The 114,147-nt window shown below is 65.6% G+C and carries 97 protein-coding genes, 1 other RNA gene and 1 riboswitch (2 of these 99 running past the window's edge); of the genes, 62 read left to right on the forward strand and 36 right to left on the reverse strand.

Going from position 1 to position 114,147, the window contains the following annotated elements; all coding sequences use genetic code 11:
• On the reverse strand, positions 1-502 hold the 5' end (the start) of the coding sequence (gene ilvD, locus AC24R4_RS20265; protein WP_400393018.1) for a dihydroxy-acid dehydratase. The gene continues 1,172 nt to the left of window position 1, outside the view; only the first 502 of its 1,674 coding nucleotides appear in the window; its start codon is at positions 500-502; its stop codon lies beyond the left edge, outside the window.
• Positions 503-664: 162 nt separating this feature from the next.
• Between ilvD and AC24R4_RS20270 the strand changes: the two genes are divergently transcribed.
• Positions 665-1,609: a LysR family transcriptional regulator gene (locus AC24R4_RS20270; RefSeq protein WP_400393016.1), complete on the forward strand. Its 945-nt coding sequence runs from the start codon at positions 665-667 to the stop codon at positions 1,607-1,609.
• Between the two features lie 55 nt (positions 1,610-1,664).
• Entirely contained in the window at positions 1,665-2,483 is an 819-nt protein-coding gene (gene lgt / locus AC24R4_RS20275) for a prolipoprotein diacylglyceryl transferase (RefSeq protein ID WP_400393014.1), read from the forward strand.
• 61 nt (positions 2,484-2,544) lie between these two features.
• On the opposite strand, the gene AC24R4_RS20280 is transcribed toward lgt, so the two are convergent.
• A complete protein-coding gene (locus AC24R4_RS20280; RefSeq protein ID WP_487523511.1) occupies positions 2,545-3,573 on the reverse strand; it encodes a M48 family metallopeptidase in 1,029 nt (342 codons plus the stop codon).
• 18 nt (positions 3,574-3,591) lie between these two features.
• Positions 3,592-4,665 carry a YjgN family protein gene (locus AC24R4_RS20285; protein WP_487523512.1) on the reverse strand — a complete coding sequence of 358 codons (1,074 nt, stop codon included), beginning with the start codon at positions 4,663-4,665 and terminating at the stop codon, positions 3,592-3,594.
• 788 nt (positions 4,666-5,453) lie between these two features.
• On the opposite strand from AC24R4_RS20285, the gene AC24R4_RS20290 reads away from it, so the two are divergent.
• The 5 genes from AC24R4_RS20290 to AC24R4_RS20310 all read left to right on the forward strand — a co-directional run bounded on the left by AC24R4_RS20290 (position 5,454) and on the right by AC24R4_RS20310 (position 11,226).
• Complete coding sequence (locus tag AC24R4_RS20290) at positions 5,454-6,161, forward strand: GntR family transcriptional regulator (RefSeq protein WP_400394508.1); 708 nt, start codon at positions 5,454-5,456, stop codon at positions 6,159-6,161.
• A 52-nt stretch (positions 6,162-6,213) separates the two neighbouring features.
• Entirely contained in the window at positions 6,214-7,662 is a 1,449-nt protein-coding gene (locus AC24R4_RS20295; RefSeq protein ID WP_400394499.1) for a malonyl-CoA decarboxylase domain-containing protein, read from the forward strand.
• A gap of 106 nt (positions 7,663-7,768) precedes the next feature.
• The gene (locus AC24R4_RS20300) at positions 7,769-8,776 is read left to right on the forward strand and encodes a Bug family tripartite tricarboxylate transporter substrate binding protein (RefSeq protein ID WP_400394501.1); all 1,008 of its coding nucleotides are present in this window, start codon (positions 7,769-7,771) and stop codon (positions 8,774-8,776) included.
• Positions 8,776-9,585: an enoyl-CoA hydratase/isomerase family protein gene (locus AC24R4_RS20305; protein WP_400394503.1), complete on the forward strand. Its 810-nt coding sequence runs from the start codon at positions 8,776-8,778 to the stop codon at positions 9,583-9,585. The genes AC24R4_RS20300 and AC24R4_RS20305 overlap by 1 nt, the downstream gene beginning before the upstream one ends.
• A gap of 87 nt (positions 9,586-9,672) precedes the next feature.
• On the forward strand, positions 9,673-11,226 hold the full coding sequence (locus tag AC24R4_RS20310; protein ID WP_400394505.1) for a malonate--CoA ligase: 1,554 nt from the start codon (positions 9,673-9,675) through the stop codon (positions 11,224-11,226).
• Positions 11,227-11,305: 79 nt separating this feature from the next.
• On the opposite strand, the gene AC24R4_RS20315 is transcribed toward AC24R4_RS20310, so the two are convergent.
• From AC24R4_RS20315 to AC24R4_RS20335, 5 genes are all read right to left on the reverse strand, one after another.
• Positions 11,306-12,004, reverse strand: a complete 699-nt coding sequence (locus tag AC24R4_RS20315) for an SIMPL domain-containing protein (protein ID WP_487523513.1) — start codon at positions 12,002-12,004, stop codon at positions 11,306-11,308.
• Positions 12,005-12,157: 153 nt separating this feature from the next.
• Positions 12,158-12,631 carry an EVE domain-containing protein gene (locus AC24R4_RS20320; RefSeq protein ID WP_400393535.1) on the reverse strand — a complete coding sequence of 158 codons (474 nt, stop codon included), beginning with the start codon at positions 12,629-12,631 and terminating at the stop codon, positions 12,158-12,160.
• Between the two features lie 76 nt (positions 12,632-12,707).
• Positions 12,708-12,926: non-coding RNA, 6S RNA (gene ssrS / locus AC24R4_RS20325), on the reverse strand.
• A gap of 329 nt (positions 12,927-13,255) precedes the next feature.
• A complete protein-coding gene (locus AC24R4_RS20330; protein ID WP_153947401.1) occupies positions 13,256-13,579 on the reverse strand; it encodes a cell division protein ZapA in 324 nt (107 codons plus the stop codon).
• A complete protein-coding gene (locus tag AC24R4_RS20335; protein WP_101680841.1) occupies positions 13,576-13,899 on the reverse strand; it encodes a hypothetical protein in 324 nt (107 codons plus the stop codon). Before AC24R4_RS20335 ends, AC24R4_RS20330 begins: the two co-directional genes overlap by 4 nt.
• Positions 13,900-14,104: 205 nt before the next feature.
• A riboswitch (cobalamin riboswitch) is annotated at positions 14,105-14,408 on the forward strand.
• 76 nt (positions 14,409-14,484) lie between these two features.
• On the opposite strand from AC24R4_RS20335, the gene AC24R4_RS20340 reads away from it, so the two are divergent.
• The 7 genes from AC24R4_RS20340 (at position 14,485) to cobC (ending at position 21,442) form a co-directional block, all read left to right on the forward strand.
• Positions 14,485-16,494, forward strand: a complete 2,010-nt coding sequence (locus tag AC24R4_RS20340; protein WP_400393534.1) for a TonB-dependent receptor plug domain-containing protein — start codon at positions 14,485-14,487, stop codon at positions 16,492-16,494.
• Between the two features lie 16 nt (positions 16,495-16,510).
• The gene (locus AC24R4_RS20345) at positions 16,511-17,518 is read left to right on the forward strand and encodes a FecCD family ABC transporter permease (RefSeq protein ID WP_400393533.1); all 1,008 of its coding nucleotides are present in this window, start codon (positions 16,511-16,513) and stop codon (positions 17,516-17,518) included.
• A complete protein-coding gene (locus AC24R4_RS20350) occupies positions 17,515-18,324 on the forward strand; it encodes an ABC transporter ATP-binding protein (protein ID WP_400393532.1) in 810 nt (269 codons plus the stop codon). The genes AC24R4_RS20345 and AC24R4_RS20350 overlap by 4 nt, the downstream gene beginning before the upstream one ends.
• Positions 18,321-18,953: a cob(I)yrinic acid a,c-diamide adenosyltransferase gene (gene cobO, locus AC24R4_RS20355; protein ID WP_400393531.1), complete on the forward strand. Its 633-nt coding sequence runs from the start codon at positions 18,321-18,323 to the stop codon at positions 18,951-18,953. The genes AC24R4_RS20350 and cobO overlap by 4 nt, the downstream gene beginning before the upstream one ends.
• Positions 18,954-19,020: 67 nt before the next feature.
• Positions 19,021-20,085, forward strand: a complete 1,065-nt coding sequence (cobT, locus tag AC24R4_RS20360) for a nicotinate-nucleotide--dimethylbenzimidazole phosphoribosyltransferase (RefSeq protein WP_400393529.1) — start codon at positions 19,021-19,023, stop codon at positions 20,083-20,085.
• A 14-nt stretch (positions 20,086-20,099) separates the two neighbouring features.
• A complete protein-coding gene (locus AC24R4_RS20365) occupies positions 20,100-20,876 on the forward strand; it encodes an adenosylcobinamide-GDP ribazoletransferase (RefSeq protein WP_400393527.1) in 777 nt (258 codons plus the stop codon).
• The gene (cobC, locus tag AC24R4_RS20370) at positions 20,861-21,442 is read left to right on the forward strand and encodes an alpha-ribazole phosphatase family protein (RefSeq protein WP_400393525.1); all 582 of its coding nucleotides are present in this window, start codon (positions 20,861-20,863) and stop codon (positions 21,440-21,442) included. The genes AC24R4_RS20365 and cobC overlap by 16 nt, the downstream gene beginning before the upstream one ends.
• On the opposite strand, the gene AC24R4_RS20375 is transcribed toward cobC, so the two are convergent.
• The 4 genes from AC24R4_RS20375 to cobU are packed head-to-tail and all read right to left on the reverse strand — an operon-like array spanning position 21,439 to position 25,125.
• The gene (locus AC24R4_RS20375) at positions 21,439-22,335 is read right to left on the reverse strand and encodes a cobalamin-binding protein (protein ID WP_487523514.1); all 897 of its coding nucleotides are present in this window, start codon (positions 22,333-22,335) and stop codon (positions 21,439-21,441) included. The two genes, cobC and AC24R4_RS20375, sit on opposite strands and share 4 nt — an antisense overlap.
• Positions 22,332-23,414 (reverse strand): threonine-phosphate decarboxylase CobD, encoded by a 1,083-nt coding sequence (gene cobD / locus AC24R4_RS20380; RefSeq protein WP_487523515.1) that lies wholly within the window; start codon positions 23,412-23,414, stop codon positions 22,332-22,334. Before cobD ends, AC24R4_RS20375 begins: the two co-directional genes overlap by 4 nt.
• Positions 23,411-24,388: an adenosylcobinamide-phosphate synthase CbiB gene (gene cbiB, locus AC24R4_RS20385; RefSeq protein WP_400395467.1), complete on the reverse strand. Its 978-nt coding sequence runs from the start codon at positions 24,386-24,388 to the stop codon at positions 23,411-23,413. Before cbiB ends, cobD begins: the two co-directional genes overlap by 4 nt.
• Complete coding sequence (gene cobU, locus AC24R4_RS20390) at positions 24,385-25,125, reverse strand: bifunctional adenosylcobinamide kinase/adenosylcobinamide-phosphate guanylyltransferase (RefSeq protein ID WP_400395465.1); 741 nt, start codon at positions 25,123-25,125, stop codon at positions 24,385-24,387. The genes cbiB and cobU overlap by 4 nt, the downstream gene beginning before the upstream one ends.
• Positions 25,126-25,295: 170 nt before the next feature.
• Here cobU and AC24R4_RS20395 point away from each other — a divergent pair, with 170 nt between their 5' ends.
• Positions 25,296-26,813, forward strand: coding sequence for a cobyric acid synthase (locus AC24R4_RS20395; protein WP_487523516.1), 1,518 nt, complete (start codon positions 25,296-25,298; stop codon positions 26,811-26,813).
• Here AC24R4_RS20395 and AC24R4_RS20400 read toward each other — a convergent pair.
• On the reverse strand, positions 26,788-27,342 hold the full coding sequence (locus AC24R4_RS20400) for an N-acetyltransferase family protein (protein WP_487523517.1): 555 nt from the start codon (positions 27,340-27,342) through the stop codon (positions 26,788-26,790). The genes AC24R4_RS20395 and AC24R4_RS20400 overlap by 26 nt on opposite strands.
• Positions 27,343-27,520: 178 nt before the next feature.
• Here AC24R4_RS20400 and AC24R4_RS20405 point away from each other — a divergent pair, with 178 nt between their 5' ends.
• Positions 27,521-28,708: a PepSY-associated TM helix domain-containing protein gene (locus AC24R4_RS20405; RefSeq protein ID WP_400394664.1), complete on the forward strand. Its 1,188-nt coding sequence runs from the start codon at positions 27,521-27,523 to the stop codon at positions 28,706-28,708.
• Between the two features lie 82 nt (positions 28,709-28,790).
• Here AC24R4_RS20405 and panC read toward each other — a convergent pair whose 3' ends face one another.
• The 3 genes from panC to AC24R4_RS20420 all read right to left on the reverse strand — a co-directional run bounded on the left by panC (position 28,791) and on the right by AC24R4_RS20420 (position 30,922).
• The gene (gene panC / locus AC24R4_RS20410; RefSeq protein ID WP_400394662.1) at positions 28,791-29,633 is read right to left on the reverse strand and encodes a pantoate--beta-alanine ligase; all 843 of its coding nucleotides are present in this window, start codon (positions 29,631-29,633) and stop codon (positions 28,791-28,793) included.
• A gap of 156 nt (positions 29,634-29,789) precedes the next feature.
• Positions 29,790-30,698 (reverse strand): segregation and condensation protein A, encoded by a 909-nt coding sequence (locus AC24R4_RS20415; protein WP_066731933.1) that lies wholly within the window; start codon positions 30,696-30,698, stop codon positions 29,790-29,792.
• Positions 30,699-30,730: 32 nt separating this feature from the next.
• Positions 30,731-30,922 (reverse strand): DUF3460 family protein, encoded by a 192-nt coding sequence (locus tag AC24R4_RS20420; RefSeq protein WP_153947417.1) that lies wholly within the window; start codon positions 30,920-30,922, stop codon positions 30,731-30,733.
• Between the two features lie 359 nt (positions 30,923-31,281).
• Here AC24R4_RS20420 and AC24R4_RS20425 point away from each other — a divergent pair, with 359 nt between their 5' ends.
• From AC24R4_RS20425 to bamE, 3 genes are all read left to right on the forward strand, one after another.
• Positions 31,282-33,027, forward strand: coding sequence for an autotransporter assembly complex protein TamA (locus AC24R4_RS20425; protein ID WP_487523969.1), 1,746 nt, complete (start codon positions 31,282-31,284; stop codon positions 33,025-33,027).
• Entirely contained in the window at positions 33,027-37,166 is a 4,140-nt protein-coding gene (locus AC24R4_RS20430) for a translocation/assembly module TamB domain-containing protein (protein WP_487523518.1), read from the forward strand. Before AC24R4_RS20425 ends, AC24R4_RS20430 begins: the two co-directional genes overlap by 1 nt.
• 65 nt (positions 37,167-37,231) lie before the next feature.
• Positions 37,232-37,780: an outer membrane protein assembly factor BamE domain-containing protein gene (gene bamE, locus AC24R4_RS20435; RefSeq protein ID WP_400395862.1), complete on the forward strand. Its 549-nt coding sequence runs from the start codon at positions 37,232-37,234 to the stop codon at positions 37,778-37,780.
• Between the two features lie 80 nt (positions 37,781-37,860).
• On the opposite strand, the gene AC24R4_RS20440 is transcribed toward bamE, so the two are convergent.
• The 3 genes from AC24R4_RS20440 to AC24R4_RS20450 all read right to left on the reverse strand — a co-directional run bounded on the left by AC24R4_RS20440 (position 37,861) and on the right by AC24R4_RS20450 (position 42,638).
• Positions 37,861-39,029 (reverse strand): IS3 family transposase gene (locus tag AC24R4_RS20440; RefSeq protein WP_487522791.1). Its coding sequence is split into 2 segments (ribosomal slippage): positions 37,861-38,762 and positions 38,762-39,029, totalling 1,170 coding nucleotides; the frame shifts between segments, so codons are not numbered across the junction.
• 590 nt (positions 39,030-39,619) lie between these two features.
• Complete coding sequence (metG, locus tag AC24R4_RS20445; RefSeq protein ID WP_400396052.1) at positions 39,620-41,692, reverse strand: methionine--tRNA ligase; 2,073 nt, start codon at positions 41,690-41,692, stop codon at positions 39,620-39,622.
• 310 nt (positions 41,693-42,002) lie between these two features.
• The gene (locus AC24R4_RS20450) at positions 42,003-42,638 is read right to left on the reverse strand and encodes a YiaD family glycine zipper/OmpA-like lipoprotein (protein ID WP_153950271.1); all 636 of its coding nucleotides are present in this window, start codon (positions 42,636-42,638) and stop codon (positions 42,003-42,005) included.
• Between the two features lie 397 nt (positions 42,639-43,035).
• On the opposite strand from AC24R4_RS20450, the gene apbC reads away from it, so the two are divergent.
• The 4 genes from apbC (at position 43,036) to AC24R4_RS20470 (ending at position 48,086) form a co-directional block, all read left to right on the forward strand.
• On the forward strand, positions 43,036-44,124 hold the full coding sequence (gene apbC / locus AC24R4_RS20455) for an iron-sulfur cluster carrier protein ApbC (protein WP_153950270.1): 1,089 nt from the start codon (positions 43,036-43,038) through the stop codon (positions 44,122-44,124).
• A gap of 135 nt (positions 44,125-44,259) precedes the next feature.
• The gene (locus tag AC24R4_RS20460; RefSeq protein ID WP_487523519.1) at positions 44,260-44,835 is read left to right on the forward strand and encodes a superoxide dismutase family protein; all 576 of its coding nucleotides are present in this window, start codon (positions 44,260-44,262) and stop codon (positions 44,833-44,835) included.
• Positions 44,836-45,079: 244 nt separating this feature from the next.
• Positions 45,080-45,646 carry a dCTP deaminase gene (dcd, locus tag AC24R4_RS20465; RefSeq protein WP_400395778.1) on the forward strand — a complete coding sequence of 189 codons (567 nt, stop codon included), beginning with the start codon at positions 45,080-45,082 and terminating at the stop codon, positions 45,644-45,646.
• 175 nt (positions 45,647-45,821) lie between these two features.
• Positions 45,822-48,086 (forward strand): Orn/Lys/Arg family decarboxylase, encoded by a 2,265-nt coding sequence (locus tag AC24R4_RS20470; protein ID WP_400395780.1) that lies wholly within the window; start codon positions 45,822-45,824, stop codon positions 48,084-48,086.
• 299 nt (positions 48,087-48,385) lie between these two features.
• On the opposite strand, the gene AC24R4_RS20475 is transcribed toward AC24R4_RS20470, so the two are convergent.
• The 4 genes from AC24R4_RS20475 to ppc form a co-directional block, all read right to left on the reverse strand.
• A complete protein-coding gene (locus tag AC24R4_RS20475) occupies positions 48,386-50,116 on the reverse strand; it encodes a TRAP transporter large permease (RefSeq protein ID WP_400396384.1) in 1,731 nt (576 codons plus the stop codon).
• A complete protein-coding gene (locus AC24R4_RS20480; protein ID WP_061952677.1) occupies positions 50,116-50,658 on the reverse strand; it encodes a TRAP transporter small permease subunit in 543 nt (180 codons plus the stop codon). The genes AC24R4_RS20475 and AC24R4_RS20480 overlap by 1 nt, the downstream gene beginning before the upstream one ends.
• Before the next feature lie 302 nt (positions 50,659-50,960).
• On the reverse strand, positions 50,961-52,370 hold the full coding sequence (gene argH / locus AC24R4_RS20485; protein ID WP_400393443.1) for an argininosuccinate lyase: 1,410 nt from the start codon (positions 52,368-52,370) through the stop codon (positions 50,961-50,963).
• A 219-nt stretch (positions 52,371-52,589) separates the two neighbouring features.
• Positions 52,590-55,592, reverse strand: a complete 3,003-nt coding sequence (gene ppc / locus AC24R4_RS20490) for a phosphoenolpyruvate carboxylase (RefSeq protein WP_400393445.1) — start codon at positions 55,590-55,592, stop codon at positions 52,590-52,592.
• A gap of 152 nt (positions 55,593-55,744) precedes the next feature.
• Here ppc and hemC point away from each other — a divergent pair, with 152 nt between their 5' ends.
• The 3 genes from hemC to AC24R4_RS20505 are packed head-to-tail and all read left to right on the forward strand — an operon-like array spanning position 55,745 to position 60,054.
• Positions 55,745-56,740, forward strand: a complete 996-nt coding sequence (hemC, locus tag AC24R4_RS20495) for a hydroxymethylbilane synthase (protein WP_400393446.1) — start codon at positions 55,745-55,747, stop codon at positions 56,738-56,740.
• 10 nt (positions 56,741-56,750) lie between these two features.
• Positions 56,751-58,859, forward strand: coding sequence for a fused uroporphyrinogen-III synthase HemD/membrane protein HemX (hemDX, locus tag AC24R4_RS20500; protein WP_400393447.1), 2,109 nt, complete (start codon positions 56,751-56,753; stop codon positions 58,857-58,859).
• Positions 58,860-58,863: 4 nt separating this feature from the next.
• Positions 58,864-60,054, forward strand: coding sequence for a heme biosynthesis protein HemY (locus AC24R4_RS20505; RefSeq protein ID WP_400393448.1), 1,191 nt, complete (start codon positions 58,864-58,866; stop codon positions 60,052-60,054).
• A gap of 48 nt (positions 60,055-60,102) precedes the next feature.
• On the opposite strand, the gene AC24R4_RS20510 is transcribed toward AC24R4_RS20505, so the two are convergent.
• A complete protein-coding gene (locus AC24R4_RS20510; protein ID WP_487523520.1) occupies positions 60,103-61,653 on the reverse strand; it encodes a cryptochrome/photolyase family protein in 1,551 nt (516 codons plus the stop codon).
• Between the two features lie 64 nt (positions 61,654-61,717).
• Here AC24R4_RS20510 and AC24R4_RS20515 point away from each other — a divergent pair, with 64 nt between their 5' ends.
• The 7 genes from AC24R4_RS20515 to AC24R4_RS20545 all read left to right on the forward strand — a co-directional run bounded on the left by AC24R4_RS20515 (position 61,718) and on the right by AC24R4_RS20545 (position 67,282).
• Positions 61,718-62,434 (forward strand): pseudouridine synthase, encoded by a 717-nt coding sequence (locus AC24R4_RS20515; RefSeq protein ID WP_400394688.1) that lies wholly within the window; start codon positions 61,718-61,720, stop codon positions 62,432-62,434.
• A gap of 85 nt (positions 62,435-62,519) precedes the next feature.
• Complete coding sequence (locus tag AC24R4_RS20520; RefSeq protein WP_092601787.1) at positions 62,520-63,092, forward strand: YqgE/AlgH family protein; 573 nt, start codon at positions 62,520-62,522, stop codon at positions 63,090-63,092.
• Entirely contained in the window at positions 63,085-63,522 is a 438-nt protein-coding gene (gene ruvX, locus AC24R4_RS20525; RefSeq protein ID WP_400394685.1) for a Holliday junction resolvase RuvX, read from the forward strand. Before AC24R4_RS20520 ends, ruvX begins: the two co-directional genes overlap by 8 nt.
• Complete coding sequence (gene pyrR / locus AC24R4_RS20530; RefSeq protein WP_400394683.1) at positions 63,519-64,043, forward strand: bifunctional pyr operon transcriptional regulator/uracil phosphoribosyltransferase PyrR; 525 nt, start codon at positions 63,519-63,521, stop codon at positions 64,041-64,043. The genes ruvX and pyrR overlap by 4 nt, the downstream gene beginning before the upstream one ends.
• A gap of 92 nt (positions 64,044-64,135) precedes the next feature.
• Positions 64,136-65,107 carry an aspartate carbamoyltransferase catalytic subunit gene (locus AC24R4_RS20535; protein WP_400394681.1) on the forward strand — a complete coding sequence of 324 codons (972 nt, stop codon included), beginning with the start codon at positions 64,136-64,138 and terminating at the stop codon, positions 65,105-65,107.
• 41 nt (positions 65,108-65,148) lie between these two features.
• Positions 65,149-66,423 (forward strand): dihydroorotase, encoded by a 1,275-nt coding sequence (locus AC24R4_RS20540; protein ID WP_400394679.1) that lies wholly within the window; start codon positions 65,149-65,151, stop codon positions 66,421-66,423.
• Positions 66,424-66,466: 43 nt separating this feature from the next.
• Entirely contained in the window at positions 66,467-67,282 is an 816-nt protein-coding gene (locus AC24R4_RS20545) for a lysophospholipid acyltransferase family protein (protein WP_400394692.1), read from the forward strand.
• Positions 67,283-67,319: 37 nt separating this feature from the next.
• Here the strand turns inward: AC24R4_RS20545 and AC24R4_RS20550 are convergent, their stop codons facing one another.
• Positions 67,320-68,168, reverse strand: a complete 849-nt coding sequence (locus tag AC24R4_RS20550; RefSeq protein ID WP_487523521.1) for a symmetrical bis(5'-nucleosyl)-tetraphosphatase — start codon at positions 68,166-68,168, stop codon at positions 67,320-67,322.
• A 256-nt stretch (positions 68,169-68,424) separates the two neighbouring features.
• Here AC24R4_RS20550 and rfbB point away from each other — a divergent pair, with 256 nt between their 5' ends.
• The 20 genes from rfbB to AC24R4_RS20650 all read left to right on the forward strand — a co-directional run bounded on the left by rfbB (position 68,425) and on the right by AC24R4_RS20650 (position 91,369).
• Positions 68,425-69,489, forward strand: coding sequence for a dTDP-glucose 4,6-dehydratase (rfbB, locus tag AC24R4_RS20555; protein WP_487523522.1), 1,065 nt, complete (start codon positions 68,425-68,427; stop codon positions 69,487-69,489).
• Complete coding sequence (gene rfbD, locus AC24R4_RS20560) at positions 69,479-70,396, forward strand: dTDP-4-dehydrorhamnose reductase (protein ID WP_487523523.1); 918 nt, start codon at positions 69,479-69,481, stop codon at positions 70,394-70,396. The genes rfbB and rfbD overlap by 11 nt, the downstream gene beginning before the upstream one ends.
• Positions 70,397-70,407: 11 nt before the next feature.
• Positions 70,408-71,289 (forward strand): glucose-1-phosphate thymidylyltransferase RfbA, encoded by an 882-nt coding sequence (rfbA, locus tag AC24R4_RS20565; RefSeq protein WP_487523524.1) that lies wholly within the window; start codon positions 70,408-70,410, stop codon positions 71,287-71,289.
• Positions 71,286-71,828, forward strand: a complete 543-nt coding sequence (gene rfbC / locus AC24R4_RS20570; protein WP_487523525.1) for a dTDP-4-dehydrorhamnose 3,5-epimerase — start codon at positions 71,286-71,288, stop codon at positions 71,826-71,828. Before rfbA ends, rfbC begins: the two co-directional genes overlap by 4 nt.
• A gap of 67 nt (positions 71,829-71,895) precedes the next feature.
• A complete protein-coding gene (locus AC24R4_RS20575) occupies positions 71,896-73,164 on the forward strand; it encodes a lipopolysaccharide biosynthesis protein (RefSeq protein WP_487523526.1) in 1,269 nt (422 codons plus the stop codon).
• Positions 73,161-74,501 (forward strand): O-antigen polymerase, encoded by a 1,341-nt coding sequence (locus AC24R4_RS20580; RefSeq protein WP_487523527.1) that lies wholly within the window; start codon positions 73,161-73,163, stop codon positions 74,499-74,501. The genes AC24R4_RS20575 and AC24R4_RS20580 overlap by 4 nt, the downstream gene beginning before the upstream one ends.
• A gap of 15 nt (positions 74,502-74,516) precedes the next feature.
• Positions 74,517-75,341 (forward strand): glycosyltransferase family 2 protein, encoded by an 825-nt coding sequence (locus AC24R4_RS20585; RefSeq protein WP_487523528.1) that lies wholly within the window; start codon positions 74,517-74,519, stop codon positions 75,339-75,341.
• 30 nt (positions 75,342-75,371) lie between these two features.
• Entirely contained in the window at positions 75,372-76,556 is a 1,185-nt protein-coding gene (locus AC24R4_RS20590) for an N-acetyl sugar amidotransferase (protein ID WP_487523529.1), read from the forward strand.
• Positions 76,553-77,170, forward strand: coding sequence for an imidazole glycerol phosphate synthase subunit HisH (gene hisH, locus AC24R4_RS20595; protein WP_487523530.1), 618 nt, complete (start codon positions 76,553-76,555; stop codon positions 77,168-77,170). Before AC24R4_RS20590 ends, hisH begins: the two co-directional genes overlap by 4 nt.
• Before the next feature lie 2 nt (positions 77,171-77,172).
• Complete coding sequence (locus tag AC24R4_RS20600) at positions 77,173-77,925, forward strand: AglZ/HisF2 family acetamidino modification protein (protein ID WP_487523531.1); 753 nt, start codon at positions 77,173-77,175, stop codon at positions 77,923-77,925.
• A 20-nt stretch (positions 77,926-77,945) separates the two neighbouring features.
• Positions 77,946-80,087, forward strand: a complete 2,142-nt coding sequence (locus AC24R4_RS20605; RefSeq protein WP_487523532.1) for a bi-domain-containing oxidoreductase — start codon at positions 77,946-77,948, stop codon at positions 80,085-80,087.
• Between the two features lie 10 nt (positions 80,088-80,097).
• A complete protein-coding gene (locus AC24R4_RS20610; protein WP_487523533.1) occupies positions 80,098-81,951 on the forward strand; it encodes a heparinase II/III family protein in 1,854 nt (617 codons plus the stop codon).
• Positions 81,948-83,201, forward strand: a complete 1,254-nt coding sequence (locus AC24R4_RS20615; RefSeq protein WP_487523534.1) for a glycosyltransferase family 4 protein — start codon at positions 81,948-81,950, stop codon at positions 83,199-83,201. Before AC24R4_RS20610 ends, AC24R4_RS20615 begins: the two co-directional genes overlap by 4 nt.
• Positions 83,202-83,241: 40 nt before the next feature.
• On the forward strand, positions 83,242-84,366 hold the full coding sequence (wecB, locus tag AC24R4_RS20620; protein WP_487523970.1) for a non-hydrolyzing UDP-N-acetylglucosamine 2-epimerase: 1,125 nt from the start codon (positions 83,242-83,244) through the stop codon (positions 84,364-84,366).
• Complete coding sequence (gene wecC / locus AC24R4_RS20625) at positions 84,366-85,586, forward strand: UDP-N-acetyl-D-mannosamine dehydrogenase (RefSeq protein ID WP_487523535.1); 1,221 nt, start codon at positions 84,366-84,368, stop codon at positions 85,584-85,586. The genes wecB and wecC overlap by 1 nt, the downstream gene beginning before the upstream one ends.
• Before the next feature lie 154 nt (positions 85,587-85,740).
• The gene (locus AC24R4_RS20630; protein ID WP_487523536.1) at positions 85,741-86,334 is read left to right on the forward strand and encodes a sugar transferase; all 594 of its coding nucleotides are present in this window, start codon (positions 85,741-85,743) and stop codon (positions 86,332-86,334) included.
• On the forward strand, positions 86,331-86,957 hold the full coding sequence (locus tag AC24R4_RS20635; RefSeq protein WP_487523537.1) for an acetyltransferase: 627 nt from the start codon (positions 86,331-86,333) through the stop codon (positions 86,955-86,957). The genes AC24R4_RS20630 and AC24R4_RS20635 overlap by 4 nt, the downstream gene beginning before the upstream one ends.
• A gap of 52 nt (positions 86,958-87,009) precedes the next feature.
• Positions 87,010-88,185: a DegT/DnrJ/EryC1/StrS family aminotransferase gene (locus AC24R4_RS20640; RefSeq protein WP_487523538.1), complete on the forward strand. Its 1,176-nt coding sequence runs from the start codon at positions 87,010-87,012 to the stop codon at positions 88,183-88,185.
• Complete coding sequence (locus tag AC24R4_RS20645) at positions 88,176-90,152, forward strand: polysaccharide biosynthesis protein (RefSeq protein ID WP_487523539.1); 1,977 nt, start codon at positions 88,176-88,178, stop codon at positions 90,150-90,152. The genes AC24R4_RS20640 and AC24R4_RS20645 overlap by 10 nt, the downstream gene beginning before the upstream one ends.
• Positions 90,153-90,187: 35 nt before the next feature.
• Entirely contained in the window at positions 90,188-91,369 is a 1,182-nt protein-coding gene (locus tag AC24R4_RS20650) for a hypothetical protein (protein ID WP_487523540.1), read from the forward strand.
• Between the two features lie 41 nt (positions 91,370-91,410).
• On the opposite strand, the gene AC24R4_RS20655 is transcribed toward AC24R4_RS20650, so the two are convergent.
• Genes AC24R4_RS20655 through AC24R4_RS20675 form a run of 5 tightly spaced genes read right to left on the reverse strand, consistent with a single transcriptional unit; the run spans position 91,411 to position 97,352 of the window.
• Positions 91,411-92,499, reverse strand: a complete 1,089-nt coding sequence (locus tag AC24R4_RS20655) for a glycosyltransferase family 4 protein (RefSeq protein ID WP_487523541.1) — start codon at positions 92,497-92,499, stop codon at positions 91,411-91,413.
• The gene (locus AC24R4_RS20660; protein WP_487523542.1) at positions 92,496-93,749 is read right to left on the reverse strand and encodes a lipopolysaccharide biosynthesis protein; all 1,254 of its coding nucleotides are present in this window, start codon (positions 93,747-93,749) and stop codon (positions 92,496-92,498) included. The genes AC24R4_RS20655 and AC24R4_RS20660 overlap by 4 nt, the downstream gene beginning before the upstream one ends.
• A complete protein-coding gene (locus AC24R4_RS20665) occupies positions 93,749-94,900 on the reverse strand; it encodes a glycosyltransferase (protein ID WP_487523543.1) in 1,152 nt (383 codons plus the stop codon). Before AC24R4_RS20665 ends, AC24R4_RS20660 begins: the two co-directional genes overlap by 1 nt.
• Entirely contained in the window at positions 94,900-96,219 is a 1,320-nt protein-coding gene (locus AC24R4_RS20670; protein ID WP_487523544.1) for an exopolysaccharide biosynthesis polyprenyl glycosylphosphotransferase, read from the reverse strand. Before AC24R4_RS20670 ends, AC24R4_RS20665 begins: the two co-directional genes overlap by 1 nt.
• On the reverse strand, positions 96,216-97,352 hold the full coding sequence (locus tag AC24R4_RS20675; RefSeq protein ID WP_487523545.1) for a glycosyltransferase family 4 protein: 1,137 nt from the start codon (positions 97,350-97,352) through the stop codon (positions 96,216-96,218). The genes AC24R4_RS20670 and AC24R4_RS20675 overlap by 4 nt, the downstream gene beginning before the upstream one ends.
• Positions 97,353-97,640: 288 nt before the next feature.
• Between AC24R4_RS20675 and AC24R4_RS20680 the strand changes: the two genes are divergently transcribed.
• The 4 genes from AC24R4_RS20680 (at position 97,641) to AC24R4_RS20695 (ending at position 103,178) form a co-directional block, all read left to right on the forward strand.
• The gene (locus AC24R4_RS20680; RefSeq protein WP_400395754.1) at positions 97,641-99,026 is read left to right on the forward strand and encodes a phosphomannomutase/phosphoglucomutase; all 1,386 of its coding nucleotides are present in this window, start codon (positions 97,641-97,643) and stop codon (positions 99,024-99,026) included.
• Positions 99,007-100,098 carry a lipopolysaccharide heptosyltransferase I gene (gene waaC / locus AC24R4_RS20685; protein ID WP_400395752.1) on the forward strand — a complete coding sequence of 364 codons (1,092 nt, stop codon included), beginning with the start codon at positions 99,007-99,009 and terminating at the stop codon, positions 100,096-100,098. The genes AC24R4_RS20680 and waaC overlap by 20 nt, the downstream gene beginning before the upstream one ends.
• Positions 100,098-101,372, forward strand: a complete 1,275-nt coding sequence (gene waaA, locus AC24R4_RS20690; RefSeq protein ID WP_400395750.1) for a lipid IV(A) 3-deoxy-D-manno-octulosonic acid transferase — start codon at positions 100,098-100,100, stop codon at positions 101,370-101,372. Before waaC ends, waaA begins: the two co-directional genes overlap by 1 nt.
• Before the next feature lie 120 nt (positions 101,373-101,492).
• Positions 101,493-103,178: an alpha-L-rhamnosidase-related protein gene (locus tag AC24R4_RS20695; RefSeq protein ID WP_487523546.1), complete on the forward strand. Its 1,686-nt coding sequence runs from the start codon at positions 101,493-101,495 to the stop codon at positions 103,176-103,178.
• A gap of 36 nt (positions 103,179-103,214) precedes the next feature.
• On the opposite strand, the gene AC24R4_RS20700 is transcribed toward AC24R4_RS20695, so the two are convergent.
• A complete protein-coding gene (locus AC24R4_RS20700; protein ID WP_487523547.1) occupies positions 103,215-105,197 on the reverse strand; it encodes an acyltransferase family protein in 1,983 nt (660 codons plus the stop codon).
• Positions 105,198-105,475: 278 nt separating this feature from the next.
• Between AC24R4_RS20700 and AC24R4_RS20705 the strand changes: the two genes are divergently transcribed.
• Positions 105,476-106,270: an META and DUF4377 domain-containing protein gene (locus AC24R4_RS20705; RefSeq protein ID WP_487523971.1), complete on the forward strand. Its 795-nt coding sequence runs from the start codon at positions 105,476-105,478 to the stop codon at positions 106,268-106,270.
• Positions 106,271-106,337: 67 nt separating this feature from the next.
• Positions 106,338-107,624, forward strand: coding sequence for an O-antigen ligase family protein (locus tag AC24R4_RS20710; protein ID WP_487523548.1), 1,287 nt, complete (start codon positions 106,338-106,340; stop codon positions 107,622-107,624).
• A gap of 43 nt (positions 107,625-107,667) precedes the next feature.
• Here AC24R4_RS20710 and AC24R4_RS20715 read toward each other — a convergent pair whose 3' ends face one another.
• The 4 genes from AC24R4_RS20715 to AC24R4_RS20730 all read right to left on the reverse strand — a co-directional run bounded on the left by AC24R4_RS20715 (position 107,668) and on the right by AC24R4_RS20730 (position 111,329).
• Positions 107,668-109,149 (reverse strand): TolC family outer membrane protein, encoded by a 1,482-nt coding sequence (locus tag AC24R4_RS20715; protein ID WP_487523549.1) that lies wholly within the window; start codon positions 109,147-109,149, stop codon positions 107,668-107,670.
• Between the two features lie 163 nt (positions 109,150-109,312).
• Positions 109,313-109,636 (reverse strand): rhodanese-like domain-containing protein, encoded by a 324-nt coding sequence (locus AC24R4_RS20720; protein WP_400394546.1) that lies wholly within the window; start codon positions 109,634-109,636, stop codon positions 109,313-109,315.
• Positions 109,637-109,649: 13 nt separating this feature from the next.
• Complete coding sequence (locus AC24R4_RS20725; protein ID WP_400394545.1) at positions 109,650-110,303, reverse strand: protein-L-isoaspartate O-methyltransferase family protein; 654 nt, start codon at positions 110,301-110,303, stop codon at positions 109,650-109,652.
• Between the two features lie 240 nt (positions 110,304-110,543).
• Positions 110,544-111,329 carry a TetR/AcrR family transcriptional regulator gene (locus tag AC24R4_RS20730; RefSeq protein ID WP_400394543.1) on the reverse strand — a complete coding sequence of 262 codons (786 nt, stop codon included), beginning with the start codon at positions 111,327-111,329 and terminating at the stop codon, positions 110,544-110,546.
• 240 nt (positions 111,330-111,569) lie between these two features.
• Between AC24R4_RS20730 and AC24R4_RS20735 the strand changes: the two genes are divergently transcribed.
• The 3 genes from AC24R4_RS20735 (at position 111,570) to AC24R4_RS20745 (ending at position 113,411) form a co-directional block, all read left to right on the forward strand.
• Positions 111,570-111,857: a YkgJ family cysteine cluster protein gene (locus tag AC24R4_RS20735; protein ID WP_400394541.1), complete on the forward strand. Its 288-nt coding sequence runs from the start codon at positions 111,570-111,572 to the stop codon at positions 111,855-111,857.
• Positions 111,858-111,883: 26 nt separating this feature from the next.
• Entirely contained in the window at positions 111,884-112,450 is a 567-nt protein-coding gene (locus tag AC24R4_RS20740; protein WP_400394540.1) for a DUF1439 domain-containing protein, read from the forward strand.
• 79 nt (positions 112,451-112,529) lie between these two features.
• Positions 112,530-113,411 (forward strand): undecaprenyl-diphosphate phosphatase, encoded by an 882-nt coding sequence (locus tag AC24R4_RS20745; RefSeq protein ID WP_400394538.1) that lies wholly within the window; start codon positions 112,530-112,532, stop codon positions 113,409-113,411.
• A 58-nt stretch (positions 113,412-113,469) separates the two neighbouring features.
• Here AC24R4_RS20745 and trmB read toward each other — a convergent pair whose 3' ends face one another.
• On the reverse strand, positions 113,470-114,147 hold the 3' portion of the coding sequence (trmB, locus tag AC24R4_RS20750; protein WP_400394536.1) for a tRNA (guanosine(46)-N7)-methyltransferase TrmB. The gene runs 105 nt beyond the window's last position; 678 of the gene's 783 nt are visible here — the last part of the coding sequence; its start codon lies beyond the right edge, outside the window; it ends in the stop codon at positions 113,470-113,472.

The raw sequence follows: 114,147 nt of genomic DNA on the forward strand, positions 1-114,147 counted from the left end.
CGGCCTCGAACGACGACACGATGGTCAGATCCTTGCCCTTCCAGTTGCCCGGCTTGATGGTGCCGCCGTACACGTAGATGCCGGGCACGTTGGTGCGCGCCAGCGCGATCATGCCGCCCGGCATGTTCTTGTCGCAGCCGCCTATCACGACCACGCCGTCCATCCACTGGCCCTGCGCCGCGGTCTCGATGCAGTCAGCAATCACTTCGCGCGAGATCAGCGAATACTTCATGCCTTCGGTGCCCATCGACATGCCGTCCGAGATGGTCGGCGTGCCGAAGATCTGCGGATTGGCGCCCGACGCGCGCACGGCATCCACGGCGGCATCGGCCAGCCGCTGCAGGCCGGCATTGCACGGGGTAATCGTCGAATGGCCATTGGCGATGCCCACCATCGGCTTGTCGAAGTCTTCCTTCTTGTAGCCGAGCGCGTAGTACATCGACCGGTTGGGGGAGCGCGCCACGCCTTGCGTGATGTGCTGGGAGCGTTTGTTGAAGGCCATGAAGTCTCTCCGGGGGATGCCGGACCCGCGCTCGATACGCCGCCGCGCCGGCCGTTTTTTGGTGGGGTGCCGGCAAGCATGCGCTTGGCGTTTTAGCGTGTCAAATATATTATTCGAGCGTTATTAGGTCGAAAAACATATCAATCGGAAAGGACGGCCCCGTTGGATCTACGCCAGTTGCGTTACTTCGTCACAGTGGCCGAAGAGTTACATTTCGGGCGGGCGGCCCGTCGCCTGGCCATGACCCAGCCGCCGCTGTCTCAACAGATCCAGGCACTGGAGGAAGAGATCGGCGTGCAATTGTTCGTGCGCACGCGGCGATCGGTGATGCTGACGCCGGCGGGCCAGCAGTGGCTGCCCGAGGTGCGGCGCGTGCTGGCCGACGCCGGGGCGCTGCCGGGGCTGGCCCAGCGGCTGGCGCGCGGCGAGGTGGGGTCGCTGGCGCTGGCCTTTGTCAGCACGGCCGATTACGGCATCCTGCCTGACCTGCTGCGGCATTTCCGCGCGCAACACCCGGACGTGCAGCTGCAACTGCGCGAAGCCACCAGCGATGTCCAGTTCGAGGCGCTGGCCGAAGGCACGATCGACGCCGGGCTGGTCATCCGCCCGCAACTGCCCGTGATGCCGCATGGCCTGTCCTACCTGCCGCTGGTGCGCGAGCCGCTGGTGCTGGCCGTGCCCGATGGATGGCGGCCCGCCGGCCGCGCCACGGTGCCGCAGGCGGTGGCGCTGCGCGATGCCGCGCGCGAGCCGCTGGTTATCTTCCCGCGCCGAAGTGCGCCAGCGTTTTATGACATCATTACGGGCTACTATGCGCGCGACGGCCTGACGCCGGTGATTGCCCAGGAGGCCATCCAGATGCAGACGATCGTGAGCCTGGTGTCGGCCGGCATGGGTGTGGCGCTGGTGCCCGCGTCGCTGCGCAACCTGCGGCGCACGGGCGTGTCCTACCTGACCTTGCTCGACGCCGGCCCGGAGATCGAGACTGGCCTGGCCTGGCGCGAGGGCGCGGCCGGGGTGGCGCCGGTGCTGCGGTCGTTCATCGACATCGCCACCGGGCTGGCCGGCGCCATCGGGCTGACGCATGACCCTGGCATCACGACATAGAACAACGCGCAGCACGCCGCGCGCTCCAAACTTACCGCTACTCTCCCGCTACTCCATGCTCGTTCATCCGCAATTCGATCCGGTTGCCATCCACCTGGGGCCGCTGGCCATCCGCTGGTACGGACTGATGTACCTGGCCGGCTTCATCATGTTCCTGTGGTTCGGCCGGCTGCGTATCAAGCAGCCCCATGTCGCGGCGCGCGGCTGGGTGGCGCGCGATCTCGACGACATGCTGTTCTACGGCGTGCTGGGCGTGATCCTGGGCGGCCGCCTCGGCTATGTGCTGTTCTACAAGCCGAGCTACTACCTGACCCACCCGCTGGAGATCTTCAAGGTATGGGAAGGCGGCATGGCCTTCCACGGCGGATTCCTGGGCGTGCTGGTGGCGATGTGGGTGTTTGCCAAGGTGCGGCGCCGCCACTGGATGGAAGTGACCGACTTCATCGCGCCGCTGATCCCGTGCGGGCTGGCCGCCGGCCGCATCGGCAACTTCATCAACGGCGAACTGTGGGGGCGTGCCACCGATCTGCCCTGGGGCATGATCTTCCCGCAGGCCGGCGACAACATTCCGCGTCATCCGTCGCAGCTGTACCAGTTTGCCGGCGAAGGCGTGGCGCTGTTCATCATCCTGTGGCTGTTCGCGCGCAAGCCCCGGCCGATGGGTGCCGTGTCGGGCGTGTTCCTGATCGGCTATGGCGCATTCCGCTTCCTGGCCGAGTTCACGCGCGAGCCGGACAGCTTCCTGGGCCTGCTGGCGCTGAAGCTGTCGATGGGCCAGTGGCTGAGCCTGCCGATGATCCTGGTCGGCGTGCTGATGGTGGTGTGGGCGTATCGCCGCCAGGCCAACGGCGCGGCGGCCGGCGCGGCGCGTTGAGGCTGGCTGTCTCCCTGGTCTTGCTCCCGTCTCCCGCAAGGCGGGAGCGGTGAGCACAAAACTACCGCGCGTTCCGGATCGCGTCGATCCGTTCTCTGGTCAGCGGGTGCGTCGAGAAGAATCCTTCCTTATCCTCCCCATCGTCCCGGCCGGACCGCTTGCCGCGCCCGCCGTGGGCGTCTTCCAACTGCTGTAGCGCATCGGCCAGCGCCGACGGCGGCAGCCGGTTTTCCCGCAGGACTTCCACCGCAAACGCATCGGCCTCGCGCTCGTGATCGCGCGAGTAGCGCATGGCCAGCATCGCCGTGGGCACCGTGGCCAGCAGCGACGACACGTCGCCCAGGAAGTACGCGGTCAATGCGCCAACCGCCGACGCCTGGAACACCTGCTGCAGCCCGTGGCGTTGCGTGACGTGGCCGGCCTCGTGCGCCAGCACGCCCATCATGGCCGCGCCGGTGCCCAGCAGCTTCACCAGTTCGTCGGTCACGACGATGGTGCCGCCGGGCAGGGCCAGTGCATTGGCACCGATGCCACCGCCGTGGCGGAACAGGATCTGGTAGTCGTGGCCGGGATCGGCCGGCCGGCGCAGCGCCGCGAAATTGTCGCGGATGCGTTGCTGGTCGGCGGCCGGCAGTGTGCTCGGCTTGACGATGCCCCGGTCCAGGCTGTCCAGCGTGGTGCGGCCCAGTTGCGCTTCCAGCGATGCCGGTATCGTGCGTGCAACCAGAACCGCGGTCCACGGCAGCAGGTAGAAATACGAGACCGCTACGAACAGCACCAGCCCCAGCATCGACAGCCCGACCAGGCGCCAGCTGTTCTGCGCGCGCGACACCCAGCCTTCCCGATGGCCGGTGGCGGCCAGCATGGCGTCAAAGCCGGCGTGGTCGGTGATCTCGCAGTAAGCCCCGTCGGCGAACGTCACCAGACGCGGGCCGCGCCGGATGCGTTCGGAGACGCGCAACGATGCCAGCGGCGCGCGGCGCAGTTCGTCGCCGCCGGCATCCTGCAGCACGGCGTGGCCGTCCCGGACGTGCAGCACGACCGGGTGCGCGCGCGACGTACGGCCATCGAAGTATTGCGCGGCAATCATGGTGGCCCGCTCCTTCGCTTACAGCGCGATGTCGATGTCGTACCAGTCCGCCGCGGCATCGCCCAGCGCGCCCACGTGCTGCTTTTCGCCGACCACGAAGGCGTCGAGCGCGCCCACGGCGACCATCGTCATCGATTCGACGCGATAGCGTACCGAACGCACGCGCGCGAACGGGTAGAACAGCCCCAGCGTCAGCGCCGTGAGGATCAGGTTCGTGAGCGAGATCAAAAACAGGCTGCGGGCCTTGACGTCGCTGCGGAAGTGGTGGGGCGCCAGGGTGGTGTGATTCCACACCGCATTCTGCAGCCTGGCCTGGAAGAACGGGGCGGTCAGCAGGAAACCCGCATACGTCGCCAGCGCCGTCAGCAAGGCCGCAATGGCGAACCCAATGTGGCCGCCCACCTCGTTTCCCAGGGCCACCCCGCCGGCGCCGCCAGCCACCAGGCACAGCAGCACCACGCCCGCCGTGACGAGGTAGACGCGGTAAAAGTCGCCGGCCGTGCCGTCGAAGGCGAATTGCGCGGTCCCGAAGCGCGAGTTGTTGTGCTGGTACCGTTTGAGGCGCTGGTGGGCCATCGGCGCCAGCAGCCACAGCGTCAGCCCGGCCAGCAGCGGCCACAGCAGGAAGACCGTATAGCCGTCGCGGTTGGTGCCCGTGAACGCGAAGCGCAGGCCCCGATAGCTGGAATTGGCCATGCGGAAGCGCAGTGACCGCACCAGCAGCAGCGGAAACACCACGGCCAGCGCCAGCGCCATCAACATGCCCAGCTCCGGCGAGAACTTGAGGACCAGCTGATACAACGCAAACAGGCCGAAGACGATTCCACGCCCCTTGAGGATCGCCTTCGCATTGCCGTGGTAGTCGAAGGTGGCCCCGTCCAGTTGCGTGCTGCGGTAGAAATATTGCTGCGTGCGCACCTTGGCCCATGCGGAATAAATCCCCAGCGTGACGATGGTCAGCACCGTGTTGACAATCCAGATCCGGAAATACTCGGACCCCGACCCGGTAAATGCGAATTTCAGGTGGCGCGGCACCTGGCTGTCCGGCGCGACGACGTCGGCCTCCAGGCCGTTTTGATCTTCCCAATTCATTGAATCGACCTCTCCAGTTGTGACGGGGCGCTTTTTTTTGCGGCTGGCGCTTGTTTCAGGTTTGCAACCAGTTGGCACGCGGCTTTGGTGCGCGTTTCCACACATTCTCGCACCCGCGTGTACCGCTGCGGTCACAAATGCTTGGGGCGGCTCGCCTTGGCTGCGAGGGCGAGGGTAACTGGGTCGTAACGACAAAGAAACATCCTGTTACATCATCAGCAGACTGTCACAAGTCGTGTTTCGTCCTCCCCAATGAAATCAATGACTTAGGGCTGGTGGCACAGTCCTCGCTATGCAGCCTGTTACAAGATCGCTCGGGACACGCCATGTACGGCCCGACACGGCCCGAAGGGGAGGGTGCGCACGACCATGCGCCGGCGCCGTGGCAACGACAAAAAGCCGAACGGGAAAAGGCACGGGAACCATCCGCACTCCACGACGAGTGCTTTAACGGGGTAGGCGCGGGGCCAGCGCCGGCAAATGAATCTGACCCGCAAGCGTCCGGCATATCTTGCCCGGCGCCCAAGTCGAAGACCCAAGCGGTTCTTTCATGCGCGGGCAATCTTCCTGCAGGGAGGCAGGAGGATTGCCCGCCGCACCTCTCGATTTCCCTGAGTTTCCGATCCGCCACGCTTGCTGCCCCGCAGCATCGAAACCGCTTGCGGCCGCCGCCACAATCCATAATTATGAATTATTGCGGCGTAATCGCCTCTCGCGACGCCGCAGCGGCATGGCATGTTCCCGTGTGGTTTTCCCCCCCCTCATCGCGAACGCAGGGAGAAGGCATGATGCGAATCGTCAGGCAGGCGCTGTACCTGGAGGTGGCAGACCGGCTGCGCGCGATGATCGACGATCGCACGCTGGTGCCCGGTGCCTGGATCGACGAGGTGGCGCTGGCGGCGTCGCTGGGCACGTCGCGCACGCCGCTGCGTGAGGCACTGAAGGTGCTGGCCGCCGAAGGGCTGGTCCGGCTGGAGCCCCGGCGCGGCTGCTTCGTCAACGCGCTGACCGAGCAGGACCTGGACGACATCTTCCCGCTGATGGCGCTGCTGGAAGGGCGTTGCGCCTACGAGGCCGCGCGCAATGCCACGCAGGCCGATCTTGCCGCGCTCGAAGGCCTGCACGCCGACCTGGCGCGCTACGCGCAGGCTGGCGATATCGATGCCTACTACGAAACCAACTACCAGATCCATGAAGCGATCCAGCGGCTGGCGGGCAATCGCTGGCTGTCGGGCGTGGTCAGCGACCTGCGCAAGGTGCTGCGCCTGTCGCGCCACAAGAGCCTGCGGCTGCCGGGACGCATTCACGAATCGTGTGCCGAACATCTGTCGGTGTTCTCGGCATTGAAGGCCCACGACCCCGAAGGGGCCGAGGCCTTGATGAAGACCCACGTGTTGCGTCAGCGCGGCGCCTTGCGGAGGCTCGACGCGGCCGAGCCCACCCCTGCAGCCACCGCCCCGCCGGCCGCGCCGCTGCGCCTGGCCGGGCAGGGCTGACGCCCGACCGACCCGGCTTGCCCATTTTCCACCGACCTCGCAGAACACGACCATGACTGCCCTCGATCCCGCCGATCCACTGAAAGTCAGTGCTCCGCTCGATGCCAGCGAGCCCGTCAGCGACTCGCTGTTCTCGCGCTTTGGGCGCTGGTGGAGCCGCAAGGACGACGCGCCCAGGCCCGCCGCGCCGGACGCGACGGACCCGGCGCAGCACACGCTGTCCACGCGCGCCGTCAAACGCCAGCGCGAACAGCTGCGCCAGTGCTTCGAGGCGCGCCTGACCGACGGCGCTGCCAATGCCGCCGCCCTGGCCTGGCAGGATGAATACCAGGCGGCGGCCGAGCCGCTGCGCCAGGCCATGCTGGGCGTGCTGGCCGACGTGGCGGCCGGGCGCGATACGCCGGGCGGCGCGTCCGGCAGCGGGGCGGCAGGCGCATCGGCGGGCGCGGCGTCGGGGCTGTCGCAGGCCCTGTCGAATGCGCGTATCCGCTTCTTCAAGCGCATTGCCGCGCATCACGGCAAGCGTGGCGACAGCGCCTGCGGCCTGCACTTCCTGATCCAGCTGCGTTCGGACATGCTGCGCTGGCAGAAGCGCATTCCCGGCCTGCGGGCGCTGGACGAAGACCTGGAGGCGCTGTTCTCCAACTGGTTCGACGTGGGCCTGCTGGAACTGCAGCCGATCACCTGGGATTCGCCGGCGTCGCTGCTCGAAAAGCTGATCCGCTACGAAGCCGTCCACGAAATCTCGTCGTGGAACGACCTGCGCAACCGGCTCGATTCGGACCGCCGCTGCTATGCGTTCTTCCATCCGCGCATTCCGCGCGAGCCGCTGATCTTCGTGGAAGTGGCGTTCGTGCCCGAGATGGCCGCCAACGTCCAGACGCTGCTGGACGAGGCCGCGCCGCTGGAAGACCTGCGCCGCGTGAAATGGGCCATCTTTTATTCGATCTCGAACACGCAGACGGGCCTGCGCGGCGTCAGTTTCGGCAACTTCCTGCTCAAGCGCGTGATCGAGGAACTGCAGCGCGAATTCCCGAAGCTCAAGCAGTTCGCCACGCTGTCGCCGATTCCGGGCTTTGCCGACTGGTTGCGCAAGCAGGACGGCGAGTCGGTTGCACGCATCCTGGGTGACAAGCGGGTGTCGCGCTGGCGCGAACGGCATGGCGAGACGCCGGCCGATGGCGCCGCCTGGTTTGCCGCGCTGCCGGCCGACGCGCAGGACCCTGTCATCCGCGATACGGCGCTGGCGCTGGTGGCGCACTACCTGGTGCGCCAGGGCGGCAAGGGCGTGCCGGCCGATCCGGTGGCGCGCTTCCACCTCGGTAACGGGGCATGTGTCGAGCGCGTGAACTGGGGCGCCGACCTGTCGCGAAAAGGCCGCGCACAGTCATGCGGGGTGATGGTGAATTATCTTTACGTGCCCGAGGCGCTGGATGACAATCTGGCTCGCCTTGGCGATGGCAACCCCCGCGTCAGCCGCGCGGTGGCCAAGCTGCTGTAGCCCTCGGGTCGGGCGCGGACGCCAGGCAGGTTTCTTGTCGGGTGGGTGGCAGTAGGCAGTACTTCGATTGACTTTCCACGCAGTGAGTAGAGAGAGGAGACAGTACATGAGTCGTCAGCGCAAACTGACCGCGTTCGCACGCGTCTTTGCAATCGCCGGCCTGGTGGCCGGCACCGGGGCCGGCCTCCATGCGCCGGCCGCGCAGGCCGCGGACCCCTGGCCGAACAAGCCCGTCACCGTGATCGTGCCGTTCCCGGCCGGCGGCGGCACCGACGCGTTCGCGCGGCCGTTGACCGCGCAGCTTTCCAAGCAGCTGGGCAAGCAGTTCGTGATCGACAACCGCGGCGGCGCCGGTGGCACGGTGGGCGCCAGCCTGGCGGCCAAGGCCGCGCCGGACGGCTACACGGTCTTCATCGGCGGGGCGCACCACGCCATCGCGCCGTCGTTCTACAAGAAGCTCGACTACGACATCGAGAAGGATTTCGTGCCGATCACGGTGATCGCGCAGCCGCCGCAGGTGATCGTGGTGAATCCGTCGAAGGTGCAGGCCAGCACGGTGAAGGATCTGATCGCCTATGCCAAGGCGCATCCGGGCCAGCTCAACTACGCATCGGCCGGCAACGGCTCGGCGCACCATCTGGCCGGCGAGCTGTTCAAGCTGCAGACCCAGACCGATCTGGCGCATGTGCCGTACAAGGGTGCCGGCCCGGCGCTGTCCGACCTGATCGCCGGCCAGGTGGACCTGATGTTCGACGGCCTCGGCTCATCGGCGCAACATATTCGCGCCGGCCGTATCAAGGCCCTGGCCGTGGCGTCGAAGACGCGCTCGGCGGCGTTCCCGAACGTGCCGACGGCGGCCGAGGCGGGCGTGCCGAACTACGAGGTGTCCACCTGGTACGCGCTGTGGGCGCCCAAGGGCACGCCGAAGGAGATCGTCGACAAGCTCTACGCCGAGACCACCAAGGCGCTGAACAGCCCCGAAATGAAGGCTATCTGGCTGCAGAACGGTTCGGACATCCCGCAGTTCACGCAGGAACAGTTCGCGCAGTTCCAGCGCGCCGAGATCAAGCGATGGGCCGAGGTGGTGCAGCGTTCGGGCGCCAAGATCGACTGATGGGCGGCACCGTCACGTTCGCCCGCGATGGCCAGGTGGTCACCGTCACGCTGTCGCATCCGGGCAAGCTCAACGCGATATCGGCCGGCATGTGGCAGGCGCTGGCCACCGGGTTTGACGCGCTGGCGGCCGAGGTGGCCAGCGCGCCCGACCCGGCGGCGCGTCCGCCGCGCTGCGTGGTCGTGCGCGGCGCCGACGGCAACTTCGCCGCCGGGGCCGACATCGCCGAATTTCCAGTGGTGCGGGGCGACGCGGCCGCGGTGCGCCGCTATCACACGGCCATCATCGCGCCGGCGTTGCGGGCCATCGCCGAATGTCCATTGCCGACGCTGGCGGCCATCGAAGGCGTCTGCGTGGGCGGCGGGCTGGAAATCGCGTGCAACTGTGACCTGCGCGTCGCTGCGGCGGGCAGCCGCTTCGGCGTGCCGATCAACCGGCTGGGGTTTCCGATGGCGCCCGGCGAACTGCAGGGCCTGCTGGCCCTGGCAGGGCGTGCCGTGACGCTGGAAATCCTGCTGGAAGGCCGCGTGTTCGACGCCGCCGAGGCGGCCGCCAAGGGGCTGCTGACGCGCGTGGTGCCCGAGGCGGCCCTGCACGACGAGGTGGCCGCCACGGTGCATCGTCTCTGCGCCGGGGCGCCGCTGGCCGCGCGCATCAACAAGGCCACCATCCGCCGCCTGTCGCCGGCGCCGGCGCCGCTGACCGCCGCGGAACTGGACGCCCACTTCGCCTATGCCGGCAGCCGCGACCACGCCGAGGGCGTGGCCGCCTTCCTGGCGCACCGGCCTCCGGATTTCACCGGGGAGTAATATGTCGGCCGGCCGGCTATCATGGCCGGCTGCCCCGGCGCCTTCGCCTGCCGTCCCCGGGCATGCCTTTCCCTTTTGCTCCGTACCATGAACGCCAATCTGTTCGCCCTGTTCGAATCCCGTTTTCCTGCCGACCGCAGCGCCTGCTGCATCGAAACGCATGACGGCCTGTATTACACGTGGGACGACCTGGACCGCGCCACGGCCAAGCTTGCCAACCTGCTGACCGCCCTGAAGCTGCCGGCGGGCGCGCGCGTGGCCGTGCAGGTGGAAAAGTCGCCGGAGGCGCTGTTCCTGTACCTGGCCACGCTGCGGGCCGGCTATGTGTACCTGCCGCTGAACACCGCGTACCAGGAAGCCGAGATCGACTATTTCGTCGGCAATGCCGAGCCGGCGGTGGTGGTTTGCAGCAGCAGCAACTTCGGCTGGGTGTCGAAGGTGGCGTTTGCGCACAACACGGCGCACGTGTTCACGCTCGACGACAACCGTACCGGATCGCTGCTGCAGCGCGCGGCGGCACAGCCGGACACCTTCGAGACCGTGCAGCGCGCGGACGACGATCTGGCGGCCATCCTGTACACATCGGGCACCACCGGCCGCAGCAAGGGCGCGATGCTGACGCACCGCAACCTGGCATCGAACGCGCTGACGCTGAACGAATACTGGGGCTGGCGCAGCGACGACGTGCTGCTGCACATGCTGCCGATCTTCCACGTCCACGGGCTGTTCGTGGCGTCGCACGGCGCGCTGCTGGCCGGCGCCAAGATGATCTGGGCGCCCAAACTGGACATGGGCCAGATCCTGAAATTCATCCCGCGCTGCACGGTGATGATGGGCGTGCCGACCTACTACGTGCGCATGGTGCAGGAGTCGCGTTTCGACAAGGATCTCTGCAAGAACATGCGCCTGTTCGTGTCGGGTTCGGCGCCGCTGCTGCTGGAAACGTTCGACGCCTTCCGGGAGCGTACCGGCCATACGATCCTGGAACGCTACGGCATGAGCGAAACCGTGATGCTGGTCTCGAATCCGTACGACTCCGCGCTGGGTGACCGTATCGGCGGCACCGTGGGGATGCCGCTGCCAGGCGTCTCGGTGCGCGTGATGGACGGCGAGGGCAACCTGTGCCCGCCGGGCGTGATCGGCAATGTTCAGGTTCAGGGGCCCAACGTGTTCAAGGGCTACTGGCGCATGCCGGAAAAGACCGCCGAGGAATTCACCGCCGATGGCTGGTTCAAGACCGGCGACGTGGGCCGCTTCGGGGGTGCCATCGTCAGCCAGGCGGGCGAGCGCAAGGTGCCGGACAACTACCTGACCATCGTCGGCCGCAGCAAGGATCTGATCATCTCGGGCGGCTACAACGTCTACCCGAAGGAAATCGAGAGCTTTATCGACGAGATGCCCGGCGTGGTGGAATCGGCCGTGATCGGCGTGCCCCATGCCGATTTTGGCGAGGCCGTGGTGGCCGTGGTGGTGCGCAAGCCCGGCGCCGATATCGACGAGGCCGGCATGATCGGCACGCTCAAGGGCCGTATCGCCAACTTCAAGGTGCCCAAGCGCGTGCATGTGGTGGACGAACTGCCACGCAACACGATGGGCAAGGTGCAGAAGAACGTGCTGCGCCAGCAGTTCGCCGCGCTGTAATCCGAAGCCATCCAAGAAAAAGCCCCGCCCCAAAAAAATGGGAGCGGGGCTTTTTCTTGTTTGCTTGTTGCGATGTCGCTTACTTCACCATCTGCACCGACCCGTTGACCGACACGGTCACCTGGGTCTTGCCGCCTTCCACCGGAATCGGCGCGCCGGCATCGGCAGACATGGCCTTGGCCGCGTACATGCGCGGCACCGGCGGCATCATGCCGCCCGACTCATTGACCGAGACTTCGCGGATCGTGAAGCTGCTGAAGCCGAACAGCTTGGTCGTGGCCTGCGCCTTGTCGCGGAAAGCCGCCACGGCCTGGTCGGCCAGCTTCTGCTCGGCGGCGCGGCGGGCCTCGCGCGACAGCGAGAATCCGACGTTCTGCACCTGCATCTGGTTGGCCAGTTCGCCAGCCAGTTTCGACACGGCGGCGAAGTCCTTGGACTTGAGGATGATCTCCGAACGGCCGCGCCACGTGCTGATCTTGCCGTTGCGGTCGGTATTCGGATGAATCGTGAAGCCGCCGGACTGCGCTTCCACGCCCGACACGCGCTTGGCTTGCGCCAGTGCCGCCTGGGTACGCGACGACAGCGCGTTCGAAATGGCGGAAGGCTCGGGCCCTTCCTGCTCGGTGGCCAGCACCAGCGTGACCACGTCGGTCGGCACTTCGGTCACGGCTTCGGCGGACAACGACAGCACGCCCGAAGGCTGCGGCACGGCAACGGTCTGGGCCGAGGCCACGGCGGCGGCAGTGCCCAGCAGCGAGGCGACCAGCAATTTCTTCATATTGTTCTCCGATCAATGTGATGGCTATCAGATGCGAAGCCTCGCATTTCGTTCCATGCGGGCTCTTGCATGAAAGCTCTAACGGCCGGGCGGCCGGATCGGGGTTAAGGCGGGCAAAAAAAATGCGCGGCCAGAAGACTGCGGCCGCAGATGCTACTTCATCAGCTTTTCGGTGATGAAGCGCCATTCGGCCGGTGTGACGGGCGTGATCGACAGCCGGTTGCCCTTGCGCAGCACCACCATGTCGGCCAGCGCGTCATGTTCGCGCAATGCCGGCAGCGGGATCAGCGCGCTCTTCTTGACGAAGCGCACGTCCACCAGCGACCAGCGGGGCGCCTCCTGCCGGGATGCCTTGTCGTAGTAGTCGCTCTTCGGGTCGAACTGCGTGGGATCGGGATAGGGCTGCGAGCAGACCTCGGCAAGGCCGGCGATGCCGGGTTCGGGACACGACGAGTGATAGAACAGCACGCCGTCGCCGATGCGCATCTGGTCGCGCATGAAGTTGCGCGCCTGGTAGTTGCGCACGCCGGTCCATGGCAGCGTGCCTTCACGGGCCAGATCGTCGATGCTGGCTTCATCCGGTTCGGACTTCATCAGCCAGTACTGGCGGGCGCGCGCGTCGGGCATGGATCCGTGACAGGTCAGGCGTTGAAATGAAAAAGGCGGTGGTTCGTTGAAACCACCGCCTCTTCACCACTTGAAGGGGGTCCCCGCCTCGGCCGCTGGGTCGGCATCCTGAACCCAAGTGAGGTTCAGAGTGGCTGCGGAAGTCGTATTTCGGGTACATCGCCCACTCAGGGAGTCCGGACCGAAGCCAGGACTATGAATGCGGTAACGCGCTCGCCCACACGACATGATCCCGCACCATGCAATGCATATCGGTTCAAGGAGTTTATGACCCTCACGAACCAGGCAGGGAAACTGTCAAACGTCTGACTTGAGTTCCTGTGCGTGCAACACGCTTGGGATGTCAGACGTTTGCCGTTTCAAACTAGGATGGGATGGAAACGGCGGCCAGGCCCGATAACCCGACCATCCAACTGCGTCGGTCAGTCTCGCCGCGCAGTGGCTCCACTATACACCGCGACGTCAGTGATACCAAGCCGGATACGTCGGGACGTTACATTTTCCACAACAACCGGCATATCCATGCACATCATGCGGTCGGGCGCGGCACCGGCTTCACATGGACCACATATCTGGCCGACGCTGCGCAATTCAAGTGTTGCCGTCAGGGTTTTTTTGGGCGGCTCAGCGCGTGCCCACGTGCGCGTACTGGCGCAGCGCCTCGTCGGCGCGGTCGTTCAGTTCGCGAATGCGCGCGCGCACCGCGTCCACCGGAATCGTGCCGTCCTCTTCCTGCTTGCGGCGCATGGCCAGCAGGTCCGAGGCAATGCTGATGGCCGCCATCACGGCCACGCGCTCCACGCCCTTGGCCGACACGCTGCCCTTGAGCTTGTTCATCTTGTCGTCGACCAGCGCGGCGGCTTCCAGCAGCGCGGCCTCGTTCTCCGGCGAGATCGCGAAACGGTAGGGCTGGCCTGCGATGTTCAGTTCCACTTGCTTGTTGCTCATGCGTGTTCTCCGGGGGCTTGCTGCGAACCTTCCGATGCGGCGCGGGACTGGCCGTCGCCGAGCAGGTCGAGCTGGCGTGCGTCGCTGGCGGTGGGCAGCTTGTCGAGGATGGACTGGATGCGCAGTTGCGCCTCCTCGATCTTGATGTTGAGCAGCTCGCGGTCGGCCGCCATGGCTTCGCGGTCCGCGCGCAACGTGCTCGCCTCGGCCTGCAGGCGGTCGATCTCCGCGCGCAGCCGCTGGTTTTCCGCCGCCAGGGTGTCCGCATGATGCAGCACGCGCCCGATCTTGGCGGCCAGTTGTTCGAGTTCGTTGAGCATAGTGCCTGTCGTGTCCGGTAGGAGTAAGGGTCAGGTTTGGGGATTCTAGCCGATGCACACGCGGGGGCTACCGTCAATGCGACCGGTGAGACTTTGCTGCCGCACGGAAGTTGCACCGATCTGCGGCGAACGGCGCGATTTCGCGTGTCAATCACGGATATCGGCAACTTGACCCCTCGCATTGACGCCAACTTTGAAACTCCCTACACTCGCGCACGTTCCAGGTGCTCGCGGCCGCCTTACGCAGGGGCTGCAGTTCAACGGGAAACAGGGAGCCGGGTACCGCCCGCCAGCCCGGCGCGACGTCGATCGGCCAGGCTGGACGCGAGCGGGGCAGGCCAACCTGTGCTGCCCCCGCAACGGTAAGCGACCGCGAACACGCCAAGCGTCGTTCGCAGGGCGGGCCAAGGCCACTGATACGGACTCGCCGGAAGTTGCGGGGAGCCCATCGGGAAGGCGGCCTGCCTGATGTCGTCAGCCCGGATACCGGCCTGAAGAACGCGGGCGTCCGCACCCTATGCGGCACGCCCATTCGCCATCAGGTCCGCGGGGGAACGGGCCCGGCCGTTCTCATCCATCCTGCTCATGCGTTCCACGCTATCCAGGTCGACCGTCGCGGTGAAGCCGCCGGTTGGCCCGTCCGTGCCCGCCATCATGGCGGCCGTTGCCGTTCTTTGCGCGTCCCCTATCCCGGCATTTGCCCAGGAGGCGCCCGCCGGGCCCGCCCCCGTCGCGCCTGCCGCACCCGCCGAAGCCACATCCGCCGCACCTGCCGCACCTGCCGCACAGCCGGCGGCGGCCCAGCCCCAGTCGCTGGCACCGGTGGTGGTCACCGCCTCGCGCACGGCGCAGCGTGTGACCGAGGCGCTGCCGCACACCACGGTGGTGACCCAGGAGGACATCGTCGATTCGCAGGCGCCCGACCTGCGCTCGCTGCTGCGCGGTCAGGCCGGTGTCGAATTCGCCGCCAATGGCGGCATGGGCGCCAATACGTCGCTGTTCATGCGCGGCGCCAATTCGAACCAGGTGCTGATCCTGATCGATGGCGTGCGCGTGGCCGGCGTCAGCGGCGGTACGGCCCAGCTGGCGAACATCCTGCCCGACCAGATCGACCATATCGAGGTGGTACGCGGCAACGTGTCGGCGCTGTACGGATCGGACGCCATCGGCGGCGTGGTGCAGATCTTCACCAAGAATGGCGCCGGCCAGGCACCGGCGGCCAATGCGCAGGTGGAGTACGGCAGCAACAACACGCGCCAGGGCACCGTCGGCTACGGCGGCCAGATTGGCGATACGTCGTTCAACCTGACCGGCTCGATCTTCAAGACCGACGGTTTTTCGTCGATCAACTATAACCAGTGGGCCGCCGCCAATGCCGCGTCAGTCCGGCGCGGCAACGGGCCGAACCCCGGCGACAACCCGTACGAGAACAAGAGCGTGTCGGGCCAGATCCGCCACAAGTTCACGTCCGACTGGGATGCCGGCTTCGCCGCGTACTACTCGAAGAGCGACCTGTCGTACGACAGCACCAGCGGCAAGCCGACCGACGATTTCCGCATGAACAGCGAGCTCTACACGCTGTCGGCGTTCGTCAACGGCAAGGTGACCTCGGCGTGGACCACGCATTTCAAGCTGTCGCAGAGCGAAGACCGCAGCGAAGGCACGAAAAACGGCCTGTTCGACAGCCTGTTCAGCACGCGCAACCGCCAGTTCAACTGGCATAACGAATACGCGCTGACGCCCGACCACAAGCTGCTGTTCGGCACCGACTGGCTGCAGCAGACGCTGGCGTCCAGTGCGTACAACGCGCCGTCGCGCAACGTGTTCTCGGTGTACGGCGGCTATGAAGGCCGGATCGGCCGGAACCAGCTGCAGCTGAACGCCCGCAACGACCACTATTCCGACTTCGGCAACCAGGGCAGCTTCTTTGCCGGCTATGGCTTCAACGTGACCGATCAGGTCAAGCTGATCGCCAATGTCAGCAATGCGTTCCGCGCGCCGACCTTCAACGAGCTGTATTACCCGGGCTTCGGCCAGCCGAACCTGCAGCCCGAACGCGCCAAGTCCGCCGAGGCGGGCGTGCAGGTCGACACGGCCAGCGCCGGCCTGCTGCGGGTGACCGCGTTCGAGACGCGCTATGACGACCTGATCGTGTCGACCGCCGTGGGCAGTGGCGTGTTCCTGGCACAGAATGTCAACAAGGCCAAGGTGCAGGGCATCGAGGCCTCGTGGCGCGCCACCATCTGGGGTACCGACCTGGGCGCCGCCGTGACCTTCCAGAATCCCGTGGACCAGAGCAGCAACACCCAGCTGCTGCGCCGGGCGCGGCGCCATGCGTCGTTCGACGTGGGCCGCAACTTCGGCAACTGGCGCTTTGGCGGCGAATGGCTGCTGTCGTCGGAGCGGCTCGACAACAGCGCGCGCGTCCTGGGCGGATACGGTATCGTCAACCTCAATGCCCGCTACAACATCGACAAGCAATGGTTCGTGGCTGCCCGTGTGGAAAACCTGTTCGACAAGAACTACCAGCTTGCCTGGCCCTACAACACGCAGGGCCGCGCCGGGTTCATCACGCTCGGCTGGCGCCAGAAGTAAGGCGTAACGTCACGTCATGACCGAACTGCGCCGCGCGCTGACCGTCTGGACCGCCCTGGCCTTGGCCGGGGTGGCGGTGTTCGCGCTGTCGCTGGCGGCCGGCAGCGTCGCGCTGGACATCGCGCAGGTTTGGCAGGCGCTGACCGGCGCCGATACCGGCACGGCCGGCGCCATCGTGCGTGAACTGCGGCTGCCGCGCGCGGCGGCGGCGTTTGCCTGCGGCGGCCTGCTGGCGCTGTCCGGCGCGCTGATGCAGGTGCTGCTGCGCAATCCGCTGGCCGAGCCCTATGTGCTGGGCGTGTCCGGCGGCGCGTCCACGGGCGCGCTGCTGGCGATGCTGCTGTCGCTGCCGCTGTGGGCCGTCCAGTCCGGCGCGGCGGGCGGCGCGCTCTGTTCGATGCTGCTGGTGGCCACGCTGGCGCGGCGCGACCTGCTGCATCCGCAAGTCCAGGGCGGCCACCACGAGGCCGGCGCGCGGCTGCTGCTGACCGGCGTGATTTTGGCGGCCGGCTGGAGCGCGCTGATCACGCTGATCCTGGCCATCGCACCGGAATCGCGGCTGCGCGGCATGCTGTTCTGGCTGACCGGCGACCTGGGCGGCACGGCCAGCTACGGCTGGGCGCTGGCCACGCTGGTCGTGGCGCTGGGGCTGGCGATGCCGATGGCGCGTGCGCTGAACGTGATGCTGCTTGGCGAGACCGTGGCGCAGTCGCTGGGCGTACGCGTGGGTCGCGTCAGGCTGGCCACGTTCCTGATCGCCTCGTTTGCCATCGCCGCGGCCATCACCACGGCCGGGTCCATCGGCTTTGTCGGACTGGTGGTGCCGCACATGGTGCGCCTGGCGTGGGGCAACGACCAGCGCCAGCTGCTGCCCGCGTCGGTGCTGCTGGGCGGCACGCTGCTGATGGCGGCCGATCTGATCGCCCGCACGGTGATCGCGCCGGCGCAGTTGCCGGTGGGGGTCATCACCGCGCTGCTGGGCGTGCCCACCTTCCTTTACCTGCTGCTGCGGAGGCCGCGATGAACGCATGGTCCGAGCCGCTGGCCCCGTGTCCCGTGTTGTCGCTGCGCGACGTGCGCCTGCGCGCGGGCCAGCGGGTGCTGGTCGATGGCCTGTCGCTGTCCATCCAGGCAGGCCAGCTCTGGTGCGTCGTGGGCCCCAACGGCGTGGGCAAATCCACGCTGATGGGCGTGCTGGCCGGCTTGCGCGCGCCCGATGGCGGGGCCGTGGAAATCGACAGCGTGGCCGCCACGCAGGTGGCGCCGGCCACGCTGGCCCGCCAGCGCGCCTATCTGCCGCAGGCCATACATGACACGTTCTCGATGGTGGTGGAAGATGCGGTGCGCATCGGCCGTCATCCGCACATGAGCGGCTGGGGCTGGGGCAAGCGCGACGACGACCGCGTGGTGCGCGATGTGATGGCCCAGTGCGATCTCGACGCCCTGGCCGCGCGCGATGTGCTGACCCTGTCCGGCGGCGAGCGCCAGCGCGTGTCGCTGGCCGCGGTGCTGGCCCAGCAGGCGCCGCTGCTGATGCTGGACGAACCGGTCTCGCACCTCGACCTGCGCCACCAGATCCTGGTGCTCGACCTGCTGCGCCGCCTGACCCATGCCGGCCGCCACGCCGCCGTGGTGATCCTGCATGACCTGACGCTCGCGCGCCGGCACGCCACCCATGCGCTGCTGATGGCCGAAGACGGCGTCGCGCTGCACGGCCCGGCGCACGAGGTCCTGACGCCCGCGCGGTGCTCGCACGCACTGCGCACCCCCATTATCAGCATCAGCGACGGCATCCATACCGCGCTGATCCCCGACGGAAAGACACCATGAGCGATACCGAACACCCGAGCCCGAGCGACGACGGCCGCGACGCGCGCCACAAGAACCGCATGGTCCGCAAGAAGGAGGTGGTCGATGCCAGGATTGCCGCCGCCCAGACCGAGCGCGGTGTGATCGTCATCACCACCGGCAACGGCAAGGGCAAGTCCAGCTCGGGCTTCGGCATGGTGGTGCGCGCGATGGGGCATGGCATGCGCACGGGCGTGGTCCAGTTCATCAAGGGTGCCATCCCGAGCGGCGAGGAAATGTTCCTGCGGCGCTTTCCGGACCAATGCGAATTCCATGTGATGGGCGAGGGCTACACCTGGGAAACCCAGGACCGCGCCCGCGACGTGGCCAAGGCCGAGGCCGCGTGGGAGGTGGCCCGCCGCATGCTGCGCGACCCGTCGATCGGCCTGGTGCTGTTCGATGAGCTGAACATTGCGCTGAAGTTGCACTATCTTGATGTCGAGACCGTGATCGCCGATCTGCGCGCGCGTCCTGCGATGCAGCATGTGGTGATCACGGGCCGGGGCGCGCCGCCCGCACTGGTGGAAGCGGCCGACACGGTGACCGACATGACGCCCGTCAAACACGCGTTCCAGCAGGGCATCAAGGCCCAACGTGGCGTAGAAATGTAGGAGAACGCCGGCCAGCCCCGCTTCGGCTTTGCCTGGCTGGCGTTCTTCAAGGAATAAAAGAAGACTGATGACCCATATTTCCGACTTTGCGCTGACCCTGCCGCCGATCGCGCCGCTGGACGAATCGCTGCGCGGCGCGCTGCAGGCGGCCATCGACGACAAGACCAAGCCGCCCGGGTCGCTGGGCCGGCTGGAATCGCTGGCGCTGCAGATCGGCATGATCCGTGGCGAAACCGTACCCGACCTGAACCGGCCCGCCATCATCGTGTTCGCGGGCGACCATGGCGTGGCCGATGCCGGCGTCAGCGCCTTCCCGGCCGAAGTCACCGCGCAGATGGTGCTGAATTTCCTGAACGGCGGGGCCGCCATCAACGTCTTCACGCGCCAGCATGGCATGGTGCTCGAAGTGGTGGACGTGGGCGTGCGTGCGCCGCTGCCGGCGTCGCCCGGGCTGGTCAACAGCCGCGTGGCCAATGGCACGCGCAATTTCGTCGAGCAGCCGGCCATGACCCCGGCCGAGGCCGGTGCGGCGATCGACACCGGCATCGCGCGGGTGCTGCGCCACGCGCAGCAGGGCACCAATGTGATCGGCTTTGGCGAGATGGGCATTGCCAATACGTCGGCGGCGGCCTGCCTGATGAGCCGCCTGACCGGCCTGCCGCTGGAAGCCTGCACCGGGCGCGGCACCGGGCTGGACGACGCCGGCGTGGCGCGCAAGCGCGAGATTCTGGCGCAGGCGCTGGCGCGGCATCCGCACGCCACCGATCCGCTGGACGTGCTGGCCACGTTCGGCGGCTTCGAGATCGCGGCGATGACCGGCGCCTACCTGGCCGCGGCCGCCAGCCGCATGGTGATCCTGGTGGACGGCTTTATCGCCTCGGCGGCGCTGCTGGTGGCCGCGCGCATCGACCCGAACGTGCTGCAGTACTGCGTGTTCTCGCACTGTTCCCACGAGCAGGGCCACCGCGCGCTGCTGGCCGAGTTCAAGGCCGAGCCGCTGCTGGCACTGGACCTGCGTCTGGGCGAAGGCACCGGCGCCGCGCTGGCCTGGCCGCTGGTGGCGTCGGCCGTCGCCTTCCTGCGCGAGATGGCCACGTTCAGCGGCGCCGGCATCAGCAACGCTTCGGCCTAGACCACGCAGACGCCATGGCCGACGAACTCCGCTTCTTCCTGACCGCCGTGGGCTACTTCACGCGCGTGCCCATGCCGCAGCGGCTGGCGGTGTGGGTGGGGTTCGCGCCGCACTACCTGAACGCCGCCGCCCGCTATTTTCCGGCGGTGGGCCTGCTGGTGGGCGTGGCGGGGGCAGTGGTGACGGGCCTTGCGTGGCAGCTCTGGTCGCCGTCGGTGGCCATCGTGCTGGGCATGGCTGCCACGCTGCTGCTGACCGGCGCATTCCACGAGGATGGGCTGGCCGACTGCGTGGATGCCTTCGGCGGCGGCTACCGGCCCGAGGACGTGCTGCGGATCATGCATGACTCCCGCGTGGGCGCGTTCGGTGCCATCGCCATCGTGGTGGCGCTGCTGCTGAAATGGCAACTGCTGGTGTCCGTCGGCGAAACCCACGGCGGCGCGATGCTGCTGGCGGTGCTGGTGGCAGGCCACGGCGCCAGCCGCGCCATGGCCATCACGTTCCTGGCCACGCACGACTACGTGCGCCACGAAGGCAAGGCCAAGCCGGTGGCCCAGCGGCTGGAAACCCGCAGCCTGCTCTTTGCGCTGGCGTGCGGCGTGCTGCCGCTGCTGTGGGTCTCGCCGTGGTTCGCCATCGTGACCGTGCTGGTGCTGGCCGGCCTGCGCGCCGCGCTCGGGGCCTATTTCGTGCGGCGCATCGGCGGCTATACCGGCGATTGCCTGGGCATGTCCCAACAGCTTGCCGAGCTGTCGATCTACCTGGTCGCCGCGGCATGGAAGTTTTACTAATTCGCCACGCGCAGCCCGAGGTGGCGGCGGGCATCTGCTACGGCAGTCTCGACCTGGCGCTGACGATGCCTGTCACACCCGACCCGGCGCGGGTCGTGGCCGGTCTGGCATCGCCGCATCGCATCGTGACCAGCCCCGCGCTGCGCGCGCGCGACACGGCCGCACAACTGGCGGCCTGCCTGCCGGATTTGCGCGCTGCCGATGTGGAGCCGCGCCTGCGCGAGATGGATTTCGGCACGTGGGAAGGGCAGCCCTGGGCCGAGATCCCGCGCGACGCGCTGGATCTGTGGGCGGCCGATTTGATGGGCGCCCGCCCGCACGGCGGCGAAAGCCCGGCGCAGGTGTCGGCGCGCGTGGCCGAGTGGGCCGATGCGCTCGACGTCGAATCAGACACGCGGTTGTGGGTGGTGACCCACGCCGGGCCGATGCGCATGCTGGCCGCCCATTGGCTGGGGATGGCACTGGCGCAGACGCTGAACTGGCCGCTCGGGTTTGGCGCCACCTGCAAGTTCAGCCTGGGCGATGGCGCGCCGAGGCTGGAGTGGTGGAACCGCGTGGCCGGCTAGTTGCCGCGCCGCGAGCGCGCGAGTTCGAGATCCTTGCAGATGTCGGCTGCGCCCTGCACCACGCGCGGGCCTGCGCGGTTGACCAGGTCGCCGTCGAGGATGAACAGGTTGTTGCGCGCCACGGCGGTGACCTGCTTCCATTTCTCCCACATCGAAAAATCCGCCAGCGGCTTGTCCGGGCGCGTGGCGCCCATGCCGGCCGTCAGCATGACCTCCGGGTTACCGGCCACCACGGCCTCCACCGACACCGTGGGCACCAGCGGCGACTCCCGGGCGAACAGGTTGCGGCCGCCACATAGCGTCAGCAGGTCGCTGACCAGATGCTGGCCATTGAGCGTCATCAGCGGCTGCTGCCATACCTGATAGAACACCGTCACCGGCGGGCGATCGGCGTAGGTCTTGCGCAGCGTCGTGACCTGCTGGCGGAAGTCGGTGGCGGCCCGGTTGGCCACGGCCTCCGTCCCCATCAGCGTGCCGAGCTTTTCAAGATTTTCCGGTATCGATTCCAGGCGGCGCGGCTCGCTGAAGAAGAGCGGCATGCCCAGCGCGCGCAGGCGGTCGGTCTGCTTCTGGGCGTTGCCATGGCGCCAGACCACGATCAGGTCGGGCTTGAGTGCGGCGATGCGTTCCAGGTCCAGCGCCTTGTTGTCGCCCACGCGCGGGATGTCGCGCGCCTGCGGCGGGTAATCGCTGTAGCTGACCGTGCCGACGATGCGATCGCCACCGCCGGCCGCATAGATCAGTTCGGTCACGTGTGGGGCCAGCGCGACGATGCGCCGCGCGGGCTGGGCCAGCGTGACGGTCTGGCCGGCGTCGTCGGTGACGGTGACGGCGGCGTGGGCACAGGGGCTGGCGAGCAGCGCCGTGGCGAGCAGGAACGAGGAGGCCTTCATCGAGATCCGGGGAGGATAGGGGGGTCTGTGGCGCCGGCTTGCCGGTCGGATCGTGCCGCGCCCAGCGCCGCGTCGAGGCGCTGCCAGGCATCCTCGGCATCGGGCGGCAGGCCCAGACGCAGGCTGGCCGGGCAGCCGCCGGCGGCGTCGAACAGGCGCGTCCAGACACCTTGCCGGGCAAGCGCCTCGTGCAGGGCGGGTGCGCGGGCATCGGGCACCCAGCTGAACAGCGGCTGCGATACCGGCGTCAGCCCGTGGTCACGCAGCAGCATCCCCAGACGCTGGCCCTGTCGATGCAGCGCCGTGCGGGTGGCGGCCTGCCACGCGGTATCGGTCAGCGCCAGCCGAGCCACGGCGCGGGCCGGCCCGGAGACGGTCCAGTGCCCAAGCCGGCGCGACAGCGCGTCGAGCAGGCCGGATTCGGCCAGCACGAAGCCGCAGCGCATGCCCGCCAGCCCGTAGAACTTGCCGATCGAGCGCAGCACGACCAGCCCGGGCTGGCCCGTGTACGCGGCCAGCGATGGCGCGGTGGCGCTGTCGAGGAACGCCTCGTCGACGATCAGCGTGTCCAGCTGCCCGTGCCAGCGCAGCAGCCGGTCGGCGGAGAGCAGCCGTGCGGTCGGATTGTTCGGATTGACGACGACCAGATGATCGAGCCCGGCTGGCAGGTCGTCGCGGGTGAAGTCTTGCTCGCCGAGCGGCACCACCGTGTGGCCGGCCAGCGCAAACGCGGGCGCATATTCGCTGTAGCCTAGCGCGGCGATGCCCACGCGCCCCGGCCGCAGCAAGGTGGGCAGCGTGCGGATGGCCGCCTGCGAACCCGCCACCGGCAGCGCGTGCGGCGCGCCATAGGCCTGCGCGGCGATCTCCGCCAGGCCGTCGTCGTCCTGCGGTAGCCGCTGCCAGACGTCGGCAGGCAGCGCGGGCACCGGATAGCCGGCCGGATTGATGCCGGTGGACAGATCGAGCCAGTCTTCCGCCGCACGGCCGTAGCGGCGCACGGCGGCCAGCAGGTTGCCGCCATGGCGGATCGGGGTCAGGGTGCCGCTCACGTCGCTCACGTCGCTCACGTCGCTCACGCCGTTCCCCATTTCGCAACCAGGCCTGCCACCAGCGGCACGCTCAGCATCGCCACGCCGAGCCACAGCCACAGCGTGCGCTGCACGAGCCACAGGCAGGCGTGGACGTGCGCGGCGCGCGGGGCGTCGCCCACGCCCAGCGGCGGGCGTTCTTCCCACTCGCCGTGGTAGCGCGCGCCACCGCCCAGCGCCACGCCCACCGCGCCGGCACCGGCCGCCATCACGGGGCCGGCGTTCGGGCTCGACCAGGCCGGTGCCTGCGTGCGCCAGCAGCGCATCGCCTGCGCGGTGGCGCCCAGCAGCGCGTACGACAGCGCGGTCAGCCGCGCCGGCATCAGGTTCAACCCATCGTCGATGCGGGCAGCAGCCCAGCCGAACATTTCCCAGCGCGGCGTGCGATAGCCCCACATGGCGTCAAGCGTATTGGCCAGCCGGAAGACGATCACGGCTGGCGCGCCGCCGACGAGGAACCAGAACAGCGCGCCGAAGACGGCATCGTTGCCGTTTTCCAGCGCCGATTCGCAGGCGGCCCGTGCCAGCGCTTCGGCATCGGCATCGGCCGTGTCGCGCGACACGATGCGCGCCGTCAGCGTGCGCGCGGCGGGCAGGTCGTTGCGGGTCAGGGCGTCGGCAATCGGGGCGATGTGCTGGGTCAGGCTGCAGGCGCCCAGCGCGAAGTAGAGCGCGACGGCGTGCAGCGCCCAGGCCAGCATCGGATGCACATCGGCCGCCAGCGAGACCAGCCATGCGGCCAGCGCGGCCGGCCCAAGCACCACCAGCGCCCATGCGAGCAGTCCGGCCAGGCGCTGACGCGCGGCGCCGCGTTCGGGACGATTGAGACGGTTGGCCACGGCCGACGCGAGACGGCCAAACCCGACCAGCGGATGCCAGCGGCGCGGCTCGCCAAGCCAGCGGTCCAGCAGCACGCCGGCAAGGGCGGCCGCCACGCAGGCAGGCCAGGACAGCATGATCATCGTGTGTGGGTGCCGCGAGCCTGGGACGGAGCGGGGTCCTTGATCGATACCGGGATGCCGGCGACCAGCAGCCGCACGCGATCGGCGGCGGCAGCCAGCTTCTGGTTCAGCCGGCCCAGTTCGTCGACGTAGAAACGCGTGATGGCACCCATCGGCACCACGCCGAAGCCGATTTCATTCGACACCAGGATCACATGGCCGGGCAGCATCGGCAGCGCGGTCATCAGCGCGTCGATTTCCTCGGTAAAGGCGGGCGGCGGCGTGATGACGCCGTGTTCGGGATACTCGCGGTTCTCGCCGAAGACAAGGTTGTTGAGCCACAGCGTCACGCAATCGACGAGGATGCAGCCGTCGTGGCGTGCATGCGCGTAGAGCGCGTCGGCCAGATGCACCGGCTCTTCCACCAGCGTCCAGTCGGCCGGCCGGCGCGCACGATGCAGCGCGATGCGGACTTCCATTTCCTGATCGGCCGCTTCGGCGTCGTGCCGGGCCGTGGCGATGTAGGTGACCGGGCCGCGCGTCAGGGCCGCATGATCGGCGGCGAGCTGCTCGGCGAAATGGCTCTTGCCCGAGCGCGCGCCGCCCAGCACCAGCGTCAGTTCCCGCGGCGCGGCGGTGCCGGCCTGCGGCTGCGGTTCCGCCTCGGTCACCGGATTGGCGTCCGTGACCGCGCCTGCCGAAGCCGGTTCGGAAATGGCCGAGAGATTGAGCGCCTGGGGCGGGGCTTGGGTCTTCATCCGGCGTATTGTAGCCGTCGCATCCCCCGGCCGCATGCCTGAATCTGCAGAGTTTTCCGGCCGAAGGCGCTGTGCGGATGGCGGGCCGCTGCTGCCATAATCGCGCGATGCGAAACGATCCGTCTGCCAATCCCTTTCCGTTTGCGCCGCGTGCCTTGCGCGGCACCCTGATGGTTCAGGGCACCACGTCCGACGCGGGCAAAAGTACCGTCGTGGCCGGCCTGTGCCGCATCCTGGCGCGCGCCGGGGTGGCCGTGGCCCCGTTCAAGCCCCAGAACATGGCGCTGAACAGCGCGGTCACCGTCGATGGTGGCGAAATCGGGCGCGCCCAGGCGCTGCAGGCGCAGGCGGCCGGCCTGCAGCCCCATACCGACATGAATCCGGTGCTGCTCAAGCCCAGCAGCGACATTGGCGCGCAAGTCATCATCCACGGTCGCGCGCGCATGGATCTCGACGCCAAGGCCTATCACGCCTACAAGCCGCAGGCGATGGCCGCCGTGCTGGAAAGCCACGCGCGGCTGACCCAGGCGTACGGCGTGGTGCTGGTGGAAGGCGCGGGCAGCCCCGCCGAAGTGAATCTGCGTGACCGCGACATCGCCAACATGGGCTTTGCCGAGCGCGTGGACTGCCCGGTGGTGCTGGTGGCCGATATCGACCGCGGCGGCGTGTTCGCCCATTTGGTGGGCACGCTCGATTGCCTGTCCGAATCCGAACGGGCGCGCATCAAGGGCTTCATCATCAACCGCTTTCGCGGCGATATCGCGCTGCTGCAGCCGGGCCTGGACTGGCTTGTGGCCCGCACCGGCAAACCCGTATTTGGTGTGCTGCCGTACCTGCACGGGCTGCATCTCGATGCGGAGGACGCCATCGCCAGCGCGCAGGTGCCCAGCCGCGATGGCGATGTGTTGCGCGTGATCGTGCCGGTGCTGCCGCGCATCTCGAACCATACCGATTTCGACGCGCTGCGGGCGCACCCGAACGTGGACCTGCAGTTCATCGGCCCGGGCATGCCGATTCCGCCGGCAGACCTGGTGATCCTGCCGGGCAGCAAGAGCGTGCGCGCCGACCTGGCCTTCCTGCGCGCCAACGGCTGGCAGCCGGCGCTGCTGCGGCACCTGCGCTACGGGGGCAAGCTGATGGGCATCTGCGGCGGCATGCAGATGCTGGGGCGGCTGATCCACGACCCCGACGGCCGCGAAGGCCCGGCCGGCACCAGCGACGGGCTGGGCCTGCTCGACTTCGACACCACACTGGCGCCCGAGAAGCAGTTGCGGCGCGTCGCCGGTCGGCTCGAGGCGGCAACTGGCGGGGCAGCGGTGGAGGGGTACGAGATCCATCTGGGCATCACGGAGGGCCCGGCACTGGCGCGCCCGGCGCTGTGGCTGGACGCGGCGGACGGTTCGGATGATGCGGGTGGTGCGGGAGGTGCGGGCGGCAATCGCAGGCCCGATGGCGCCGTATCGGATGACAACCAGGTGATGGCCACCTATGTCCACGGCCTGTTCGACCATCCGGACGCCTGCGGCGCGCTGCTGCGCTGGGCCGGTCTGGCGCGGGCCGAGGGCATTCAACTGGATGCACTGCGCGAGGCGTCGATCGACCGGCTGGCCGACAGCATGGCCGCGCACCTCGACCTGCGCGCGATGTTCGGGCCGCTGGTGGCTACGGCCCCGGCGCAAGCCGGCTGACCAGCGCGTCCACGTCGTCCCAGCTGACGCGGCGGATGGCCACCATGAGGTCGGTGCCCGGGAACGGGTCGTTGAAGGCCTCCGATTCCACGCCGCCCAGGTGCCGGTAGAACGCGCGCGCCTGCGTGTTGCCGTCGAGCACATAAAGAAACAACGGCTTGCCGGGCCACTGGCTGGCCACACGCGCGGCGCAGTGGGCCATCAGCGTTCTGCCATAGCCGCGCCCGTGAAACGCTTTCATCACATGGAGGTTGTCCAGATAGATTCCATAGCCGGGTTCGGCCAGCGGCATCAGGCACGAGAATCCGGCTGGCTGGCCGTTCACACGCAGGATGGTAGCTTCCAGCGGGGCCTCGGCGCCTTCGAGCATCCGGGCGCGCCAGGTGGCCAGCCGTTCGGCCGGCGCATAGGTTTCGAGGTAATCGGCGGGAATCAGCCCGCCATAGGCATCGCGCCAGCTTTCGGCGTGCATGGCGGCTAACAGATCGGCGTCGGCCGGGGTGGCGGGAACCAGTTCGATCAGGGGCATGGCGGGGCAGGGCGGGGCGGACCGGATGGGGCGCAAGGCGATGGCGCGCCCACGATCTTAACGGCACGCTGCTAGAATCGCGAATTCTTCGCATTTGCATTTGGGCGGTGCCGCACAGATAGATTGCGAAAGCTTACAAAATGTGCGTAAAGCGCCGCATTAAACAAGAAAGACTCCCATGGTCTCCGGTCGTCTGCGTACCGTCTTCGTCAAGCTGCACCGCTATATCGGGCTGGTCTTCGGCCTGCTGTTCGTCATGATGGGCCTGACCGGCACGCTGATTTCATGGCGCGACGACATCGACAAGTGGCTCAATCCAGACTTGCTGCAAGGGGTGTCGGCCACGCGCATTCCGGTGGGCGCCGCCACCGTGGAATCGGTCACGGCCAGGCTGATGGCCGATCCCAAGTATGGCAAGCCCAACCTGCTGATGCTGCCAGTCGACGAACACGACGTGTTCATCGCCTACTACCCGATCAAGGGGCCGGAGGCGATGCCGGGCCGCTCGCGGCAGGTCATGATCGACCCCGTCACGCTGGCCGTGAAGGGCGAGCGACTGTTTGGCGTGCCGGGGCTGTCGCGCCAGCAGATCATGCCGACGCTGTTTCACCTGCATCGCTACCTGCTGTCCGGCGACACGGGCAAGACCATCGTCGGCGTGACCGGGATGGTGCTGTGCTTCACGGTGCTAATGGGCGTGGTGCTGTGGTGGCCCAAGATGAAGCTACGGGCGTTGAAGCAGTCGGTGCGGATCGCGCACGGCGGTTCGTGGTCGCGCTTTGTCTATACCTTCCACCGCGCGGGCGGCATCTTTGCGGCGCCGGTGCTGGCCACCATCGCGTTTTCGGGCTGGTATCTGAACCTGCCGAAGTGGGTGACGCCGATCATCAGCACGGTCATGACCGTGAGCCCGCAGGTGAAGCACCAGTCCGATACGCCGCCGGCCGGCGCCCACGCCATCACCCCGGCCCAGGCCATGACGGCGGCGCAGCAGCAGTTTCCGGGGGCGCAGGTCACGCGTATCAGCCTGCCGCGCAAGCCGGGCGATGCCTACGAGGTGCGACTGCGCCAGGAGGGCGAACTGCAGGAAGACAGCGGCGCCACGCGGCTCTGGCTCGATGCCTATACCGGCCGGCCGCTCGGCGCGCGCGATCCGCGCGATGCCCGGTCCGGCGACGCATTTATCCTGTGGCTGTTCCCGCTGCATACCGGCGAGGCGTTCGGCACCTACGGCCGCGCGTTCATCACCGCATTCGGCCTGATGCCGCTGGCGTTCGCCGTGACCGGCGTGCTGATCTGGTGGAAACGCCGCAGCGGCCACAAGCGCCATCTGGAGCGGGAAAAGGCGCGGCTGAAGCGGGCCTGAGCCTGTGAGGCGGGAGAGGTTTTCTCCCCTCTCCCGCTGGGCGGGAGAGGGGAGCAAACTGTCGGGACGCGACTTAGATGACTTAGATTTCGAGGTTGTCGATCAACCGCGTATTCCCCAGCTTGGCGGCGGTCAGCACCACGAGCGGTTCGCCGGCGGCGAATTCCTCGCGCGTCGGGGCCTGCAGGTTGCTGCGCTTGCGGATCGACACATAGTCGGGCTTCCAGCCGCGTGCCTGCAGCCGGCCCAGCGCGTCGGCCTCCACGGCCAGCAGATCGACGTGGCCGTTGCCCAGCACGGTGTCGCGCACCTCGTGCAGCGTCTTGTACAGGACCGGCGCTTCCTTGCGCTCGGCTTCGCCGAGATAGCGGTTGCGCGACGACAGCGCCAGGCCGTCTTCGTCCCGCACGGTTTCGGCCGGGATGATGTCCACGGGCAGCGCGAACTGCTGCGCCATGCGCCGCACGATCATCAACTGCTGGTAGTCCTTCTTGCCGAACACGGCCACGCGCGGCTGCACGCAGCAGAACAGCTTCATCACCACGGTGCAGACGCCCTTGAAGAACCCGGGACGGAATTCGCCTTCGAGGATGTCGCCCAGGTCGTGCGGCGGTTCCACGCGGTATTCCTGCGGCACCGGGTACATGTCGGCCTCGGTCGGCGCGAACAGCACGTACACCCCTTCGCTCTGCAGCTTTTCCACGTCGTCCTGCAGCGTGCGGGGGTACTTGTCGAAATCCTCGTTGGGGCCGAACTGCAGGCGGTTGACGAAGATCGACGCCACCACGGGGTCGCCATGCTGGCGGGCCAGGCGCATCAGCGACAGGTGGCCTTCATGCAGGTTGCCCATGGTGGGAACGAACGCCACGCGGTTCTGGCCGCGCAACTGGTCCCGCAATTCCTGGATGGAAGGAATGACTTTCATGAATGTGGTGTGCCGTCGTGGTTGGAGCGTGCCGCTGCGTGGCAGCTGGCGTGCCGGCTCTCTGGGATTGCATTGGCCGGCTGTCGGCGGATTGTAGAGCATCCACGCCGGTTCGGGCCCGGCGCTGGCGGGGAATTGTTCCGCGGGGTGGAAGGATCAGGCTGGCGTGTACGCCAATCGCACATAAATGGGTGCGAATGGCTCGGCCTGGGTGATCTCGACCAGCGCCTCGCGCGACAGTTCGAGCATGGCGATGAAGTTCACCACCACCACGGGCACCCCCTTGCCGGAGCGGATCGCGTCCTCGAACAGCTCGCTGAATTCCATGAAGCGGGCGTGCTGCAGGCGGCGCAGGATCTGGCTCATATGCTCGCGCACGGACAGTTCCTCGCGCGAGATCTTGTGGTGCTGGTTCAGTTTGGCGCGCTTGAGCACGTCGGCCCAGGCCGACTGCAGGTCCACCGTTTCCACATCGGGGAAACGCTGCACCAGGCTCTGTTCGATATAGACCTGCGAGCGCAGGAAATCGCGGCCCAGCTGCGGCACGGTGTCCAGGCGCTGGGCGGCCAGCTTCATCTGCTCGTATTCGAGCAGGCGGCGCACCAGTTCGGCACGCGGGTCCTCGGCTTCCTCGTCGCTGTCGGCCTTCTTGACCGGCAGCAGCATGCGCGACTTGATCTCGATCAGCATCGCCGCCATCAGCAGGTACTCGGCCGCCAGTTCCAGATTGGTCTGGCGAATCTGGTCGACGTACGAAAGATACTGACGCGTCACCTGGGCCATCGGGATGTCCAGGACGTTGAAGTTCTGCTTGCGGATCAGGTACAGCAGCAGGTCAAGCGGGCCTTCGAAGGCTTCCAGGAACACTTCCAGCGCATCGGGCGGGATGTACAGATCCTGGGGCAGCTTGAACAGCGGCTCGCCGTAGAGGCGGGCGAAGGCCATCCCGTCGACCATGTCGGCCGGATTGGCGCTGGCGCCGACAGGCTGCGCCACGCTGGGCAGCTCGACGGGCAGCGTCAGTTTTTCCTGCGCGCCGGGGTCCAGCGGATCGCTCGGATGCATCGGGATGGTCGTCGGCGTGGCCGGATGGCCGATCAGTTGTCGGACGAGTAGACGTACGGCTTCTGCGCCACGCGCGAGGCGTTGGCCTGGGCGCGTTCCTCGAGGTCGATCGGGGCCTTGTCCCACAGCAGGCCGCGGCCTTCGCGCTGCTCCGCTTCCAGCGACGGGCGCTCCTGCTTGAGCGTCTTCAGGAACTGGGTGATATCCGATTCGTACATGGCCATGATGAAACCTGTGCCCTTTGGGCGGGGTTGGGGATGACGGGGCAAGATTTTACCGTATCGGCAAGCCCGGCTGCCGGTGCGGACCCCGGAAACCCGAATTTTGGCGTCGGGATGGCCTTGCGGCGCCGGTGGTGTGGTCAAATAGCGACTTGATTCGGGAGCCACCAGGACGGATGACGATTGCTTTGGGCCGCTTGGCCGCACAGCCCGCCCCAGCCAAGGCGCCAGGCACCTCCGGCGGTGCCGGCCGGCTCTCGCGTATAGTCGCCACCCACGTCGCCACCCACGTCGCCACCCACCTCGCCACCGATGTCGCCAGCCGTGTCGCCGCCCAGGCCGCCGCCCTTGCCATCGCCCTGATGCTGCTGGTGGCCCCCTGGCAGCCCGCCCATGCCGCCAAGGCCCAGTACAAGGTCGAGATCGACGCGCCCAAGGCGCTGAAGGACATTCTCGAAGAACACCTCGACCTGTCGCGCTACACCACCCGCACCGATATTTCCGACGACCAGTTCCAGTACATGGTGGAAACCGTGGGCGACCAGGTGCGCCAGTTTGCTTCCACCGAAGGCTGGTTCGACCCGGTCACCAAGGCCACGGTGGAAGGCGAGGGCGACCATCGCGTGGTCCATATCAGCGTGGACCCCGGCGCGCGCACGGTGATCCGGCGCGCGGATGTCGAGGTAAGTGGCCCTGCCGCCACACTGTCGCCGGAGCAGGTGGAGCAGATGCGCCAGAAGTGGGGCCTGCCGGTGGGCCGGCCGTTCCGGCAGGCGGACTGGGACAAGGCCAAGGAAGACGCGCTGGTGCAACTGCAGAGCAAGAGCTACTACGGCGCCAGGTTGGCGTCGTCGCAGGCACGCATCGAACCCGACGAGCAGGCCGCCGACCTGCGGGCCCGGTACGAGAGCGGCCCGGCCTATGTGCTCGGACCGCTCGAGATCGAAGGCACGCGCCGCTATCCGGCCCAGATCATCCGCAACGTGAATCCGCTGAACGAGGGCGAGCCATACCGGGTGGAACGGCTGCTGGAATTCCAGCGGGCGGTCCAGAACCAGCCCTATTTCTCGAACGTGCAGGTCGAACTGCAGGAGCCGCCCGCCGCCACGTCGGCCGAGGCCGCCGCGCAGCAGCAGACCGTGACGGCGCCGGTCAAGGTGAAGGTGCGCGAATACCCGACGCACCGGCTCAGTTCCGGCGTCGGTTTCACCACCGATACCGGCGCCCAGGTGGAAGGCCGCTATTCGTACTACAACCTGTTCAACCGCGCCTGGGTGCTCGACTCGCAGGCCCGGATCGAACAGAAGCGCCAGTACGGGTTTGTGGAAATGGCGATGCCGCCAGATCCGCACACGTACCGCAACAGCATCTATACCAGCTACGAACGCCTGATCGACGTCGAGAGCACCGACACCAAGAGCTGGCGCGCCGGCCTGAAGCGTTCGCGGTCGCGCGAGAAGTACGACACCACGGTGTCGCTCGACTTCTACTATGACGTGCTGACGCCGTACGGCGAGCCCTCGCAGTACTCGAAAGCGCTGGTGCCGGCATTCGCCTGGACGCGCCGTGACGTGGACAACCCGGTCTTTCCGCGCCGGGGCAACGTGATCAACACCCAGATCGGCGTGGCCGCCAAGGGCGTGCTCAGCGACGCCACCTTCCTTCGCATGTATGGCCGGATCCGCCAGTACGTGCCGGTGGGCAACCGCGACCTGTTCGTGGCGCGGCTGGAACTGGGCGCCGACATGACGTCGAACGATCCGTCGCTGATTCCGGCCACGCTGCGCTTCCGCGCGGGCGGCACCGATTCGATCCGCGGCTACAGCTACCAGTCGATCGGCACGCCGTCCGGCAAGAGCGTGCTGCCGGCGCGCTACCTGGGCACGGGCAGCCTGGAATACCAGTACTGGTTCAAGCCCGAATGGGGCGCCGCCGTGTTCTGGGACATGGGTACCGCCACCAACAACCTGAACGGCATCAAGATCTACCACGGCGTGGGCGTGGGCGCGCGCTGGCGCAGCCCGGTGGGGCCGGTGCAGCTCGATGTCGGCTACGGCATCCAGCAGAAGCAGTTCCGGCCGCATATCTCGCTGGGGGTGGCGTTCTGATGAACATGCCGGACATGCCCCCCGTGCCGCGCGAGGGCCGCGACACGCCGCCCAAGCCTCGCCGCCCCCGCCGCCGGGTGTGGAAGGTGCTGGCCTGGCTGCTGGGCATCCTGCTGGTGCTGCTGATCGCGCTGGTCGCCACGGCCGTGGCGGCGTTGCGCACCGAGACCGGCACGCGCCATCTGTGGAACGTGGCCACGCGGCTGTCGGCAGGGATGCTTGCCGGCCAGCTGGATGGCGGCACCGTGGCCAACGGGCTGCGACTGCACGACGTGGTATTCGCCACGGTCGACACGCGCGTGACCATCGACCGGATCGACGCAAGGTGGGACGTGTCATGGTCGCCCACGCGGGTGCATGTGGCATGGCTGAAGCTGGGCAGGATCGACGCGCGCCTGCCGGCTTCCCCGCCGAGCACCGAACCGGCAAGGATGCCGCAGTCGCTGGAACTGCCGCTGGCTGTCGACGTGGACACGCTGACCGTCGCTGAGCTGTCGCTGCTGCAGGGGCCGGCCGCCACGTCGACCCCGCTGGTGCTGTCGGACCTGTCCGGTGCGCTGCATAGCGACGGCCAGCGCCATCGCGTGGTCGTGGACAAGGTCGTCACGCCATACGGCAAGCTGCAGGCCAACGCGCAGATCGGCGGCAAGACGCCGTTCCCGCTGACGGCCGAGGCGCTGCTGGAGGGCCGCTGGAAGGAAGAGACCTACGCGGTGTCCGCCACGGCCAGCGGATCGCTGGAACAGCTGCGGGCCGAACTGGAAGCCAGCGGCGACCGTATCCGGGCGCGCGGCAATGCCGATGTGACACCGTTCGGCAAGGTGCCGTTCACGCACCTGATTGTCGATGGCGAGCACATCAACCCGCGCCTGTTCAGCCCCACCGCGCCGCAGGCCAATCTGACCGTCCATGCGGAACTGCGCCCGGTGGAATCGGTGCCGCCGCCGCCCGAGGTGGCCAAACCGAAGCCCGGTGAATCGACCGCCAGCGCCGTGGCCGCCGCATCGGCCGCGTCGGCATCGGCGCCCGTGCCCACACCGGCGGCCCCCACCAGAAACCCGCTGGCCGTGGCCGGCGACGTCAGCGTGCGCAACCTGGAGCCGGGCCCGATCGACAAGGAACGCCTGCCCGTGCATGCCGTGCAGGCGCGCGTCGAGCTGAGCGAATTGACGCAGACGCTGCGCGACCTGCGAATCCAGCTGCCGGGCCGCGCCGAGATCGTCGGGCAGGGCACGCTGCGCGAAGGGCGGGGCGGCTTCGATCTCGATGTCCGGCACCTCGATGCCGCCGCGCTGCATACCGGCATGGTGGCCACGAACCTGTCCGGCCCGGTGATCCTGCGGCTGGAGCCCGGCCGCCAGAGTGTGGCGCTGGATGTGGCCGGCGGCGAGATCAAGCTGTTCGCCGATGCCCGGATCGACGAAGACGCGGTCACGCTCAAGGCGCTGCGGGCGGGCCTGGGCAGCGGCACGCTGACCGCCGACGGCAAGCTCGGGCTGAAGGACGAGCAGCCGTTCGACTTCAAGGGCAAGCTCGCCAATTTCGACCCGGCACGGCTGGCCAAGGTGGCGCCGGGCCGGATCAATGCCGAGTTTTCGACGAAGGGCTCGCTGGAGAAAGTGCTACGTGTGGCGCTCGACTTCGCGCTGGGCGAGAGCGAATACGCGGGGCTGCCGATGACCGGCAACGGCAAGGTGCGGCTGGAGGGCGAGCGCCTGCTGCCCAGCCAGGCATCGCTGCTGATGGCCGGTAACCAGGTGAACCTGAATGGCAGCTTCGGCGCGCGCGGGGACAGCCTCAAAGTCAACATCGACGCCCCGCAACTGGACCGCCTGAAGTTCGGCGTCGGCGGGCGTGCGAAGGTGGACGCGGTGGTCACGGGCACGCTGAAGAAGCCCGAGGTGGTCGGTGACTACAGCGCGCAGTCGCTGGTGGTGGGGCCGCACAAGGTGGCCAGCGCCAACGGCCATGTGGAACTGCGCGGCGGGCTGAACGGGACGCTGTCGGCGCAACTGGCCGCGCGCGACTATCACGGGCCGCAGGCCACGGTGCGCACGCTCGACGCCAACCTGAGCGGCACCCAGGCCGATCACACTTTCGACGCCAAGGCAGCCGGCACGATGCACGAACGCCCGCTGCAGCTGTCGCTGTCGGGGCAGGGCGCGTGGCGCGGCGACAAGGGCTGGACCGGCACCATCCGCACGTTGGAGGAAAGCGGCACGGCCAAGGTCCGGCTCCTCTCGCCCACCCAGCTGATGGTGGCGGACCGCCATATCCGGCTGGGGCAGACGCGGTTGCAGTTCGAGCGCGCGACGATGAATATCGAAGGCTTCGAGTTCGATCACGGCCGTATCCGCACGCAGGGCGCGTTCAACGGCGTGGAAGTGGGCAACATCATCAAGCTGGTGGAGACGTTCACCGGCGAATCGCAGCCGGTGCGCTCGGACCTGGTGCTCGATGGCGGCTGGAACCTGACGCTGGCCGAAACCGCCGCCGGATTTGCCGAAGTCCGGCGCCGCAGCGGCGATGCGTCGGTCAATGCGGGCCGGGGCTGGACCACGCTGGGCCTGAGCGACACGGCGCTGCGGGCCGAGTTCAGCGGCAATCGCGTGACGCTGCGCGGCGGCAGCACCTCGCAACGGATCGGCAAGGTGACCGTCGATGCATCGGCGGGGCTGGTCAGCGAACAGGGCCTGTTGACGGTGGGGCCGGCATCGACGCTCGGCGGCACGGTCACGGCCGACATCCCGCGCCTGAAATCGCTGGAGGCGCTCAGCGGCCCGCAGTACGCGCTCGAAGGCAAGCTGGCCGCGGCCCTGCAACTGGCCGGCACGGTGGGCAAACCGCTGCTGACCGGCGCCATCGACGGCAACGGGATCGGCGTCACGCTGTACGACCTGGGTATCCGCCTGACCGACGGCGAAGTGCACGTGGTGCTGGACCAGAACACCGTGGAACTGAAGCAGGTGCGATTCCGGGGCGGCGACGGCACGCTGACGGCCACTGGCGCGGTGAAGCTGGGCGAGACCGATCCGAACCTGACCGGCCGCATCGTTGCCGACAAGCTGCAGCTGTTTGCCAGCCCCGAGCGCACGCTGATCGTGTCCGGCGAGGCCGGCATCGCCAACGAGAACAAGCTGATCGCCATCCGTGGCAAGTTCCGCGTGGATCGCGGCCTGTTCGACCTGCCCAAGGCCAGCGCGCCGGTGCTGGGCGACGACGTGGTCGTGGTGCGCCGCAAGGACGAACGTGCCCTGAAGACCGCCGCCACGCCGGTGGTGCCCGAGTCCAGGCCGGCCAGCCGCTTCAGCCCGCTGATCGACGTGACGATCGACCTGGGCGACAACTTCCGCTTCCGGGGGGCCGGCGCCGACATTCTGCTGGCCGGCCAGCTGGGCATCAAGAGCGAGCCGCTGGCGCCGATGCGGGCCACGGGCACGGTGCGCGTGGTGGAGGGCACCTACGAGGCCTTCGGCCGCAAGCTCGATATCGAACGGGGCACGATCAACTTCAACGGTCCGGTGGACAACCCGAACATGTTCATCCGCGCCCTGCGCCGCAACCAGGAGGTGGAAGCGGGCGTGGAAGTCACCGGCACGGTACGGCTGCCGCGCGTGCGGCTGGTGTCGGAGCCGAACGTGCCCGACGAGGACAAGCTGTCGTGGCTGATGTTCGGCTACGGCGCGGAGAGCGCGGGGTCCAGCCAGCAACGCCAGCTCAGCGGCGGCGCCATCGGCGGGGCGGCGCTGGGCATGATCGGCGGCAAGGCCGGCAAGAGCGTGGTGTCGCATTTCGGCATCGACGAATTCTCGATCGGACCCAGCACGGCCGGCCTGAACGACCAGCAGGTGGTCAGCATCGGCAAGGCGGTGTCCGACCAGATTTCGGTCGGCTACGAGCAAAGCCTGACGTCGGCATCGAACGTGGTGAAGCTGACCTGGGCGTTCTCGCGGCGCTGGTCGCTGATTGCCAAGGGCGGATCGATCAACGGCCTGTCGGTGCTGTTCAACCGCCGGTTCAACAATTGGGATACGCTGTTTGCCGGCGATTCGCGCCGGCGCCGCAATGCGGCGGCCGATGCCGCCGCGGACGGCGCCAGCGCACCGGCCGGCGATCCCGTCGAAGCCATCAAACGATGAAGCCAATCCTTGCGAGGCTCGCGATGCCACCTTTCCACCACGCGTCTCGCCGACGCCTTGCCGCCATGGGACTGATTGCCAGCCTGCTTGCCCTGTTCGGATGCGACCAGCAGAAGGTCGACGAAGCCATGAAGAAGGCGAAATCGGTGGCCACCGACACCTGGAACAGCGTGAAGCCCGACAGCCAGCTGTTCAAGGGCATCGAGATCGGCAAATCCACCGAGGACGATGTGCGGCGCCAGGCCGGCAAGCCCGAGATCGTCTGGGAAGAACCGGACGGCGGCCGCCGCCTGGAATACCCGCGCGGCCCCGAAGGCGCCACCACATGGATGGTGACGACCAACGCCGACGGCACCGTGCGCGCCATCGAACAGGTGCTGACGGCCGACAATTTCGCAAAAGTACGACCCGGCATGAACAAGGACCAGATCCGCCGGATGCTGGGCAAGCCGACCAAGGTCGAGGCGTTCCGCCTCAAGCAGGAAGAGGTGTGGGGCTACCGCTGGTTCGAAAGCCCGACGGACCGGGCCTTCTTCAACGTGCACTTCAACAACGACGGCACGGTGACCACCACGTCGCGCAGCGACGATCCGTCGAAACGGCAGGGCGGGTAAATGACGCGCTGAGGTGTCGAGGGGAACGGTTGGGGGGAGTTTGATGCCGCGTTGGTTGTCTCTGTAGTGGTCAAGTTTTTTCAGACAGGTGTTAGGGTGGTCTGTTGGAACTTGTCCTCGTAGTCTGTTGGCGACGCGTAGCCCAGTGTCGAATGCAAGCGCACCGGGTTGTAGAAGCCCACGATGTACTGCGTGATGTCGCGCCGGGCTTCGGCCCGGTCGGCGTACCGCCTCTGCCAGACCCGCTCCATCTTCAGGTTCAGGAAGAAGCGTTCGGCTACGGCGTTATCCCAGCAATCGCCCGACCGGCTCATGCTGCAAACCAGGCCGTGGCGCGCTAGCAACCCCTGGTACTCCTCGCTTGCATACTGGCTGCCCCGGTCCGAATGCACGATCAGTCCGGGCGCCGGATTGCGCTGCAGGATGGCCATCTTCAAGGCCGACGCCACCAGCGCGGCCGGCATGGCCGCTGCGCTGGCCCAGCCCACGACCTTGCGCGAATACAGGTCCAACACCACCGCCAGATACAACCAGCCTTCCCCCGTGCGCACATACGTGATGTCCGACACCCAGGCCCGGTTGGGCTGTGCGGGCCTGAACTGCCTGCTCAGCACGTTCGGCGCCATCGGCCTGCCATGCCGGCTGTCAGTCGTCGCCACGAACTTGCGCTTCCACACCGGGCGCAGATTCTCCTGGCGCATCAGCGTGCGGGCTCGATAGCGCCCGATCTTCATCCCCTGTTTGTCCAGATCCTGCGCCACGCGCCGGCTGCCGTAGGTACGTCCGCTGGCCTCGAACGCCGCCCGCACATACACCGCCTGCCGCAAGGCCTTCTCCTTGGCGGCAGGCGCGCGCCCGGCCGCGTAATAACCCGCCCGGCTCACGCCCAGCACCCGGCATGCCCGACTGATGGAGATCGCCTCCTTCTGCAATCCGCTAACCACTCGATAGATCACTTGAGTTCGCGGGCGAAGAAGGCCGATGCCTTTTTTAGGATCAGATTGTCCTCCTTCAGGCGGCGGTTTTCCTCTTCGAGCTGGCGAATGCGCTGCTGCTCAGGCGTCAGCGGCTTGCCCACTCCCTTGCCGCCAGCCACTTCAAGGTCGTACTGGACCAGCCACCGGCGTAAGGCGGTCTCGCCAATCGCCATCGTGTGGCAAACCTCGGCGACCGATAGGCCCTGATCCCGGACCATCCGGACTACCTCCAGCTTGAAGGCGGCGTCAAACTTGCGGCGTTGCTTTGTCATGTCGTCTTTCCTCGTCGATCGTGATTTTCCACCTATCGACCTGTCTGAGGAAATTGGACCACTACACTCCCCTCTCCCGCGAAGTGGGAGAGGGGCGGGGGAGAGGGCAACGCGGCGCTGCTTGCCGACCTGTCCCAATTTGAACCGCTGCGCCCTCTCCCCCAACCCCTCTCCCGCCCGGCGGGAGAGGGGAGCGGTGGGTGGGAGTTTGATGCCGCGTGTGTTGTCTCCCCTCTCCCGCGAAGTGGGAGAGGGGCGGGGGAGAGGGCAACGCGGCGCTGCTTGCCGACCTGTCTCAATTTGAACCACTGCGCCCTCTCCCCCAACCCCTCTCCCGCCCGCGGGAGAGGGGAGCGGTGGGTGGGAGTTTGATGCCGCGCGGGTTGTCTCCCCTCTCCCGCGAAGTGGGAGAGGGGCGGGGGAGAGGGCAACGCGGCTCTGCTTGCCGACCTGTCTCAATTTGAACCGCTGCGCCCTCACCCCCAACCCCTCTCCCGCCGGCGGGAGAGGGGAGCGGTGGGTGGGAGTTTGATGCCGCGTGGGTTGTCTCCCCTCTCCCGCGAAGTGGGAGAGGGGAGCGATCACAGGCTTTAACGAATCCGCATGCCGGGCACAGCCCCGCTATGCGGCTCCAGGATATACAGCCCCGGATTGGCCTTCTCGTCGGCGGCCGAGGCGGCCAGCACCATGCCTTCGGACATGCCGAACTTCATCTTGCGCGGCGCCAGGTTGGCCACCACCACGGTCAGCTTGCCCACCAGCTGCTCGGGCGTGTAGGCCGACTGGATGCCCGAGAACACATTGCGCGTCTTGCCTTCGCCCAGGTCCAGCGTCAGCTGCAGCAGCTTGTTCGAACCTTCCACCTTCTGGCATTCGACGATCTTCGCCACGCGCAGGTCGATCTTCGCGAAGTCGTCGATCGTGATGGTTTCGCCAATCGGCTCGATCGATGCGGTGGCTGCCGTATCGGCGGCCGGGGCTGCGCCCGAGGCCTGGAGCGATTCCTTGTTGGCGGCCAGCAGCGCGTCGATCTGCTTGGTGTCCACACGGGTCATCAGGTGCTGGTAGGCCTGGATCGGGCGGTCGGCCGACAGTTGGCGGTCGATGCCGCGCCAGTCGAGCGGCTCGATGTTCAGGAACGACTCCACGCCGGCAGCCACGGTCGGCACCACGGGCTTCAGGTAGACCGTCAGCAGGCGGAACGCTTCGAGCGAAACCGAGCACGCGGCGTGCAGGGCGTCGCGCTTGCTCTCGTCCTTGGCCAGCTCCCACGGCTTGTTGGTGTCGACGAACGCGTTCACGGCGTCGGTCAGCTCCATCACCAGGCGCAGCGCCTTGCTGTACTCGCGGCCTTCGTAATACGCGGCGATCTGCGGTGCGGCCTGGCGCAGTTGTTCCAGCAGCGGATTGGCCAGCGCGGCTTCGTTCACCTTGCCGTCGAATCGCTTGACCAGGAAGCCGGCCGCGCGGCTGGCGATGTTCACGTACTTGCCGATCAGGTCGCTGTTCACGCGCGCGACAAAGTCGTCCAGGTTCAGGTCCAGGTCTTCCATGCTGGCGTTGAGCTTGGCGGCGAAGTAGTAACGCAGCCATTCCGGATTCATGCCGGTGTCGATGTAGCTCTGCGCGGTGATGAACGTGCCGCGCGACTTGCTCATCTTGGCGCCGTCCACGGTCAGGAAGCCGTGCGCGAACACGTTGGTCGGGGTGCGATAGCCCGAGAACTTCAGCATCGCGGGCCAGAACAGCGTGTGGAAGTACAGGATGTCCTTGCCGATGAAGTGGTACTGCTCGGCGGTCGAGTGCGGGCCCACCCACGCGTCGAAGTCGATGCCGCGCTTGGCCGCCAGGTTCTTGAAGCTGGCGTAGTAGCCGATCGGCGCGTCCAGCCACACGTAGAAGTACTTGCCGGGCGCGCCCGGGATCTCGAAGCCGAAGTAGGGCGCGTCGCGCGAGATATCCCAGTCGGACAGCGTCGAGGCCTCGCCTTCCGCGCCCAGCCATTCCTGCATCTTGTTGCTGGCCTCGGGCTGGGCCAGGTCGGCCACCCATTCGCGCAGGAACGTCTCGCAGCGCGGGTCGGACAGCTTGAAGAAGAAGTGCGTGGACGACTTGCGCACCGGCGTGGCGCCGGAGACCACCGAATACGGATTTTTCAGGTCGGTCGGCACATACGTGGTGCCGCATACTTCACACGAATCGCCGTACTGGTCCTTGGCGCCGCACTTCGGGCACTCGCCCTTGATGAAGCGGTCCGGCAGGAACATGTTCTTGACCGGGTCAAAGAACTGCTCGACATCGCGCTCGGCGATCAGGTCCTGGCCCTTCAGCGACAGGTAGATCTTTTCGCAGAGTTCGCGGTTTTCCTCGGCGTCGGTGCTGTAGTAGTTGTCAAACGACACCAGGAAGCTGTCGAAGTCGCGCTTGTGCTCGGTCCAGACGCGGTCGATCAGCTGCTTGGGCGTGATGCCTTCCTTTTCCGCCCGCAGCATGACTGGGGTGCCATGGGTGTCGTCGGCGCCGACGTAGTAGACCTCGTTGCCCATCATGCGCTGGAAACGCACCCAGATGTCGGTCTGGATGTACTCCACCAGGTGGCCGATATGGATCTGGCCGTTGGCGTACGGCAGGGCAGAGGTAACGAGAATGCGGCGTGCGGTCATGAAAAGAGCCGTTCAGTGGGGTGTCGATGCGCGGCCGGCGGCTGCCGGACGAAGGAACCGGCTATTTTAGCAACTGCCCGGCCAGATTGCTCGGAATGGCGTCGAACGCGGCACAATTGGCGCCCAATCTCGCTGAAATGACACGGCGGATGGCACGATCCGCAGAGAAACGGGCAAAAAAAAGCGCCGGTTAGGTACCGGCGCAGCTTTCCACAACGGAAAAGGAGGAGAAATCAGGTACCGCCCGGGAGGTCAGCCACCCATCGCGAGCCAGCAACGGTGGCAAGCGGTACCTGAACTCTATGACTGGTCACCCGGAAATTGGTTTCAAGAAAATTTCGACGCGACGATTTTGTGCCCGTCCGGCCTCGGTGGCGTTGTCCGCCACGGGCTGGGTCTGGCCCCGGCCTTCGGCCGTCAGGCGGTTGCGCGCCACGCCATGGTCACCCAGGTAGGCGGCCACGCTCTGCGCGCGGCGTTGCGACAGCTGCATGTTGTAGCTCGGGTTGCCGGTGCTGTCGGTATGGCCCACGACGTTGGCGGACACGTCCTGGTGCTGGCCCAGCGTCTGCGAAACCTGGTCGAGCACCGTGCGGAACGACGGCTTGATCGTGGCGCTGTCGGTATCGAACGTCACCTGGCTCGGGATATTGACCTTCAGCGAGCCGTCCGGCTGCTCGGTGATCTGCGTGCCGGTGCCGGCCGTATCCTTGTTCAGCTTGCCGCGGATGGCGTTCCAGTTGTAACCGGCGGTGCCGCCCAGCGCGCCGCCCACGGCCGCGCCGACCAGCGTGCCCGTGGTGTTGCCGCCGATCAGGTTGCCCAGTCCAGCCCCCACGGCCGCGCCCACGCCGGTGCCGACCGCGGTATGGGTCTGCTGTTCGGTGGCACAACCTGCCAGGGCGGCAGCGGCGACGATCGAGACGGTAACGAGCTTGAGGTTCATGCTTTCTCCTTCTGGTGATACCCGTAAATGTTTGGCCAACGGCATGTCGCATGGTAACGCCTGCCGCCGAAGGGCAGCCGGGGCGCGACAAGTTTCAACATGCGTATGAAAACGCTCAGGCCGGGCCGTGCGCTGACGCACAGGGGCACAGGGCCGGAGCGCCGCAAGGCCGGCGCACTACAATAGGCAGATGGCGCCAGCCGCACAAGCCCAGGAGTGTGAGAGATGTAAATGTATGTAAATCCACACTTAATCAAGGGTTAAATCGGGCGGCGTCCCACGGTGCGTGCGGACCTGCTACCGTGACTGCTGCCGGTAGACGTTCTGTTGCGACGTCTTTTGCTACATTACGCGCCTCGCATCCCCCCACTATTTCATTCCCAGAGCGGAGTCTGCCTTGAGTCTCACCACTGAACAGGTAACCGAAGTCCTGCGTACGGTCATCGATCCCAATACGGGCAAGGACCTCGTGTCCACGCGGTCGGCCCGCAACGTGCGGGTCGATGGCGGCAACGTGTCCGTGGAGGTGGAGCTCGGTTACCCGGGCAAGAGCCAGTTCGACCTGATCCGCGGCCTCGTGACCGATGCCGTGCGCAAGCTGGACGCCGCCGCCAATGTCAGCGTGGCGGTGTCGATGAAGATCGTCGCCCACGCGGTGCAGCGTGGCGTGAAGCTGTTGCCCGGCGTGCGCAATGTGATCGCCGTGGCATCCGGCAAGGGCGGCGTGGGCAAGTCCACCACGGCCGTGAACCTCGCGCTGGCCCTGGCCGCCGAGGGCGCGCGCGTGGGCATGCTCGATGCCGATATCTATGGCCCGAGCCTGCCGATGATGCTGGGCATCAGCGGCCGCCCGGAATCGACCGACGGCCAGACCATGATGCCGCTGCAGGGCCATGGGCTGCAGGCCAATTCGATCGGTTTCCTGATCGAGCAGGACAACCCGATGGTCTGGCGGGGCCCGATGGTGACCTCCGCGCTGGAGCAACTGCTGCGCCAGACCAACTGGACGGACCTCGATTACCTGATCGTCGACATGCCGCCCGGCACCGGCGACATCCAGCTGACGCTGTCGCAGAAGGTGCCGGTTACCGGCGCGGTGATCGTGACCACGCCTCAGGACATCGCCCTGCTGGACGCCCGCAAGGGGCTCAAGATGTTCGAGAAGGTCGGCATCCCGATTCTCGGCATCGTCGAGAACATGGCCGTCTACTGCTGCCCGAACTGCGGCCATACCGAACACATCTTCGGTGCCGGCGGTGCCCAGAAAATGAGCGCCGACTATGGCGTGGACGTGCTGGGCAGCCTGCCGCTGAACCTGTCGATCCGCGAGCAGGCCGATTCGGGCCACCCGACCGTGGTGGCCGACCCCGATGGCCAGATCGCCGGCATCTATCGCGAAGTGGCGCGCAAGGTGGCCATCAAGGTCGCCGACAAGGCGCGCGACATGAGCAACAAGTTCCCGAGCATCGTGGTTCAGAACACCTGAAGCGTTTGACGGGCCGCAAAAAATGGGAGGCTGTCCGACATTGTCGTGCCGGGCGCCTGTCCTACAATCCACACGGCAAGGCGTCGACGTTCACGCGCGGGCATCGCGCACACAAGCAAGAAGAGGAGGAACGGCATGAAACGTGTACTTTTCGGATTGACCGTCGCTGCTGCCGCGGTGCTGGCGGCCGGTTGTGCGCAGACTGACAAGCGCCCGTCGGCAGCGCCCACGGCCAGCGCGGCCATGGCGGCTCCGGGCGCCACCCGGGCCGCCGCGCCGCTGGCGTCCAAAAGCGGCACCAATACCGGTGGGCGCGTCACGTTCGAGCAGCAGCCGGGCGGCGGGGTGATGGTGGTGGTGGCGGTGACCGGCCTGCCGCCGGGCACCACGCACGGCTTCCATATCCACGAAACGGGCGATTGCTCGGCGCCGGACGGCATGAGCGCGGGCGGCCACTTCAATCCGGGCGCCAAGCCGCATGGCCAGATGTCGATGCCTGAACACCATGCCGGCGACATGAACAACCTGACGGCCGACTCCGCCGGCAATGCGCGCGCGCAGTTCGTGATGAGCGATGTGACCGTGGGCGCCGGGCCGAACAGCGTGGTGGGCCGTTCGGTAATCGTCCACAAGGACCCGGACGACTATCGCACCCAGCCCACGGGCAATGCCGGTGGGCGCATCGCCTGCGGCGTGATTGCGGCAATCTGATTCGGCGACCTGATCCGGCGACCTGATTCGGCGATCTGATGTGCCGACCTGGGGCCGGGCGCCGGCAGCCCCGGTCGGCCCGTCTTCGGCCAGACGGGACAAGGGTGTCCGGCCTGCATTGACGTCGCCGGGGGCACGTCGGGTTTCCCCCGGGGTCCGCCCGGCGAATGGTTGTACAATGCGCCCCATTCCAGCGGCGCCGGGCAATGGCCGGCCAGCCGTCCGACCCCCCTGCCACGTCTATATGAGCATCAAATCCGACAAGTGGATCCGCCGCATGGCGGAACAGCACGGCATGATCGAACCGTTCGAGCCCGCCCAGGTACGGGAATCGGACGGGCGCAAGATCGTTTCCTATGGCACGTCGAGCTACGGCTACGACATCCGGTGCGCCGACGAATTCAAGATCTTCACGAACATCAACAGCACCATCGTCGATCCGAAGAACTTCGACGAGAAGTCGTTCGTGGACTTCAAGGGTGACGTCTGCATCATCCCGCCGAACTCGTTCGCGCTGGCCCGCACGATGGAGTACTTCCGGATTCCGCGCAGCGTGCTGACCATCTGCCTGGGCAAGAGCACGTACGCGCGCTGCGGCATCATCGTCAACGTGACGCCGTTCGAGCCCGAATGGGAAGGCTATGTGACGCTGGAGTTCTCGAACACCACGCCGCTGCCCGCCAAGATCTACGCCGGCGAGGGCTGCGCCCAGGTGCTGTTCTTCGAATCGGACGAGATCTGCGAGACCTCGTATGCGGACCGCGGCGGCAAGTATCAGGGCCAGCACGGTGTCACGCTGCCGAAGACCTGACGGCCTGTCATTTTCCTGTCTCACAATGCCGGCGTGTGCATCGCGCCGGCGGCGCCACCGGGCGCGACAGCCCGGGCGCCAGACCTGACGAACGAGCCACATGTCGCTGTTGCGGGAACCTCCCGGCGGCCATGTGGCTCAAGTCTTTACAAGCACCCTCATCAAGGATTGCCCGATGAAATTCCGCTTCCCCGTCATCATCATCGATGAAGACTTCCGTTCCGAGAACATTTCCGGCTCGGGCATTCGCGCACTGGCCGAGGCCATCGAGCGCGAGGGCATGGAAGTGATGGGTCTGACCAGCTATGGCGACCTGACATCGTTCGCCCAGCAGGCCAGCCGGGCGTCCACGTTTATCGTGTCGATCGACGACGACGAGTTCGTGCGCGCCGACGATCAGCCCGAAGCCGCCGCCATCGAGAAGCTGCGCGCGTTCGTGAATGAAGTGCGCCGCCGCAACACGGACCTGCCGATCTTCCTGTACGGCGAAACGCGCACTTCGCGTCACATTCCGAACGATATCCTGCGCGAACTGCACGGCTTCATCCACATGTTCGAGGACACCCCCGAATTCGTGGCGCGCCATATCATCCGCGAGGCCAAGGTCTATCTGGACACGCTGGCCCCGCCGTTCTTCAAGGCGCTGATCGACTACGCGCAGGACAGTTCGTACTCGTGGCACTGCCCGGGCCATTCGGGCGGCGTGGCGTTCCTGAAGAGCCCGGTGGGGCAGGTCTTCCACCAGTTCTTCGGCGAGAACATGCTGCGCGCCGACGTCTGCAACGCCGTGGAAGAACTGGGCCAGCTGCTGGACCACACCGGCCCGGTGGCGGCGTCCGAGCGCAATGCCGCGCGCATCTTCAATTCGGACCACATGTTCTTCGTGACCAACGGCACGTCGACGTCGAACAAGATGGTCTGGCACGCCAACGTGGCGCCGGGCGACATCGTGGTGGTGGACCGCAACTGCCACAAGTCGATCCTGCACGCGATCATGATGACCGGCGCGATCCCGGTGTTTCTGATGCCGACGCGCAACCACTACGGCATCATCGGCCCGATTCCGAAGAGCGAGTTCGATCCGGAGACCATCCGCAAGAAGATCGAGAACCATCCGTTCGCCAGCAAGGCCAAGAACCAGAAGCCGCGCATCCTGACGATCACGCAGGGCACGTACGACGGCGTGCTGTACAACGCCGAGCAAATTAAGGAAATGCTGACGTCCGAGATCGACACGCTGCATTTCGACGAAGCCTGGCTGCCGCACGCCGCGTTCCACGATTTCTACCGCAATATGCACGCGATCGGCCGTGACCGGCCGCGCAGCAAGGACGCGCTGGTGTTCGCCACGCAGTCCACGCACAAGCTGCTGGCCGGCCTGTCGCAGGCATCGCAGATCCTGGTGCAGGATTCCGAGACCCGCAAGCTGGACCGCTACCGTTTCAACGAGGCGTACCTGATGCACACCTCGACGAGCCCGCAGTACTCGATCATTGCGTCGTGCGACGTGGCGGCTGCCATGATGGAAGCCCCGGGCGGCACTGCGCTGGTCGAGGAAAGCATTGCCGAGGCGCTGGACTTCCGCCGCGCCGTGCGCAAGGTCGAGGCGGACTACGACGTCGTGAACAACGGCGACTGGTGGTTCAAGGTCTGGGGCCCGGACACGCTGGCCGAGGAAGGCGTGCCCGACCGCGACGAATGGATGCTCAAGGCCAACGAGCGGTGGCACGGCTTCGGCGACCTGGCCGATGGCTTCAACCTGCTGGACCCGATCAAGGCCACCATCATCACCCCGGGCCTGGACGTGGACGGCGAGTTCAGCGAACGCGGCATCCCGGCGGCCATCGTCACCAAGTACCTGGCCGAGCACGGCATCATCATCGAGAAGACGGGCCTGTACTCGTTCTTCATCATGTTCACGATCGGCATCACCAAGGGCCGCTGGAACTCGCTGGTGACCGAGCTGCAGCAGTTCAAGGACGACTACGACCAGAACCAGCCGCTGTGGCGCGTGCTGCCCGAGTTCGTCGGCAAGTATCCGCAGTACGAGCGGATGGGCCTGCGCGACCTGTGCGACGCCATCCACAGCGTCTACAAGGCCAACGACGTGGCCCGCGTGACCACCGAAATGTACCTGTCGGACATGGAACCGGCGATGAAGCCGTCGGACGCCTGGGCGATGATGGCGCACCGCGAGATCGAGCGCGTGCCCGTGGACGAGCTGGAAGGCCGCGTGACCGCCATCCTGCTGACGCCGTACCCGCCGGGCATTCCGCTGCTGATCCCGGGCGAACGCTTCAACCGCACCATCGTGCAGTACCTCAAGTTCGCGCGCGAGTTCAACAAGCTGTTCCCGGGCTTCGAGACCGATATCCACGGCCTGGTGGAAGACGAGATCGACGGCCAGACGGCGTACTTCGTGGACTGCGTGAAGCAGTAAGCGGATTTCGCTCAATAAGAAAACCCCCGTGCCGCGAGGCCGGGGGTTTTTTGTTTGGGCGTGGTCAGTCGGGAAGGGCCTTGCCCTCTCCCCCGCCCCTCTCCCGCTCGCGGGAGAGGGGAGAACACCGAGGGGATTTCGGAGACTGCCGGTCTGCTTCCCCCTCCCCCACGGCGGGAAAGGCGAGAACACCGGGGGGAATTTCAGAGACTGCCGGTCTGCTCCCCTCGCCCGCAAGGCGGGAGAGGGGCCGGGGGAGAGGGCAAGCACATCGCCTGCCAACCACGCTTCAATCCAGCCTACTTGCCCTTCTCGAACTGGAACTGCGGTGCGGCGGGCTCGCTTTCGGTACTGCTGCCCGGCAGCTCCAGCGTGCCCGGTGTCGATGCCGGCCCGCCCGGTTTGCTCTCGCTTTCCTGCCCCCCAAGCGGAATACTGACTTCGGCGGAATTACTATGCTTGAGCGATCCCTTGTCCAGCAGTCCAGTCACCATGCCCGGCCAGAACATCACCAGCAGCACCATCACCAGTTGCAGGCCCACCCAGGGCAGCGCGCCCCAGTAGATGTCCGAGCTTTTGACTTCCTTCGGCGCGATGCCGCGCAGGTAGAACAGCGCGAAACCGAACGGCGGGTGCATGAACGACGTCTGCATGTTCACGCACAGCATCACGCCGAACCAGACCAGCGCGGCGGTGGCGGCGGCCTCGGGGTTGCCGCCCATCGAATCGGCCACCACCGGCGCCAGGACCTTGACCGCCACCGGGGCCAGCATCGGCACCACGATGAACGCGATTTCGAAGAAGTCCAGGAAGAACGCCAGGAAGAAGATAAACAGGTTGACCACGATCAGGAAGCCGATCCAGCCGCCCGGCAGCGAGGTGAACAGGTGCTCCACCCACGCCCCTCCGTCCACGCCCTGGAACACCACCGAGAAGCAGGTGGAGCCGATCAGGATGAACACCACCATTGCCGTGATCCGGGCGGTGGACTGGTAGGCCTCGACGATCAGCAGGCGCAGGTCGGTCAGCTGTCCGGCGCGGACCAGCAGCCAGAGCACCACCAGGTAAGCCACGGCCAGCGGAATCCGGAAGACATGCGAGCCAAACGCGAACACGCCCACGGCCGCCGCCGCCAGCGTGGCGCCGATGCCGATGCGGTAGATGTTGCGGTCGATCCGGTTGAAGCCCTTGTCCCGGATCACGGCCAGCACCAGCGCGCCGACGGCGCCCATCGCGCCCGATTCGGTCGGCGTGGCAATGCCCAGCATGATCGTGCCCAGTACCAGGAAGATCAGCACCGCGCAGGGGATGATGCCGCGCAGGCACTTGCCCCACAGCGCCCAGCCGCGCAGCGTGCGGGCTTCGGGCGGCACCGGCGGCAGCCAGTCGGGCTTGATGCGGGTCAAAACGAAGGTATAGAGCGCGAACAGCGCAATCTGCACGACCGACGGCCCCCAGGCGCCCAGGTACATGCTGCCGACGTCGGCGCTGCCCAGCGGCGTCTTGAGCTGGTCGGCCAGTACCACCAGCACCAGCGATGGCGGCACCAGCTGCGTGATGGTGCCCGATGCGGCCAGCACGCCCGTGGCGTACTTCATGTTGTAGCGGTAGCGCATCATCACGGGCAGCGAGATCATCGCCATGGCGATCACCTGCGCGGCCACCGTGCCGGTGATCGCGCCGAGGATGAAGCCGACGATGATCACCGAGTAGCCCAGACCGCCCCGCACCGGGCCGAACAGCTGGCCCATCGAATCGAGCATGTCCTCCGCGAGCCCGCATTTCTCGAGGATCGCGCCCATGAAGGTGAAGAACGGAATCGCCAGCAGCAGTTCGTTGGCCAGCACGCTGCCGAACACCCGGCTGGGCACGGCCTGCAGGAACTGCAACGGGAAGTAGCCCCATTCGATGGCCAGGAAGCCGAAGGCCAGGCCCACCGCCGAGAGCGAGAATGCGACCGGGAACCCGATCAGCATGAATACCACCAGGCCGCCGAACATCAGCGGCGGCATATATTCCAATGGAATCATTATTGCACCGGCCTTTCGTATTTCGATTCGATGCGCACCAGGCCCTTCAGGGCGGCGAAGCGCTTGATCAGTTCGGAAATCCCCTGCAGCGTCAGCAGGGCAAAGCCGATGGGCACCACGAGCTTGATCGGATAACGGGGCAGGCCGCCCGAGTTACCCGACTGCTCGAGAATGCGCCACGAAGGCAGGAACAGCGATTCCCACGACAACCACGTGAACAGGATCGTCGACGGCAGCAGGAATACCACGATGCCGAAGATGTCGATCCAGTGCTGCGCGCGTTCCGACACGTTGCCGTAGATCAGGTCCACGCGCACGTGCTCATTGCGCTGGAACGTGTACGACGCGCCGAACATCACGGCAATGGCAAACATGTACCACTGCAGCTCCAGCGGCCAGTTGTCGCTAAGGTTGAAGCCGTAACGAAGCAGGGCGTTCCCTGCGCTGATCAGGCACGACAGCAGGATCATGATGTTTGCAAGCCTGCCCGTGTGCTGATTCAACCTGTCGATCTGCCGTGACAGACCAAGCAAGTAGTTCATGGGTTGTCTCCCCCGGTTTTATGCGCCGATTAGTGTATCTGTAACAATTTATGTGGGCGCTAGGGGATTGTCCTATCGCGCCTGTTTGGACGCATGTTTTTGCTCCCCTCTCCCGCCCGGCGGGAGAGGGGTTGGGGGAGAGGGGAGGAGGCTGAATCCGCGACAGGTCTGAGCTGGAACCGCAATGCCCTCTCCCCCGCCCCTCTCCCGCAAGCGGGAGAGGGGCGAGAACCCATGGCCAAACAAAAAGCCGCTGGCCCATTGGCACAGCGGCTTTTTTGCCACGAAGACTTACGCGAAACTTACAGCGCCTTGCGTGCGGCGGCGATGGCGGCGCGGACCTGGTCCGGCGCGGTGCCGCCAATATGGTTGCGCGATGCGACCGAGCCTTCCAGCGTCAGCACGGCATGCACGTCGTCGCCGATCAGCGAAGCCTTGTCGCCCAGACCGGACACCTGGCGCAGTTCCTCGACCGTCAGGTCGGCCAGGTCGCAGCGGCGGTCGTCGCAGGCGCGCACGGCGTGGGCCACGGCCTCGTGGGCGTCGCGGAACGGCAGGCCGCGCTTGACCAGGTAGTCGGCCAGGTCGGTGGCGGTGGCGTAGCCCTGCAGCGCGGCGGCGCGCATGTTGTCGGGCTTGACGCTGATGCCCGGCACCATGTCGGCGAAGATGCGCAGCGTGTCCACCACGGTGTCCACCGTGTCGAACAGCGGTTCCTTGTCTTCCTGGTTGTCCTTGTTGTACGCCAGCGGCTGGCCCTTCATCAGCACCAGCAGGCCGTTCAGGTGGCCGTAGACGCGGCCGGTCTTGCCGCGCGCCAGCTCGGGCACGTCGGGGTTCTTCTTTTGCGGCATGATCGAGCTGCCCGTGCAGAAGCGGTCGGCGATGTCGATGAAACCGACGCGCGGGCTCATCCAGATCACCAGTTCCTCGCTGAAACGCGAGATATGGGTCATCACCAGCGACGCGGCGGCCAGGAATTCGATGGCGAAATCACGATCCGACACGGCGTCCAGCGAATTGCGGCACACGCCGTCGAAGCCCAGCTGCTGGGCCACGAATTCGCGGTCGATCGGGTAGCTCGTGCCGGCCAGCGCGGCGGCGCCCAGGGGCAGGCGGTTGACGCGGCGGCGGCAGTCGGCCATGCGCTCGGCGTCGCGCGTGAACATTTCCACGTAGGCCATCAGGTGGTGGCCGAACGTCACCGGCTGCGCCACCTGCAGGTGGGTGAAGCCGGGCAGGATGGTGTCGGCGTTCTTTTCGGCCAGGTCCAGCAGCGCACCGCGCAGGTCGCCCAGCAGGCCGATGATGTTGTCGATCTCGCTGCGCAGCCACAGGCGGATATCGGTGGCCACCTGGTCGTTGCGCGACCGGCCCGTGTGCAGACGCTTGCCGGCGTCGCCGACCAGCGCGGTCAGGCGCGCTTCGATATTGAGGTGGACGTCTTCCAGGTCGAGCTTCCACTCGAACGCGCCGGATTCGATCTCGCCCCGGATCTGCGCCATGCCGCGCTCGATCTCGGAGCGGTCGGCGTCGGCGATGATGCCCTGCCTTGCCAGCATGGCCGCATGTGCCAGCGAGCCCTGGATATCGAACAGCGCCAGGCGCTTGTCGAAGAAGACCGACGCGGTGTAACGCTTCACCAGGTCGGACATCGGTTCGGAGAAGCGGGCGGACCAGGCTTCGCCTTTCTTGGCAAGTTGGGAGGTCATGTCAGGGGCAGGGCGGAAAATCGGAAACGGCGATTATATCGCTAGCGAAGGGGGGTTTTTGCGCCTCTCTGCCGCAGACGGGAGAGGGGCTGGGGGAGAGGGCAGGCCGCTCAGGACACGACGGCCGCAATTTGAACCGCCGCGCCCTCTCCCCCGACCCCTCTCCCGTGAGCGGGAGAGGGGAGAAAACCGGCGGCTACGGCACACATCAGCGGCGATTCAGCCGCTATTGCGCAATCCAGCCGCCACGCCGTTGATCGTCAAGTGGATCCCGCGCCGCACGCGCACGTCGTCGGCGTCCTTGCCGGCCCGGTAACGCTTGAGCAGTTCCACCTGCAGGTGGTTCAGCGGGTCCAGGTAGGCAAAGCGGTTCTTGATCGAGCGGGCCAGCAGCGGATTCTCGGCCAGGCGCTCCGCGCGGCCCGTGATCAGCGACAGCATGTCGCAAGTCAGGTGCCACTCGGCGCTGATGCGCGAGAACACGGTCTTGCGCAGCGCCGGGTCGTCGCACAGCGCCGCGTAGCGCGAGGCCACGGCCAGGTCGGTCTTGGCCAGCACCATGTCCATGTTCGACAGCAGCGTGCGGAAGAACGGCCAGGTCTTGACCATGCGCTTGAGCGTGGCCACGCAGGCCTTGCGCGATTTTTCGTCCGGCGCGGCGTCCAGCATGGCCTTGACCGCGCTGCCAAAGCCATACCAGCCCGGCAGCAGCAGTCGGCACTGACCCCACGAGAAGCCCCATGGAATGGCCCGCAGATCCTCGATCCTGCGGTGCTTCTTGTCCATCAGCTTGCGCGAAGCCGGCCGCGAACCCAGGTTCAGGTCGGCGATTTCGGTGATCGGCGTGGTGGCGAAGAAGTAGTCCTTGAAGCCCGGGGTCTCGTAGACCAGGTGCCGGTACGCACGGAACGCGTGGTCCGACAACTGCTGCATGATGCCCTCGAACGTGGCCAGCCCGGCCGGTGCGTTCTGCGTGGGCAGCAGCGACGCCTCCAGCGTGGCGGCGATCACCGTTTCCAGGTTGCGCCGGCCGATTTCCGGATTGGCGAACTTGCTATTGATGATTTCGCCCTGCTCGGTCAGGCGAATCTGGCCGTTCACGGTGCCCGGCGGCTGCGACAGGATGGCCTCGTAGGTGGGGCCGCCGCCCCGGCCCACGGTGCCGCCGCGGCCATGGAACAGGCGCAGCGTCACGCGGCGCTCTTCGAACAGCTTCACCAGCGCCAGTTCGGCCTTGTACAGCTCCCAGTTCGACGTCAGGAAGCCGCCGTCCTTGTTCGAGTCCGAATAGCCGAGCATCACTTCCTGCTCGACGCCATGGTGCCGGATCACCGAATCGAAGCCCGGCAGGTCCAGCAGCGACTGCATGATGCCGGCCGCGTTGCGCAAATCCTCGATGGTTTCGAACAGCGGAATGACCATCAGCTCCATGCGGGCCGGATCGGTCTTGCTGCCCAGCGTGCCGCGCAGCATGCCGGTTTCCTTCTGCAGCAGCATGACTTCCACCAGATCGGACAGCGTCTCGGTGTGCGAAATGATGTAGTTGCGGGCCACGCGGTTGCCGTAGCGGGCGCGCAGGTCGCGCGCCATGGCGAAAATGGCCAGTTCCTTGCGGGTCTGCTCGGAATAGTCGTGCCAGGGCAGCATCAGCAGGCGGGGCTGGCGCAGTTCGGCCAGCAGCAGTTCCTGCTTGCGCGCCTCGGTCAGCCCCGCGTAGTTGGGCTCGATGCCGGCGGCCTTGAACAGCTCGGCCACCACGGCCTCATGCACGTCGGACACCTGGCGCATGTCCACCGAGGCCAGGTGGAAGCCGAAGATGGCGATGGCGCGCGCCAGTGCGTCGATGCGGCCCCGGGCCAGCGCCTGGCCGTGGTGCTGGCGCAGCGAATCGAGCACGATCTGGATGTCGGCCGCAAAGGCCTCGGCATTTTCGTACGGCGCCACATCGGCTACCGGGTGGCGCTGGGCCACATGGCCGGTCAGGCGTTCCGTCGTGGCGGCCAGGCGGGCGTAGATGCCGATCAGCGCGCGGCGGTACGGCTCGTCGGCACGGTGCTCGGAATGATCGGGTGAAGCCTCGGCCAGCGCCAGCAGTTCGGGGCTGGCGTCGACCATCAGCGTCGACAGCGGCAGCTCGGCGCCCAGCGCGTGCACTTCGTCCAGATACCAGAGCATGATCAGCGTGGACTGCTGCTGCGCGGCGTGCTCCAGCGTTTCGGCCGTCACGTTCGGATTGCCGTCGCGGTCGCCGCCGATCCACGAACCCATCTGCAGGAACGGGGCCAGCGGCGCGGGGGCGGCGCCGGCCTTGCCGCGGCGCGGAAAGACCTCGGCGATGTCCTCTTCCATTTCCGCCATCAGGCGCGGAATGCCCTCTAGGAACGTGGTGCGGTAATAGGAGAGGGCGTTTTCGATCTCGTCCACCACCATCAGCCGCGTGTTGCGCAGCATGCGGGTCTGCCACAGCGTGGTGACGCGGGCGCGCAGCTGCGCCGTATTGTGGTCGCGTTCGCGCGCCGTCATCGGCAGGTCGCGCTCGGCCAGCAGGCGGGCGATCTCGCGCTCGGCGTCGAGGATCGATTTGCGCTGCACCTCGGTCGGGTGCGCCGTCAGCACGGGCATGATCAGCGCGCCGTCCAGGAAGTCGCGCACCTGCTTGCCGGTGACGCCGGCGGCGTCGATGGCCTGCAGCGCACGCGCCAGGCTGCCCGGCTGCGGTGGCGATCCGGCCAGCGCATGCACGCGGCGGCGGCGGTTGTGGTGCTGGTCCTCGGCGATATTGGCCAGGTGCGAGAAATAGCTGAAGGCACGCACCACGGAATTGGTCTGGTCGCGCGACAGCCGTTTCAGCAGCCGGTCCAGCTCGGCGCCGGCGGCGCGGTCGTTCTCGCGGCGGAAGCGCACGGCGGTCTGGCGGATGGTCTCGACCAGGTCGAAGGCGGCATCGCCTTCCTGCTCGCGCACGCATTCGCCGAGCAGGCGGCCCAGGAAGCGGATGTCCTCGCGCAGGGGCAGGTCCTTGTCGGCGGTGCGGCGGGCCGGGGCGACAGTATTGCCCTCGGGCGTGACCACGGACAGGGTTGGCTTGCCAGATACCCTGGCATTGCGGGTGGAGGACTTCCTGGGGGTGCCTTTCGCGTCATGCTGGCCTGAGGCTGGCGTAACTGACTTGCGGCCGGTGGAACGGGTACGGCCGGTTGGGCGCGCAGCAGGCTGCGTCATTGACTTATCTCCTCGTCTCACTGCATGGCTTATATGTATCGAACCCCATACACGTGGCGGGGGATTCGACCGGCATCAATCGTGTGCCGGATAGTCACTTCTGGTCTGGCAAACTGGCGGTTTTGCGAGGGGGTGCGTGCTAACATGCGCGCATGCAAGCACCCGCCCAACCGTCGTCTTCGTCCGCTGCAGTGTCACGCAGCATGCCACACAAGCTCGTCATCGCGTCGCGCGAAAGCCGGCTGGCGATGTGGCAGGCTGAACATGTGCGTGCTGCGTTGCAACAATACTATCCCCAGTGCGATGTGTCCATTCTCGGCATGACGACAAGGGGTGATCAAATTCTCGACAAGACCTTGTCCAAGGTAGGCGGCAAGGGCCTGTTCGTGAAGGAGCTCGAAGTGGCCATGGCCGAGGGTCGCGCAGACCTGGCCGTGCATTCGCTCAAGGATGTGCCGATGGAGCTGCCCGAAGGGTTTGCGCTGACGGCCGTCATGGAACGCGAAGACCCGCGCGACGCACTGGTTTCCGCCCAATTCGCCTCGCTCGACGACATGCCGGCGGGCACGGTGGTGGGCACGTCGAGCCTGCGCCGCGAAGCCGCACTGCGCAGCCGCTACCCGCATCTGGTCATCAAGCCGCTGCGTGGCAATCTGGACACGCGTCTGGGCAAGCTCGACCGTGGCGAATATGGCGCGATCATCCTGGCCGCAGCCGGCCTGAAGCGCCTGGGTCTGGCCGACCGCATCCGCGCGCTGATCGAGCCCGACAGCTCGCTGCCGGCCGCAGGGCAGGGCGCGCTGGGGATCGAGATCCGCTCGGACCGCCCCGAACTGGCCCAATGGCTGGCGCCGCTGAACCACGTGCCGACGCTGCTCGCGGTGTCGGCCGAGCGCGCCGTATCGCGCCGCCTGGGCGGGTCGTGCCAGGTACCCCTGGCCGCCCATGCGCGCTGGCACGGCGCCACGCTGCAGCTCGACGCCTTTGTCGCGCTGCCCGACGGCACCCGCAACGTGCGCGCCCATGCCACGGCGCCCGTGGATTCGGTGCAGACCGCCGAGCAACTGGGCGCCGCCGTGGCGGGCGACCTGCTGGGCCAGGGCGCCGACGCCGTACTGGCTGCACTGTCGACCGCCGGACCGGCCTGAGGAACGCCCGATGCCTCGCCCGACCGTCGTAGTCACGCGACCCGCCGGGCAGTCCCGGCAACTGACCGAGGCCTTGCATGCCGCAGGTCTCGATGTGCTCGGATTCCCGCTGCTGGCCATCGGCCCGGCCGCCGACGACACCCCGCTGCGCACCGCGCTGGCGCGCCTGGCCGACTATGCGCTGGTGGTCTTCGTCAGCCCCAACGCGGTGTCGTTCGCGCTGGATGCGCTGGCACAGGTGCAGAACACCGCAGGCCCGGCGCAATGGCCATCGAACGTCCCCGTGGCCGTGGTCGGCCCGTCCAGTGTGGCGGCGCTGGCCGAGCGCGGCATCGCCGCGCCGACCCATCGCGTGATAGCCCCGGCTGGCGCGCAGGGCGAGGCCGATGCCGCCGACGCGCCCCGTTTCGATTCCGAAGCCCTCTGGACCGAACTCGACACCACGCCGGGCGCGTTCGCGGGCCGCAGCGTGCTAATCATCCGCGGCAATGGCGGCCGCGACTGGCTGGGCGACCGCCTGCGCGAAGCCGGCGCTACCGTGGATGCCGTGGAAGCCTACAGCCGCACGCTGCCCGAGCCGACCGGCATGCAGTGGCAGGCCGTACGCGACAGTCTCAAGCCCGACGCGCCGCCGTACGCCTGGCTGCTGACCAGTTCCGAAGCCGTCCGCAACCTCGACGCGCTGGCGCGCCTGCACCTGTCGCCGCAGCAACACGAACGTCTGAAGCAGATGCAGTGCATTGCGCCGCATGCGAGAATTGCGGCGCAGGCCCAGGCGCTGGGTTTTGCGCACGTGATGCCCGCCGCGCCCGGCGATGCCGGCCTGCTGGCCGCATGTACGCAGTGGGGCAATGCCCACGCCGGCCCGGCGGCGGCGCCCGAGCCCATGGCGCCGGCGCCCGTCCCGGTGGTGCCACCGGTGCCGGTCGCATCGGCGCCCGCGCCCGCGCCGGCAGCCTCAGAATCAACAGGGTCCGCAGGGCCCACGACAACGAAGGTCGAACGCGTGACGCCAGAGACTACGTCCCCCTCGTCTAGCCAGGCCGCACCATCCGGTGGTGCCGGCACGTCTTTTACTACGCATGCGCCCGCGGGGCACGCCAGTGCCCGCCGCGGCATGGCGGCCTGGTGGGTCGTCGCCGTCGTCCTGGTACTGGCCATCGCCGGCGGCTTCTTCTGGCTGCAGATGCGCGTGGAACACCTGACCCAGGAACTTGCACGGCGCCAGCAGAGCAACGATGCGCTGGTGCAGGAAACGCGCGTGCTGTCGAAGAATGCCCAGGACACGGTCAAGGAGTTGCAGGCCAAGGTCGGCGCGCTCGATGGCCAGGTGGTGGAAGCCCGCGACAAGCAGGCTGCGCTGGAACAGGTCTACCAGGACCTGATGCGCAACCGCGATGACTGGGAAATCGCCGAAATCCAGCAGCTGCTGACCAATGCCGGGCAGCAGCTCCAGCTGACGGGCAACATCCAGGTGGCACTGTCGGCGCTGCAGAGCGCGGACGCGCGGCTGGCGCGCGCCGACAAGCCGCAGTACAACCAGCTGCGTCGCGCCATCGCCCGCGATATCGCGCGCATGAAGGCCGTGCCCGATACCGACCTGACCGGCGCGGCCATCAAGCTGGACGAATCGATCAACCAGATCGACGCGCTGCCGCTGCTGTCCGGCGAACGCATGCTCGACCGCGTGCCGGGCGAGACCGACAAGCCGGCCAGGACCGATGCCAAGGGCGCCGCTTCGGCCCCTGCCGCTACGGGGAATTTCCTGACCCGCACGTGGGATTACGTGCTGTCCGAACTGGGCCAGGTGATCCGCGTGCGCAAGGTGGATGACACCAACGCGCTGCTGTTGTCCGGCGACCAGGGCTGGTTCCTGCGCGAGAACGTGAAGCTGCGGCTGCTCAACGCGCGGCTGGCGCTGCTGTCGCGCAACGAGCCGGTCTTCCGCAATGACCTGGCCGCCGCGCAGGCCATGATCGGCCGCTATTTCGATACCCGTTCGCGCCGCGTGCAGGGCGTGCTGACGCTGCTCAAGCAGTCGCAGGCCAGCGCGGTGAGCGTGTCGCTGCCGACCATGGCCGAAAGCCTTGGCGCGCTGCGCGCCCTGAAGAAGGAGTAGCCGCATGCGACTGCTTTTCTGGGTGGCCGTCCTGTTTGGCGGCGCGGTGGGGCTGGCGCTGTTCACGCAGTTCAACCACAGCAACGTGGTGCTGTTCTATCCGCCGTACCGCGTCGAGATGTCGCTGAACCTGACGCTCGCGCTGCTGCTGCTGGTCTTCTTCGTGGTCTGGACCGTCATGTCCACCATGCGGCATCTGTCGGAAATGCCCCGCCGGGCGGCCGCATATCGGGAGCGCAGCCGCATGAGCAAGGCCCAGGCCGCGCTGCGCGAATCGATCGAAAACCTGTTCGCCGGCCGCTTTGCCCGTGCCGAGCGCGCGGCCAAGGAAGCCCAATCGTGGCCCGAGCAGGCGCAGACGGCCGCGCTGGTGGGCGCGCGGGCCGCGCACCGGATGCAGGAGTCGGAACGCCGCGACGCCTGGATGTCGCAGGTGACCGATCCGGAACGCGAGCAGGCCCGTCTGGTGTCGATGGCCGAACTGCTGGTCGATGCCCGCGACCCCGAGGGCGCGCTGGAAACCATCGCCCTGCTGCAGGAAAAAGGCGGACGCCAGATTCACGTGCAACGGATCGCGCTGCGTGCGCACCAGCACCTGAAGAACTGGACCGAGGTGCTGCGCCTGGCCCGATCGCTGGAAAAGCGCAATGCACTGCACCCGGTGCTGGCGCTGCGGCTCAAGCAGATGGCCGTGGAAGCCATGCTCGAGGAACGCCGCCATGACGCGGAGTCGCTCTACCACTTCTGGCGCTCGCTGTCGCCCGACGAGCGGCACGCGGTGCGGATCGCCGAACAGGCCGCACGCTACTTCGCGGCGCTGAACCGCCAGAACGAGGCACGCCGGATCGTCGAGGAAGCCCTCAAGGTCAACTGGGACAGCCGGCTGGTGCAGCGTTACGCCGATTGCGCCGAGCCGGGCAAGGCGCTGCCGCAGATCCAGCAGGCCGAAAAGTGGCTGGTCGACCATCCGAACGATGCCGACCTGTATTACACGCTGGGCGTGCTGTGCCTGGGCGAGCAACTGTGGGGCAAGGCGCAGTCGAGCTTCGAACGCGCCCTGCGCTACGCCGACCGCGACGCACAGCGCCGCATCTGCGTACGCGCCCACCTGGCGCTGGCCCGCCTGTTCGAGGAAACGGACCGCCCCGAGGATGCGCAGAAGCACTATCGGGAAAGCGCCATGCTGGCGGCCTGATCGTCTCGGCGTCATGTGGGCGTGGGCGCAACGCCCCGCCCGGCGGGCTCAATCTGCTGATTTCGCCTTCGATCCCTTCACCGCCCCATACCGCTCCAGCGCCTCCATCCGTGCAACGCCATGTTGCACGATGGGGCGCGGGTAGTTTTCACCCAGCCGGACTCCGGCCGCAGCCAGTACATCGTCCGGCGCCGTCCATGGCGCGTGGATGTATTTGTCCGGCAGGTTTTCCAGCACCGGCAGGTATTTGCGGATGAAGCGGCCCTGCGGGTCGAATTTCTCCGACTGGGTGACCGGGTTGAAGATGCGGAAGTAGGGCTGCGCGTCGCAGCCGGTCGAGGCGGCCCACTGCCAGCCGCCGTTGTTCGCCGAGAAATCGAAATCGTTGAGCTGATCGGCGAAGTATTGCTCGCCTCGCCGCCAGTCCACGCCCAGGTCCTTGACCAGAAAGCTGGCCGTGACCATCCGCAGCCGGTTGTGCATGTAACCGCTCTGGCGGATCTGCAGCATGGCGGCGTCCACCAGCGGGTAGCCGGTCCGGGCCTGGCACCAGGCCTCGAAATACTCGTTCCCGGTGTGAAGGTCGACCCAGCGGATCGCATCGTATTCCGGGTGGTACGACTTGCCCTCGGCCAGGCGCGGGTGGTGGTGCAGGATCATGAAATAGAAATCCCGCCAGATCAGTTCGGACAGCCAGATGGCGGCCCCGGCCGCGGCAGTGCCGCCCCGCTGCACGGTGTCGTGCGCGGTACGCGCCAGCGCGCGGATCGAAATCGTGCCAAAACGCAGATGCACCGACAGGTAGCTCGGGCCGCGCAGTGCCGGGAAGTCGCGGCGCTGGCCGTAATCGCCCATGCGGGTCTGGAATTCGCGGAATAGCGCCTGGGCGCCATCCATGCCCGTAGGCATCGCAATTTCCTTGAGATTGCTTGGCGCAAAGCCGAGCGACTCAAGCGTGGGCAGCGCCTGCCGGTGCGTGGCCGGCACCGGGGCCAGCGCCTTGCGGTATGCATCGACCGGATAGGGGCGCAGGTCGAACGGCCGCAGCGCCTTCAGCCACGCGTTCTTGTACGGCGTGAACACGCTGAAGGGCTGGTCCTGGCCGGTCAGGATCTCGCTCGCCTCGAAGATCACCTGGTCCTTGAACGTGAACAGTTCGCGCCCGTCCGCCGCCAGTGCCTGGCGCACGGTGGCGTCGCGATCTTTGGCGATGGGCTCGTAGTCGTGGTTCGTGAACACCGCCTCGGCGTCGAGTTCGGCAGCCAGCCGGGGGATGGCCGTGCGCGCGGAATCGTCGAGCACGATCAGGCCGCCGCCGGCATCGGTCAGCGCCTGCCGCAGCGGGTCCAGCGATTTCAGGATGAATTCGATGCGCCGGTCGGCCTGGAGCCCCCGTTCGCGCAGCGGATCGAGGATTTCGCGGTCGAACACGAACACGCACCATACCTGTTGGCAGTGCTTGAGGGCATAATGCAGCGCCGCGTGGTCGTCCATGCGCAGGTCGCGCCGGAACCAGACCAGGCCGCGCGCGAATTGCCGGTCAATCCGGTAAGGCAGACGTTCGCCCGGTGCGGGCGCAGGGCAAGGTGATCTCGACATCGCCGTAACCTAACATAGCCTCCAGAGACTTCCCTACCGTTTACAAGCCGTTTTCAGATCACTCATGGCCATTACACTCGACCGCATCCTGCAATCCCAAGGCTTCGGCACCCGCCGCTATTGTGGCGACCTGGTGGAGGCCGGCCTGGTCGAGGTCAACGGCGAGCTGTGCGAAGACCCGGGTGCACGCTTCGAGGTTGACGGCCTGCGCCTGACCGTAGACGGCGAGGAATGGCTGGCCTGCACCAAGGCCTATCTGATGCTGAACAAGCCGGCCGGCTACGAATGCTCGCAGCGGCCGCGCCATCATCCCAGCGTCTACAACCTGCTGCCGGTGCCGCTGCGCCAGCGCGAGGTGCAGGCGGTGGGGCGGCTCGACCACGACACCACGGGCCTGCTGCTGCTGACCGACGACGGCCAGTTCATCCACGCCCAGACGTCGCCGAAGAAGCAGGTGCCCAAGGTGTACGAGGTGACCACCTTCGATCCGGTAACGCCCGAGCAGGTGGAAGCCCTGCGCGCCGGCGTGCAGCTGGACGACGAACCGGCGCCGATTGCCGCGCATGCCTGCGAGGCGACCGGTGAGCGCAGCCTGCGGCTGTCGCTGCTGCAGGGCAAGTATCACCAGGTCAAGCGGATGGTGGCGGCCACTGGCAACCATGTGACGGCCCTGCATCGCAGCGCGATTGGCGGCCTGCGGCTGGACCCGGCGCTGGCGCTGGGGGAATGGCGCTGGCTGACGCCCGAAGACATGGTGGCGCTGAAGTCGGCCGGGGACTGAGCCCCGCCCGGCGCGCGCCGTAAAGTGCGCTTGCGGGCAGAAGTTTTCCGCAGCAGCCGGGGTGCGATTTGGTAGAATGCAAGCCATGGCGACGCCCGAAGCTTCCATCAATCTCACCAATCAGTTCCTGATTGCCATGCCCGGCATGGCCGATCCGACGTTTTCGGGTTCCGTTGTCTACCTTTGCGAGCATAACGAGCGTGGCGCGCTTGGCCTGGTGATCAACCGGCCGATCGACATCGACATGGCCACGCTGTTCGACAAGATCGATCTCAAGCTCGAAATCCAGCCTGTTGCCCACCAGCCGGTCTACTTCGGCGGCCCGGTGCAGACCGAGCGCGGCTTTGTGCTGCATGATCCGGTCGGCATCTATGTGTCGTCGCTGGCGGTGCCCGGCGGGCTGGAAATGACCACATCCAAGGACGTGCTCGAAGCCGTGGCCAACGGCAGCGGCCCGCACCGGTTCCTGCTGACGCTCGGTTACGCGGGCTGGGGCGCCGGGCAGCTCGAGGAAGAACTGAGCCGCAACGGCTGGCTGACCGTCCAGGCCGATCCCGAAATCATTTTCAGCGTGCCGCCCGAAGAGCGTTTCGCGGCGGCCGTGCGCCTGCTTGGCATCGACGTGACGATGCTGTCGGGCGAGGCCGGGCATGCCTGAGCAGGCGGGGCGCGAGACGCCCCGCGACGGCACGGTGCTCGCCTTCGACTATGGCGAGAAAAAAATCGGCGTGGCGCTCGGGAATTTCATTACCCGGCAAGCCCGCGCGCTCACCATACTCCCGAATGTGACGGTCGAGGCCCGCTTCGACGCGGTTGGCGCGCTGATCCAGGAATGGTCGCCGGTGCGGCTGGTGGTCGGCATGCCGGTCAACCCTGACGCCGGCCCCGATGATGCGGAACAGGCGTCGATGCGGCTTGCGCGCCGCTTTGGCAACCAGTTGAACGGGCGGTTTAACCTGCCCGTGGACTGGGTGGACGAACGCTATTCGTCGCGCGCTGCCTCGATGGCCGGGGCAAAGCGCGGGGCGCTCGACGCCGAGGCCGCACGGATCATTCTGCAACAGTATTTCGACGAAATCCCGCTATGACTCAGACCTCTACCCCCGACGCCGAGGCGCTATATCACGCGCTGCGCGACCAGGCCCAGGCCCTGATGCCGTCCAGTGACCGTGCGCGCTGGTCCGTGGCGGGCATCCATTCCGGTGGCGCCTGGATTGCCGAGCGGCTGGCGGCGGACCTGAAGCTGGGCGAGCACGGTGTGATCAACGTGGCGTTCCACCGCGACGACTATGCCAAGAAGGGGCTGCACAGCCAGGCCCAGCCGACCACGCTGCCATTTGCCGTGGAAGACCGCAATGTCCTGCTGATCGACGATGTGCTGGCCACCGGCCGCACGATCCGCGCCGCCGTCAACGAACTGTTCGACTATGGCCGGCCTGCGCGCGTGGCGCTGGCCGTGCTGGCGGACCGTGGCGGCCGCGAACTGCCGTTTGCCGCCGACTATGCCGCGGCCACCATCGAGCTGCCCCAGGACAAGACGCTGGTGCTGTCGCGCCAGGGCGAAGGCGCGGCGACGCGTTTTGCCTTCGCCACCGAAGCGCGTACCTGAGTGTCAACCCGAGACGCCATCAGAGCGTCAAGCACCGAAGCCGTATCCAGACCGAACCCGCCAGACCGAATCCGCGCCCGACCCACCTGCCCATGACCAAGATGTTCCGCAACCCGCAGCTCACCCGGAACGGCGAGCTCAAGCACCTGTTGTCGATCGAGGGGCTGTCGCGTGACATGATCACGCACATCCTCGACACCGCCAGCCAGTTCGTTTCGCTGTCCGACTCCGACCGCGACGTGAAGAAGGTGCCGCTGCTGCGCGGCAAGAGCGTGTTCAACCTGTTCTTCGAGAACTCCACGCGTACGCGCACCACGTTCGAGATCGCCGCCAAGCGCCTGTCGGCGGACGTGCTGAACCTCAATATCAATGCGTCGTCGACCAGCAAGGGCGAGTCGCTGCTGGACACCATCAACAACCTGTCGGCGATGTCGGCCGACATGTTCGTGGTGCGCCATGCCAGTTCGGGCGCGCCGTACCTGATTGCCGAACACGTGGCGCCACATGTGCACGTGATCAACGCCGGCGACGGCCGCCATGCGCACCCCACGCAGGGCCTGCTGGACATGTACACGATCCGGCATTTCAAGAAGGACTTCACGAACCTGACGGTGGCCATCGTCGGCGACATCCTGCATTCGCGCGTGGCCCGTTCCGACATCCACGCGCTGACCACGCTGGGCGTGCCAGAAGTGCGCGCCATCGGCCCCCGCACGCTGCTGCCGTCCGGGCTGGAGCAGATGGGCGTGCGCGTCTTCCACAATATGGAAGAAGGCCTGAAGGGCGTGGACGTGGTGATCATGCTGCGCCTGCAGAACGAGCGCATGAGCGGTGCGCTGCTGCCGTCCGCGCAGGAATACTTCAAGGCCTACGGCCTGACGCCGGAGCGCCTGGCGCTGGCCAGGCCCGATGCCATCGTGATGCACCCGGGCCCGATGAACCGCGGCGTGGAGATTGATTCGGCCGTGGCCGATGGCCCGCAGTCGGTCATCCTGAACCAGGTGACCTTCGGCATCGCGGTCCGGATGGCCGTGATGGGCATTGTGGCCGGCAACAACGACTGAGCAGTACCTTGGATATAACGAACCGCACATCGCAAGAAGACATGAAGATCCGCATCCAGGGTGGCCGCCTGATCGATCCGGCCGCGAACGTCGACGCCGAACAGGACCTGTATATCGCCGCCGGCAAGATCGTCGGCGTGGGCCAGGCGCCTGCCGATTTCAACGCCAACAAGACTATCGACGCCCGAGGCCTGATCGTGTGCCCAGGCCTGGTGGACCTGTCCGCGCGCCTGCGCGAGCCGGGCTACGAATACAAGGCCACGCTGGAATCCGAGGTGGCCGCCGCTACGGCCGGCGGCGTGACGAGCCTGGTCTGCCCGCCCGACACCGACCCCGTGCTCGACGAGCCGGGCCTGGTGGAGATGCTCAAGTTCCGCGCGCGCCGGCTGAACCAGACGCACGTCTATCCGCTGGGCGCGCTGACCGTGGGCCTGAAAGGCCAGGCGCTGACCGAGATGGGCCAGCTGACAGAGGCCGGCTGCGTCGGCTTCAGCCAGGCCGAGATGCCGATCGAGGACACCAAGGTGCTGCAGCGCGCGATGCAATACGCGCAGACGTTCGGCTTCACGCTGTGGCTGCGCCCCGAGGACCCGTTCCTGGGCGGCGGGGTGGCGGCCAGCGGCGCCGTGGCGTCGCGGCTCGGCCTGTCCGGCGTGTCGGTGATCGCCGAAACGGTGCGGCTGCATACGATCTTCGAACTGATGCGCGCCACGGGCGCGCGCGTTCACCTGTGCCGCCTGTCTTCGGCGGCCGGGCTGGAACTGGTGCGCCAGGCCCGCAAGGAAGGCCTGGCTGTCACCTGCGACGTGAACATCCACCATGTGTCGCTGACCGACATGGACATCGGCTTCTTCAATAGCCAGATGCGCTTCACGCCGCCGCTGCGCAGCGGGCGCGACCGCGACGCCATCGTGGCGGCGCTGGCCGACGGCACCATCGATGCGTTGTGTTCTGACCACACTCCGGTGGACGACGACGAGAAGCTGCTGCCGTTCGCGGAAGCCACGCCGGGCGCCACCGGGCTGGAATTGCTGCTGCCGCTGACGCTGCGCTGGGCCGCCGAGCACAACGTGCCGCTGGTCAAGGCGCTGGCCCGCATCACCAGCGAACCGGCCCGCGTGATCGGCCTGCGTGCCGGATCGCTGACCGCCGGCAATGCTGCCGACATCTGCGTGTTCGATCCGAAGCAGATGTGGAAAGTGGAGCGTTCGGCACTTAAAAGCCAGGGCAAGAATTCGCCGTGGCTCGGCTACGAGATGGAAGGGCGCGTGCGCATGACCCTGGTCGACGGCCAGGTCGTGTACGAGCAGCGTTGACCGGCGGCTTGCCGATCGCTCGAAAGGCTACCGGGGTTTGACGATGATCTGGTTACGCAAGCTGCGGCTGGGATTTCACCTGTTGCGCGGGATGCTGGTCTGCGCAACGGTCTTCCCGTGGGCGAGCGCTCACCTGCGCGAGCGGCTGATTCGCGAGTGGTCGCGCAAGCTGCTGGCCATCTGCGGCATCGAGGTCGAAGTGCAGGGCCTGGCGCCCGGTGCGTCGCCCCCGCGCGGCGCGATGCTGGTGTCGAACCATATTTCGTGGCTGGACATCTACGTTATCCACAGCTGGCAGCCGGTGCGATTCGTCGCCAAATCGGAAATCCGCGGCTGGCCGGTGATTGGTTGGCTTTGTGACAAGACGGGCACAATCTTCATCGAACGGGCCAGCAAACGTGACGCACACCGCGTACTGCACCACATTGCCGACGTGATGCGGCAGGGCGATCTGGTATGCGTGTTCCCGGAAGGCACGACCACCGATGGCAGCAAGGTGCTGCCGTTCCACGCCAACCTGATGCAGGCCCCGCTGGTGGGCGGCCTGCCCGTGCAGCCGGTTGGCCTGAGCTATCTGGACGCGGCGACCGGCCAGCCCACGCTGGCACCGGCGTATATCGACGACATCTCGCTGCTCGAATGCCTGAACGCCGTCCTCAAGTCGCCGCCGATCAAGGTGCGGCTGACGCTGGGGCCGCCATTGCTGGCCCAGTCGGCGAGCCGGCGGGAGTTGGCGGAGGCGGCGCGGGAGGTGGTGGTGCACCTGCTGGATGGCTCGCCCGACGCGGCCTTGGATGTGGCTGAAAAGCTACATCAGGCACCAATGCCGGAAGTCCAACCCGCGACTGCCACGTCCTGAGCCTCTGGTCGTCCCCGCTCCCGCGGGATTCGCATTCTCAGGCGAACGGATCAGAATACTGGGGGCAATCGACCTGGATGACGGTCCGCTCACCCGGATCGCGCGCCAGCCTGGCAGCGGTGAGCTTGCCGCCCCAGACACAGCCGGTATCGAGCGCCATCAGATCGGGGCGCATCACCAGACCAAGCGTGGACCAGTGTCCGCACACCACGGTAGTGTCAGTTGTGCGTCGTCCGGGGACGTCGAACCACGGCATGACGCCGGCAGGCGCCTTGCCGAGACCTTCCTTGGTCTTGAGGTCCATGACGCCGTCGGCCGAGCAGAAGCGCAGGCGGGTCAGGGCGTTGACGATCACCCGATGACGCTCGATGCCACGCAGGCTGTCGTCCCAGCGGTCGGCGGCATTGCCAAAGATGTCGGCCAGAAAGCCTTGCCAGTTCGGGCCTTGCAATTCGGCTTCGACTTCCTGCGCGAGGTCGATGACTTGGCTGGTCGTCCATTGGGGAAGGACGCCAGCGTGGACGATGAGGAAATTCTCTTCCTTGATGGCAAGCGGTTGGTGGCGAAGCCATGTGAGTAAATCATCACAATCCGGCGCATCGAGGATGTCGGCGAGGGTGTCGGACTTGCCCTTCTTGCGAACCCCGGCGGCGACGGCGAGCAGGTGGATATCGTGGTTGCCGAGAACCGTGCGGGCCCGTGGTGCCATGGCCTTGATGGCCCGCAGGGTTTCCAGGGAGGCGAGGCCACGATTCACGAGGTCGCCGACGAAGCGCAGGGGTGCGTCGGCCGGCAGCTTCGCGAGCAGTGCGCGATAGGAAGGGGCGCAGCCTTGGAGGTCGCCGATGGCGAAAACGCTGTCAGACGCAGTGTGATTCGCTTGCATTTGCAATTGTAGAAATCGTCATTAATGGCGAAAAAGTGCCAAGACAAGCATTCGTGTGTCGCTACATAATCGATTTGGCGATTCGTTACAACACGCTACAAAAAGTTGGGTGTCATCCAAAGGATAGGGGGCGGGGTCAGATAGAATAGCGCCACTTCCACGAGGACTTAAAAAAAGCCGCTATCCCCTACTGGATCAGGCGGCCACCCGACTATTGTCGGGCACTCGGAACATATCGATAAGCAGGGAGCAAAGTTTGTCGCACATTCTTGTCACAGGCGGGGCTGGGTTCATCGGGGCGAATTTCGTCCTGGATTGGCTTGCCCAGCCGGGTGCCCACAGCATTGTCAACGTCGACAAGCTGACGTACGCCGGAAACCTGAAAACGCTCGCCTCGTTGGAGGGCGACAGCCGTCACGTCTTCTCGCAGACCGATATTTGCGACCGTGAGGCCTTGGACCGGCTGCTCGAGCAGTACAAACCGCGTGCGGTCGTTCATTTCGCGGCGGAAAGCCACGTCGATCGATCGATCCACGGTCCGGCGGAGTTCATCCAGACCAATATCGTCGGCACGTTCACGCTGCTGGAGGCCGTACGCGCATATTGGGGCACGCTGGACGACAGCGCAAAGGCCGCTTTTCGCTTCCTGCACGTTTCCACGGACGAGGTGTTCGGTTCCTTGGGGCCCGCCGACCCGCAGTTTTCCGAGACCACGCCCTACGCACCCAATAGCCCGTACTCGGCATCAAAGGCCGCGTCGGACCACCTGGTGCGCGCCTATCACCACACCTACGGCCTGCCCGTGGTGACGACGAACTGCTCGAACAACTACGGCCCGTATCACTTCCCCGAGAAGTTGATCCCGCTGATGATCACGAATGCGCTCGCGGGCAAGGCGCTGCCGGTCTATGGCGATGGCCAGAACGTGCGTGACTGGCTATACGTGCGCGACCATTGCAGTGCGATCCGCGAGGTGCTGGCCCGTGGCCGTCTGGGCGAGACATACAACGTAGGCGGGTGGAACGAGAAGACCAACCTCGATGTGGTGCATACGCTGTGCGACCTGCTGGACGACCTGAAGCCAAAGGCGACGGGTTCGTACCGCGACCAGATTTCGTTCGTGAAAGACCGCCCCGGCCATGACCGCCGGTACGCGATCGATGCGCGCAAGCTGGAGCGGGAGCTCGGCTGGAAGCCTGCCGAGACGTTCGAGACCGGGCTTCGCAAGACCGTGCAGTGGTATCTCGACAATCAGGCGTGGGTGCAGGACGTGGTTTCGGGGGACTACCGGAACTGGGTGGCAAAGCAATATGCAGCGTAAGCCGTTCACCGCGCCCACCATTCTTGTAACAGGAAGCAACGGTCAGGTCGGGTTCGAACTGCGCCGGAGCCTGGCGCCGCTGGGCAACGTCGTGGCGCTCGATCGGGCAGGCTGCGATCTGTCGAAGGCCGAAGGCTTGCGCCGCGTGGTGCGTGAGCATCGCCCCGCAGTCATCGTCAATGCCGGCGCCTATACGGCGGTAGACAAGGCCGAGACCGATTCCGATCTGGCGTTCGCCGTGAATGGCGTGGCCGCGGGCGTGCTTGCGGAGGAGGCCATCGCCTTGGGCAGCCTGCTTGTCCACTATTCGACGGACTACGTGTTCGATGGTACGGCGCCCGGCGCCTACGTCGAGAAGGACGCCGTCAATCCGCAGTCGGTCTACGGCAAGAGCAAGCTTGCTGGCGAACAGGCGATCGCGGAATCGGGTGCCCAGGCGCTGGTGCTGCGGACTTGCTGGGTGGCCGGCGCGCATGGCGGAAATTTCGCCAAAACAATGCTTCGACTGGCCGGCGAGCGTGACAGCCTGCGGGTGATCGCAGACCAGGTGGGTGCGCCCACCACGGCGGCACTGATCGCCGACGTCACGGCCCAGATCGTGGCCCGCCACTGGCTTGCGGGGGCGCGCGAGGACTTTCCGTCGGGCGTTTATCACCTGGCGGCGGCCGGTGAGACCAGCTGGCATGGCTATGCGGTGGAGGTGCTGCGATATGCCCGGGCACTTGGTATCGAATTGAAGGCCGGCCCCGAGAACGTCGAAGCCATTCCCGCGACGGCTTATCCGCTGCCAGCCCCGCGCCCGGCAAATTCGCGGCTCGATACCACGCGCCTGCGTGACACGTTCGGCATTCATCTTCCGTCCTGGGAGCAGGGCATCCATCACCTGCTCGACGAGATCCTCCTGTAACGGACACCAATATGCGTAAAGGCATCATCCTGGCCGGAGGTTCCGGCACACGGCTCTATCCGATCACCAAATCCGTGTCGAAGCAGCTACTCCCTGTCTACGACAAGCCGATGATCTACTATCCGCTGTCCACGCTGATGCTGGCAGGGATTCGTGACATCCTGATTATCTCGACGCCGGAAGATACGCCGCGTTTCGCCGAGCTGCTGGGCGACGGCAGCGCGCTGGGCATCAGCCTTCAGTACGCGGTGCAACCGAGCCCCGACGGGCTAGCGCAGGCGTTCATCATCGGCGAGCAGTTCGTGGGCAATTCCCCGAGCGCGCTGGTGCTGGGCGATAACATTTTCTATGGCCACGATCTTCAGGGCTTGCTACAGGACGCTGACCAAAAGGGCGAAGGGGCCACCGTGTTCGCGTACCACGTCACGGATCCGGAGCGATACGGCGTGGTGGCCTTCGACAAGGGCGGCAAGGCAGTCTCGATCGAAGAAAAGCCAAAGGTGCCCAAAAGCAATTTCGCGGTGACGGGACTCTATTTCTACGATAACGATGTGGTCGATATCGCCAAGGCAGTGAAGCCAAGCGCCCGCGGCGAACTGGAAATCACGGCGGTCAACCAGGTCTATCTGGAGCGCGGCCAGCTTAACGTCCAGATCATGCAGCGGGGATTCGCCTGGCTTGATACCGGCACGCATGAAAGCCTGCTCGACGCGGGCCAGTTCATTGCCACGCTGGAACATCGCCAGGGCCTGAAGATCGCCTGCATCGAGGAAATCGCCTGGCGCCAGGGCTTCATCGATGCTGCCGCATTCGAAAAGCTGGCCCAGCCCCTGGCGAAGAGCACCTACGGCCAATACATGCTGCGTCTGCTGAAGGATGGGGTGCCCGCATGAACGTCATTGCAACGGCCATCCCGGACGTTCTGATTCTCGAGCCGAGGGTATTCGGTGACGAGCGTGGATTCTTCTTCGAGAGCTTCAACCAGAAGGTCTTTGCCAAGGCGACAGGGCTCGACGTCAACTTCGTGCAGGACAACCACAGCCGCAGCGCCAAGGGCGTGCTGCGCGGCTTGCACTACCAGGTCACGCAGCCGCAAGGCAAGTTGGTGCGCGTGGTGCGCGGTGCCGTTTTCGACGTGGCCGTCGATATCCGACCGGCCTCGCCCCATTTTGGGAAGTGGGTGGGCGTGGAGTTGAGCGAACAGAACCAGCGCCAGTTCTGGGTGCCGCCCGGCTTCGCCCATGGCTTCCTCGTGCTGAGCGATAGCGCAGATTTCCTGTACAAGACCACCGACTACTATGCGCCGCAGTTCGAACGATGCATTGCATGGGATGACCCCGACCTGGCAATCGCCTGGCCGGGTGGTCTGACGCCGGTCCTGTCGGCGAAGGATCAGTTGGGCAAGCGCCTCAGCGAGGCAGAGACCTGCTGACCGGCGAGGCCTGGCATGCATCGTCATGCCGGGCCTTCCGGCGGGGCCCTATTGTTGCAGCTTATCTATGATCAAGCACACACGGAACCTCTTCTCCCTGGTCATGATCCAGGGGTCAAATGCAGCCTTGCCGCTGCTGGTGTTCCCGTACGTGCTTGGAGTGGTCGGCGCGCAGCACTACGCCGATATTGTGGTGACCGAGGCGTTCTCCGTGCTGCTGATCACGGTGATTCTCTACAGCTTCGAGATTGATGGCGTGGCAGCCGTCAGTGGCTTGCACCCCGAACGGGACCGGGCCCTGATCTCCTCGGTTTTCTCCCGCATTACCTTCCTGCGTGTTCTGCTGTTCCTTGTGGCGGCGCCGCTGCTGGTCTTCGGCCTGTCGCTTTATCGCCCAGAACTTACCGCCATCGCCGCATGGTGGATGCTGATCCCACTTAGCTATGCGCTGCAGCCCACCTGGCTGTTCCAGGGGCTGCAGGCCAATGCCGGTCCGGCGGTCTGCACATTCGCGAGTCGGGCGGTGGCCGTCGTGCTGATTCTGGCGTTGGTCAAGCAGCCGGACGATTTCCTGCGGGTGCCCGCCATCATGGGCAGCATGTATGTGCTTGGCTCCGTCGCCATGCTCGCGCTTGCCGTGATGGGGCTCGGTGTCCGCCCGGCGCGGGTCCGGTGGACTGAACTCGGGCAAATGATCCGTGCCGGCAAGGAAATCTTCCTGGGCAATGTTGGCGTGGCGCTGTACCGGGACTCGAATGTCCTGCTGCTTGGTTTCCTTGGCCTGCAAGGAGCGCCGATTGCCGCCTATTCGCTGGCCGAGAAGATCACTAAGGCCGTGCAGGCCGTGATCCGCCCCTTGAATCAGCTCTTTTTCCCGAAGGCGGCGCTGGTGACGCAGGGCGCAAACGGCCCCAACCGCGACATATTCGTACGTCTGCTGAGGCTTACCTGGCCGCAGCTTGGCGCCCTTGTGGTGATCTGGATCGCAATCATGGCGGCCCTGCCGCTGCTGAAGGAGCATGTTTCCGCCATCCGGCAGATCCGCGAGTTGGACCAGGTGATGTTCTTCATGGCCGTCATGGCCCTGGGGACCCTGTTTGGCGTGTGCAACTTCATGTTCGGCAGCGCGGGGCTGAATACGCTGGGTCGCAAGAAGGCCCTGCTAGGCGGCATCCTGCTAGCAGCCGTCGCCAGCGTCGTCACAACAGCCGTGCTAGGTGGCCTCTACGGGGCAATTGGGGCCGCCATCAGCTTCACGCTGTCCGAAGGCGTGCTCTTTGCAACCATCGTCCGCAAGTACACGCGCGGCGAGCGGTTCGTCAATGCCATGCCATGACGATGGAAAAGCTGACTGCACTCTTCTTCAGTCTGATGATCCTGGGCCAGGCGGCGGCACTCCGGCTGTATGTCGGCACCTGGATCGTGCCTGGCTGTATTTTCGGGCTGTTCTGGTTCGTCTACACGTTCATTCCCCTGGTGTTCCTGTGGGACATTCCGGTGAACAATTATGCTGTGGCATATCTCTTTGTCGCCTGCGTGATGTCCTCACTGGGGGCGCTCCCTTTCCGCTGGCGCGTCGGCTTCGCGCACCGTGCCGCCCACGCTGGCAATCTGGAATATGGCAGTCCGTTCATGGTGCGGGCATTTTATTTGACCAGCATCGTCACGGCATTTTGTCTGATTATCGACCTCGGCATTCAGGGCGTTTCGCTGATGCAGGTCGTGAGAAATCCGCTTGCCATTGCCGGCGCAATGATTGCGAAGCGATACGGCGAGGAGCTGGTGCCGAACCTGTTCTCGCAAATCAGCTTTGTGCTTCAGTATCCGAGCGCGATCCTGGGTGGCTTCATTTATTCCACCCGTCCCGAAGGCACGCGGCGCTGGGGAATCCTGTTGCTGACGTTCTTGCCATCCGTGCTGGCAATGATATTGCAGGGGGCGAAGGGTAACCTGTTTCTCGTTCTGGTGCTGTTCTGGGCAGCCACGCTTGTTTGCAAGGTGAATCGGGGCATACTCCAGATTTTCTCGATCAGGGATTTCCGACGTGCGGCGCCGTATGCCGCGGGGGTTTTCGGGCTTGTATTGGTTGCATTGCTGTCGCGTGGCATTCTTGATTCGTCGGTGGACGTCCAAGCCGCACTGATGCGTCTGTTTGCTTCGTATGCGACTGCGCACCTGTACGCATTTTCGGACTGGTTTGCGCATCTGATCGGCCAGGGTGGCACACAGCCATATGTGGACGGTCTCGGCAACTACTGTGTCTATACCTTCACTCCGCTCGCAAGGCTGCTGGGTAACCAGACGCCGCTGCCTGCGGGGGTATACGAAGAGTATTTCATTTACCGCGACATTATTCAGACCAATATTTATACGATGTTTCGTGGTCTGATCAATGATTTCGGCCTGCCGGGTTCGTTGCTGGTCATGCTGCTCGCTGGCCTGATGGTCCATGTTGCCTACTGGATTTTCCTGATGGCCAGGTCGCCATCCCTTTCGACGTCGATATTCGTCCACTCGATCGGATATTTTTATACCTCATTCATCATTAGCCTCCTGATTTGGAACAGCATCTACGCGAGTGTTCTGATTACGGCGCTGTTGTGTTTTCTCAACCGGCATCGCGGAGGCGGAAGAGTGGCGACCCCGGCAGGCCGGGAAGCAGCGAGCAGTTGATTTTCGAGAGATGCCATGAAATTAGGTTATGTTTGCACCAACTACAATAATAGCGCCTTCACGCGAACGGCGGTGGAGACCCTGTCGCGCAATATCGGGCACGAGATCGAGGTGGTCGTCGTAGACAATAATTCCGACGCTGCCAATGTGGAACTGCTGAAGGGCCTGCGGGCGGATTTTCCGAATGTTGAGCTTCAACTCAACCAGGATAACCTGGGGTATTTTCCTGGGCTCAACGTGGGTATTCGTGCGCTGCGGCAACGGCGCCCGGATATCGAATGGATGGTGATCGGCAATAACGATCTGGAATTTCACGCGGATTTTGTTGACAAGCTCGAGGCCAATGCGGAGCGGCTCAAGGTATATCCGGTGGTGTCACCGGACGTGATCACACTGGATGGCGAGCATCAAAATCCGCACGTGATTGCGAGCATCAGCAAGACGCGCGAGCTGTTTTACGACGCATATTATTCGAATTACCACGTCGGCATGGCGATGCTGAAGCTGGCCATGATGTTCCGGTCGGTGTCCGACCGCACGGACGAACAGCAATGGGAGACGGCCCAGCCAATTTACCAGGGACACGGCTCCGTGTATGTCATGGGCCCGGCTTTCTTCCGTGAGTTCGGCGAACTATGGGCCCCCACCTTCATGATGTCGGAGGAGTATTTCCTCAGCAAGCAACTTTCTGACGCCGGGTATCAGGTTTGGTACGATCCCTGTCTTCAGGTCGTTCACCACTATCACGGCGCGCTTGCAACTCTGCCGAGCCGACGTCGCTGGGAGATGGCGCGGGACGCGCATCGCGAATACCGCAAGTACGTACGGGTCCTGGGCTGAAACGACGCCTGTCCTTGTTAAAAAAATCGAGTGCCCACGCCGCGGGCGGCGCGGGCGAAAAATTTAGATCGGGATTTCTTTATGCGGCAGTATCAGGTTTGCACCAATTGCGTGATGGACACGAGCGACTCGCAGATCGTCTTCGACGATAAAGGCGTGTGCGACCACTGCAATGGATTCAAGACCGATGTCCTCCCGAACTGGCATCCGAATGATGCCGGCAAGGCGATGTTCCGCGAGGTGGTCGAGAAAATCAAGGCAGAGGGGAAGGGCAAAGAATTTGACTGCATCATGGGCATGAGCGGCGGTCTGGACAGCTCCTACCTGCTGCACCTGGCCGTGAGCGAATTCGGCCTGCGCCCGCTGGTATTCCATGTCGACGGCGGCTGGAATACCGATATTGCGGTCAACAATATTCAGGTGATCGTCGACAAGCTCGGCCTGGACCTCTACACGGAAGTGATCAACTGGCAGGAGATGAAAGACTTCCAGCTGGCCTTCTTCAAGGCAGGTGTGCCGCATCTGGATATCCCGCAGGATCATGCCTTCGTTGCCACGCTGTACCACTTCGCGAACAAGCACAACATCAAGTACATCCTTAATGGCGGAAATTTTGCCACCGAGTGCGTGCGCAACCCGAAGGAATGGCTGTACTACGGCACGGACATGGCACAGCTCAAGGATATTCATCGCCGCTTTGGCACGCGTCCGCTCAAGACCTATCCGTTCAGCAGTATTCTGTTCCACAAGGTGTATCTGCGGTATCTGAAGGGTGTGCGGGTGGAAAAGCCGCTCAACTACCTGCCCTACACGAAGGAGCATGCATCGAAGACGCTGGCCGAGGTCTACGGATGGCGCCCGTATCCGCAAAAGCACTTCGAATCGCGTTTCACGCGCTTCTATGAAGGCTATTGGCTGCCGACGCGCTTTGGCTACGATACGCGCCGCGTGCAGTATTCGAGCCTGATCCTCACGGGCCAGATGACCCGTGCCGAGGCGCTCGAAAAGCTGGAGAAGCCGGCCTACGATCCGGCAACGATCGACGAGGACTTCGAGTACATCGCAACCAAGCTGGGCATCAGCGTGGATGAACTGCGGCATTACCACGAGATGCCGAAAAAGACGTATCGGGATTATCGCAACCAGGAATGGCTGTTCGACCTCGGTGCGAAGACGCTGAAGATGCTGGGCATCGAACGGGCGGTAAAGAGATGATTGCCATTATTGATTACGGCTCCGGCAACGTCGGTGCCATCGCGAATATCTACAAGAAGCTTAAGGTTCCGCACGTCATTACTGGCGATGCGGCCGAGCTTGCTGCCGCCGAGCGTTACGTGCTGCCTGGCGTGGGCGCCTTCGATACGACGATGGACTACCTGCGCAATTCGGGCATGGTGGAGCTGCTCAACGAGCAGGTACTCGTGCAGAAGAAGAAGGTGCTGGGTATTTGCGTCGGCATGCAAATTCTTGCCGACTCCAGTGAGGAAGGCGTGAAAGCCGGTCTGGGATGGATTCCGGGGCGCGTTCGCAAGATCGACGCAAGCACGCTGGCCGGTTCACCGAAGCTGCCGCACATGGGCTGGAATTCGGTGACCACGAAGTCGGCCGATGCGCCGCTGCTGGAGGGCGTGGACCTCGAACAGGGTTTCTATTTCCTGCACAGCTTCTATTTCGATGCACAGGATCCGGCCAACGTTTCGGCCACGGTTCGCTATGGCGCGGACCTGCCGTGCTCGGTATTCCGTGACAACGTCTACGGCATGCAGTTCCATCCCGAGAAGAGCCACTCCAACGGAGTGGCTGTCTTCCGCAATTTCGCCGAGCTTTGATCATGCTGCGCTCCCGAATCATTCCGTGCCTGCTGATGCATGACGGTGGCCTGGTCAAGACCCGGCAATTCAAGGATCCCAAGTACGTTGGCGACCCGCTCAACGCGGTGAAGATCTTCAACGAAAAGGAAGTCGATGAACTGATGTTTATCGACATCGATGCCACGGCGCATGGCAAAACGCCGAATTTTGAGCTGCTCCGCAGCCTGGCAGTCGAATCCCGCATGCCGCTGGCCTATGGTGGCGGCATCACCAATGCGGCGCAGGCGGCGAAAATCATTGCGCTTGGTTTCGAGAAGGTTTCAATCAGTTCGGCCGCGGTGGAGCGTCCCCAGCTGATTCGCGAGGTGGCCGAAGCAATTGGTGCGCAAAGCGTGGTCGTGACCCTCGATGTCAAGAAGAACAAGCTCCTTGGCGGATACACGGTGTACACGCATAACGCTCAGGAAAAGCGCAAAGTGAACTTGATCGATTTCTGCCAGCAGGTCGCGGATCTCGGCGCTGGCGAAATTACCATCAATTCCATCGATCGCGATGGGGAGATGGGTGGCTATGATCTCGCGCTCGCGAAGCAGGTGCGTGCGGCAGTCACTACACCGCTGACGTTCGTGGGCGGCGCGGGCAGCACCGACGACATGCAGGCGCTCATCGACACGGTGGGCGTGGTGGGTGCGGCTGCGGGAAGCATGTTTGTCTTCAAGGGGCCGTATCGCGCGGTGCTGATCAACTACGCACGTCCGGCAAAGGGCGCCTGAAGCGATTTCCAGGAATTTCAATGAAGCAGATTTTGCAAGACATGGGCAAGGGCGCGACCTACATCGCAGAAGCGCCCGCCCCGTCGGCAGGCCGTGACGGCCTGCTGGTCCATACGGCGGTGAGCCTGATTTCGGCAGGTACCGAGCGGATGCTGGTGGGCTTTGGCCGGGCGTCGTATCTCGAGAAGGCGCGCCAGCAGCCGGAGAAGGTTCGCATGGTCCTGGAAAAGGTCCAGACGGATGGACTGCTGACGACGGTGGATGCCGTGCGCTCAAAACTGGCGCAGCCGTTGCCGCTGGGCTACTGCAATGTCGGTCGTGTTGCCGAAGTCGGCGCCGGTGCGGAAGGCTTCAAGGTTGGCGACCGCGTGGTGTCCAACGGCCCTCACGCCGATGTCGTCAAGGTACCCAAGAACCTTTGCGCCAAGGTGCCCGATGAGGTGGACGACGAAGCCGCGTCGTTCGTGGTGGTCGCCAGTATCGGCCTGCAAGGCATGCGCCTGGCGCAGCCGACGCTGGGCGAGGCATTCGTTGTCGTCGGTGCCGGCCTGATCGGCCTGCTCACGGTGCAACTGTTGCGCGCGCACGGATGCCGTGTGCTCGCTATCGATTTCGACGAGAGCAAGCTCGAACTGGCGCGCCAGTTCGGTGCACAGACCTGCAATCCTGGTGCCGGCGAGGACCCGGTGTCGGCGGGCATGGCGTTCAGCCGGGGCCATGGCGTGGATGGTGTGATCATCACCGCGTCGACGAAGTCGACCGATCCTGTGACGCAGGCCGCTCGCATGTCGCGCAAGCGTGGTCGCATCGTCCTGGTGGGTGTGACGGGTCTCGAACTGAATCGTGCGGACTTCTACGAGAAGGAACTGAGCTTCCAGGTCTCGTGCTCGTATGGCCCTGGCCGCTATGACCCGAGCTACGAAGAGAAAGGCAACGACTATCCGATCGGCTTTGTCCGCTGGACCGAACAGCGCAATTTCGAAGCCGTGCTTGACATGATGGCGAGCGGCCAGCTCGATGTGAAGTCGCTGGTGACGCATCGATATGCCTTCGACGATGCCGCGCAGGCGTACGATCAGCTAACGGCGGACAAGTCCGCGCTGGGTATTTTGCTCCAGTACCGGTCCGCGCCCGAAACCCGCATGCTCCGCTCCGTGCCGCTTGGCGCCACGCCTGTCTACGACAAGCAGCGGCCCGTACTTGGCTTCATCGGTGCGGGCAATTATGCGTCGCGCATGCTGATTCCGGCCTTCAAGGCGGCGGGAGCCCAGTTCCACAGCATCGTCACGGCGGGCGGTATCAACGGCGTTATTCACGGTGAGAAGGCGGGCTTTGCCGAAGCCTCCACGGACCTGGCCGGCATGCTCGCGAACGAAGCGGTCAATACCGTGGCCATCGTGACGCGTCACGACACGCATGCGCGCTTTGTGGCGCAGACGCTCGCTGCAGGCAAGAACGTCTTTGTTGAAAAGCCGCTTGCCATCGACATGGATGGCCTGGTGCAGGCGCAGCGCGCTTTCGACGACGCACGCGTGCGCCAGCCGGCACGAGCGCCGCAGATCATGGTCGGTTTCAACCGCCGCTTCTCGCCGCAAGTGCAGAAGATGAAGGCGCTGCTGGCTTCGGTGAAGGAGCCCAAGTCATTCATCATGACGATGAATGCCGGAGCCATTCCGCCCAACCACTGGACGCAGGAAAACGCCGTCGGCGGTGGTCGAATCATCGGCGAAGCATGCCATTTCATCGACCTGATGCGTTTCCTGGCCGATTCGCCGATCGTATCGGTCCAGGCGCGGCGCATGGGCGACACGCCCGGCGTGGCCATCACCGAAGACAAGGCGGCCATCATGCTGGGCTTCGAGGACGGGTCCTTCGGCACGATCATGTACCTGGCCAATGGCGCGGCCAGCTTCCCGAAGGAGCGTGTGGAGGTGTTTGCCGCGGGCCGTGTGCTGCAGCTCGACAATTTCCGCAAGCTCAAGGGCTTTGGATGGCCTGGCTTCCGCAAGATGAACCTGTGGCGCCAGGACAAGGGGCAGAACGCGTGCGCAGCCGCGTTCCTCGCGGCGATCGAAAGTGGTACGCCTGCAATCCCGGCAGACGAGATCTTCGAGGTCGCCCGGGTGAGCATTGAGGTGGCGGACTTGCTCCGCCGCCAGTGATGCCCGCGCCATGAACCGGCAGTGGATGAAAGCCCGCACAGCCATCGCGCTCGGGCTTCCCAATATCGCCCGTGCGGTCGGCTATCGCGTGGGCGTGCGCATTGGCGTCAACAAGGTACGACGCCTGCATGCGGCCGTCCCTGTCGCCCCGTTCTTCGAGGCCTCACGCCTCGCCCCGCTCGACGCACCTGTGGTGTCCGGCTGGGAGAACGAAGCGAAGTGGTTCGGTTTTTGGCCCGTGCCGGTGGGCGATGCACCGCCAGACTGGTTCAGCAACCCGTTGAGCGGCGCGCGTGTGGACCGTCCCGAGCGCGCGTGGTGGCAGATTCCGGATTTCGATCCGCGCGTTGGTGACATCAAGGCGATCTGGGAAGCGTCCCGCATGGACTGGGTGCTGGCATTCGCGCAGCGCGCCCGGGAGGGCGATGCGGCGGCGCTCGCGCGGCTCAATGCCTGGCTTGGTGACTGGTGCGGTCGCAATGCACCGTACGTCGGGCCCAACTGGAAGTGCGGGCAGGAAGCGTCGATCCGGGTCATGCACCTGGCCGCCGCGGCCATGATCCTGGGTCAGGTGCACGAGACGGCGCCTGGCTTGCGGGCGTTGATCGAACTCCACCTGCAGCGGATTGCACCGACCGTGTCCTATGCGATGGCACAGGACAACAACCATGGAACGTCGGAGGCGGCGGCGCTGTTCATCGGCGGCACATGGCTGGGCCTGTCGGGTGTGCCGCGAGCGCGGCGGTGGGCGATGACGGGCCGCAAACTGCTGGAAAACCGTGCGGCCAGGCTGATTGGCGCACAGGGGACGTTCAGCCAGTATTCGGTGAACTACCACCGCCTGATGCTCGACACCTTCAGTTGGGTGGAAGCGTGGCGCCGGGTGGTGAAGGCGCCTGAATTCAGCCGGGCGTGGTATGACCGTGCACGTGCGGCGACAGATTGGCTGCATGCGATGACCGACCCGCAGACGGGTGACGTCCCGAATGTCGGTGCCAACGACGGCGCACGCCTGCTGCCGCTGACCAATGCGCCGTATCGTGACTTCCGGCCAAGCGTGCAGCTTGCTGTGGCGGTTTTTCACGGCAAGGTGGCGTATGACAACGCGCCGTCAGCCGATGCCATGACGCAGTGGCTTGCCGTGCCGCAAGGCGGCGAGGACGCGGCGGCGCCGGGCAACCTGCAGGCCGACGACGGAGGATTTGCCGTGTTGCGCACGGGGCGCGCCATGGCATTGCTGCGGTATCCCCGGTTCCGCTTCCGGCCATGCCAGGCCGATGGCCTGCACGTCGATTTCTGGTGGAACGGCAAGGCGCACCTGCGTGATGCCGGCACGTTCAGTTACAACACCGAGCCACGCTGGCTGGATTATTTTGGCGGCGTGACCGGTCATAACACCGTGCAGTTCGACGGGCGCGAGCAAATGCCGCGGCTGTCGCGCTTCCTGTTCGGCGACTGGTTGAAGACGGAAACCCTCGTGCCGGTGCACGGCGGCACGCCCGCGACGGTTGCCGCATCGTATCGCGACCGGCAGGGCGCCCACCATCGGCGCGCGCTGAGCCTGCATGGCGACAGGTTCGAGGTAGAGGATCAGATCGGCGGATTTGCGCGCAGCGCGGTGCTGCGTTGGCGCCTGCGGCCTGGCCAGTGGCGCGTCGAGCCGGCATCGGACGGTGCCGGCGTGGTCGTCAGCGAAGCGGACGGTGAGCGCCTGTTCGTAACGGCTACGGCACCTGTCGAGCGGTGCGAACTGGTCGAAGGCTGGGAGTCGCTGCACTATTTGGAAAAGACGCCGGTGCCTGTGCTGGAGCTCGAGGTTCATCAGGGCTGCACATTGGTGTCCCGGTACTATTGGACGACATGAAAGTACTGTATTTCCACCAACACTTTGTGACGCCACGCGGTACTGGCGGCATTCGCTCGTATGCCATGGCGCGACGCCTGGTCGAGAGTGGGCATTCGGTCACGATGGTGTGTGGGAGCTTCGCTGGCGGTCATACCGGCCTGGAAGCGCCGTTTGCCAGTGGCATGCGCCGGGGCATGGTTGACGGCATCGATGTCATCGAACTCGACCTCGCCTATTCGAATAGCGACGGCTTTGTCCGGCGTGCCATGACGTTCCTGAAGTTCGCCATGCGCAGCGTCGGTTTTGCCTTCACGGAAACCTACGACGTGGTATTTGCAACCACGACGCCGCTGACCGCCGGCATTCCGGGCATCCTGGCCCGATGGCTGCGCCGCAAGCGTTTCGTGTTCGAGGTGCGTGACCTGTGGCCCGAGTTGCCGCGGGCGATGGGTGTGATCCGCAATCCGGTGGTGCTGTGGGCCATGGGGGTGCTGGAATGGGCCAGCTACCGCTCGGCCCATCGCGTGATCGGCCTGTCTCCCGGGATCGTGGACGGCATTGCACACCGTGGCGTGCCGCGTGACCGTATCGCGATGGTGCCGAATGGCTGCGATTTGGGTATCTTTGGCGCACCTGTCGAGCCCTGGCGGCCGGAGCAGGTCGGCCCGCACGACCTCATGGCCGTTTTCGCGGGCACGCACGGCATGGCCAACGGGCTGGATGCCGTGCTCGACGCCGCGGCGGAACTCAAGCGCCGGGGGCGGCAGGACATCAAGATCGTGCTGATCGGGCAGGGCAAGCTCAAGCCGTCGCTCGAGGCACGCGCCCGCCGCGAGAACCTGGACAACGTCGTGTTTCACGCGCCGGTGAACAAGACACGTCTGGCGGGACTGATGGCCGAAACGGACATTGGCCTGCAAGTGCTGGCCAATGTGCCGGCGTTCTATTACGGCACGTCGCCCAACAAGTTCTTCGACTACATCGCGGCAGGCTTGCCCGTGCTGAACAACTATCCGGGCTGGCTGGCTGACATGATCTCGGCACACGGCTGTGGTTTCGCGGTGCCGCCAGCGAATGCGTTGGCATTTGCCGACGCGCTGGAACGTGCCGCCAATGACCGGGATGCGCTCCAATCCATGGGCCAGCGTGCGCGCGCCTTGGCGGAAAGCGATTTCGACCGGTCGCTGCTTGCTGGCCAATGGCAGCAAACACTGGAAAATGCGGCGCCGCGCGGAACGGTGATCGCGCAACGCTGTGATCTCACATAACAAAGGGGAAGAAGTGAGAGGCAATCGCAAGACCAAGGTCATGCTCGTTTTCGGCACGCGCCCGGAGGCCATCAAGATGGCCCCGCTGTATCACGCGCTGCAGACCTTGCCCGAGGAGTTCGAGACGCATTTCTGTGTGACCGCCCAACACCGGCAGATGCTGGACCAGGTGCTCCGCGTCTTCGACATCAAGCCGGACATCGACCTGAACGTGATGCGCGCGGGACAGGACCTTTACGACGTGACGTCGGCGGTTCTTCTGGGCATGCGCGACGTGCTGCGCGAACACAAACCCGATGTGCTGCTGGTGCATGGCGATACCACGACCACGCTGGCGTCGTCCATGGCGGCCTTCTATGCTGGGGTTCCTGTCGGGCATGTGGAAGCCGGATTGCGCACGCACGATGTGTACGCGCCGTTCCCAGAAGAATTCAACCGGCAGGTGGTGAGCCGGGTGACGAAGTGGCATTTCGCCCCGACCGCAACCAGCCGCGAGAACCTGCTGGCCGAGCGTGTGGATGCCGCGTCGATTGCCGTGACCGGCAATACCGTCATCGATGCGCTGTTCTGGGTGCTGGACCGGATCGAGCAATCACCGGAACGCCGCAAACGTCTGACGGCCCAGCTCGACGCGCAACTGCCGTTTGCCTGGCAACAGAAGCGTTTCGTGCTGGTGACGGGACACCGACGCGAGAATTTCGGCGACGGCTTCCTGCAGATCTGCGATGCGCTGAAGGCGCTGGCGGAACGCTATCCGGATGTCCATATCGTGTATCCGGTACACCTGAATCCGAACGTCCAGAAACCCGTCAATGCGATCCTGGCCGGGCTGGACAACGTGCATCTGATCGAGCCGCTGGACTACGAGCCTTTCGTCTACCTGCTCAAGCACGCGCATATCGTACTGACCGACAGCGGTGGCATCCAGGAAGAGGCGCCCAGCCTCGGCAAGCCGGTGCTGGTGATGCGCGAGGTCACGGAACGCCCCGAGGCCGTAGACGCCGGTACGGTACGCCTGGTGGGCGCCAACCGCGACGCCATCATTGCCAATGTGAGCGCGCTGCTGGACAACGAGGAAGAGTACAAGGCCATGGCCCGTGCCCACAATCCGTACGGCGACGGCAAGGCTTGCGAGAAGATCATCAACGTATTGAGGACCCTGTAATGACAAAGAAAACTGTGTGCGTGGTGGGCCTGGGCTACATCGGACTGCCGACCGCGGCGCTGCTCGCGAGCAACGGCTTCCAGGTGGTTGGCGTGGACCTGAACGTCCATGCGGTGGAAACGATCAACCAGGGGCGAGTGCATATCGTCGAGCCCGATCTGGACGCATTCGTGCGTTCGGCTGTCACGGCGGGCCGCCTGAAGGCATTCCCGACGCCGCGCGAGGCCGACGTGTACATGATCTGCGTGCCCACGCCGTTCCACGAAGGCGAGGGTATCCCCGAGCCCAACATTGACTATGTGTTAGCCGCGACGCGCGGCATTGCCAGCCTGGTCAAGCCGGGTGACATGGTGATCCTGGAATCCACCTCTCCGGTCGGCACGACCCAGCGCATGGCCGATGAGCTGGCCGCCGCGGGCGTGGATGTGTCGCGCGTGCATATGGCCTACTGCCCGGAGCGCGTGCTGCCCGGCAAGATCATGACCGAACTCGTCGAGAATGACCGGGTGGTGGGTGGCCTGAAGCCCGAGGACACGCATGCCGTCAGCAGCTTCTATCGCAGCTTCGTGCACGGCGCGGTGCTCGAAACCGATGCGAAGACCGCCGAGATGTGCAAGCTGACCGAAAACAGCTTCCGCGACGTGAACATCGCGTTTGCCAACGAACTGTCGATGATCTGCGCGAAGGAGGGCATTAACGTCTGGAACCTGATCCAGCTTGCAAACCGCCACCCGCGCGTCAACATCCTGCAGCCCGGCGCCGGCGTGGGAGGTCACTGCATCGCCGTGGACCCGTGGTTCATCGTCGCGCGCGACCCCGAGAACGCAAAGCTCATCCGCTCGGCGCGCGAGGTCAACAACTACAAGACTGAGTGGGCGATCCAGCAGATCAAGGTCGCCGTCGCCGATGCCTCGGCACGCGTGGACCGCAAGCCGAAGGTGGCATGTCTGGGCCTGGCGTTCAAGCCGGACATCGACGACCTCCGTGAATCGCCGGCCGTCCACATTGCGGCTGCGCTGCAGGACCAGGGCTACGACGTGGTGGCGGTGGAACCCAACATCGAGTCGCACGATGCATTCACGCTCGTGTCGCTCGACGACGCCATCGCGCAGGCCGACGTGCTGGTGCTGCTGGTCAAGCATCGCCAGTTTGGCGACACTGAGGTCCGTGCCGAACTGGCGCGCGCCAAGACACTCGATTTCTGCGGCGCACTGATGTAATGGAAAGACGCGGCTGCGAAGGGGCTGATATGCCTCTTTCGCAGCCGCGATAACGCGCGAGGACGCACGCGGCCCGGTTGCGTGCGACAAGCGACGAAATCGTGGTCGCGAAGACCTCCAAAGGGCTGCGGCAGGAAAAACAGATCTCTACAAAATGAAGCGCCTTTTTGACATCGTGCTGGCATGTGTCGCCCTGGCGATACTCGCCGTACCTATCCTGATCGTGATCTGGATGGTGCGCCGCAAGCTCGGCAGTCCCGTGTTCTTCCGGCAGGTGCGGCCGGGGCTGCATGGCAAGCCGTTTGAGATGGTCAAGTTCCGCAGCATGACCGATGCCCGCGACGCCGACGGCAACCTGCTGCCTGACGCGGACCGACTGCCAGCCTTCGGACGATTTCTGCGTGGCAGCAGCCTCGACGAGTTGCCCGAACTCTGGAACGTGCTGAAGGGCGACATGAGCCTTGTCGGGCCGCGGCCACTGCTGATGGAATACCTGCCGCTCTACTCGAAGGAGCAGGCGCGCCGGCACGAGGTGAGGCCAGGCGTGACGGGCTGGGCGCAGGTGAACGGACGCAATGCACTGAGCTGGGAAGACAAGTTCAGGCTGGATGTCTGGTATGTCGACCACCGTTCGCTCTGGCTCGATATCCGCATTCTGTGGGCGACCGTGCGCAAGGTGATCGTGCGCGAGGGCATCAGCGCGGCCGGCGAGGCCACGATGTCGAAGTTTACGGGTAACAAGCCATGAAGCGGCTGGCGCTGCTCGGCGCGAGCGGGCACGGCAAGGTCGTTGCCGATGCGGCGCTTGCCGCGGGATGGCAGGAAGTCGTTTTTTTCGACGATGCGTGGCCATCGCGAGTCAACAACGGCCACTGGCCGGTCGTCGGCGACAGCAAGGCCTTGCTCGCCGATATGGGCGGCTTCGATGGCGTGCTGGTTGCCATCGGCAACTGCGCCGTCCGCTGGAAGCTGCAAAGGCAGTTGCAGGATGCCGGAGCGCGCATGGCGACGGTCGTGCATCCCCGCGCCTGTGTGAGCCAGTTCGCACGCCTTGGCGCGGGGACCGTCGTCATGGCGAACGCCGTGGTGAATGCCGATGCCGTGGTCGGAGCGGCCGGCATCGTCAACACTGGCGCAACGATCGACCACGATTGCACGCTGGCGCACGGCGTGCATGTCAGTCCCGGGGCGCATCTGTCGGGCAACGTGACAGTCGGCGCCTGCAGCTGGGTAGGCGTTGGTGCGGCGGTCCGGCAGGGTATCCAGATTGGCGACAACGCTGTGGTGGGCGCGGGCGCGGTGGTAGTCCGTGCAGTAGAACATGGTGTGACCGTGACAGGTTGTCCGGCCGTGCCGCGCGCGCGAGTTTGAGCGCGGGGACGTTGCGACGATATTAACAATTGATTCTTGGCACTCGACTCTTATGCTAAATACTCCTTTTTCCCCTTGGCCGAGTTTCACGAAGGAAGAAGCCGACGCAGTCAGTCAGGTACTGCTGTCGAACAAGGTCAACTACTGGACGGGTACTGAATGCCGCGAATTCGAGAAGGAATTCGCGGCATGGACCGGCACGCGGTATGCCATCGCGCTGGCCAACGGTACGCTGGCACTGGACCTTGCGCTGAAGGGGCTGGAGATCGGGCCCGGAGATGAAGTCATCGTGGCGCCGCGGACGTTTATCGCGAGCACGTCCTGTGTCGTCAACGCCGGTGCGATTCCGGTGTTCGCGGACGTGGATGTCGAGAGCGGCAACATGTCCGCCGAGACTATCGCGCGCGTGCTGACTCCACGTACCAAGGCCATCATCTGCGTCCATCTGGGCGGCTGGCCCTGCGACATGGACCCGATCATGGCGCTGGCCGACAAGCACGGGCTGAAGGTGATCGAGGATTGCGCGCAGGCGCACGGCGCGGTCTATCGCGGACGCAAGGTCGGCAGCATCGGTCACGTTGGCGCGTGGAGCTTCTGCCAGGACAAGATCATGACCACAGGCGGGGAAGGCGGCATGGTCACGACCAACGAAGAGAAGGTGTGGCGCGCCATGTGGGCCTTCAAGGATCACGGCAAGAGCTATGAAGCCGTGTACGAGCGCCAGCATGCGCCGGGCTTCCGCTGGCTGCACGAGAATTTTGGCACGAACTGGCGCATGCTGGAAATGCAGGCGGTTCTGGGCCGTATCCAGCTCAAGCGGATGACCGGATGGACGGCGCAGCGTATCGCCAACGCCGAAGCCATATGGAAAGCTGCCGCGCAGTCGCCTGTCGTGCGCGTTCCGGCACTTCCGGCGGATTCGGTCCATGCGCAGTACAAGTGCTACGTCTACGTCCGCCCGGAGCGTCTTGCCGACGGCTGGACGCGTGACCGGATCGTCGAGGCGATCAACGCCGCCGGTGTACCTTGCTACCAAGGTTCGTGCTCGGAAGTCTATCTGGAAAAGGCGTTCGACGACACCGGCTGGCGCCCCGAGGTGCGGCTGCCGACGGCGCGCGAACTGGGTGAGACAAGCCTGATGTTCCTGGTCCACCCGACACTGACCGAGGCCGAGATCGGGAAGACCTGCGCGGTGATGACCCAGGTGTTGGGGCAAGCATGTCGCTGAACCGGATGGCCAAGCCGCTGCTGGCGCTTCCGCGACCGGCCAAGCGGCTTGTCGTGGTGGCGCTTGACCTGATCCTGTCAGTGGTCTCGGTCTGGTGCGCCTTCTATCTGCGTACGGACCAGACTGGCATGCCAGTGCTGCAGCAGCCGTATGTGTATCTTGCCGCGCCGCTGCTGGCGTTCCCGTTCTTCGTCAGGTTCGGGCTGTACCGTGCGATTTTCCGCTATACCGGCATGGCTGCGCTTGGCACCACGGCCAAGGCGGTGGGCTTCTATGGCGCCGCGTTTTTCCTGGTACTGGTGCTGTTCACCTGGGAAGGCGTGCCGCGCAGCGTTGGCCTGATCCAGCCGATCCTGTTCCTGCTGTTCGTCGGTGCCAGCCGCGCAGTGGCGCGTTACTGGCTGTCTGGCTGGTCGTCCGGGGCAGTCGGCGAGGGCCGTCTGCTGATCTATGGCGCCGGAGAGGCTGGCGTGCAGACCGCTTCCGCGCTGGGTGTTTCGCGGCAATTCACATTGCTGGGCTTCATCGACGACGACCGGACGAAAATCCGCGGCACCATCAACGGACTCGACATCATCGGGCCGGACGATGTGGAAGATGCGGTGGAGCGCATGGGCATCACCGACATCCTCCTGGCGATTCCGTCCATGGATCGCGCGGGGCGGAATGCCATCATTGCCCGTCTGCGCGATCTGCCGGTTCACGTCCGCACGCTGCCGGGCATGGCCGATCTGGCATCGGGCAAGGTCACTGTGCACGATTTCCAGGAACTTGATGTCGAGGATTTGCTGGGTCGCGCGGCGGTTGCCCCCAACCCCGACCTGCTGGCGCGCAACCTGGCAGGCAAGGTGGTGCTGGTCACGGGTGCCGGCGGCAGTATCGGCAGCGAGCTGTGCCGGCAGATCGTGCGGGAACGCCCCCGCCAGCTGGTGCTGGTGGAGCACAACGAGTTCGGGCTTTACGCCATCCATCACGAGCTGGTAACGCTGTGCGCGGATCATGGGCTGAGCGTGGAAGTGTTGCCGCTGCTGGCCAGCGTCGGCAACTACGGACGTATGCGCGAGATCTGCGAGCTGTACCGGCCGGCCACGATCTATCATGCCGCGGCCTACAAGCATGTTCCGCTAGTGGAGTGCAACCCGTCCGAAGGCGTGATGAACAACATCTTCGGCACGCTCACGGCCGCGAGGGTAGCCATGGAGTGCGGCGTCTCGTTATTCGTCCTGGTTTCCACCGACAAGGCCGTCCGTCCCACCAATGTGATGGGGGCGACGAAGCGGGTGGCGGAAATGGTTCTGCAGGCGATGTCGTCGAGTTCGATGCTGTCGTTTGCCATGCCCGGCGCGCCTGCCGACCAGGAGATCGAGAATCGCACCCTGTTCGCCATGGTGCGATTCGGCAATGTCCTTGGCAGCAGTGGCAGCGTCGTACCGCTGTTCCGCAAGCAGATTCGTCAGGGCGGCCCCGTAACGGTGACGCATGAAGAGGTAACGCGATACTTCATGACGATCCCCGAAGCCGCCCAGCTGGTGCTGCAGGCCGGTGCGATGGCCCATGGCGGCGACGTGTTCGTGCTTGACATGGGGCAGCCCGTGAAGATCCTGGATCTGGCGCGGCGTATCGTGAAGTTGTCGGGTCTGACGGTGCGTGACGAAACCAATCCGGACGGCGATATCGAGATCAGCGTGACTGGGTTGCGCCCCGGGGAGAAACTCTACGAGGAACTGCTGATCGGCAACAGCCCGGAGGGGACGGAACACGAGCGGATCATGAAGGCGCACGAGGACTTCCTGCCCTGGACAAAGCTGGTTCCGATGCTGGTCGAAATGCGCCAGGCGGCGCTCGACAGCGATGTAGAAAAAATGGAGAGTCTGCTGCGTACGTTGGTGCACGGCTACGCCCCTGAACTGGCAGGCGCCCCGGCCAATGTTGTCGCGATCGAATCGCGCATGGTCGGCCGCACATAAGACAGGCAAACAAATATTGATGTGGGAGAGCATGAATGCAGGTGAGTAGAAAGCTGGTCGCGGTACTGGTGTCAGCGGCGATTGGGGCTGCCGTGGGTGCCGCGCTGGGCTATGGGCCGCTGCTCAGGTACAAGTCCGTTGGCGTCATCCATATCGAGATGACCACCAGCGAGTACAAGCGGATCGCCGAGCTTGCTAACGATGCCGAGACGCTCAGGCAGTTTGCTTCGGTAGTGCCTCCGAAGGATGTGACCGGCTATGCCGGCGAAAAGCTGATCCGGTCGGTGGTGGCCAATGACTGGCAGACCCCCGTGCCCAAGATCAGCAAGGTGGATTCGCGCGAACTTCCAGACCTGATCATTCAGCTGGAGCAAGAGCGGGTCCGCCAGCGTCAGCGAAAGATGGATCGCACCGATCCCGATACCGAGCGCGAAGAGAAGGTCGTCGTGCCAACGTCATACCTTGGGGTGCGCCTGTCGGCGCTTGGCCCTACGCCAACCGAGGCCGCCGCGATCGCGACCTGGCTTGGCAGTTACTTCAAGGATATCGCCACGCGTGAGGCGGTACGTGACCAGGTATTCCGCTGGGCAGCCCAAAGTCAGGAATTTTCGGAGCGTGCGGCGGAGCGCAAGCTGAAGCTGGAGTTTTCGATCGAGCAGGCGAAGCTGCGCGCCACAGCGCTCAAGCGGGTCGTGGCCGAATATCCGGAAGCGGCGCGCCGCGACAATTCCCAGGTGGTGGAAGTGCGCCGGGATAACGAGAAGTTCATTTCGCCGCTCGCACAGCTCATTGGCGCAGAGTCGGAGATCATCGACTATCAGACGAAGATCAAGGCGCTGGACCGCGAAAACGAACAGCAGGCTTACTTCAGGCAGATGCTGAAGGAAGTCGAAGGGTCGATTGCCGGAGCATCTAGCGGCGCCCAAAGCGTCACAAACCTGGCTGCCGTGATTGCCGCGCGGACGAAGGACGCGAAAACGGATGCGGAGCGCGAGAAGGCGGCCGAATTGTCGGCCGACATTTCGCAAATTACGGCGCGTTTCCAGGCTCAGGCGCAGTTCCTGGCCAAGCCTTCGATTCCGGGTCGCCCGGAGATGCCTTCGCCGCCGCTAGTCATCGTTGCGCTGGCGCTGCTATTTGGCCTCGTCGGGGCCGCGTTCTTCTGGCGTGAGGATGTCATCCGCTTTATCTCGGCGGGCAGCTTCCGCAAGAACTAAAGCGTTTGACAGGCCGCGTCGACAGGCTCGCGTGGCCTCTTTCAGATATCGAGCAGCGAGATCCAGGCCGCGATGACGCGATCCGCCGTGAATGCCGCGGCGGTCTCGCGGGCCCCTGCCGTGATCCGTTGCTGCAACGCCGTCCCGTCGGCGTGGGCCAGGGTGATCAGTGCCTCGGCCAGCGCCCTGGCGTCGCCTACCGGCACAACACACGCATTTTTTTGGTCCCGAAGCAGTTCTTTCGGCCCCGTCTCGCAGTGCGTGGCAATGACCGGCAGTCCGTAGGCCATGGCTTCGAGCAGCACCAGACCGAAACCCTCGTAGCGCGAACTCAGGCAGAACAGCCCGGCCCTTTCGTACTCGCCGCGCACATCCGCCGTGGTCCCGGGGAACGCGACGGAGTCGCCAATGCCCAATTCGACACAGAGGGCCTCCAGCTGTGGGCGGCATTCCCCATCGCCGACAATGCGCAATTGCCAACCGTCCATGGCGGTACGGGATAACGCCCACGCGTGCAGCAGGACGTCGAATCCCTTGGACGGCGTCAGCCGGCCCACGGCCAGCACGGTCCGGTTTTCACGCGTCGCAGCGACGGCCGGAAATGGAAATGGCAGCGTGTTTGGTATAACGACGATGTTGACACGGTCGTGGGGGATGCCCGCCTGCCACGCCGCCTGATCCCGCTCCGTCAGCACCACGACCGCCTCGTCGGTCCGCGCCGCCAACCACCGCGCCACCCGCCGTGCCCGCCGCCCCAAATCCTCGTCAAGATGACAATGCTCCCACGCAATCCGCCGCACACCTAGGCCGAGGGTCGCCGGCAGCGTGAACAGCGTCAGCATCGTATCGACTTCGATCAGCACGTCGACACCGTGCTGGCGAACGAAGCGGCGGATGCCGGCTACCGTGGCGAGGTAGTGGCGCTTGAACGAAGGCCGCGATTCAAACAGCGCGTCGTGCACGACGTCCGGATGCAACGGAAACACGCTGGCGCGATCCCACAGGCTCAGCACAAAGACCCGATACCCGCGCTCCGCCAGCGCATTCGCAACGACCGCAGTCATGCGTTCGGCGCCGGCAAAGGCGTTCAGCGTGCCGGTCAGGAAGCAGACGGTGGGCAGCTTGTTCATGCGGATGCCATTTGCCGGGCGGGGCGGTGCCGCCACCAGAGCACCGCGCCCACCATCACGGCGACGGCGTTGCCCAGCGCATAGCCGGCGATTGCGCCCCAGCTGCCGAGGCGGGGGATCATCACGAGGTCCCACACCAGGATCGTGGCCAGGACCAGCGCCCACTTGATGGCCACCCAGCGCGGTTGGCGCAGGTGGGCGGCCAGCAGGGTCAGCGCGACGTCGGCGAACACCAGCGCGGAAATGATCGCCGCCATGCGCAGCAGCCTGACCGTGGCCTCGAACGCATGGCCATACAGCAGCGCCACGATCCACGGGGCGCACGCGGCAATGGCCAGGCCGCCGGCAAGCCCCAGCCCTGCCAGGCCCAGCGCAATGCGGCCGATGCTGGCGTGGGCATCGTCGAAGCGTTGCCGTGCGTAGACATAGCTTGGCGCGATGCCGGCCGCGAGGATCGTCGCCACCATCGTGAAATTGTCCAGGATCTGCATGCACGCGGCATAGGCACCGAACTCTGCCGCCGGTACGGCGGGCTGCAGTATCAACTGGTCGACGCGGCGCGCGCCCATCATCAGGATGAAGCTGATCCAGAACAGCGTGCCGGCGCCCAGCAGTTCACGCGCCAGCGCCGGTTGCCAACCCGCATCGCCGGCGCCGCCCTGGCGCGAGTAAAAGGCGGCAAGCAGGATGGCAAGCACGATGACTTCTACCGCGAACGCGATAGCATATCCGGCCACGTTCGTGACATGGGCGGCGAACAGCGCGCCAACCAGCGATGCCTTGATGGCCAGCGCGGCCAGACTGAACAGCGTTCCGGGACGATTGTTGGTATGGGCTTGCATCCAGGCCGTGACCACGCCGACAGGCTCGCGCAGCAGGATGGCGATGCCGAGCAGCAGGGCGGCATGCCAGATGTCGGGCAGCGGTGCGGTGATGCCGAGGTACGCACACATCAGTAGGTACCCCACGACGCCCCCGCCCAGACGCAGAACGAACGCGTGCCTCAGCAACTGCCGCTCAGCCGCGGGCGTCGTCGCCGCCACCAGCCGTGGCACGACGACTTCCGCACTGCACACGAGCGCAAACGATGCGGCGATCAGCACGATCGATTGCGCGTACTGGAAGTGCGCGAAACCCTCCGGCCCCAGGGCGCGCGCCAGCATCGCCACCACGCCGATGCCTACGCCCACCTGCAAGCCGCGTTCGGCCAGCATCCAGAGCAGGTTGCCCGCAACGCGTCCTCGCCGCATCAGGCTGCCTCCGCGTGTGGCACGATGGCGGTGCCGGGCAGGCTCGCGTAAAGCGCGAGCCAACGCCGGGCCACGGCTTCAATCGAGAAGGCGGCCAGCACACGGGCGCGGCGGCCGGCTTGCGCTGCGGCCGTTCCCGTGCCCGCACGCAGCGCATCGTTCAACGCCGCAGCCAGCGCATCGACGTTGCCACGCGGCACGATCGTCCCAAGGTCGCCGATTACTTCCGCCACACCCGGCGCGTCGGTCGATACGACCGGGCAGCCGCATGCCAGGGCTTCCACCAGCACCATCGGCAGGCCTTCCACGTCCGAAGACAGCGCGAAGGCGTCCGCGGCGTTCAGCAGGGCGGGGATGTCATTGCGCTGTCCAAGCAGCGTCACGCGGGACGCGATGCCAAGTGACGCCGCAAGTTCCGACAGTTGCTGGCGCAAGACGCCGTTCCCGGCAATCAGCAGATGCGCAGGAATGGCCGGATCGATGCCGGCGAAGGCGCGGATCAGCGTGCCCTGCGCCTTCTCCGGAACCAGCCGGCCGACGTTGAGCAGCAATCGCGCGTCTTCGCCAATGCACAGTTCGGCGCGCGTAGCCAGGCGCGCGGCGGGGTCAGGCCGGAAGCGGTCGGTGTCGATGCCATTGGGCATGACGATGATGCGTGACGCCGGCACGCCGCCCGCTGCGATCATGCCCAGGCGTCCTTCGTCGCTGACATGGGTGGTGAGATCGGCCCAGCGGTCCGTGAGTCGATAGGCGGCCATGCGCAGCCGGCCACCCTCGCGGAAGCTGTGCGCGGTGCACACCAGCGGCGGGCAGGGTGCCATACGTGTCAGCGCCCGCGCGAACAGGTTGGCGTGGATCATATGGGCATGCATGACGTCGGGTCGCCAAGCGCGGACCAGCCCGCGCGCCTGCCAGAGGGCGCGCATCATGCCCGCCGGCGTCTTGCGCATGTTGAGCTCCACCACGTGGGCGCCGGACGGCACGTCGATCTCGTGTCCTGGCGACAGGCTGACGATGGCAACGGCATGGCCCATTGCCAGGAAGGCGCGCGCCAGCGCCACCACCTGATGCTCCGCGCCGCCAACCTTGAGCCCGGTCGTGACCAGCATGATGCGCATCGGCGAGCGCCCCGCAGCCGCGGTCGACGTCATCAACGCGCTCCGTACCCGGTCAGCAGCGTACGGATGGTCTTCACCGCAATCAACAGATCCAGCGCGAACGAGCAGTGCTTGACGTAGTACAGGTCGTAACTGAGCTTGGTCACCGTTTCGGCATGCGTGCCGACATAGCCCTGCTGCACCTGCGCCCAGCCCGACAGGCCCGGCCGCACCAGGTGCCGATAGGGGTAGTAGGCGATGGTCTCCGAGAACTCGTCGACCATCGGCACCTGTTCCGGGCGCGGGCCGATAAAGCTCATGTCGCCGACCAGGACGTTCCACAGTTGCGGGATCTCGTCGAGCCGGTACTTGCGAATGATGCGGCCCACGCGGGTCACGCGCGGGTCCTGGCGTAGCGCAAACTGTGCCGGGGCCTGCTTGTCCACGCCCATGCTGCGGAACTTCAGCATCGTGAACGGCTTGCCGAAAAGACCCACGCGCCGCTGGCGGAACAGCGCGCCGCCCGGCGATTCCAGGCTGACCGCCAGCGCCACGGCCAGGCCGATCGGGATGGCCAGCGGGGCGAGCGCAATCACCGCGACGATGTCGGTCAGCCGCTTTATGTAGTCGAACAGGTAGTGGTCGGCGTAGTCGTCGAAGAAATTCTCGTCGATATGGTCCAGTCCCACGCGTCCCGTCAGCATCTCGCCGATCCGTTCCACGGAGTACATGCGCAGATGGCCAAGCCGGTACTGGGTCAGCAGCCGCGTGCGCGCCGGATCGGCGGTCAGGCCGCGCTCCACCAGGATGCCGTCGCAATGCATGGCTTCCTCGGGCGAACCGATCTGCTCGAAGCGCGTCGTGGCGGGCGGATTGGCGCCGGGCATCGCGATGATGCGGTTCAGGTGCTGCAGGGTCTCCGGGTCCATGTAGCCGAACACCGGCACGTACTTCTGCACGTAGCGCCGATAGCCGAGCCACGTCCACGCCAGCGTGGTGACGTAGCCCACCAGCACCGCGCCCCGGGAGTACTCGATGTGGAAGCCCGCATAGACGATCAGCAGCAGCGCAAACGGCAGGGTCGCGGCCACGCCGACGATGCTGGCGCCTTCCATGGCCGGCAGATGCAGCGCGCGATGCACGAGCAGGAACGCCGCCAGGTACGGCAGCATCGACCACAGCAGCGTGCGCGGGAAGATGTGCGTCACAAAGCCCGCCTGGTGGGCGACCTCGGACAATGCAGCGTTGATGCCGAACAGCACCAGGCCCACGGCGGCCCAGGCAATCATGCGGCTGGCCCGCCGGATCGTTTCCGACCTGGCCGGTGTGGCCTGACCATTGCGGCGTAGCGAACCGGTGTGCACGGTATTCATGATGCCTGGGCGCGTGCGTCGGCCTGGCGGTTGCCCGCCAGCACCTGTTCATAGACCACCCAGGTGGCACGGACCATGGGCTCCAGGCCATACGCCTGTTCCCAGCGCAGGCGGGCGGCTGCACCACCGGCAGCGCGCGCCGGCGCGTCGGCGGCCGCCTGGTGCAGCGCGTGGGCAAAGGCAGCCGGCTCGTTGTCCGCCACCAGCACCCCGTAGCGTCCATCGCCAAGCTGTTCCCGAATGCCCGGCAGGTCGCTGGCGATCACCGGCAGGCCGGCACGCATGGCTTCGAGAATCGAAATGGGGAAACCTTCATGGTCGGAGGCCAGCAGGAATAGCTGCGCGCTGGCAAGCAGGGCGGGGATGTTGTCGATGCTGCCGGCAAAACGCACGCGGCCGGGGGCCAGTTGACCGGCCAGCCGCTCCAGGCTGGCGCGCTGGGGGCCGTCGCCGGCGATGACCAGTTCGCAGTCGGGCAGTTGTGCCGCGGCAAAGGCCCGGATCAGGACGTCCGGACGCTTCGGCGGCGCCAGCCGCATGACCGTCACCACGCGCCGAAGGGCGTCGCCCGGCTGCGCGCGCTCCGCCACGTCGGCAATGCCATTTGGAATCACGCTGATGCGATCGGCGCGGATGGGCAGCTTGCGTGCCATGGCGCGCTCGGCCTCGGCCACGCAGATGACGTGGCTCGTCAGCGGCGCAAGTAGCCATTCGGCCATCCGGGCGACGGTGCGCTGTTTCCATGGCGCTGCCGCCTTGAACGCAAAGCCATGCACCGTATAGACCACGGGTATCCCAAGCAGCTTCCCTGCGACGCGACCCAGCGCGCTGGCCTTGGCGCTGTGTGTATGCAGGATGTCCGGCCTTGCCTCGCGCAGGGCGCGCATCAGTTCGCGCAGGGCCGCCACGGCCTTTAGGGGCGACAGGGCGTTGTCCAGCGCGGCCAGCCGGATGGCGGGAATGCCGAGGCTGCGGGCCAGGTCGAACAGGGGACCATCACCGCCGGCCAGCAATGTGACATCGGCCTGCCCGCGCAGGGCGCGCAGCAGGTCGGCAACATGGCTCTGGGCGCCGCCGGTCTCTGAATTGGTGATGAGACAGGCGATGCGGGGCCGTTCAGTCGGCGTGATCAAGGACAATGGCGGAGTCTCGAACAGGGGGGGTGGCAACGCAGCAATGCGGCGGACGCCCGTCGGCCGTCTCTGATTGGATCGGTTGTCGGAAAAAACGTGCGCGGACAGACCGATGGCAGTCAAAAAGCGCCGAAAAATTCCCCTGAGGGGGCGGCTGAAGGCGATTATAGCGCCTGCGCCACGCGCAATCCGGCACAATACGGCTTTTTGGCGCCCTGCCCGCGCCCCTCCCGAGGCGTCCCGCCACGGGGTGGAATCGCACGATGAACCTTGTCTCCAGGAAGCCACATGCAAATTGATCCCTCGATCTTCAAGGCCTATGACATCCGCGGCATCGTCGGCAAGACGCTGACTCCGGAAGTGGCCCGCTTTATCGGCCTGTCGTTTGGCTCGGCCGCCGTCGAACTTGGCGAGAAAACCGTGGTGGTGGGCCGCGATGGCCGGCTCTCCGGGCCGGATCTGCTGGGCGGGCTGGTCGAAGGCCTGCGCGCCGCCGGGCTGGACGTGATCGATGTCGGCATGGTTGCCACGCCGATGGTGTATTTCGGTACCAATATCGAGCTGGATGGCCGCCGCGCCACGTCCGGCATCATGGTCACGGGCAGCCACAATCCGCCCGACTACAACGGTTTCAAGATGGTGCTGGGCGGCAAGGCCATCTATGGCGATCAGATCCAGGCCCTGCGCCAGCGCATCGATGTGGGCAACTTCACCAAGGGCGGCGGCAGCTACAAGCTGGTGGACGTCCGTCAGCAGTACCTGGACCGCATCATCGGCGACGTCAAGCTGGCGCGTCCGATGAAGATTGCGCTGGATGCCGGCAACGGCGTGGCCGGTGCGTTCGTGGGCGACCTGTTCCGCGGGCTGGGCTGCGAGGTCGTGGAACTGTTCTGCGATGTCGATGGCCATTTCCCGAACCATCACCCCGATCCCGCGCATGTGGAAAACCTGCAGGACCTGATGAAGTGCCTGCGCGAGACCGATTGCGAACTGGGCCTGGCGTTCGATGGTGACGGCGACCGTCTGGGCGTGGTGACCAAGGACGGACAGGTCATCTTCCCGGATCGCCAGCTGATGCTGTTTGCCGAGGAAATCCTGTCGCGCAATCCCGGCCAGCAGGTCATCTACGACGTGAAATGCACGGGCAAGCTGGCGCCGTGGATTCGCCAGCACGGTGGCGAGCCGCTGATGTGGAAGACCGGCCATTCGCTGGTCAAGGCCAAGCTCAAGGAAACGGGCGCGCCAATCGCCGGCGAGATGAGCGGCCACGTGTTCTTCAAGGACCGCTGGTACGGTTTTGACGATGGCCTGTACACGGGCGCACGGCTGCTGGAAATCCTGTCGCGCCACGCCGACCCGAGCGCCGTGCTGAATGCGCTGCCGAACTCGAACTGCACGCCCGAGCTGCAGCTCAAGGTCGCCGAGGGCGAGGCCTTCACGCTGCTCGACAAGATCCGCGCCAACGCGAAGTTCGAGGGCGCGAAGGAAGTGATCACGATCGACGGCGTGCGCGTGGAATATCCGGACGGTTTCGGCCTGGCCCGGCCGTCGAACACCACGCCTGTGGTGGTGATGCGCTTCGAGGCCGACAACGATGCCGCGCTGGCGCGCATCCAGGCCGAATTCAAGCGCGTGATCCTGGCGGAAAAACCGGATGCAAAGCTCCCGTTCTGAGGTCGTGCAGCCGTCGGCCGAGACCCCGCCGCGGCCGCTGGCGGCGGCGGGGGGCTTTGCGCTTCCTGCCCGGCCACGCATCCTGATCGTCAAGGTGTCGTCGCTGGGCGACGTCGTGCACAACATGCCGCTGGTGCATGACCTGCGCGCGCGCTGGCCCGAGGCCGAGATCGACTGGGTGGTGGAAGAGGGCTACGTCGACCTGGTGAAACTGCTGCCCGAGGTGCGCCGCGTGATCCCGTTTGCCTTGCGGCGCTGGCGCAAGCGGTTCTGGCAGGGCGGCACCTGGGCCGAACTGGCCGCGCTGCGCGCGGCCATCCGCGAACAGGCCTACGACGCCGTGCTGGAGACGCAGGGCCTGCTCAAGACCGCCATCGTGGCGCGCACGGCTTCGCGCGCCGCTGGCGCACCGGTGATCGGGCTGGGCAATGCCACGCAGGGTTCGGGCTATGAGCCCGCCGCGCGGCTGTTCTACACGGCGCCGGTCAAGGTGCCCCGGCAGACCCATTCCGTGCGGCGCTCGCGCTTGCTAGGGGCTGCGCTGACGGGAACCACACCGCCGGAGCCGCCGCGCTTCTTCGGACCGGCCGCCAGCACGCTGCATGTCGACGATCCGCTCTGGGCCGGCCTGCCGGCACGCTACGCGGTCTGCTTCCACGCCACGGCAGGCGCGAAAAAACGCTGGCCGGTGGCGAACTGGCATGCGCTGGGGCAGAAGCTGCATGCCGAAGGGCTCGCCGTGCTGCTGCCGTGGGGCAGCGAATCCGAAAGGCGCGACGCCGAGGCGCTGGCCGCCGGCATGCCCGGCGCGCAGGTGCTGCCGCGTTTCTCGGTAATGCAGGGCTTCGGCCTGATCAACCGGGCCGAGGTGGTCATCGGCGTCGATACCGGGCTGGTGCACATCGCCGCGGCGCTGTGCCGGCCGACCGTCGAAATCTATACCGCCACGTGGCGCTGGAAGACCGAAGGCTACTGGTCGGACCGCATCGCCAACGTGGGCGACGACGGCATCGTGCCCGACGTCGATGAGGTTTATGCCGCCGCACGGCGCGTGCGCGGAGTCGCCATCTGATGCTTCGAATCGTTTATACCTTGCTGTGGCTGGTGATCCTGCCACTGGCGCTGCTGCGCCTGACGTGGCGGTCGCGCAAGGAACCGGGCTATCTCCATCACGTGGGCGAACGCCTTGGGCGCTATGACGACCTGCCGTCCGATGGACCGTGGCTGTGGGTCCATGCCGTTTCGGTTGGCGAAACGCGCGCCGCGCAGCCGTTGATCGACGCCTTGCTGGCCGCCTATCCGCAGCACCGGCTGCTGCTCACGCACATGACGCCGACCGGGCGGCAGACCGGCGCGCAGCTTTATGGCAGCAACCCGCGCGTGCAGCAGTGCTACCTGCCCTACGACGTGCCCTACATGGTGCGGCGCTTCCTGGCGTATTTCCGGCCGGATGCCGGGCTGATCATGGAAACAGAGGTCTGGCCGAACCTGGTGCATGTGACCCGGCGCGCCGGCGTGCCGCTGTTCCTGGTCAACGCCCGGCTGTCGCCGCGCAGCTATCGGCGTACCGCGCGCTTCGGCAGTGCGGCGGCTTCGCTCTACAACGATTTCACGATGGTGCTGGCCCAGACGCCCGGCGACGCCGAGCGGTATCGGGCGCTGGGCGTGAAAGCAGTGCAGATCACCGGCAACCTGAAGTTCGACATGCAGCCGCCGGAGGCGGGCATGGCGCGCGGGCAGCAGTTGCGGCGTGCCTTTGGCGGCCGGCAGGTATTGGCGGCCGCCAGCACGCGCGAAGGCGAGGAGCCGCTGATCCTGGAGGCTTTCTCGCGCTGGCCCGGCGAGACGCGTCCCGCGCTGCTGCTGGTGCCGCGCCATCCGCAGCGGTTCGATGAGGTGGCCGCCATGGCCACGCGCGCCGGGTTCTCGGTCCAGCGCCGCAGCGCGCTCGACATCGACCGGGTGGCGGAACCCATCACCGCCGACATCGTGCTCGGCGATTCGATGGGCGAAATGGCGATGTACTACGCGGCATCGGACATCGCCTATATCGGCGGCAGCCTGATCCCGCTGGGCGGGCAGAACCTGATCGAGGCCTGCGCGGCCGGCACGCCGGTGCTGATGGGGCTGCACACCTTCAACTTCGCCCAAGCCACCGAGGATGCCATCGCCGCCGGCGCCTGCCTGCGCGTGGCCAATGCCGACGAACTGATGTCCGCGGCAGCCGGCGTACTGGGCGAGCCAGCGCGCCTGGCGGAGATGCGCGCGAACGCGCTGACGTTCGCGGGGCTGCATCGGGGGGCGACGGCGCGGACGCTTGGGGCGCTGGCGCCAGTATTGCGCTGATTTTCTTTGGCGGAAGACCTATCCGCTACAATTCGCCGTCGGGTTGAATGTGTCATCAATGAAACAATGAAAATGACGGGCAAACTGCGTTCTCGGAAACTGGTAGTTGGGTCTCTCCTGATGGCAATCGCAGGCGTGGTACACGCTGGGGTCAAGCTTGTGGAGATCGCGCCGGCGTCTATCGAACAATCTGGCAGCCGCGTACGCGTGGATCTTGGCAAGGTGTGGTTTGGCAACGTCCAGATCAACGCGCAGGCCCGCAATGCCGGCGTCATCTCGCTGGTCATGAAAGAGAGCAAGGAGCGGAAGCCGTTGCCCAGCAAGGGGCCCGAGCCGATTGGCGTCCGCTACTTCAAGGCCGATCTCGCCTTGCGCGCCGGCACCAACAAGCCGGTATTGCGCGAAAATGACGCACGCCTGATGCCGCCCGAAATTGGCGCGGTCATGCCGTTCCGCTATATCGAGATTGATGGCTGGCAGGGCGCCTTTTCCAAATCGAACCTGGTTATCAAGGCGGCGGTGTCGGATACCTGGCAGGACCGCGGCAAGATGGTGTTTTCCGGTAGCGCAGACGCATACTGGCTCAACCGTATCTGGAACATGTCGTCGCACACCATGGCGGCCACGAGTTTTGCCGACATGTTTGTCGATGGCGACCGCGAGCGCCTTCCGTACGAGGCCGACAGTTTTATCAACCAGCTTGGCTGGTATGCGACCGCCGGCGACCCTTCATTGCCCCGGCAAACATTTGAGTGGCTTATCGATAATCCGAACTGGCCGACGGAATGGCAGTTCCACATGATTTTCATGGCGTGGGCGGACTACATGCAGACGGGGGATATGGATTTTCTCCGCAAGCACTACGACCGGCTGGGGTTCCTCACGATGCATGACCTGATCGGTCAGAACGACCTGATCAGCGCGAAAAATATCACCGAGGCATTCAAGAAGGCATCGCGGCAGAGCTATCCCATGGGCGATATCGTCGACTGGCCGCAAAATCAACGGGACGGTTACGTCATGGGTGACGTGAATGCCGCCACCAATGCCATGGCCTACGGATCTTTCGAGCTCATGGCCAGGATTGCCCAGGAACTCGGCAAACCGGATGACCGGAAACGCTGGCAGGATTATGCGCAACGGATTCGAACCGGCCTCGAACGGCTGAAGCTGGAGAACGGCCTGTACGCTGACAGCCCCGGCACGAAACATACCGCGGCGCACAGCGTCTTTCTACCGCTTGCCTTTGGACTCGTCGACGCGAAGGACAAGGCGCGCCATATCGGCAAGCTGAATGCCGTCATCAATGGCAAGTTCCGAGGCGGGTTCCCGGGTTCGGTCTATACGGCCCCGTATCTGCTCGAGGCGCTGTTTCAGAATGGCCAGGATGATCTGGCCATGGCGCTGATTCTGAACAATTCAGATCGAGGCTGGCGAAACATGCTGACGAAATACGAGGCAACCGTCACGCACGAAGCATGGGACGTGAAGTTCAAGGATAACGAAGACTGGACCCATGCGTGGGGCGCGGCGCCGGCCTACATTTTCCCGCGTTATGTGCTCGGCGTGCAGCAGTCCGAACCTGGCTGGAAACACTGGCGCATTCGACCCTCGAGGGCCCTGAACGCCAGCGTCGAGGCATGGCTGCCAATGCCGCAAGGCACGGCGTACGTCAGGCTCGACAAAAATAGCGGTATGGCGACAGTGCGGGTTCCGCAGGGAACCGTGGCCGATTTCATCGATGGCGGCGAGACGACGGCCCTGCCTGCCGGCGAGCATGTCGTGCGCTGGAAATCGTTCCGCTGACTTTGGCGCGGCAACGGCAGAGACCGCACCTCGCGCCTATTTATCGGTGGCCGCCCCCAGAAACGGACCGATCTGTGACATCACCAGGCGGGCGCCACTGACACTCAGGTGATCGGCATCGAAATACATGGCATTTTTGCCGATCACCGACTTGCAATTGACCGGATCGCACAGAACCATGGCGGGGTCGATGAAGGTCAGATCGTTGCTCCAGGGCAATTGCCTTAGACGGTCGAGTACGTAGCGATTCCGCTGCTGATACCAATGGCGTGTGATGCCGACGTGATCGCTTTCCGCGACCATGCGTGGCATTGCTGCAATCTCTTGTTGTAGCGGCCGGGGAATCTCGGGAACCGGCCCAAGCACGAACACATGCTTGCCGGCCTTGCGCAGGTCATTGATGGTCGACACCAAGTCATTCCAAATCAAATCACGCGACTTCTCCGTATCCAGTCCGTTGAGATGCAACGGCTGGTCCGGGATCTTCGGATATCCGGGCAGATGATCGCCAGTCAAGTGCATGCCGTAGCGGAATGCAATCAGCACGTTTTTAATATTTGGCGATTGTTCGATGCGTTTAACCGCCTCGCGTTGCCATTGCGAGCATCCCGGAGCAGGACTTTCATAGCGTGTTGCGGGTGCACAGGCACTGAAGCTCAAGTGCAGCAGGCCTTGATCGCGAATCGCCAGTGCCTCGGCCAGCGCGTAAGCGGGTTCCACGACATGACTGTCCCCCAGTGCAGCCCAAGTGACGTTGTCCTTGAAGTACGTGCACGCCTCCGACGGACGCTTGTAGTCTTTTCCCGATGTGTGGCATGCGTCCCGCTTCGGACTGAACGCCACGGTTTCGAGCAGTGACTGCCTTGCCGCGTCAAACCGGCCAGGAAAACCTTTGGCCGCGATTGCCGCCACGCCTAAGACGATGACAGTCGCAGCGCCGGCTGACGTCAGCAGGACGATGGGCTTGCGGCCAACGCGCCGGGTATTCCGGAAGTGCGTTTCAACGTAGCGCCACGAGGGGTAGGCAAGGAGAAACGACAATCCCACCAGCAGCCATGGCGAAAAATGTCCGACCGTGAGTTCCGGATAGTGCAAACGCGCGAATGCCAGCACCGGCTGGTGCCATAGGTACGCGCTGTACGACATCAGGCCAATGGCAGTCAGCGCCCTGTTGGAGAGTACGCGTCCCACGATCGTTTGCCCGTTGGCAAAGGCCAGGATGAATGCGGCCCCCACGGTGGGAATCAATGCCGCCGCGCCCGGAAATTGGGCGTCGCGCAAGCCGAAGAGCGCGACGATGACCAGAAGCAGCCCAAGCGTGGACAATGTGCGTTCATGCCGGACTACACAGCGGGGCATGTCGCCTTGTATTTTCAGGCTTGCCACAATTGCGCCAATGAGTAATTCCCAACTGCGCGCGATCGGCGAATAAAATGTACTCTGCGGTGCATGCCGTAGCGCAAATTCCGCATATAAGAGCGATGCAACAGCTAGCGCGATAAATATGAGTACCTGCCGCTGGCGTGAATATCGCCACACCAGGCCCATTATCAGGGGGCAAAGCAGATAGAACTGCTCCTCCACTCCCAGGCTCCAGGTGTGTACCAAGGGCTTTTCGTCGGTGGTTGCGTCGAAATAATTCGTCGTCAGGCCGAAATACAGGTTCGACGAAAATGTGGCAGTCGCCACCATGCTTTTTGCGAATGGCAAAAACTCGCCCGGCGCCATCCATACCCAGGCAAACGGCACGGACGCCAATACCACAAGGAACAATGCCGGCAAAATGCGCCGGGCGCGCCGCTCGTAGAAATCGAGGATGCTGAACGTGCCCCGCGTCCTGGCCTCGATGATCATGTAGGTGACCAGATAACCGCTGATCACGAAGAAAATATCGACACCGGCAAAGCCCCCGCCGATCCACTTGAATCCGGCATGAAACAAGATGACCGAAACCACTGCAATCGCTCGTAACCCGTCGATCTCCGGGCGATATTTGAGGTGCTTTATCTGGTTATTCATATCACCGGTGATTCATGCGGCTGCCAGCGGCGCGCCATGCGGGGGGAAGGGGCGGCCTGAAGGCCCGCGATCATAACACAGTCCCCTCCGTACGAACCCACCTGCGCAAGCCTGTCCAGAGTATGTCAAGGGGGCATAATCTGATCTTTGCGTGGGAAAAAGACGGTGTGCGTCGAACGCTCTACTTTCGGGATTCGAGGGTGTAAATTTGCAGAGTGATTCAACGCATTGGAAGGAGTCCCGATATGTCGCGATATCGTTTTCCGGCGCGCATTGCCATGCTGATTGCATGGAGTGCCACGGCTGTACTGAGCGCCTGCGCCACCGGGCAACCGCCGGACAATCCGTCGGCCACCACAAGCCTCAACGAAACCCGCTCCAGCGGCCCCAGCCGCTGGGAGCTGGTGCGCTGGCAGATGCCGGATGGCACGGTGCGTGACATTCCGCACGGCGACAACGGCGAGCCGATTGTCTTCAATTTCAGCGATGGCATTGATTCGTCGCAGGGCACCGTCAACGGCACCAGCGGCTGCAACCGCTTTACCGGTGGCTATGGCAAGACCGACACCGGCATCCGGTTTGATCGCATCGCGGGTACGCGCATGGCGTGTCCGGGCCCCCGGATGGAAACGGAGTCGGCCTTGCTCAAGGCGATGCAGTCGCCCTTTACGACTGTCGGCACGCAGCCGTCGGCCGGCGCCACAGGCCGCCAGATCATCTGGAAGACGGCCGATGGCGATCTGTTGCAGTTTGTTGAACGGGAAGGCGTAGGCCGACGCGGCGACAAGGTCGACCCTGCAACGGGCGCCGTGCCGGGCCGGGAGAAAACTGTTTATATCGATTCACAACGCGTGGAATGCACCGGTGCCGGCAAGCTGCAGTGCTACCGCTGGCGGGAGTCGCCCGACGCGCCGTGGCAGCTTTGGTACGGACCGATCGAAGGCCTCGATTTCGAACCGGGCGTCACGTACAAGCTGCGGGTGAGGGAATACCAGGTGCCGAATCCTCCGGCGGACGCTGCGGCCATTCGGTGGCAGTTGCTTGGCGTGGAATCCAGAACGCGGGCCAATTAAGTCGATGGGCTAGAATGGCGGGCTGAACTTCCCGCCGAATGTGGCGGGTTTGCCCCTTTTGGTTTCTATGAAAAGCAGTTCGATCCAGCTCTCCCGGGCCGCCGATTCCCTGGTGTTCGCGTTCCCCATCCTGGTGCTATGCGTGCCCCGTGGCGCAGGTGTGTTCCTCGCGGGGGTGGCCTTGCTGGCACTGCTGGGTTGGCGCGAGATGGGTCGGGCATGGCGCCAGCATGCGTCTGTCCTCTGGCCGGTGACTTTGACGGTGCTTGCGTTCCTGGCCGTGTTTCTGGTGTCGAAGCTGATCCACCAGACCCCTTGGGATGTCATCGACAATCCTTCGCGCATACTGCTTGCGGTCCTGGCCTGCTGGGTGGTGGTTCGTGCGTCGCCGGATCCCGCGTGGCTGTGGCGCGGCATTACCGTAGCCCTTGTTCTGGCGCTGCTCCTGGTGACATACCAGAAGCTCGTGCTAGGGGAGCCACGTCCGTCGGCCTGGATTCAGGCGATTGCGTTTGCCAATATGGTGGCCGCCTTGTCGCTGGTCGGCTTCGCTCGGCCGGGGCAGACCCGTGCGGCGCATGCACAAGCCTGGCTGGACGTCGTCTGCGGCGCTGCCATCCTGGTGCTCAACGGCACACGGGGTGGCATGGTGGCATTGCTTGTGGCGCTGGTGCCAATGCTGATGGTCCGTTACCGGCGCGTGGGCGTCAGGATGTTCCTGGCCGCGCTTGGCGGAACGGCCATTCTGGCAGTGGGCGCCTATCTGATACCCGGCAGCCCTGTGGTCAGCCGGGTAGACCAGGCGATCACGGAGATTCATGCGTTTGGGCAAGGCAACTACGAGACCTCGGTGGGCGTGCGGCTCAAGATCTGGGAAATCGGCGGAGGGTACTTCGCGGAGCATCCGTTGACAGGCGCAGGCGTCGGGCAGTTCGCCCGGATTCTGCACGCCACGCCGTACTGCCATGAACATCCCGAGTCGACAGTCTGTATCCTCGAGCATGCGCACAACGATATCGTCGAGGTGGCGGCGACGACGGGCATATTTGGATTTGCCGCATTCCTCGCGCTGTTCTTTGTGCCCGCAGCCTTGTTCTGGCGTGCCATGCAACAAAGCCGCCCCGGGTGCGCCGAGGAAGGGGTGAGCCTTGGCGGTGCCGGTCTGGGGGTTGTGTTGGCGACGCTGATCTGCGGCCTGACGCAAGTCACGATGGCCCACCAGGCCAACGTGGTGTTTTATGCAGGGCTTATCGGCCTGCTGTTGGGGATGGCGAGCCGCGCATCGCGCGTCGAGCACGCGGCAGAGAACGGTGCGAAGCCCGGCCGGGCCACGGCGGTAAGCTCGGTCGCCTGAACTAGCGGCTTGCCCGTGGCCGCAATCAGCTCCGTGGCCGCAATCAGCTCCGTGGCGCGTTCGGCGCCACTACGTTCTCGCGGCGTCCCCCGGTTCCACGTCCTTGCGCCGCCCCCGACACTGCCCCCACTCGCGCCTTCCCCGGCACCTTATACATCGCCCCCGGCAGCTGCGTCAGCAGCGTGTTGATCTGCACCACATCGTCCTCCGACAGCGTGCCGGTGGACGCCTTCAGGCGCATGCCGTTCATGATGGTGTCATAGCGGGCCTTGGACAGGTCGCGCCGCGTGGAAAACAGCTGCGCTTCGGCGTTGAGCACGTCGATATTGATGCGCACCCCGACCTCGTAGCCCAGCTGGTTCGATTCCACGGCGCTCTGCGCCGAGCGTTCCGCTGCCTCCAGGGCCTTGACCTGGGCCAGGCCGTTGAAGACGCCGGAGTACGTCTGGCGCGCCTGTTGCGCGGCGGTGCGGCGGGCGAATTCCAGATCGCTCGCGGCCTTGTCCGCCAGCGCCAGGGTTTCGCGCACGCGCGACTGGATCTGGCCGCCGGTGAAGATCGGGATATTCAGTTGCACGCCGACCACGCCGGAGTTGTAGCGGCTGCCGACGTTGCTGAGCTGGGTGGCCGTGCCCTGGGCGTTGGTGTAGCCGTAGGACGCCACCAGATCCACCGAAGGCAGGTGGCCCGCCTTGGCCTTGTTGGTCTCGCGCTGGGCGGTTTCCAGGTTGTAGCCGGCCAGTCCCACCTGCGGATTGGTCTGCTCGGCCTGCGATGCCCACGCGTTCACATCGGGCGGCTGAGGCCCAGGGATCTGGGCTTCGGGCCGCAGCCCCATGAGTTCGTCCACGGGTTTGCCGGTGATCTGCTGCAGCGTGGCGCGGGTCACCTCCAGCGCGCTCTGGGCGGCGATTTCGGTCGACGTGGCCAGGTCGTAGCGGGCCTGCGCGTCATTGGCGTCGGTGATCGTGGCCGTGCCCACTTCGAAGTTGCGCTTGGCCTGTTCCAGTTGCTCACCGATGGCTTTTTTCTGTGCGCCGGCCAGGTAGAGGTTGTCCTGCGCGGCCAGCACGTCGAAGTAGGCCTGCGACGCACGCGTGATCAGGTCCAGCTGGGCCTGCTGGAACGTGACTTCCCCCGCCAGCGACGCCAGTTCGCCCTGCTTGTAGGTTTCCCAGCGGTCCCAGCGGAACAGCGGCTGCGTCAATTGCAACGCCCAGGTGTTGGCGTTGAAGTAGCGCGTGGTATCCACCGGCGAGCTGTAGTCCGCCATGGTCCGCTGCGCGCCCGCCGTGCCCGCAATCTGGGGCAGCAGGCCGGCGCGGCCCTGGGGCAGCTTCTCGCGCGTGGCCAGCAATTGCGAGCGGGCACTGGCGAACTGGGCGTCGTTGGCTTGCGCGTCGCGGTACACCTGCAGCAGGTCGGCGGCCAGTGCGGACGGCATGGGCAGCCAGGCGAGCAGGGCAGCCGCGAGCACCAGGGGTTTCCTGGCCGCAACGGACACGGCGGAAAGCGCAAAACTCATGACATCTCCAGCTCGGCCAGCGGCACGCGCGGCCAACGATCGATAGGTTGCGACGGGTGGTACTGCCAGGGACGGGGTACTTCGGATATTGCGGATGCTGCGGGTACGGCCGGGATGCTGCGCGGTGGCACGGCCCCGGCGTGCTGCCGGGGCCGGTTCCGGATCAATACTGCGGAGCGGACGGATCGACCTGGGTCGACCAGGCGTGGATGCCGCCGGTCAGGTTCCAGACCTTGGCATAGCCCTGGCGCTCCAGAAAGCTGGCCACCTGCATGCTGCGCGCGCCGTGGTGGCAGATGCAGACAATCTCGGCGTCCTCGTCGATGTCGTTCAGACGGGCCGGGATCTGGCCCATCGGGATATGTGTGATGCCGGGCATTGCGGCGGTGCGCACTTCCAGATCCTCGCGCACATCCAGCAACACCGGCTTGGCGCGGCCGGCATCAGCCAGCCATTGCGCCAGTTCGGGGGCGGTAATTACCTGCATGGCCGGCTCCGGTTCAGAACTTGAAGCGCGACGGCTGTGCCGCGCCTTGCAGCGGCTTGGCCAGCGTCTCGAACACGTTCACCATCTGGTACTCGGTCTCCGACACGCGCGTGATGATGCGGGCTTCCATGACGGGTGCCGTGCCGATGATGGCGGCGATACGGCCACCGACCTGGACCTGCGACAGGATCGACTGCGGCAGTTCCGGCAGCGAGCCGGAGATGCAGATGACGTCGTACGGCGCGGCCACGGCCCAGCCGTCGGCGGCATTGCCTTCGGCCACTTCCACATTGGTCACGCCGGCATTGGCCAGGTTCTGGCGAGCCAGTGCCACCAGTTCCGGACGGATGTCGACGGTCACCACGTGGCGGCCGCGGGCCGCCAGCAGCGCGGCCATGTAGCCCGAACCTGCGCCGATTTCCAGCACGTTCTCGTGCTTGCGCACGTTCAGGTCCTGCAGGACGCGGGCTTCCACGCGCGGGGGCATCATGTTCTCGCCGCCCGGCAGCGGAATCTCCATGTCGACGAAAGCCAGCGCGGCGTAGGCCTGCGGCACGAACTGCTCACGCTTGACCACGGCCAGCAGGTCCAGGATTTCCTGGTCCAGCACGTCCCATGGGCGGATTTGCTGTTCGATCATGTTGAATCGGGCTTTTTCGAGATCCATCTTGCCTTTCCTTCCAGATGCTTGCGGGGTTGCGCCGCCGGCCGGGCTGTTCGCCCCGCCGTCCGCGCTGTTGTATCGATCAGTGCCGGATTTGCCTTGTCCCGTCGGGCGCCAGAGCCGCCGCATGCCGGGATGTTACGCAAAAGCCCGCTATTTTACCCCCGCCAACCGGGCTGGCATGTTTACAAACGGTTAGCGTTGCGCCGTGGCACGCGGGGCCGTGCGCGGCATGGGGTGTCTTCATGTCCGGACGGCCGCCCGGGTGTCATTCCGGGAATCTGGCTCGGACGCCGCCGCCGCGCGCTCGGCCATCAGTTCGTCACGAATCCGCTCCCAGACATAAGGCCCTTGCTGGGCGGGCAGCGGGGTATCGCGCGCCGGGCCCGTGGTCAGGCCGAACAGCAGCATATGTAGCAGCTGATCCAGGAAGGCATTGGGGTCGATAGCCGGCACATTGACCTGGCTGAAGGCGCTGCGCCAGAGCATCAGGAACACCAGCGGCGCGCACAGCAGCGTGGTCGCGGGATTGGCTGGCACCTGGCGGAACTCGCCGCGTGCCACCCCGCGCGCCAGCACGCGGGCAAACAGCGCGTCGCCGGGCCCCATGACTTCGTCCTGGTAGAACTGGGCGATATCGGGGAAATTGCCCGATTCGGCAATGATCAGCTTGGTCAGGCCGGCCACCGGCGTAGCGCCGATCAGGCCCCACCACCCCAGCAGCAGTTCGCGCAGCAGTTCGGGGGTGGACCCTTCGTAGGTGTCCACCAGATCGGTGCCCTTGGCCAGCGCGGGCACCATGTTTTCGCGGACCACTGTCTTGAACAGTTCTTCCTTGTTCGCGAAATACAGGTAGACCGTGCCCTTCGACACGCCGGCCGCCGCCGCCACGTCTTCCAGCCGGGTCGCGGCGTAGCCGCGTTCCACGAACAGTGTCAACGCGGCGGCCACCAGCTCTTGCGGGCGCGCGGCCTTGCGGCGGCTCCAGCGGCGGGTGTCGGGGTCTTTCTTGGGCAGGGCAGGGCTCACGGGACAGGCGCCAAAGCGATCCATGCGGGATGCATCGCAGTATTAATAACTTGTCGGTCAGTAATGTAGAGGACCGGAATTGCGGGGTCAAGCCGCGTGCGACGAATGGTATAAGTGACGCATGATACGCAAGTTGCTCTTTGTTGCAGGTCTCGCGGATCGGGTCAGGCACAATGCCGGCTTGGTACCGCGCATCGGCGGCACCCCTGTATTGTCGGCATCTGCCGCTGAACCTTCACCATGTCCTGCCAGTCTGAACCCACCTGCCGTGCCGGCTGCGGCGCTTGCTGCATCGCGCCGTCCATCACGTCGCCCCTGCCAGGCATGCCGCATGGCAAGCCGGCCGGCCAGCGGTGCGCGCAACTGATGGCGGACATGCGGTGTGCGGTGTTCGGACAGCCGCAGCGGCCGGCATTCTGCGGCGGACTTCGCCCGTCGGCCGAAATGTGCGGGGATTCCCGCGAATCGGCCATGATCTGGCTGACGCGGCTCGAGCAGGCGACGGCGCCGGCCGCAGCGGTGCGCTGACCCTACTGTTTGATGGAGAGGCATGCATGATTGCGATGACGCGCCGGCGCTGGCTGGCGGCCACGGGGGCAGCCGCGCTGGTGGCCACGGGCTGGCTGGCGGGCTGCAGCGTATTCCGTAGCGAGTACACATTCTCGCAAAGCCAGCTGCAGGACGCGCTGGCGAAGAAATTCCCGTTCAACAAGCGGTATATGGAGGTGTTCGATATCCAGCTTGCCAACCCGCAGCTGGCGCTCGACGCCACCCGTAATCGCGTGCTGGTCAGCTTCGATGCCACGATCGACAACCGGCTGTTTTTCCGCCAGCCGCTGATGGGCCGCTTCGCGCTGGACAGCGCGCTGCGCTATGACCCTCCAAGTCATTCGCTGGTGCTGCAGGACCCCGAGGTCAAGCAGTTCGACGTGCAGGGGTTGCCGGGCCAGTTCGCACGCCAGTTGAATGCACTGGGCGGTATCCTGTCCGAGCAGTTGCTGCAGGGCTATCCGCTCTATACGTTCAAGCCGGAGCAGTTGCGGCTGGCCGGCACTAGCGTGGAGCCCGGTACAATCACGGTCCTGCCTGACGGTATCAACGTCAAGATTAATCGGCCGTAAATTCATAGCAACAATAATGCGATGCCTTCGGGCATCGCTGGCGGACCAGCCGCCATTCGCGCCTACTTTTTGAGTCCACATGGATATTGCACTCGCCCTCAAGGCCGTGATTCTCGGCATCGTCGAAGGACTGACCGAATTTCTTCCCATCTCGAGCACCGGCCACCTGATTCTTGCCGGACAACTGCTGGACTTCAATGACGAAAAAGGCAAGATCTTCGAGATCGTGATCCAGTTCGGCGCGATCCTGGCGGTGTGCTGGGAATTCCGCCGGCGCATCGGCGCCGCGCTGGGCGGGCTGGTCTCTGACCCCCGGCAGCAACGTTTTGCGATCAACGTGATTGTTGCCACGGTGCCGGCCATCGTGCTGGCGCTGGTGTTCGGCAAATGGATCAAGGCCCATCTGTTCAATCCGATTACCGTGGCGTTGGCGTTTATCGTCGGTGGTGTGGTGATTCTCTGGGCGGAATGGCGCGAGGGGCGGCGCGGTACCGTGTCGCATCCGCAAGGCAATGCGCTGCTGGAAGCGGCCAAGGCCGGCGCGCCGCGCATCGAGTCCATCGACGACCTGACCTGGCGCGACGCCTTGAAGGTGGGTCTGGCCCAGTGTTTTGCCCTGGTGCCCGGCACCTCGCGCTCGGGCGCGACGATTATCGGCGGCATGCTGTTCGGCCTGTCGCGTCAGGTGGCCACCGAGTTCTCGTTCTTCCTGGCGATCCCGGTCATTTTCGGCGCCACGGTCTACGAACTGTACAAGGCGCGCGCGGTGCTGTCGGCCGACGACCTGGGCATTTTCGGCATCGGCTTCGTATTCGCGTTCCTGTCGGCGTTCCTGTGCGTACGATGGCTGCTGCGATTCGTGGCCACGCACGATTTCAAGCCATTTGCCTGGTATCGGATTGCCTTCGGGATTATCGTGCTGCTGACCGCCTGGACGGGTATGGTGTCCTGGCACGCCTGATTTGCGACGCAAACGCAAATTGGCGACAGCATGAAAAAAGGGGCCTCGGGCCCCTTTCTTATTTCTTGCGGAATACCACGTCCCAAACGCCGTGGCCTAGTCGCACGCCGCGTTTTTCGAACTTGGTCACGGGCCGGTAAGCGGGGCGTTCCGAAAATCCGCCCGCGGTCGTCGACGTGTTTTCCAGCGTCGGTTCGCCGCTTAGAACTTCCACCATCTGGTGGGCGTATTCTTCCCAGTCCGTCGCGCAGTGGAAATAGCCACCGGGCTTCAGGCGGCTGGCCAGCACCTTGACCAGTGGCGGCTGGACCAGGCGGCGCTTGTTATGGCGCTTCTTGTGCCAGGGATCGGGAAAGAAGATATGCACGCCGTCCAGCGACTGCTCGGTCAGCATGTGCGCGATGACTTCCACCGCGTCGTGGTTCATGATCCGCACATTCTGCAGATCGTTCTCGCCAATCAGCTTCAGCAGCGCACCGACGCCGGGCTCATGGACTTCGCAGCCCAGGAAATTGTCCTGCGGGCGCAGTTTGGCAATATGCGCCGTCGTTTCGCCCATGCCGAAGCCAATTTCAAGAATCGACGGTGCCTCGCGCCCGAACGTGGCCGTCCAGTCCAGTGGTTCGCCTTGATACGGCACGATGAACTTCGGACCGAGGTCGTCGATGGCGCGCTGCTGGCCGGTGGACGTGCGCCCGGCACGCCTGACAAACGAGCGGATACGGCGCGGATGCGC

This window comes from Cupriavidus sp. CER-90 (genome assembly GCF_057652055.1).

Excerpts from the sequence above, each read along its gene's own strand:
- AC24R4_RS20715 (WP_487523549.1), bottom strand. The coding sequence starts at position 109,149 with ATGAGTTTTGCGCTTTCCGCCGTGTCCGTTGCGGCCAGGAAACCCCTG.
- wecB (WP_487523970.1), top strand. The coding sequence starts at position 83,242 with ATGCTCGTTTTCGGCACGCGCCCGGAGGCCATCAAGATGGCCCCGCTG.
- AC24R4_RS20710 (WP_487523548.1), top strand. The coding sequence starts at position 106,338 with ATGAAAAGCAGTTCGATCCAGCTCTCCCGGGCCGCCGATTCCCTGGTG.
- AC24R4_RS20420 (WP_153947417.1), bottom strand. The coding sequence starts at position 30,922 with ATGGCCATGTACGAATCGGATATCACCCAGTTCCTGAAGACGCTCAAG.
- AC24R4_RS20665 (WP_487523543.1), bottom strand. The coding sequence starts at position 94,900 with ATGACGTCGACCGCGGCTGCGGGGCGCTCGCCGATGCGCATCATGCTG.
- AC24R4_RS20425 (WP_487523969.1), top strand. The coding sequence starts at position 31,282 with ATGCTGCTGGTGGCCCCCTGGCAGCCCGCCCATGCCGCCAAGGCCCAG.
- AC24R4_RS20400 (WP_487523517.1), bottom strand. The coding sequence starts at position 27,342 with ATGCCCCTGATCGAACTGGTTCCCGCCACCCCGGCCGACGCCGATCTG.
- AC24R4_RS20330 (WP_153947401.1), bottom strand. The coding sequence starts at position 13,579 with ATGAGCAACAAGCAAGTGGAACTGAACATCGCAGGCCAGCCCTACCGT.
- AC24R4_RS20550 (WP_487523521.1), bottom strand. The coding sequence starts at position 68,168 with ATGCAAGCGAATCACACTGCGTCTGACAGCGTTTTCGCCATCGGCGAC.
- AC24R4_RS20315 (WP_487523513.1), bottom strand. The coding sequence starts at position 12,004 with ATGAAGAAATTGCTGGTCGCCTCGCTGCTGGGCACTGCCGCCGCCGTG.
- lgt (WP_400393014.1), top strand. The coding sequence starts at position 1,665 with ATGCTCGTTCATCCGCAATTCGATCCGGTTGCCATCCACCTGGGGCCG.
- metG (WP_400396052.1), bottom strand. The coding sequence starts at position 41,692 with ATGACCGCACGCCGCATTCTCGTTACCTCTGCCCTGCCGTACGCCAAC.
- AC24R4_RS20640 (WP_487523538.1), top strand. The coding sequence starts at position 87,010 with ATGCTAAATACTCCTTTTTCCCCTTGGCCGAGTTTCACGAAGGAAGAA.
- AC24R4_RS20585 (WP_487523528.1), top strand. The coding sequence starts at position 74,517 with ATGAAATTAGGTTATGTTTGCACCAACTACAATAATAGCGCCTTCACG.
- AC24R4_RS20365 (WP_400393527.1), top strand. The coding sequence starts at position 20,100 with ATGGCCGACGAACTCCGCTTCTTCCTGACCGCCGTGGGCTACTTCACG.
- hemDX (WP_400393447.1), top strand. The coding sequence starts at position 56,751 with ATGCCTCGCCCGACCGTCGTAGTCACGCGACCCGCCGGGCAGTCCCGG.
- AC24R4_RS20395 (WP_487523516.1), top strand. The coding sequence starts at position 25,296 with ATGGTTCAGGGCACCACGTCCGACGCGGGCAAAAGTACCGTCGTGGCC.
- AC24R4_RS20350 (WP_400393532.1), top strand. The coding sequence starts at position 17,515 with ATGAACGCATGGTCCGAGCCGCTGGCCCCGTGTCCCGTGTTGTCGCTG.
- AC24R4_RS20605 (WP_487523532.1), top strand. The coding sequence starts at position 77,946 with ATGAAGCAGATTTTGCAAGACATGGGCAAGGGCGCGACCTACATCGCA.
- hisH (WP_487523530.1), top strand. The coding sequence starts at position 76,553 with ATGATTGCCATTATTGATTACGGCTCCGGCAACGTCGGTGCCATCGCG.
- AC24R4_RS20610 (WP_487523533.1), top strand. The coding sequence starts at position 80,098 with ATGAACCGGCAGTGGATGAAAGCCCGCACAGCCATCGCGCTCGGGCTT.
- AC24R4_RS20535 (WP_400394681.1), top strand. The coding sequence starts at position 64,136 with ATGACCAAGATGTTCCGCAACCCGCAGCTCACCCGGAACGGCGAGCTC.
- pyrR (WP_400394683.1), top strand. The coding sequence starts at position 63,519 with ATGACTCAGACCTCTACCCCCGACGCCGAGGCGCTATATCACGCGCTG.
- AC24R4_RS20745 (WP_400394538.1), top strand. The coding sequence starts at position 112,530 with ATGGATATTGCACTCGCCCTCAAGGCCGTGATTCTCGGCATCGTCGAA.
- AC24R4_RS20375 (WP_487523514.1), bottom strand. The coding sequence starts at position 22,335 with ATGAAGGCCTCCTCGTTCCTGCTCGCCACGGCGCTGCTCGCCAGCCCC.
- cobO (WP_400393531.1), top strand. The coding sequence starts at position 18,321 with ATGAGCGATACCGAACACCCGAGCCCGAGCGACGACGGCCGCGACGCG.
- cobT (WP_400393529.1), top strand. The coding sequence starts at position 19,021 with ATGACCCATATTTCCGACTTTGCGCTGACCCTGCCGCCGATCGCGCCG.
- AC24R4_RS20505 (WP_400393448.1), top strand. The coding sequence starts at position 58,864 with ATGCGACTGCTTTTCTGGGTGGCCGTCCTGTTTGGCGGCGCGGTGGGG.
- ppc (WP_400393445.1), bottom strand. The coding sequence starts at position 55,592 with ATGACGCAGCCTGCTGCGCGCCCAACCGGCCGTACCCGTTCCACCGGC.
- AC24R4_RS20300 (WP_400394501.1), top strand. The coding sequence starts at position 7,769 with ATGAGTCGTCAGCGCAAACTGACCGCGTTCGCACGCGTCTTTGCAATC.
- AC24R4_RS20660 (WP_487523542.1), bottom strand. The coding sequence starts at position 93,749 with ATGCGGCGAGGACGCGTTGCGGGCAACCTGCTCTGGATGCTGGCCGAA.
- AC24R4_RS20475 (WP_400396384.1), bottom strand. The coding sequence starts at position 50,116 with ATGATTCCATTGGAATATATGCCGCCGCTGATGTTCGGCGGCCTGGTG.
- AC24R4_RS20720 (WP_400394546.1), bottom strand. The coding sequence starts at position 109,636 with ATGCAGGTAATTACCGCCCCCGAACTGGCGCAATGGCTGGCTGATGCC.
- AC24R4_RS20580 (WP_487523527.1), top strand. The coding sequence starts at position 73,161 with ATGACGATGGAAAAGCTGACTGCACTCTTCTTCAGTCTGATGATCCTG.
- AC24R4_RS20340 (WP_400393534.1), top strand. The coding sequence starts at position 14,485 with ATGCGTTCCACGCTATCCAGGTCGACCGTCGCGGTGAAGCCGCCGGTT.
- AC24R4_RS20345 (WP_400393533.1), top strand. The coding sequence starts at position 16,511 with ATGACCGAACTGCGCCGCGCGCTGACCGTCTGGACCGCCCTGGCCTTG.
- rfbC (WP_487523525.1), top strand. The coding sequence starts at position 71,286 with ATGAACGTCATTGCAACGGCCATCCCGGACGTTCTGATTCTCGAGCCG.
- rfbA (WP_487523524.1), top strand. The coding sequence starts at position 70,408 with ATGCGTAAAGGCATCATCCTGGCCGGAGGTTCCGGCACACGGCTCTAT.
- ruvX (WP_400394685.1), top strand. The coding sequence starts at position 63,085 with ATGCCTGAGCAGGCGGGGCGCGAGACGCCCCGCGACGGCACGGTGCTC.
- AC24R4_RS20670 (WP_487523544.1), bottom strand. The coding sequence starts at position 96,219 with ATGAATACCGTGCACACCGGTTCGCTACGCCGCAATGGTCAGGCCACA.
- AC24R4_RS20545 (WP_400394692.1), top strand. The coding sequence starts at position 66,467 with ATGATCTGGTTACGCAAGCTGCGGCTGGGATTTCACCTGTTGCGCGGG.
- AC24R4_RS20520 (WP_092601787.1), top strand. The coding sequence starts at position 62,520 with ATGGCGACGCCCGAAGCTTCCATCAATCTCACCAATCAGTTCCTGATT.
- AC24R4_RS20515 (WP_400394688.1), top strand. The coding sequence starts at position 61,718 with ATGGCCATTACACTCGACCGCATCCTGCAATCCCAAGGCTTCGGCACC.
- waaA (WP_400395750.1), top strand. The coding sequence starts at position 100,098 with ATGCTTCGAATCGTTTATACCTTGCTGTGGCTGGTGATCCTGCCACTG.
- AC24R4_RS20450 (WP_153950271.1), bottom strand. The coding sequence starts at position 42,638 with ATGAACCTCAAGCTCGTTACCGTCTCGATCGTCGCCGCTGCCGCCCTG.
- AC24R4_RS20290 (WP_400394508.1), top strand. The coding sequence starts at position 5,454 with ATGCGAATCGTCAGGCAGGCGCTGTACCTGGAGGTGGCAGACCGGCTG.
- AC24R4_RS20305 (WP_400394503.1), top strand. The coding sequence starts at position 8,776 with ATGGGCGGCACCGTCACGTTCGCCCGCGATGGCCAGGTGGTCACCGTC.
- AC24R4_RS20285 (WP_487523512.1), bottom strand. The coding sequence starts at position 4,665 with ATGAATTGGGAAGATCAAAACGGCCTGGAGGCCGACGTCGTCGCGCCG.
- AC24R4_RS20295 (WP_400394499.1), top strand. The coding sequence starts at position 6,214 with ATGACTGCCCTCGATCCCGCCGATCCACTGAAAGTCAGTGCTCCGCTC.
- AC24R4_RS20430 (WP_487523518.1), top strand. The coding sequence starts at position 33,027 with ATGAACATGCCGGACATGCCCCCCGTGCCGCGCGAGGGCCGCGACACG.
- AC24R4_RS20415 (WP_066731933.1), bottom strand. The coding sequence starts at position 30,698 with ATGCATCCGAGCGATCCGCTGGACCCCGGCGCGCAGGAAAAACTGACG.
- AC24R4_RS20280 (WP_487523511.1), bottom strand. The coding sequence starts at position 3,573 with ATGATTGCCGCGCAATACTTCGATGGCCGTACGTCGCGCGCGCACCCG.
- AC24R4_RS20705 (WP_487523971.1), top strand. The coding sequence starts at position 105,476 with ATGCTGATTGCATGGAGTGCCACGGCTGTACTGAGCGCCTGCGCCACC.
- bamE (WP_400395862.1), top strand. The coding sequence starts at position 37,232 with ATGGGACTGATTGCCAGCCTGCTTGCCCTGTTCGGATGCGACCAGCAG.
- cobU (WP_400395465.1), bottom strand. The coding sequence starts at position 25,125 with ATGAAGACCCAAGCCCCGCCCCAGGCGCTCAATCTCTCGGCCATTTCC.
- AC24R4_RS20695 (WP_487523546.1), top strand. The coding sequence starts at position 101,493 with ATGGCAATCGCAGGCGTGGTACACGCTGGGGTCAAGCTTGTGGAGATC.
- AC24R4_RS20405 (WP_400394664.1), top strand. The coding sequence starts at position 27,521 with ATGGTCTCCGGTCGTCTGCGTACCGTCTTCGTCAAGCTGCACCGCTAT.
- argH (WP_400393443.1), bottom strand. The coding sequence starts at position 52,370 with ATGACCTCCCAACTTGCCAAGAAAGGCGAAGCCTGGTCCGCCCGCTTC.
- AC24R4_RS20635 (WP_487523537.1), top strand. The coding sequence starts at position 86,331 with ATGAAGCGGCTGGCGCTGCTCGGCGCGAGCGGGCACGGCAAGGTCGTT.
- AC24R4_RS20680 (WP_400395754.1), top strand. The coding sequence starts at position 97,641 with ATGCAAATTGATCCCTCGATCTTCAAGGCCTATGACATCCGCGGCATC.
- AC24R4_RS20540 (WP_400394679.1), top strand. The coding sequence starts at position 65,149 with ATGAAGATCCGCATCCAGGGTGGCCGCCTGATCGATCCGGCCGCGAAC.
- AC24R4_RS20740 (WP_400394540.1), top strand. The coding sequence starts at position 111,884 with ATGATTGCGATGACGCGCCGGCGCTGGCTGGCGGCCACGGGGGCAGCC.
- AC24R4_RS20700 (WP_487523547.1), bottom strand. The coding sequence starts at position 105,197 with ATGAATAACCAGATAAAGCACCTCAAATATCGCCCGGAGATCGACGGG.
- wecC (WP_487523535.1), top strand. The coding sequence starts at position 84,366 with ATGACAAAGAAAACTGTGTGCGTGGTGGGCCTGGGCTACATCGGACTG.
- dcd (WP_400395778.1), top strand. The coding sequence starts at position 45,080 with ATGAGCATCAAATCCGACAAGTGGATCCGCCGCATGGCGGAACAGCAC.
- AC24R4_RS20320 (WP_400393535.1), bottom strand. The coding sequence starts at position 12,631 with ATGCCCGACGCGCGCGCCCGCCAGTACTGGCTGATGAAGTCCGAACCG.
- AC24R4_RS20615 (WP_487523534.1), top strand. The coding sequence starts at position 81,948 with ATGAAAGTACTGTATTTCCACCAACACTTTGTGACGCCACGCGGTACT.
- AC24R4_RS20645 (WP_487523539.1), top strand. The coding sequence starts at position 88,176 with ATGTCGCTGAACCGGATGGCCAAGCCGCTGCTGGCGCTTCCGCGACCG.
- waaC (WP_400395752.1), top strand. The coding sequence starts at position 99,007 with ATGCAAAGCTCCCGTTCTGAGGTCGTGCAGCCGTCGGCCGAGACCCCG.
- cbiB (WP_400395467.1), bottom strand. The coding sequence starts at position 24,388 with ATGATCATGCTGTCCTGGCCTGCCTGCGTGGCGGCCGCCCTTGCCGGC.
- hemC (WP_400393446.1), top strand. The coding sequence starts at position 55,745 with ATGCAAGCACCCGCCCAACCGTCGTCTTCGTCCGCTGCAGTGTCACGC.
- AC24R4_RS20510 (WP_487523520.1), bottom strand. The coding sequence starts at position 61,653 with ATGTCGAGATCACCTTGCCCTGCGCCCGCACCGGGCGAACGTCTGCCT.
- AC24R4_RS20650 (WP_487523540.1), top strand. The coding sequence starts at position 90,188 with ATGCAGGTGAGTAGAAAGCTGGTCGCGGTACTGGTGTCAGCGGCGATT.
- AC24R4_RS20470 (WP_400395780.1), top strand. The coding sequence starts at position 45,822 with ATGAAATTCCGCTTCCCCGTCATCATCATCGATGAAGACTTCCGTTCC.
- AC24R4_RS20735 (WP_400394541.1), top strand. The coding sequence starts at position 111,570 with ATGTCCTGCCAGTCTGAACCCACCTGCCGTGCCGGCTGCGGCGCTTGC.
- AC24R4_RS20575 (WP_487523526.1), top strand. The coding sequence starts at position 71,896 with ATGATCAAGCACACACGGAACCTCTTCTCCCTGGTCATGATCCAGGGG.
- AC24R4_RS20480 (WP_061952677.1), bottom strand. The coding sequence starts at position 50,658 with ATGAACTACTTGCTTGGTCTGTCACGGCAGATCGACAGGTTGAATCAG.
- AC24R4_RS20310 (WP_400394505.1), top strand. The coding sequence starts at position 9,673 with ATGAACGCCAATCTGTTCGCCCTGTTCGAATCCCGTTTTCCTGCCGAC.
- AC24R4_RS20460 (WP_487523519.1), top strand. The coding sequence starts at position 44,260 with ATGAAACGTGTACTTTTCGGATTGACCGTCGCTGCTGCCGCGGTGCTG.
- cobC (WP_400393525.1), top strand. The coding sequence starts at position 20,861 with ATGGAAGTTTTACTAATTCGCCACGCGCAGCCCGAGGTGGCGGCGGGC.
- rfbD (WP_487523523.1), top strand. The coding sequence starts at position 69,479 with ATGCAGCGTAAGCCGTTCACCGCGCCCACCATTCTTGTAACAGGAAGC.
- AC24R4_RS20725 (WP_400394545.1), bottom strand. The coding sequence starts at position 110,303 with ATGGATCTCGAAAAAGCCCGATTCAACATGATCGAACAGCAAATCCGC.
- AC24R4_RS20335 (WP_101680841.1), bottom strand. The coding sequence starts at position 13,899 with ATGCTCAACGAACTCGAACAACTGGCCGCCAAGATCGGGCGCGTGCTG.
- panC (WP_400394662.1), bottom strand. The coding sequence starts at position 29,633 with ATGAAAGTCATTCCTTCCATCCAGGAATTGCGGGACCAGTTGCGCGGC.
- AC24R4_RS20600 (WP_487523531.1), top strand. The coding sequence starts at position 77,173 with ATGCTGCGCTCCCGAATCATTCCGTGCCTGCTGATGCATGACGGTGGC.
- AC24R4_RS20630 (WP_487523536.1), top strand. The coding sequence starts at position 85,741 with ATGAAGCGCCTTTTTGACATCGTGCTGGCATGTGTCGCCCTGGCGATA.
- AC24R4_RS20655 (WP_487523541.1), bottom strand. The coding sequence starts at position 92,499 with ATGAACAAGCTGCCCACCGTCTGCTTCCTGACCGGCACGCTGAACGCC.